Here is a 115,343-nt window from a genome sequence, read left to right as displayed (position 1 = left end):
GCAGGATCTGCGGGGCGATCCAGCCGCGCTCGCAACCGATGCTCCACAGCGCGAACAACGCGACCGGCAGAAGCCACGGCGCGAGATGCCATGCCAGTGCGCGCAGCACGTGGCGCGCACGGCGACCCGACGAAGCGGCGCTGACAGTCGTATCGCCAGGGGCTGCGTGCAGCGGAATTGCGGTATCGCTCATCGTCGCGCTCCGTCGGATGGGGCGAGTGTGGTCGCTCAGGCGAGCGGTTTGCCCGCTGCGTCATAGGGCGTCCAGTAATGCTCGAGTTTCAGCGTGCGCAGCGCGTTATCGAGGTAACGCGGCTCGAACCAGCTGTCGACTTCGACCGGCTGGCGAATCAGCTTGAGCTGCAACGCCGCTTGCGCGACGGCCTTGTAGCGCCCGACGATAAACGGATCGATCAACGGCGAGTTGCGTTCTTTCAAGGTCCGGTTCGCGAACTCCGCTTTCCACGACGCAACGCCTACACCGCTCTTCGCCCACTGCTGGAATAGCGCATCGCGATTCGCCTCGTCCGACGACCATTGCGCGCCTTTGACAAACGCGTTCACCACGCGCTGGACGATCTCCGGATGTGCATGCTCGAAGTCTTCGGTGACGAGCAGATGCGATTGCCGCGTGAACTGCGGGCCATCGGTCTGCGATTCGTAGATGATCTTCGCGAGCCCCTGGTCGCGCAGCTTGTACAGGTGATAATCGTTGACCGACGCATCGATACCCTTCGAAGCCAGCGCCGCGAGCGAGCTGGCCGTGTCGAGATTGAGCACGCGCAGATCGCGTTCGTCGAGATGGTTCGCGGCCAGTACGTTGTCGGCGACGAGCTGCAGGTTGGTGCCGCGAAAGATCGATACGCGGCGGCCTTTGAGGTCCTTGATCGAATGGATGTCGGAGTCGGGCGGCACGGCGATCTTGATGCCGACGCGCACGCCCGATTCGAGCAGGATGCGCGTCTTCAAACCGTTGGCACGCGCGAGTACCGCGGGCAGATCGCCTTGAAAGGCGAAGTCGAGTGATTTATTGGCGATCGCTTCGTTGACTGCGGGACCGGCGCCCTTGAAGAACAGCCATTCGACCTTGATGCCGTCGGCGGCGAATTCCTTTTCCAGTAGTTGCTGCTGTTGTACGGTCGCCGCGGGCGAACCGCCGAAGGTCGGTGGATCGCCGGTGCCTTGATCGGCGACGCCGATGCGGATCGTCGCCGGCTTGTCGGCGTGGGCGTTGACCGCGGCGATGGACAGCGTCGACAGCACGAGCAGCAGTTTCAGGAAGCGGGGATAGCGCATGAGGTTCGAGTGAAAGTGCAGGGCAAGAGATAGGGGCACGCGCAGCCCCGCATAACCCGAGGTAGCGTGAGGCTTGCTGCGCGAATGACTTGCGTCGAACGGGAACAAACATTCTTGTCGACGGTACGGGGCAGGACAAGAAAGTATTTGAGCTATGCATATCGCCGGTGGCGTATTCGCTTGTCGTCGTGGCGAAGAGGGGAGTTGCGTTCCGTTGTAGTGACGGAATCGATGTGCGGACAGCAGCGTGCCCCTCATCGGTCAGGTACAGAAGTACCAGGCGATCTAGTCCTGGGCGATCTGGCTGGGGTTGTCGCGCGGCGCTACATTGCACCCACTCCAGTTGCCCCGACACTGCCATGAAACAAAGTCCATCCACAGACGAAAACATCCCGGCTCACGCGGGCGTCGAATCCACTGCGCCGAACGACGACGCCACACTGCACGTGCTGCAGATGCGCGAAGTGCATCATCGGGTGCGCAACAGCCTGAACCTGATCTCGTGCACGTTGCAATTGCAGGCACGGCAATCGGACAGCGAGGAAGTGCGCCGCGCACTGTCGATCGCGGTCGAGCGGATCGACAGCCTTGCGCGTATTCACGGGCATCTATATGGGCACGACCAGCAACGTACCCGCGATGCGCTCCCATACCTGGAAAATCTCGTGCGCGATCTGCACGACGCATTGCTGTCGCCACTCGACGCCCGCCGTATCGAACTGCTACCGAGCGAGCGTTTCACGGTAAGCGACGACGAGATGATGTCGCTGGGATCGATCGTCACCGAGCTCGTGACGAACGCGATCAAGTACGGCACCGGCGATATTGCGGTTGGCGTGCAGCGTACGCCGGCATACGTGAGCATCGTCGTGGAGAACGAAGGCCGCGGTTTTCCATCCACCTTCAATCGCGCGACCGATGCCGGCTTCGGGCTACGGCTCGTGAACCATTTGTGTACGCGTTCGGGCGGCGAGATGGCGATCGAGCCGTCGCCGACGTCGGGCCGGGTCGTGGCGCGGATTGGGGTGCGTTAAACAGTGCTTTGAGCATGGTTCTCACGCTCCGCGTCGAGATACCGTTCGACGATGCGGCGAAACTGCACGAGTGCCGAGTCCATGGCGAAGGCCATCATCGTGAACGAGGGATCGCGTGCGAGATTGCGCTGCTGCGCGGTGATGATCGCGCGGTCCTCATCGAATGCCTCGACGATCGACTCGTGAATCGCGCGTGTCACTTCGGGTCGATCGATCGCGAAGTTGTGCGGATGCCCGAAGAAGTAGTGCGTCGACGTAGCAGTTTCCGGTGTCAGCGCCTGGCAGCCGCGAAACTCGGCGGCGTCGATCCGCCGGCCTTCGAATGCGCCTGTGCCGACCGGGGCCATGCCCGAGTCCATCCGCAGGATGCCCGGAATGGTGAAATCGTAGATATTCCAGCGGTCGACCTTGCCCGGCCATGCCTTCACCGCAGCGGCGAATGGCGGCACATCGGTGTCCATGGTCCAGCGCGTCACGCGTACGCCGTTGTCGAGCCGCTCGACCAACGGCCGGATCTTCGCGTAGCTTTCCGGACCGCCGAGCGTGGTCGGATGCACGAACGGCAGATGCGAGAAATCGAGCAGGTTGTCGCAGATCAGCAGGTAATTCACGTCGTAGTGAATGTAGCCGGGCAGGCTGCGCCAGTCGGGGTCGTCGAGCCAGTGCGTGTCGGGAATCGCGTCTGGGTCGGCGAGCGCCGCGTCGCCCATCCAGATCCATATCCATCGATGCCGCTCGACCACCGCGAAGCTGCGCACCCGCGCTTGAGCCGGCACGCGGTCCTGGGCCGGCGCCTCGATGCAGGCACCGCTGCAGTCGAATTTCAGGCCGTGGTACAGGCAGCGCACGTCGTCGCCTTCGCGCCGGCCGAGCGACAGCGGGGCGCCGCGGTGACAGCAGCGGTCCTCAAGCGCGACCACCGTGCTGTCGGCGCTGCGATACATCAGGACCGGAATGCCGGTAATCGTGCGCGCGAAGAAACCGTCCGCGTCGATCTCGTGTGACCACGCGGCCACGTACCACGTGTTTTGAATAAACATCGTGCTGTCTCCAGTCATGTTGTCGATTGCATTGCCACATTGCCGCCGCGCCCGACTGCGGGGGCGCTTGACCGCACGATAGGTTCGCCACCATCATGCGTCAACACAATGGCCGTAATGACTGGAATGCACGCCATGCATATTCGTGATCTCGATCTGAACCTGCTGCTGGTGTTCGATGCGCTGCTGCGAGAGCGCAGCGTGACGCGGGCGGCGGTGGAGGTCGGTTTGTCGCAGGGAGCGATGAGCCACGCGCTGAACCGGCTGCGCGCGTTCTTCGAAGACCCGTTGTTCGTCAAGACGCCCACGGGCATGACGCCGACACCGAAGGCGGCGCTGCTCGGTCCGTCGATAGTCGGCATGATGACGACGCTGCGCGAGGATGTCGTGTCGCAGGCGCAGTTTCATCCGGCCACCGCGCGGTGCAGTTTCACGTTATGCATGACGGACATGGGTGAACTGGTGTTCCTGCCGCCGCTGATCCGTCAGTTGCGCCGGGAGGCGCCTGACTGCACGCTGCGCAGCCTCCAGGTCCCGTTTGGACAGATCGCCGGTACGCTCGCAACCGGCGAGGCCGATCTCGCGCTCGGGTCGTTCCGCGCGGCGCCCGACGAACTGTTCCAGCAGCAACTCTTCATGCATTCGTTCGTGACGATGGTGAGCGTGCGCAACACGGCGGTCGGCAAAACGATCACGCGCGAGCAGTTCGAAACGATGCGCCATATCGTCGTGATGCTCGAAGGTCCGGCCGGCGCGGCCTACGATAACGCCTTCGACGAATACGGCATTCGCCGCAACGTCTACCTGTCGACGCCACACTTTCTCGTCGTCCCGCTCCTGATCGACCAGCATCCCGATCTGATCGCCACGGTGCCGCTCGAACTCGGCAATGTGTTCGCGAAGCTCGGCACGGTGCGCATTCTGCCGCCGCCGGTTGCGTTGCCGCCGTTCGGCTTGCGGCAGCACTGGCATCCGCGGTTTCATGATGACGGGGCGAACATCTGGTTGCGGCAGCTGATCAAGCGGACCTTCGAGCATTACCCGGATTTGCCGGACGAGAATCCGCCCGAATCGCCCCCACGCCGGCGAACGCGGCTTACCAGTGTGAAATGAACAGCACAAGCGGCATGGTGATTGCCGCCAGCGCGGTCTGGACAGTAATGATCCCGGCAGACAAACGATGATCGCCGCCCAACAGCTTCGCCATGATGTAGGCCGACGGAGTGCATGGCAGCGAGTTGAACAAGACGATTGTCGTCAACGCCGGACCTTGAATTCCGAGCGCCAGACCGATCCAGAGCGTGAGCAGCGGGACGAGCAATAGCTTGATGAACGACGACTGCAAAACGGGGCCTCGTGCCTCCTTTGCCGCTTTCATATCGAGCCCCGCACCTACGGCAAGGAGCCCCAGCGGCAATGACGCTGCTCCGAGAATCGCAAGCAGGTTCGACAGCGTACCCGGCAGTGAAAGACCGCTCACATTGAAAAGTGCGCCGAGCAGCACGGCCATGATGACGGGGTTCTTCAGCAGGGCGCTAACGATTTGCCGACTGGTTGGGGTACCGCCACTCCCGTAATGCATCAGGATGATGATCGATGCCACGTTAAGCAAAGGGATGGCGACTGCGATGCTGATCGACGTCAACGTTAGACCGACACTGCCATACATCGCCGCGGCCGCGGCGACGCCGACGTAAGTGTTCGGCCGCAGGGCACCTTGAATGACCGACGAAAAAACCGCGCCCGATTGCCTGCTCCAGATACGCCATGCGTACAGCACCAGCGCACCGGTTCCGACTGCGCCAAGAATCGCGATGGCAATCGGACGAACGGGAAACTGGGCCAGGTTTGCTTTCGCCACCTGACTGAACATCAACGCCGGGAACATGTAGTAGTAGTTCAGCGTTTCGCATGGCAGCCAGAACTCGTCGGCTAGCATCTTGCGCTGGCGAAGCACGAAGCCCATCAATATCAGGGCGAATATCGGAACGAGCGCTGTAAAGACACTTTGCATGGGCGCTCCGTTAGATGAATGTCCTGGCCAGCACCACCGCGCCGTAGACGCCGATAAACGCGTTCATGGCACGTTCAAACAACGATGTGCGTGTGCACTTGAATAGCGGATGCTTTAGCCATTTTTCTTCTGTCGATAGTTGGTCTCCCTGAAATGTGGCAGAGATGTGTCATTACTTAAAATAATAAAAATTTTGTCGTTAAGACGATAAATGAATAAAGCGCAGATAAGAGGCGCGATCTGCAGCAATGTCAGATCGCCCCTGAGCGCGTGTCGGCGTAACGCGAGCCGCCCCGAATCGCCCCCATCCTCCCGACGAAAGGCTTAACATCTGCGGTTTGGCCGCGCCGCGCTCCGTTGCGCGGCGTGCGCACGGTTCCCACATCCGCCCCCGATGAACTCCCGATTCGCCGATCTCACGCGCATCCCGTCCTTTGTGCCGCTCGCGGGCGCCACCCTGATGCTCGGGGTCGCGATGTCCTTCACCGCACCGTACCTGTCGCTGTTCAGCGTCGAGCACGCCGGCATGACGCCGCTGCGGCTCGGCCTCTTCATGACGCTGATTGCGGCGAGCGGCGTGGCGGCAAGCGCGTGGGCGGGCAAATGGTCGGACCGCCACGGGCACCACCGCGCGTTGCTGCTCGCCGCACTGATTGCGGCGGCGCTCGGTTTCCTCTCGCTGTGCTTCGTGCGCGACTACCGCGCGCTGCTCGTAATCGGTGTGGCGTTTCTCGGCGCGGGCGGCTCGGCGATGTCGATGGTGTTTTCGTTTGGTCGGGCGGCGCTGCAGGTCCGCGACGAGGCCGAGCGCACGTTCGCGACGGCGACGCTGCGCACTGTGCTGTCGGTGGCGTGGGTGTTCGGGCCGTCGGTGGGCGCACTGGTGCTGGCCGCCGCGGATTTTTACGGACTCTTTCTATTCGCGGCAGCGTGCTTTGCCGGCTGCGCGGTAATCGTCTGGCGCATGCCGGAGGCGTCCGGCGGCGCGTTGCACAGCACGCCGGCACACGTAGCCGGCGATCCGGCGACGTTGCTCGAAGTGACCACCGTCACCGAGCCGGAGCCGCCGGTCAAACCCGACTTCGTGCATCCAGTCGCATCGTCGCGGGTGATCTGGCGCACGGTGATCGCGCTGACGCTGATCGGGCTTGCAGCCAACGCGACGATGATCGTGTTGCCGCTGTATGTCGTCCACGGCCTCGCCGGCGCGCGCATCGACGTGTCGATCATGCTCGGTCTCGGTGCATTCCTCGAAATCCCAATGATGCTCGCGCTCGGCGCACGCGGCGCCACGCTGAACAAGCTGCGCTGGCTCGCCGCCTGCGCGGCAGTGCATGTCGTCTACTTCATCGCGCTGGCAGCGGCGGGCTCGATTCCGATCCTGATCCCGATGCAGGCGTTGAACGCGTTTGTCGTCGCGGTTACCTCGTGCCTCGGGATGACCTACGTGCAGGACCTGATGCCGCGCTCGCCAGGCCAGGCGACCGCGCTTTTCTTCAACTCGTCGCGGGTCGGTTCGATCTTGTCAGGGGTGCTGTCGGGATTGCTGGTGGCCGGGCTCGGCTATCGCGGGACGTTCCTCGTCTGCGGTTTGCTGGCCGCGGGAGCATTCATCCTGTTCGCCGATCCGCCGTGGCGGCGCATGTGGCAGGCCGTGCAGGACTGGCGGCGTTCCCGCGAGCTTTATTGACTCGACCGACCGGCCCGCGTCACTCGTGCGTCTGCGCCTGCAGCCACACCAAAAGCGGCTTGAGCTTCTCGCGATACTCGTTGCGCGGCGGATGCACGAGGTAATAGCCGGCGCCCGTTTCCAGCACGCGCTGGAACGGCCTGACGAGCGCACCGCTCGCAAGACTCTCCTGCAGCAGATTCAGGTCGCCGAGCGCGACACCTAACCCACGCACCGCGGCGTTGAACGCGAGGTCGAGTGTGTCGAACACCTGCTCGCGGTAAGTGTGCGCGGCCAGTTCGCCGCTTTCCTTTTGCAGCCATAACATCCAGCCACGCCGGCCGAAGCTCGAATGAAGCAGTGTGTGCTGCTTCAGATCCGCCGGCTCGGCGAGCGGCGGCATACCTGACATACCCTCAGCCATCTGCGGCGAGCACACGGGCGTAAGACGCTCGCGCATCAGCGGCGTGGCTTCGAGCCCATCCCAACGGCCGGTGCCGAACAGGATCGCGGCGTCGAGCGTGCCTTCGCCGAAGTTGGTCGGCAGGAACCACGCGGTGTCGATATTGAGCTGGGTGCCCGGCGCTTCTGCATAGAAGTCGGGCAGGCGCGGCAGCAGCCAGCGTGCGGCCAGCGTCGGCGTAACGCGCAGCGTCACGGTCTGGCCGCCCATGCTCGGAATGTGCATCGAGCGGCGCGCGGTAGCGAGCAGTTCTTCGACGATCGGCACGAGCCGCTGGCATTCGACGGTCGGCACCACCATCCGCGTATGGCGCACGAACAGCGCGCAGCCGAAATACTCCTCGATCTGCTGGATATGCCGGCTCACGGCGCTCTGGCTCAGAAACAGTTGCTGCGCGGCAGCCGTGAAGTTGCCGCAGCGCGCGACGACCAGCAGCGTCTGCAGCACATTGAACGGCGGGTAGCGTTCGATCTTCATTTATGCAAGTTGTGCATGGGAACCATGAGATTTTACCGTTTGTCCCGTAAAAATTGGCGTTCATAAAATCGCCTCAACCTTGCCCGGCGGCGCTTCAAGTCTGCTCAGGTACCCGCTCAGGCATCCGCTCAATCCATCCACGGAGTTTTCGCATGACCCAGCACACCGACCGGCTATGGGGCGGACGTTTCAAGACCGGCCCGGCGCCTGCGCTGACCGCGCTGTCGCGCTCGGACCCGAGCTTCTTCCGTCTCGCGCCATACGATCTCGCCGGTTCGCGCGCGCATGCGCAGGAGCTGCGGCGGGCGGAAATCCTGAGCGCCGCCGAGTTGCAGCAGCTACTCGACGAAATGGACCGGCTCGACGCGCAGTTTCGCGCCGGAGAAGTCGGCCCGTTGCTGCAGGACGAGGATGTGCATACGTTTCTGGAGCGCGAGCTGACGCAGCGGCTCGGCGCAACCGGCGGCAAACTGCGCGCCGGGCGCTCGCGCAACGACCAGGCGGCGAACGACTTAAGGCTCTTTCTGCGGGACAAGGCGCGTACGCTAACCCAGGCAGTCATCGATCTGCAGAATGCATTAATCGAACAGGCAAACGCGCACATCGGCAGCGTGTCCGCGGGCTTTACGCACTTGCAACCGGCGCAGCCGGTGGTGTTTGCGCACCATCTGCTGGCGCATGCGCAGTCGATCTACCGCGACATCGATCGTCTGCTCGACTGGGATCGCCGCAGCGCGCGTTCGCCGCTCGGCGCGGCTGCGCTGGCGGGATCGGCGATTTGCCGGCGGCCGGAGTTGTCGGCGGTGGAACTCGGTTACGACGGCCCGTGCGAGAACTCGATCGATGCCGTGGCGTCGCGTGATCACGTCGCCGAATTCGTGTTCGTGACGAGCATGCTGGCGGTGAACCTGTCGCGGCTGTCGGAAGAAGTGATTCTGTGGACCTCGCGGCAGTTCGGCTGGGTCGTGCTCGACGACGGCTATGCGACTGGCAGCTCGATCATGCCGCAGAAGAAAAACTCCGACATCGCGGAGTTGACGCGCGGCAAGGCCGGCCGGCTGATCGGCAACCTGAGCGGCCTGCTGGCGACGCTGAAGTCGCTGCCGCTCGCGTACAACCGCGATCTCGCCGAAGACAAGATCGCCGCGTTCGATTGCATCGACACACTCGAACTCGTGCTGCCCGCGATGGCCGGCATGATCCGCACGATGCGCGTGAATGTCGACGAAATGCGTCGTCAGGCGCCGCTCGGCTTCACGCTCGCCACCGAAGTCGCGGACTGGCTCGCGCTGCGCGGTGTGCCGTTTAGCGAAGCGCACGAGATCACCGGTGCGCTGGTGCGCGTGTGCGAAGAGCAGGGGATCGAGTTGTCGGAGGTGTCGGTGGCGACGCTTGCGCAGGTCGATGCGCGGCTCGAACCGGCCGTGCTTGCGCATGTCACGCTCGATGCCGCGGTGGCGGCGCGCAGCGGTTACGGCGGTACTGCGCCCGCGCGCGTTCGCGAACAGATCGAGCGTTTGCAAGGCGCGCTGGCCGCGCAGCTTGCGTGGGCCACTTCGTATGGGGGACCGACATGTTGAGTGCATCGAGAGACGGGCAACCGGGTCTGCTCGCCACCGGCGGTGCCTCAGATGAAACGAACGCCGCGCACGAGTTCACCGACATCTCGCAACTGGTCCACGTGCGTCGGCGGCACTGGGGGCGTTATCTGTCGTCGGCGATCATCGTCGCGATCATCGGCTACGTGGTCGTTGCATTTGCGCACGGACAGATCGAATGGAGCTATGTCGCGCGCTTTCTGACTGCGCGTTCGATCCTGACCGGCCTCGCGAACACCGTCGTGATGACGATCCTCGCGATGGCGCTCGGCATCGTGCTCGGTGTGATTACCGCGGTCATGCGGCTGTCCGCCAATCCGGTCGTGCAAACGGTCGCGCGCGGTTATGTGTGGCTGTTTCGCGGCACACCGGTAATCCTGCAACTGCTGCTGTGGTTCAACCTCGCGCTGGTGTTTCCGACGCTCGGCATTCCAGGGCTGTTCGAGTTTCGCACCGTCGATGTGATGACGCCGTTTCTCGCCGCGTTGCTCGGCCTCGGTATCAATCAGGGTGCGTATACGTCGGAGGTGGTACGCGCGGGCATGCTGTCCGTCGACACCGGCCAGTACGAGGCCGCGAAGTCGATCGGTATGCCGCGGCTGCAGGCATTGCGCCGCGTGATCCTGCCGCAGGCGATGCGCGTGATCGTACCGCCGATCGGCAACGAACTGGTCGGCATGGTCAAGCTGACATCGCTCGCGAGCGTGATCCAGTACGCGGAAATGCTGCACAACGCGCAGAACATCTACTACGCGAATGCGCGCGTGATGGAACTGCTGATCGTTGCGGCCATCTGGTATCTGGCTGTCGTGACGGTGCTGTCGTTGCTACAGACGCAGGTGGAGCGGCGTTATGCGCGCGGCGCAGGCCGCAAGTCGGGGCGCCAGTGAATCGCTCAATCATGCCGGCGAAATACGCGGACCCCGCGGGGAGCAAGGCAACATGAATCCAATCGTTCGCGCTGTCGACGTACGCAAGTCCTATGGCGACTTCAAGGCGCTGCAAGGCATCACACTCGACGTAACGAAAGGCGAAGTGCTGTGCGTGATCGGACCGTCAGGCTCGGGCAAAAGCACGTTCCTGCGCTGTATCAACCAGCTCGAAGCGATCAACGACGGTGCGCTGTGGGTCAACGGCGAACTGGTCGGCTACCGGCGCGTCGGCGACCGGCTTTATCCATTGTCGGAAAAGCAGATGGCGCGGCAACGGCTCGCGACCGGCATGGTGTTTCAGCGCTTCAATCTGTTTCCGCACAAGACGGCGCTGGAAAACGTGATCGAAGGGCCGGTGCAGGTGCTCAAGCGGCGTCGCGTGGAAGCTGTCGAAGAAGCGCGGGCGCTACTCGAGCGCGTGGGACTCGGCCACAAATGCGATGCGTTTCCGGTCGAACTGTCGGGCGGCCAGCAGCAGCGCGTGGCGATTGCGCGTGCGCTGGCGATGCATCCGCAGTTGATGCTGTTCGACGAACCGACGTCCGCGCTCGATCCGGAACTGGTCGGCGAAGTGCTCGCCGTGATGCGCGATCTCGCGCAAAGCGGCATGACGATGATCGTCGTCACGCACGAACTCGGCTTTGCACGCGAAGTGGCGAGCCGCGTGGCGTTTATGGATCAGGGGCAGGTGGTCGAAAGCGGTCCACCGGACCAGGTGCTGTCGCATCCGCAACACCGCCGTACGCAGGACTTCGTGTCGGCCGTGCTGTCCTGAGTACTGACTGTCGAACCACATAACCAATCTCACGCCGTGCCGCGCACGGCCAACCTTTACTTCAAGCGAGTGTTCATGAACGCATTCTTTCGTTTGCGCGGGCGGGTCACGCTCGCTGTTGCGCTCGTAGCCGCGGCAACGACGTTGTGCGCGCTGCCGGCAGCGCAGGCCGGAACCGTACCGTCGATCGGCAAGAGCACGCTGATCGCGGCCATCGTGCCCAACTATCCGCCGTTCGAATACAAGGACCCGGCCACCGACAAACTGATGGGCTTCGACGTCGATCTCGGCGAAGCGCTTGCGGCGAAGCTCGGTGTGACGTTGCAATGGCAGGAGACCGGTTTCGAACAGATGATGAGCGCGCTCACGACGCATCGCGTCGACATCATCCTGTCGGGCATGACCGATCTGCCGGCGCGCCGTAGCGCTGTCGATTTCCTCGACTACATCACAACGGGCCCGCAGTTTTATACGCTCAAGACACGCGCCGGAGAGTTTCCCGATATGGCCGCGCTGTGCGGCAAGACCGTGGGTTCGAGCCGTCGCACGTCGTTCCCCAGCGACACGGCGAACTGGAGCAACGCGAACTGCGTGAAGGCCGGTAAAAAGCCGATCAATGTGGTCGGCACGGATGGTTCGTCCGATGCGCGCATGCAGTTGCGCCAGGCGCGACTCGACGCGGCAGTGCAGGGCGGCGAAACGCTGCCGTACCAGAACTCGGTCGAACAGAACGCGTATGCGCCGATCGGCAAACCGTTCCTGTCGCAGTACACGGGCATCGGCATTGCGAAGAGCAACGCGGCGATTACCGCGGGCCTGACGGCGGCTCTGAACCAGTTGATCGCGGACGGCACCTATCAGAAGCTGCTCGCGAAGTGGAGTCTGCAGGATCATGCGGTGCAGAAGGCGGTGCTCAATGCCGATAACTGACCGGCCGCTGCGCGCACGCACCGGCGCGCGCACGGAAACCGCTAACGACACACGTACTGCGCCGCGCTGGCCGCACGGGCACCGCTCGTGTGTCGCGCTTGCCTTCGATCTCGACGGTCCGACCGGCGATGCGATGCTCGACGGTTCGATCTGGCGTAATCCGGCTTACTTCACGCTCGGCAGTTATGGGCCGTGGCGCGCGTTGCGACGCCTGCTCGATATGCTGCGCGAGCGGGCTGTGCCTGCGACCTTCTTCGTCCCCGCCTGGGTTGTCGAGAACTGGCCGCAGCAATGTGCGGCGATCGTCGAAGGCGGTCACGAGATCGCGTATCACGGCTATCGGCACGAAGCGTTCTGGACGCTCGATAGCGACGGCCAGCGCGCGGTGATGCAGCGTTCGGCAGAGGTGTTCGAACGGTATCTGGGCATTCGCCCGGTGGGTTTTCGCACGCCTTCCGGCGACTGGGGACCGGACACGATCCGCGTGCTCGCCGAAGCCGGCGTGCGCTATTCGAGTTCGATGCGTGGCGACGACCGGCCATACCTGATGCACGCGGAAGGTATCGCCGAGCCGATGGTCGAGATTCCGGGCCGCTGGGAACTGGACGATTACGCGTCGCTCGCGTATCACCGCAACCCGGACTTCCCCGCGAGCCTCGACCGCATCGCGAGTTACGACACGACGTTCGATAACTGGCGGCGCGAGTTCGACGGTTCGCATCGCGACGGGCTGTGTCTGACGACGCTGTTTCATCCGAAGGTATCGGGCAAGCCTGGGCGCATCCCGTTGCTCGAACGGTTGATCGATCATATGCGCGAGCAGGACGGGGTGTGGTTCGCCGCGTGTCGGGATGTCGCGCAATGGTGGCGCGATACGTATGTGGCCAACTCAACGACTACCGCGGTGCAGGAATTTCGTAGATGAACAACGCGAATGGAAGCAAAACGATCTGGCCGCAGCGCGCACGCTGCGCGGTCGTCGTCACGGTCGACTTCAACGACGATCTCGGCATCCTGACGCAGGAGCCGCGCATCGCGGGTCGCGAGAAATCGTTGTCGGTGTGGCGCTACGGCGCGAAGCGCGGTGTGGATCGCGTACTAGACGCACTCGACGAAGCCGGCGTGCGTTCGAGCTGGTTCGTGCCCGGGCAAGTCGTGAAGACGCATGCCGGGCTCGTCAGCGAGATCGCTGCATGCGGTCACGAACTGGGTACCTCCGGCGATCGTTGCGAAAACTTCGATACGCTGACGCTCAACGAGCAGCGGCGCGCTTTTTTCGCGGGACAGGATGCGCTTGCGGCGCTAACCGGCCGGCGCGCGCAAGGGTTCCGCTCGTTCTACGGCAACTGGGCGCCCGGTTTCGCGGATTTCATCCGCGACGAGGGTGTGACGTGGTCGTCGTCGTGGCGCGGCGACGATCTGCCGTATTTCCATCCGACAGAACTCCCCGCACAGACTGACACACCGCGTACCGCAGCGCCGCTCGTCGAACTGCCGTTGCACTATGAACTCGAAGACGAGCCGTACTTCGCGTACAACCTGTCGCCGGCGGTGCCGGTCGGACAGCCGCGCATCCCGTCGTATCGCGAGGTGCTGTCCAACCTGAAGCAGGACTTCGCTGCATTCCATCGCTTTGGCTTGTGCTTCGTGTTGCGCTTGCATCCGGAGATCATCGGTACCGCGGGGCGCATCGACGTGTTACGCGAACTGCTCGCCGAGATGCGCACGCACCACGACGTGTGGTTTGCCACCGGCGCCGAAGTCGCGGAGTGGTGGCGGGCGACGATCGCACGCAACGAACCCGGTCATCCGGTCGACGTGTTCGAGCAATACCGGCAGGCGGTCGCATGAGCGCGCGCGACCGGTCCTTGTCGGAACAACTGGCGGGCTTCGTCGCTGGCTTGCCCGATGATGCGATTCCCGAACCCGTCGTTGGGCGTGCGAAGCGGCATATTCTCGATACGCTCGGCGCGGCGCTGGCGGGTTCGGCCGCGCTCGAAGCACGCAGCGCCCGTGCGATCATGCAACCGATGCAAGCGGCTGGTTCCGGTGCTACGGGTGCATGGGGCACCAGACTCGCGTTCGGTCCTCGCGATGCGGCGTTCGTCAACGGCGTCGCGGCGCATGCGCTCGAACTCGACGATTCGGGCGGCTGCGATCACTCGGGTGCGGTGGTGCTGCCCGCCGCGTTTGCGGCGCTCGCGTGTAGCGAGCGGCCCGTGTCGGGACGTGCGTTTATCGCCGCGGTCGTGCTCGGCTACGACGTCGGGCGCCGCGTGCTCGAAGCGTGCGGCGGCTACTCGCCGCACAACGGCCGCGGCTGGCATTCGACGATGACCTGCGGCGTGTTCGGTGCGGCGGCCGCGGCCGCACGTCTGCTGGGACTCGACGCCGCGCAGACAGCCGCGGCGCTCGGTCACGCGGGCAGTTTCGCAGGCGGCCTGTGGGGCTTCATTCACGACGCGTCGCAGACCAAGCGGATGCATACGGGGCGCGCAGCCGAGGGCGGTCTGCTGGCCGCACTGCTGGCACGCGAGGGCGTGAGTGGACCTAGCCAGGTCTTCGCGGACGTCTGGGGCGGCTTCTTCAACGCATTCGCAGCCGAAACGCAAGAGCCGGCTGCGCTGCTCGCCGATCTCGGTACGCAGTGGAAGCTGATGCGCTGCTCGGTCAAGCCGCATGCGTCGTGCCGCAGCGCGCACGCAGCCGTCGATGCAACGCTCGAACTACTAGGCCACCGCGCGTGCGATCTCGACCGGCTGGAAGACGTACATGTGCGGCTCAGCGCGTTCGTCGAGCGGATGTGCGGCGGCCGCGATCTGCATCCGCTTGCGTCCGCGCAGATGAGCCTGCCGTATGCGCTTGCCGCCGCGCTGGTGTACGGTCACGCGGGGCTCGATGCGTATGCCGACGCGCAGCGTCGCGACCCGCGCATTGGCGTTGCGATGTCGCGCATCGTGCTCGAAGTCGATCCAGCGATGTCCGATCTCGACGAACCGTTCGTCACACTGTCGATGCGCGATGCCGAGCCGCGCTCACTGCAAGTACCGGTGCCGCTCGGCGATCCACGCAATCCGCTAGCGGATGACGCGTTGCTCGCAAAGTACCGCTCGCTTGCCGGTGTCGTGCTCGACGAAGCACCGCTTGCCGCACTGGCCGATGCGGTGCTCGGTCTTGAGCGTATCGCCGATGTACGTAGGTTGTTGCGCTCGCTTGTGGGTCACGCCGACACGCGCGCAGCGTTGCAGTGAAATGCGCAAACACGCCTCACAGACTCTTCAAAACAAAAGGACGTCATCGATGAATCTCACTCCGCTACGCGCTGCCTCCGGCTTGCTGGTGTTCTTGCTGTCGACGCTGTGCAGCGTCAGTGTCTTGCACGCGCAGACCTTGCCCGATGTGATCGCGAAATCGAAAACGATCAAGGTCGCGGTCAATTCGATTTATCCGCCGATGGAATACAAGGACCCGGACAGCGGCGAGCTGACCGGTTTCGACATCGATCTCGGCAACGCGATCGCGAAGGAACTCGGCGTGAAGCTCGAATGGCAGGAATCGGCATTCGAGCAGTTGCTGCCGTCGCTGACGACCGGGCGCGTCGACATGATTCTGAGCGGCATGAGCGATCTGCCGAAGCGCCGTGACAGCGTCGATTTTCTCGACTACGTGAATTCGGGCGCGCAGTTCTACATCCTGGCATCGCGCGCGGGCGAGATCCGCAGCGCCACCGATCTATGCGGCAAGTCGGTCGGTACGAGCCGCAGCACATCGTTCCCCGCCGATACCGCCGACTGGAGCGCGCAACACTGCGTCGCAGCCGGCAAACCGGCGATCACCGTGGTCGGCACCGAAGACACATCGTCGGCGCGCATGCAGCTCAAGCAGACACGGATCGCGGCGGGTGTGCAGGGCAGCGAAACGTTGCCGTACGCGATGAAACTCGAACCGAACACCTACAAGCCAATCGGCGAGCCGTTCGCGACGTCGCCCGAAGGCATTGCGTTTGCGAAGTCGAATCCGAAGCTGCGTGACGCGGTGCTTGCCGCGTTGAACAGGCTGGTCGCGAACGGCACGTATCGCACGATCGTCGCGAAGTGGGGGCTGCAGTCGAGCGCCGTGGCGAAGATCGGCGTGAATGGGGTAACGCCGCAGTAGGTACGCGCGCAGCGTCGTGAGTTAAATCGTCGCGTGTTCAAGTGCCCGCACGCGTGGGATCACTTCTTCGGCAAAGCGCTGCATGTCGGCTTCGAACGGCTGGAACTGCAGCATGAAGAGTTCGATGCCCGCGCGACGAAACGCTACGATCCGTTCGGCGACCGTATCGTAGCTACCGACCAACCCCGCCGCGGTGCCGCCGTTCGAACCGACTCGCGGCGTTTGCGCGAAGGTCTGGAACATCACGGCCTTCGGGTCGATGTTCTGCTTTTGCTGCGCGCGCAGTGGAGCATCTTTTGCCGCGAGGGCGAACAGATGCGCGAGATGATCGGCAGCAAGCGCGTCCGATTCGCGCGCGATCGCGAATGCCGACAGCCCGAAGCGTAGCGGTGGTGCACCGTTGGGACGCGGCCGTTGCGACACGTCGGCAATCAGCGCAGTGACGTCGTCGAGCGGCTGACCGTTGATAAACCACACGTCGCCGGCATCGGCGACGAGCGCGCGCGCCGGCTCCGATTCGCCGCCTACATAGATGCGTGGCCGGGCGCGAAATGGATCGGCGGGGCGTAGCTGGTAATCGTCGATATGAAAGTGTTCGGCGGCAAACGACGTACGTTCGCCGCGCAGCAACTTATCGACCACCGTGATCCATTCGCGTCCATACGCATAGCGCGCATCGTGCTCGGCGAAACCGATGCCCGCGCGCTCCAGTTCCGGGCGATTCCATGCATTGACGAGATTCAGCGCAAAGCGCCCGCCGCTGATGTGCTCGATCTGCTGCGCCATCTTCGCGAGCACGACCGGGTGGTACAGGTACGGCTTGATCGCCGCGATGATCTCGATGCGCGACGTCAGCGCGGCGAGTGCCGCCGATGTGGTCCACGCTTCGAGCTGATCGAGATTCGGGTCGTGCGGATTGATCGTGTGCTGCGCGACGAGCACCGAGTCGTAACCGAGGCGTTCCGCATCGAGTACCAGCGCACGATTGCGCGCCCACGATGCGTCATACGGTTCGTCGGGATCTTGCAGCGCCGCGCGGCTGCCGTGTACGAGCGCCCAGATGCCGAAGCGGGCGGGGAAGGTCGACATGAAAGAAAGCGCTCCACATAAAGCCGGCAAACATGATGCCTGTCCTGGCGTGCGAACGTTCCAATTTCTGCCGCTATCGATCGATTAAATCGGCATTTGATGCATCGGACGTTCTTTATATAGTGGTCGGTTCCTTCGTCAACCGGAACTCGACCAATGCACGCTTTTTTCACCCGACTTCCTCGCTTGCGAACTGCCACTGCGACGCTGTTTGTCACCGGCGTACTGGCGAGCGCGCTATGCCTACCCAGCGCAGCGAGTGCGCGCGAAACCGTGTCGATCAGCTACCAGCGTTCGTCGACGCTGTTCATTCTGCTCAAGCGCACCGGCGAACTCGAGAAGAAACTCGGCGCGCTGGGCTACGACGTGAGTTGGCACGAGTTTTCGACGGGGCTGCTGCAATCGCTGAATGCGGGCAGCGTCGATCTGCATGCGGACGTCGCCGATGCATTTGCGTTGTTCACGCAGGCGGCGAATGCGCCGCTCACGTATTACGCCGAGGAAACGTCGGCACCATCCGCGCAGGCGATTATCGTGCCGCCCGATTCGGCAATCCGTACGGTTTCCGATCTGAAAGGAAAACGCGTCGCGGTATCGAAGGGTTCGGGCTGTAATTTCCTGCTGCTGGTTGCGCTCGCGAAAGCGGGCCTGACGATCAATGACATTCAGGTCCGGTACCTCGAAGCGCCCGATGCGCTCGCAGCGTTTCGCGGCGGCAATGTCGATGCGTGGGTGATCTGGGACCCGTTCCTGGCCGCCCAGCAGCGTGAAGCGCATGTGCGTGTGGTCGCGGACGGTTCCGATGGGCTCGCGCAATACAACCGCTTCTACACGGCGACGACTTCGTTTGCGGAACGACATCCTGATGTGCTGCGTGCGGTGTTCGATGAACTGAAGGAGAAGGGGCAGTGGGTCAAGGCGCATCCACAGGAAGCGGCGCAGATTCTCGCGCCGCTGTGGGGCAATCTGCCCGCGCCGACCGTCGAGCTGGCGAACAGCCGGCGCAGCTATGCAATCGTGCCGGTGCAGCGTGATCAGCTTGGAGAACAGCAGCGAATCGCGGATACGTATCGTGCAGCGGGGTTGATTCCGGCGACGTTGAAGGCGACTGACATTCGAATCTGGACGCCGCCGGGACGGTGATGGTTATCGTGACATTCCGGGCGGTCAGGATTCGCGTTCAACTCACCATTCCGATTTATGCGGCACGCCGATCCGGCGGCGTGTCGGCGGTCACGGTTTGCCGACTGTGCTGCCTCGGTGAACAGCCTATGACGCGTTTGAAAGCCTTGCCGAACGCGCTTTCGGACTCGTAGCCCAGCGATGTGGCAATACGGGGAATCGAGTCGCCTGAATTTTTCAGCCGATCGCATGCCAACAGCATTCGCCAACGTGTCAGATACTCCATCGGGGATGATCCAACCGTCTCCTTGAAGCGCATTGCAAAGGTCGAGCGTGACATGCCTATGCGCACGGCCAGCGCCTGTAACGTCCACGGATGCCCTGGGTCATCGTGCATGCAGGCGAGGGCTGCGCCCAGATGTTTATCCGCCAATGCGAAGAGCCAACCGACGCCGGCGCTGGCCCTGTCGTTCAGGTGCAGGCGCAATGCTTGAACGAGCATCATGAAGGCGAGTTGCTGTGCGATCAAAGATCCGCCCGGCTGCGGATCGCGTATCTCCTGGGCCATGCGCTCCAGCGACCAACGCATCGCCGCTTTGTCTGAGTCCTTGCGGATATGCACGATGGGCGGCAGTGAGCCCAACAGCATGTTGGCGTGGTCACCGCTGAGCAGAAAGTAGCCGCCGACAAGATAACAACCTTCTTCTTCGCTGCTGGAGACGCTGGTACCCGATCCCTCTGCTACCAGTGGCAGACTGAAGTCGACAGGTTTTATCGACAGGTCGGTGGCAAGACAGAAAGGCGGCCCAGGTGGCAACAAGTAGCAGTCGCCCGCGGTGAGAAGCACCGGATCGCTAACGCCATTCACTGATAACCAGCACTGACCGGAGACCACGGCATAGCATTTGATGCCGTCATGTTGCTGCCACTGAATCGCCGAGTTGCGGTTGATCCCAAGGCCGCCCGATACAACGCTCCTGGGTTTCAGCAAAGACAACAAGTCTGAGAGTGGATCCATACAGTTCCTGGACGATTGATCCAAAAATACGGACTATACGACATTGTTCGTATCGCGAGCACCGCCTAAATTAGGTATCGCTGGACTGCGACTGCAGCCCTGAATCTACTTAAAGGCGAATTCATCATGCGTATTTTTGTAACGGGCGCCACGGGTTTTATTGGCGCAACCATTGTTCACGAGCTTATCAACGCAGGCCATCAGGTGCTTGGACTGACGCGGTCGGAGGCGGGTGTCCAGTCACTTACCTCCGTTGGAGCGGAAGTGCACCGCGGCGATATTGTCGACCTCGACAGTCTGCGCCGCGGGGCAAGCTCGGCTGACGGTGTCATCCACACGGCCTTCAATCACGACTTTTCGAAGATGTTGGCGAACTGTGAAGCAGACCGGCAGGCCGTCGAGGCAATGGGGTCCGCGCTGCACGGATCGGACCGCCCGTTGATCATTACCTCTGTTGCCGCACTGGGCACGTCCGCGTACGGCAAGCCCGCGACTGAAGACAACTTCAATCCCGATCAACCGAACCCCCGCAAGGTGTCGGAATCGACCGCTGACGCGCTAGCACAGCGTGGCGTCAGGGTATCGGTCGTGCGCCTTCCGCAAGTCCACAATCCCGTCAAGCTGGGGCTCATCAGCTACCTGATTAAACTGGCGCGAGAAAAAGGCGTGTCCGCCTATATCGACGACGGGCTTAACCGCTGGGCTGCTGTGCATCTCTCGGACGCGGCGCGTCTATACCTTCTGGCGTTAGAGAAACGTGCGACGGGCATCCGATACCATGCCGTTGCCGAAGAAGGCGTACCACTGCGGACGATTGCCGAAGTCATCGGTCGCAATCTGAATGTTCCGGTAACGAGCATTGCCGCCCCGGATGCACCCGCACACTTCGGCTGGCTCAGTGCATTCGTCGGCGCCGACATGTCCGCTTCCAGCGCGCTTACGCAGGAACGACTGGCATGGCAACCAACAGGGCCAGGACTGATCGCCGATCTTGAACAGGTGCGCTAGGCAATAGATGCCTGGGACCGTGTCCGCTTACGCTGCCGGTGAGTAGGTTCGCAATTCCGTGGCCAGCGCCGTGAGCTCGGTTCTTTGATTCTCTATCTGAGCCGCTTGCGCTTCCAGGGCACGAAGCTTCGATTCGACGATCGCCAACAGTCTGGTCTTTCGACCTTCGTCGTGCGGGGACGAGAGATGCGACTCCACCTCGGCTAGCGAAAAACCAAGACGGCGGGCCCGGTCGATGAACAGCAAAATCTCCATCGCCCGCGCGTCATATTCTCGATATCCGTTCAACGACCGCCCGGGCGGTGGAAGCAGTCCGCGAGCCTCGTAAAAGCGAATTCGAGTCGCGCTGATCCTGGTTTGCGATGCAAGTAGCCCGATGCGCATGAGCTTGACCTTCAAGTAGGTGGAAGGTGCAGCATCCTTATTCTTCGACTCAGGATGCACCGATCCAATGGAAACACTTTTGATGATACCGGGCCTCTGCAGCGATGCCGCCGTCTGGCGTCGAACAATTGCTGCGCTGGACGGGAAGATCGACTGTCTCGTTGGCGATACGCTCAGCGACGTAACGCTTGAGGGCATGGCGCGTCGCGTTCTAGCCCAGGCTCCGGATCGCTTTGCTCTGGCGGGTTTGTCGATGGGGGGGATGGTGGCGCTGGAGATCATGAGAATCGCCGCCCGACGCGTTACACACCTGGCGTTGATCGACACCAGCGCACGGCCCGACAGTTTTGGGCGAGGGGTCTATCGTCGTCTCGCCAACCTGTACGTCGGTATGAGCAACGACTTTCAGCGTACGGCTGAGCGTAGCCTCAGATCGCTTGTGCATCCGTCAACCCCCGAAGACGTGCGCGACGAACTGGTTGGAATGAGTGTCCGGGTTGGTCCGCAAGCTTACGTACGGCAAAATCTGGCCGTTATTGCCCGCTCCGATTTGCGGCCGGTCCTGTCAACGATCGACATTCCGACCATCGTGGTGGTTGGCCAGGAAGACCGGGTCACGCCGGTCCATCTGTCCCATGAGATTCAGAACCTCGTCACAGAATCGAAACTCCATGTCATTGCTGATTGCGGACATCTGCCGCCAATCGAGAAACCTCACGAAGTGGCTGCCTTGCTATCGGCGTTCATTGCGCCAGGACACTAGGAACCCGCTTCAGAAAACGGATTGAGTACGTTGCAAGTTGCGCCAGCACGTTCCCGCGACATCTGCTACGCCAGGGCCGCCTGTAAATCGGCGATGTCGCGTTTTGGCGGAGTTCCGAACATCCGCGCGTACTCGCGACTGAACTGCGAAACGCTCTCATACCCCACTCGATAAGCGGAGCCCGTTACGCTGGCTCCGTCCTCCACCATCAGGCGACGTGCCTCGAGCAGACGCAACTGCTTTTGATACTGGATTGGAGTCAAGGACGTGAGTAGCTTGAAGTGTTGGTAAAAAGACGAGGGACTCATCCGAACCGTACTGGCAAGTTGCTCGATGCGGACAGGACGGGCGATGTCGCTGCGCAGAAGCCCGATCGCTTCGGCAATGCGTTGCATGCGGCCGTTAGGGGAGACGAGCTTGCGTATTTCATCGGCACTGTCGCCGGTCAGCAGCCAATAGGAGACTTCCCGCATGATCGCAGGGAACAGGATCGGTGCAGCCTGGGGTCTCCCAAGCATCTGGATCATCCGGCCAATGCAGTCGGCCAGTGGTCCGTCGACATTCATCGAGAAGACGCCCATGCGGGCATTTTCATTCGGTTTGGGAGGCGGGGAGAGTTGTGCGATTACCTCCCGCAATATGCCGAGATCAAGCTGCAGGACGATGCCCAGATAGGGCTCGCGCACGCTCGCGCGCGTCACTCTACCGACGCCAGGTAGTTCCATGCTGACTACGAGCGCTTGCATCTCGCCGTAGTCGAACAGTTTGTCGCCGAACAATACCTGTTTCGCTCCCTGCACAGTGATGCAGAGCGCGGGCTTGTACATCACATGGTATGGCAGCCTCTCGCACGTCGACCGCATCAGAAACAATCCTTCGATCGGAGTGACGAGGACGCCGTCGTCCCCGCCGTTGCCGTCCATGTATTGATTCAGAGCAGCTATCAGGGTCGGTGACATGCGAGGCCTCCAGGGCGGAGTTCATGGTGGTCTGTAGCGCGAGGGCAATCTTAGCGCTAAATCTCAAAGCAGAAATTGAGTTTGGAGGATTGGGCAAAATATTTGCGGATTCCGGCATGCGAGCCTCAGTCACTTCAGCCCATACTTTCTGGCATGGACAACGCACTTACGAGGCAACCATTGAAGACCATCGTGATGACCGGCGGTACGTCGGGTCTGGGCGAAGTGGCCGCGCGACAGATCGCCGGGACCCCGAGCACGCATCTTGTGCTTGGAGCCCGTCGTGGGAGTCAATCGACAATCGAGACACTACCGCTAGACCTCACCCGCCTTGCCAGTGTCCGCGAGTTTGCTCAGAGCGTCATTCAGGCACTTGGGGATAGATCGATCAACGGGCTGGTGCTGAATGCAGGGACTCAGTTTCCGAATATCGACCAGCGGACGGAGGATGGTTTTGAGACCACGTTCGCCGTCAACCATCTGGCGCATTACCTGTTACTCCAGTTGCTCGTGCCCAGGCTCGCTCAAGGTGCCATAGTCGTTATTACCACCAGCGATACACACGACCCGAAGATGAATCCAATGGCACCGAAGGAACTCGATCCGGAGTTGCTGGCTTATCCTCAAGCTCAGCGCCGTTCGACGGGATTCTCTGCGGGATTTCGCGCCTACGCGGCATCGAAGCTCTGCGATCTGCTCATGGCCCGCGGGTTAGCTATATCCGACGAGGCGCAGGCGAAGCGCTTCACTGTTGTTGCCTATAACCCAGGTCTTACCGTCGGGACATCGCTATTTCGGGCGTGGCCTCTCTGGGCCCGAGTGGCAATGGGTACCGTTGGTCTGATCCGGCCGATGGCGCGTCTTGCAACCGTGGACCAGGCCGGTCAAAACCTTGCAGACCTGGCACTCGGGCGGATAACGCCGCCCGCTGGACGCCTGTATGCCTCGCTTGTCAAACGCCAGCTCACGTGGCCTGATCCATCGGAGCTTGCGCGCCAGGATGACGTGATGAACGGCCTTTGGCACGACAGCGCACGCATGGTCGGTCTATCAAGTGCGGCCAGACCGGCCTTCAAATGAGTGGCAACCTGGCAGGATATTTCTCGATCGCAGCGCTGACCGGTCTCGTCATCGCACTGGCGGGCTGCAGTTCAGCCGCAGTTGGCAGCAATCCTTCGCTTACGACAGCACAACGTGATCAGGCACAGCGGGAAGCTTCGCGCCCACTTGTTGGGTCAGGCAAGTCTTACGAGACCGTGATCGTCGACTTCGATCTTCCCGTCCCGTTTGACCAATTCTCCAGATGGTTTGCGGAGAACGGTGCCTCGAGAATATCCGTGTTCATGACGGGTACTTCGTCTCTTTTTCCCCTTCCTTCTCTTCGTTCTTCATCCTCGCCGGAGCCTGGAGCGGTGTACAGCGATGCGCTGATCGGCACGTGGAAAAGCGTTGGCGACCGTCGACGGGTCGTTTTCGCTGACGGTAGTAGCGCCCTCGAGGAAATTACAGTCGATCAGTTGCCACAGCGTTTCCAGTTTGAGGTGTGGAATATCACGAACGACACCGGTCGATACATCACATACGCGCTTTCGGAGTTTCGTTTCTCAGGAAGCGACCGCGGCACGCACATTCGTTGGGAATATTCGTTCAGTCCGAAGGGGTTGCCCGACGGCTGGTTCATTTCACGATTCGTTCACGAGGACTTTCGGCAGTTCATGGAAGCGACGTTGACCGGGCTAGCACCAGAGCGACGGCACTAGCCCGGTTCTTTGCTTCAGTCTAGTAGTCGAAGCCTGGACCACCCGCACCAGGACCACCAGACGCCGCCGCAGGGGCAGCATCTTTCGGCGCCTCATACACAGTGGCGTCGGTCGTCAGCAGCAAACTCGCAATTGATGCCGCGTTTTGCAACGCCGTGCGCGTGACCTTGGTCGGATCGAGCACACCCGATTCCACCAGATCGCCGTACTCACCCGTTGCCGCGTTGTAGCCGAAATTACCGCTGCCTTCCGCGACCTTCGCGACGACGACGCTCGCTTCCTCGCCCGCATTCGTGACGATCTGCCGCAGCGGTTCTTCGAGCGCGCGACGCACGATGTTGATACCCGCATCCTGATCCCGGTTCGCTCCGGTCAACCCCGCGATTGCCTGCTTGACGCGGATCAATGCGACACCGCCGCCCGCCACGATGCCTTCCTCGACAGCCGCACGCGTCGCATGCAGCGCATCGTCGACGCGATCCTTCTTTTCTTTCACTTCGATTTCGGTGGCACCGCCCACCTTGATCACGGCGACACCGCCGGCCAGTTTCGCGACACGTTCCTGCAGTTTCTCGCGGTCGTAGTCGGAGGTCGCTTCGTTGATCTGCACGCGGATCTGCTTCACGCGCGCTTCGATGCTCGCTTTGTCGCCGGCGCCGTCGATCACGATCGTATTTTCCTTGGCGACTTCGATGCGCTTCGCCTGACCCAGTTCGGCCAGCGTCGCCTTTTCGAGCGTGAGGCCGGTTTCTTCGGCGATCACCTGGCCGCCGGTCAGGATCGCAATGTCTTCGAGCAACGCCTTGCGACGGTCGCCGAAACCCGGTGCTTTCACAGCGACCGTCTTCAGGATGCCGCGAATATTGTTCACGACGAGCGTTGCAAGCGCTTCGCCTTCGACGTCTTCCGCGATGATCAGGAGCGGCCGTCCCGCTTTCGCGACCTGTTCGAGCACCGGCAGCAGGTCGCGGATGTTCGAAATCTTCTTGTCGTGCAGCAGGATGTACGGTGTGTCGAGCACCGCGACCTGGCGGTCCTGGTTATTGATGAAATACGGCGACAGGTAGCCGCGATCGAACTGCAACCCTTCGACCACATCGAGCTCGTCGGCGAGCGTCTTGCCGTCTTCGACGGTGATCACGCCTTCCTTGCCGACGCGGTCGATCGCTTCGGCGATGCGCTGGCCGATCGATTCCTCGCCGTTCGCCGAGATCGTCGCGACCTGGGCGATTTCCTTGCTGGTGGTGGTCGGCTTGCTGATCTTCTTCAGCTCTTCGATGCCCGCGGCGACAGCCTTGTCGATACCGCGTTTCAGGTCGAGCGGATTCAGCCCGGCTGCAACGTACTTCTGGCCTTCACGGACGATCGCCTGCGCGAGCACCGTTGCCGTCGTCGTGCCGTCGCCGGCGGTGTCGCTGGTCTTCGACGCGACTTCCTTCACGAGCTGCGCGCCGATGTTCTGCAGGCGGTCGGCAAGCTCGATCTCCTTCGCCACCGATACACCGTCCTTCGTCACGACCGGCGCACCGAAGCTGCGTTCGATCACGACGTTGCGACCTTTCGGCCCGAGCGTCACTTTCACTGCATTCGCGAGCAGATTCACACCTTCGACGAGTTTGGTGCGCGCGTTGTCGCTGAAAACGATTTCCTTGGCTGCCATGTTCCGATTCCTTTGTGTATGAGGCGAAGCGATCAGCGCGCGTTCACGACAGCGACGATGTCGTCTTCGCGCAGCACCAGCAGTTCGTTGCCGTCGACCTTGACAGCCTGACCCGCGTACTTGCCGAACAGCACGCGCTCGCCGACTTTCAGATCGGGCTCGATGCGTTTGCCGTCGTTGTCGCGCTTGCCCGGGCCGACTGCGAGGACTTCGCCCTGGTCGGGTTTTTCTGCGGCGCTGTCGGGAATCACGATGCCCGACGCGGTTTTGGTTTCCTGATCGAGGCGCTTGACGATCACGCGATCGTGTAACGGACGTAGGCTCATCTGCTTTCCTGTATCGATGAATTGGCACTCTTCGCTGGCGAGTGCTGACCGAAGCCCGAGTATAGAAACGTGCCGTCGTGTACTCCAATAACGGATTCGCACAACCTTATCGGTGTATGGCATTTGCACGCGGTTCTGTCATGGCGGACGGCGGCATGCCTTGGCTGCGTCGTGTAAAAACCCTTCTGCCATGCGGGTCCTGCCAGTTTTTTGCGTCTGGCGTATGGTGAGCGTTCCGTTTGATCGCCGAATCGAACTTGTCCAACATCGTGACCCCACATCATGACCCGCTCCCGTCAATTGCATCTCGGCGCGTTCATGCGCCCCGTCAGTCTTCATACCGGCGCATGGCGCTTTCCGGGCGCCGCGCCCGATGCGAACTTCAACTTCGCGCTGATCAAACGTTTCGCGCAGCGGCTCGAAGCCGCGCGCTTCGACGCGTTCTTCATGGCCGATCACCTCGCGGTGCTCAACATGCCGATCGATACGTTAAAGCGCAGTCATACGGTTACGTCGTTCGAGCCGATGACGCTGCTGTCCGCGCTCGCCGCAGTCACCGAGCGCCTCGGCCTGATCGCGACGTCGTCGACGACCTTCGACGAGCCGTATCACGTCGCGCGGCGTTTCGCGTCGCTCGATCATCTGAGCGGTGGCCGCGCCGGCTGGAATCTCGTGACCACATCGAACCCGGAGGCCGCGCGCAACTTCGGTCTCGACGAGCACGTCGAGCACGGTGAGCGCTACCACCGGGCGCGCGAGTTCTATGATGTCGTGACCGGCCTGTGGGACAGCTGGGCCGACGATGCTTTTGTGCGCGACGTCGAGCGCGGCGTGTATTTCGAGCCGGAGAAACTGCACGTGCTCGATCACAAGGGCGAGCATCTGTCGGTGCGCGGCCCGCTGAATATCGCGCGGCCGGTGCAGGGTTGGCCGGTGGTCGTGCAGGCGGGGTCGTCGGAGGCGGGGAGGCAACTGGCCGCCGAAACCGCCGACGCAGTTTTCACCGCGCAACCGAATCTCGCCGAGGGCAAGCGCTTCTATGCCGATGTGAAGGCGCGCCTCGAACCGCTTGGCCGCGCGCGCGATCATCTGAAGATCCTGCCGGGCGCGTTCGTGGTGGTCGGTTCGTCGCTCGACGAAGCGCAGCACAAGCGCGCCGAGCTCGACCGCTATGTGCACTACGACAGCGGCATCGCGTCGCTGTCGATCGCGCTCGGTCACGACGTATCGCATCTCGATCCGGACGGCCCGCTGCCCGAGATTCCAGAGAGCAACGCGAGCCGCAGTGCGCGCCAGCGCGTGGTCGACTGGGCACGCGAAGAAGGACTGACCGTGCGCCAGCTCGCGCAACGGATCGGTGGCTATTCGGGGCTGGAGATGGTCGGTACGCCGGTATCGATTGCGGATCAGATGGAGCAGTGGCTGGTGGAAGAGGGCTCGGATGGCTTCAATGTGATGTTTCCGTTTCTGCCTGGCGGTCTCGACGATTTCGTCGATCAGGTGGTGCCGGAACTACAGCGGCGCGGCATTTTCCGTCGCGAGTATGAAGGCTCGACGTTGCGCGAACATCTCGGGCTGCCGCGACCGGCGAACCGCTTTTTCGCGGCGTAACGTCATGCGTCGGAGCGGAATCGATAGCAGAAAAAACTCGAAGCCGGACGTTGACCGCTGCGTTCGGCGCCACGCATGATGCAACACCCGCTGTACGCGTGAAACACCCCATTCTTCAGGAGCATCCGATGAACGCCGTGGTCTCTCCGCCGTTTTCCGCATCTGAATCTACCTTGCAAGCGCAGTCGATCGAGGTCTCGCCGCTGTCCGCGCATATTGGCGCGGAAATTCACGGTGTCGATCTGACGAAGCCGCTATCCCTGCAGCAGATCGCGGAGATCCGCGCTGCGCTGCTCGCGTGGCGCGTGGTGTTCTTTCGCGAGCAGTTTCTGACCCACGAGCAGCACGTTGCGTTCTCCGCGCAGTTCGGCGAGCTGACAGTGGGTCACCCGGTGTTCGGGCACGTCGAAGGACATCCGGCCATTTACTCGATCTCGAAGTTCCGCAAGGCGACGCGCTTCGAAGGGCCGGCGTTGCAGCGTCCGTGGACAGGCTGGCATACCGACGTCACCGCCGCGATAAACCCGCCGTACGCGTCGATCCTGCGCGGCGTGACGATTCCGCCGTATGGCGGCGATACGCAATGGACCAACCTCGTCGCTGCTTACAGCAAGCTGTCGGCGCCGTTGCGCGCGTTTGTGGACGGGTTGCGCGGCGTGCATCGCTTCGCGCCGCCGAGCGGTGCGCAAGGCACGGATGCGTTCAATGCCGCGGTCGAACAGAACACACTCGTCACCGAGCATCCGCTCGTGCGCGTGCACCCCGAAACCGGCGAGCGTGCGCTATACGTGAGCCCGGGTTTTCTCAAGCAGATCGTCGGCCTTACGCCGCGCGAAAACCAGGCGTTGCTCGAACTGCTGTGGGAACACGTCACGCGCCCCGAATTTACGGTGCGCTTCAAATGGGAAGCGGGTAGCGTCGCGTTCTGGGACAACCGCACCACAGCGCATCTGGCGCCGACCGATATCTTCGACCTCGAGTTCGATCGTCAGCTGTACCGCACGACGCTGGTCGGCGACGTGCCGGTCGGTCCGGACGGTGTGCGTTCGGTCGCATTGCAGGGCACGCCGGTCGGCGCGGCCGCTGCTGTCGCATTGAATTAAACGGAGCCCGCAGGATGACGCAATCTGCATTAACGGTGGACCATCTGGTGATTCGCGTTCACGATCTCGACGCCACCGTCGACGATCTGGGCGCACTCGGCTTCACCGTACAGCGCGGGGGTACGCACGCCGACGGCGTCACGCACAACGCGCTGATCGGTTTCGCGGACGGCAGCTATATCGAACTGATCGCGTTCCTGCGGCCCGCGCCGCAACGGCGCTGGTGGACGATCGGCGAACAGCACGGCGACGGCTTCGTCGATTTCGCGCTCTTGCCTGGGCCTGGCAGCGTCGCCGCGGCAATCGAAGGGGCGCGCGTGCGCGGACTGTCCTACGACGGTCCGCAGGACGGCGGCCGCATGCGGCCCGATGGCGAGCGGCTTGCATGGCAGACCGGCCGGCCCTCTACCGCCGATCTGCCGTTTCTGTGCGGCGATATCACGCCGCGCCGGTTGCGCGTGCCGGAAGGCGAGGTACGGCATCACGCGAATGGCGTACGCGGTATCGCGAGTCTCGCGGTCGCGGTGCGCGATCTTGACGTGAGCACGCGGCGCTACGCCGCGCTGCTTGGTATCGACACCCCCGTGTTATCCGCCCCACTGGCGGGCTTTGGCGCACGGGCCACGACGTTCCGTGTCGGTGCGACTGCGCTCGTGCTGTTCGAGGCGGCCGCGAGCGCGTCGTCGGACAGCGCGCTGCGGCGCCAGCTCGATACGCGCGGCGAAGGGCTCTTCGGTATTGCACTCGATGTCGGCCATGACGGCGACGCACGCGTGCTCGATGCGAACCGTACCCACGGTGCGCATATCGAAACCATCCGCACGTTCAAGGCGGGTGGAGGTCGCGCCTAGAAGGGCGTTATCGCGCGACGCGCTTGACTCGGCACGCCGGCATGCCGGCCGTCGCGCACATTCACACATATCGTTATCGGCTTTTCTTGGTTGCGTGCGACGGTAGGCGAAATCTATTCTGGCTCGTTGCAGACCTACCGGAGCACATGATGACGACGATCCCCGCCCCGTTTCCGGGCACAGAAAGGGACCCGCAAGCCGCACCCAACGACGCAGAACTCGACGCCCGCTTTGCACCGGTCTTCGCGCGTATCGCCGAAGGCAACATCGAACGCGAACAGCGCCGCGAACTGGCCTACGAGCCTGTGCGCTGGCTCAAGGAAGCGGGCTTCACCGCGCTGCGCGTGCCGCACCGCTACGGCGGTTTCGGTGCGACGCTGCCGCAGTTTTTCCGCTTGCTGACCCGGCTCGGCGAAGCGGATTCGAACCTGCCGCAAATCCTGCGCGTGCATTTCGGCTTTATCGAAGGCCGCCTTGAAAGCGAGGATGAAACGCTGCGCGAGCGCTGGTTCAAGCCGATCGTTGCGGGCGAAACGATCGGTGCGGCGATTTCCGAGCGCACCGGCGCGACGCACAACACGGTTACGCTCGCGCGCAACGCGAACGGCGACGGCTGGACGCTGAACGGCGAGAAGTACTACAGCACCGGTACTCTGTACGCGGACTGGATCGATGTGGCGTCGCACGATGGTGACGACGATGTGCGCGTGCTGGTGCGCGGCGATGCGCCGGGCGTGACGCGCATCGACGATTGGGATGGTTTCGGCCAGCGGCTGACGGCCAGCGGCACGACGCGCTTCGAGAACGTTCATGTGAGCAACGAGCAGATTCTCGTGCGCTACCGTGGCTCGGAGCCGCGCCGCAATACGTCGCTCACTGCGTTCTATCAGACCGTGCATCTCGCGACGCTCGCGGGTATCGCGCGCGCGGTACTGCGCGACGGCGTCGAATTCGTGCGCGGCCGCACGCGGACCTTTGGCGTGCCGGGCCGTTCCAGCCCGCGCGACAACCCGCTCGTGCATCGCGTGGTAGGTCGGCTGGCGAGCCTCGTGTATTCCGCGGAAAGTCTGGTCGGCTCGGTGTCGGGCGCGCTCGAAAAAGCGTGGCAGGAACGACTGGCCGGCCGCGCGACTACCGACACCTACATCGCACTCGATATCGAAGCGTACCAGGCGCAGCAGATCGTGATCGAGCAGGTGCTCGAAGCGGCGACGCTGGTGTTCGAAGTGGGCGGCGCGTCGGCGACGAGCGAGGCACGGCGGCTCGATCGTCACTGGCGCAATGCGCGCGTGATCGCGTCGCACAATCCGGCGATCCAGCGCGAAAGCGCAGTGGGCAATTTCCATCTGAACGGCACGCCACCGGGCGAGCGTTTCAGTCTGGCGCATACGCCTGCGGAGCTCACCGGTACGCCGGAGCCTGTTGCAGCGGCACTCGATTGATCGACGGTGTAGCACGCGACCAACCCTTCACTTCGCACCCGGACAGGAGCGCCGCATGAGCGGACAGACAGCGTACGCAAATACCGCCAGGAACGTCACGTCGACGACGCACGATGTCGATGTGCTGGTGCTCGGTGGCGGCCCAGCCGGCACGTGGGCGGCGGTCGGTGCGGCGGCGCGCGGCGCGACCGTGCTGCTGGCGGACAAGGGGTTTTGCGGTACCTCGGGTGCGACGGCACCTGCCGGTACCGCGGTCTGGTACGTGCCGCCGGACGGCGAGGCACGCGAGCGCGCGAAGGCGAGTCGTTTCGCACTCGGTGGCGAGCTGGCGGATCAGACCTGGATGGATCGCGTGCTCGAGCAGACGTGGCGCAATTCGCAGCAGCTTGCCGAGTGGGGCTACCCGTTTCCCGCCGATGCCGATGGCGAACCGCGTCTCACATCGCTACAAGGCCCGGAATACATGCGCCTGATGCGGCGTCGTGTGAAAGAGGCGGGCGCTCGCATAATCGATCACAGTCCCGCGCTCGAACTGCTCGTCGACGAACGCGGCGTGGTGTCGGGCGCCGCGGGCGTGAACCGCCAGACTGGCGACGCATGGATTGCGCGTGCGCAGGCGGTGGTCATCGCAACCGGCGGCTGCGCGTTTCTCAGCAAGGCGCTCGGCTGCAACGTGCTGACCGGTGATGGTCAACTGATGGCCGCCGAAGCCGGCGCGCAACTCTCGGGCATGGAGTTTTCGAATGCGTATGGGCTTGGCCCGGCGTTTTCGTCGGTGACGAAGTCGTTGTTCTATACGTGGGCGACGTTCTACTACGAGGACGGCACGCCGATCGAAGGCGCGGGCTCGGCACGCGGTCGCGGAGTGATCGCGAAGACGCTGCAGACCCAGCCGGTGTACGCATGTCTCGATCGTGCCGATGCGCAGATTCGCGCATGGATGCGCACCGCGCAGCCGAATTTCTTCGTGCCGTTCGACCGGCTCGGTATCGACCCGTTCACGCAGCGCTTTCCGGTGACGCTGCGGCTCGAAGGGACGGTGCGCGGCACCGGCGGGTTGCATCTGGTCGACGAGACGTGTGCGACTTCGGTGGAAGGACTGTATGCGGCCGGCGATGCGGCGACGCGCGAGCTGATCTGCGGTGGTTTCACGGGCGGGGGTAGTCACAACGCCGCGTGGGCGATGTCGTCGGGACTTTGGGCAGGTGCGGGTGCTGCCGGTTACGCGCGCGATGCGGGCCCCGCGGCGCGACATCGTACGCTGCGGCATGCAGGCGGCGTAGGGCTGCACGATGGCGGTGACGTCACACCGGTGGATAGCGCGGATCTGATCCAGGCCGTGCAGGCCGAGGTGTTTCCCTACGAGCGCAACTGGGCGCGGCGCGGCGATCTGCTCGACGATTCGCTGGGGCGGCTCGATGCGTTGTGGCAGCGCGTGCGTCGCGCGGCCCCGGCAAGGAGCGCAAGCGCTGCGGTCCGCACACGCGAGGCTACAGCGATGCTCGCGACCGCGCGCTGGATGTATCGCAGCGCGCAACGGCGTACCGAAACGCGCGGCATGCATCGACGCCAGGAACATGCGGCGCTCGATCCACAACAGCATCACCGGTTGCTGAGCGGCGGGCTCGACGAAGTGTGGGTCGAACGGCTTGCGTTGACTTCGTCTGCCACACACGCAGGAGTTGCCGCATGATCGAGATCGTCGACGAAGCACGCTGCACGGGCTGCAATATCTGCGTGCGCGCGTGTCCGACCAATGTGTTCGAAGCGGTGGCGGGTGGCGTGCCGCGCATTGCGCGACAGGACGACTGCCAGACCTGCTTCATGTGCGAGCTGTATTGCCCCGAAGACGCGTTGTTCGTCGCGCCGCAGGCCGAAGGACTTGCGGCATCCGATGTGCTCGATGCACAAGCCACCCGTGCGCTGATGGGCGGCTATCGTCGCTCGATCGGTTGGGGGCGTGGTCGCGAATCGACCGCGGCACTCGACGCCACGTTCGAGCTGCTCGTGCGGGCGCATTGAGTGCGGCGTTTTCTGTAAAACCCAACGCGCCCGATATCATCCTGTCCGCTCAAGTCTCCAGCGGAAACACCGGCTCGCCAAGCGTCAGCATCAACCGGTTCGCCCACGCGAAGATCGCGATCGAATGCGTGAGGTCGAGCACTTCCTCGTGTGTGAGCCCGACCGCTTCGAGTGCCGCGATCGAAGCGGCATCGATCGATTCGGGGCGCTCGGTGAGCTCGATTGCATAACGCACGATGGCTTGTTCGCGTGGCGACGTGCCTGCGGTGGCGGGATCGTCGAATACCTGCTCGATTGCATCGGTACGCTTCGCGAGCTGGCTAAAGCGCTGTGCGTGCACCGACGCGCAATACACGCAACCGTTGACGCGCGACACGACCGTGCTCGCCAGTTCGCGCTCGGCGCGCGGCAGGCCACCGGGGCCATACATGATCGCGTTGAACACGCCGGAGCGCTGACGCAGGATCTCCGGTTGCTGGACGAGCAGCAGGTAGTAGTCGGAGGTCTTCGCCTGCGGGTGGCTTTCTTCGAGTACGGCGAGCTGTTCCGGTGTCGCACTATCTAGCTTCACCGTGTCGAGCCATGCACGCCAGCCGAGCGTCGCGAACGTGAACGATGGTTGCGTGCTCATGCGACCTCCCGGTCGGCGCGAGCCTGCAACGCACGGGTTGCTGCGACGACGCGCAATTGATACGAAACGAAGGCGATCAGTTGCGACAGCGCGACGATGGCAGGTGTCGTCAGACCGGCTTCCTGAAGCGTGCGCAAACCGGTCGCGTGTGCTGTGGCGGGAGCGAGCGTTAACAACCGCGCGTGATCGAGAATCGCGGCGAGGCGGCGCGACAGTATGCCGTGCGTGCCGGTTGTGACGGCAGCAAGTTCGTTCGACGGTGCGTCGGTTTCGACGAGACGCTGCCGGTAAGTTTCCGCAACCGTGTGTGCGTTCGCGAGATGCGCCGAGTACCACGCGGCGTATAGCCGTTCGCGCAGCGTTAGCGCGGTCAACGACGGATCGAACAGCGCAGCTTCGCTCAACTGCGTGTGCAGTGCGACCTTGGCGCGTGCACCGCGCAGCGCGGCGACCGTGCTGCCGGTGGCGAGACCGGCTATGCGGTCGACGGTGTCTTGCGGCGATGAAGGTGAAGCGGTATCGATGGGGGCGCTCATGCGGGCTCCGGGAAATGACGGTGTGCGGATCAGACTGCACCAGCGGATTCGTTGCGCGGCGCGGCGGCATCGTGCCACTCGTCGCCCTGCAGTTCCGCGGTGGAGAAGGCGAGCATCGCGTCGTAGTGGCGGTCGCGGTCATTGTCGAACAACCGGCTCGCGATTCCGCGTGCGAGACGCTGCGCACCGTCGCTGATTGCGGGGATGTCGCCGGACAGCTTGCCGTGACTGAGGCTCGCCGCGTGGTTGAAGCAGTGAATGCGCGCGAGCGCGGGGCACGCGCCCGGTTCGCGCTCCTGGAACACGAATGCGGGGCCGAGGTCGGGCGACTCGGCTAACTCTGCGATATAGGCGTCCGGTGGCACGTCAAAACGGTCCTTCCAGCGCCGCACGTGTTTTGCAAACGACGCGAATTCGGGCCGCGCGGACAGGTCCGAATGAAAGCCCGTCGCGAAGATCAGGAAGTCGATCGTATGACTGCCGCGCGGCGTGACCGCGTGTACGCCGTCCGCGTGTTCGGCAAGCGAGACGATCGGGCTGCCCGAGTGAAAGCGCGCGGTGTCGTGGCGCGATACGCGCAACACGCTATCGCGCGGCGGCGGTGTTTGCGACGTGAGCGCGTAGTGCATGAAGCGCCACTTCGTCGCGTCGTCGAGATCGGCGAATCCGTGCACGAGCCCCGGACTACCGATGCCGGTCAGCTTGTTGATGCGCGGAATGTCCGCGCGGCGAATAAACATGTCGACGCTCGCGGCACCTGCTTCGAGCGCGGTGCCCGCATTGTCGAATGCCGACGCGCCCGCGCCGACTACGCCGACGCGCAAGCCGCGCAGCGCCGCGAAATCGATAGCTGCGGACGAATGCGCCCAGCGGTGCTGCGGAATCTGCTGGGCAATCTCCGGCACGAACGGGCCACCGAGTCCGTCGCGACCGGTGGCGAGCACCACGTGTCGCGCGACGAGCGTTTCATAGGTCGCGTGTGGGTCGGCTGCATCGCCACTGCGCAACTCCAGCGCAAGCAAACCGTCGTCGCGCGGACGCAGCGCGACCACCGCGGTCTCGTTGCGCACCGGCAGATCGAGCACCTGCCGGTACCAGCGCAGATACTCCATCCATTGCGGGCGCGGAATCTTGTACAACGCATCCCATGCAGCGCGACCGAACTGCGCTTCGTACCATGCGCGAAACGTCAACGCGGGCAGACGCAACGCCGGCCCGGTGAGCTGCTTCGGCGAACGCAGCGTTTCCATCCGCGCATACGTGATCCACGGCCCTTCCTGGCCGGCCGGCGCGCGGTCGATCACGAGATGGTTGTGCATGCCGAGCCAGCGCAGTTCCGCCGAGGCCGCGAGCCCGGCCATACCACCGCCGATAATCGCGACGTCGAGCACGCGTGTGCCGTCCGCGAACCGCGGCGGCACCCAGGCGGGCGGCGGCAGTTCGAGCCAGGCGAGGTCTTCGCGTAGACGCGCTTCGAGTGCGGCAAGCGGTGTGGCAAGCGCGCTCATGTGGCGGCCCCGCGGGACGCGGGATGTTTGCGACGGTCGCGGCTGCGAGGGTTGTCATGCGTGCTACGCGCACCAGAGGCCATGTGCCGCTCCGGCTGCAGCAGCGCGTCGTGCGCGGATGCATCGTGCAGCACCACGCCATCGAGCAGTTCGCGAGTGCTTGTCGCGAGCGCGGCGAGCAACGCATCGACGGGCGGCCGGCGCAGTTTGCCGGCCGGTGTCACGACACCGAAGCAGAACGGAATCGTCGCATCGAGCGGCCGTGCGACCACCCCGTCGAGCGCGAGCGCAAGGCCGCTCGCCGGATCGACGATCGCGACGCCCACACCCGCACGAGCCGCTGCCACTGCGTTCAGCGATGCGTTGGTTTCGAGGAATATGTTGGCGGTGATCTTCTCGGCGGCGAAAGCGGCATCGATCCGGTGACGCAACCGGTGCCGGTTCGCGACCGTGACGATGCGCCGGTCCGCGAGATCGCGCAACGCGACAGACGGCTGCGCGGCGAGCGGATCGCCATTGCGCAATACCACGACGCACGGCGCCTCGGCGATCCAGTGGACGTCGAGGCCCGCATGCGCCATCGGCAGTGTGACGAGGCCGATGTCGGCGGTACGCATCAGCACTTCGCTGACGACATGCTCGGCAGACTGGCTGCGCAACTGGAACTGCGGCGCCTGCGCGAGCGGCGGCACGGCGGCAATCGCGTGCGGCACGATGGCCGCGGCGAGCGACGGCGTGGCCGCGATGCGCACCGGGTCCGCGGCATCCGCGCCGATTGCGCGGGCCCGCTCTTCGATCGCCTTCAATCCGACCAGCGAACGCTCGACCTCGTCATACAGCAGAAACGCACGATGCGTCGGCGTGACACGCGGCCCGTTGCGGTCGAACAGCGCATAGCCGAGATCGGCCTCCAGTTCCTGGATCTGCCGCGTGACCGCCGGTTGCGAACGCGCGAGCAGACGGCCGGCGCCGGTGATGCTGCCGGCGGACATGACGGCCGAAAACGCCTCGAGGTGATGCAGCTCCATAACCCGTCCTGGTTATTCGATTTTCGAATTGTAGGTTGCCATGAATAGCAGATTCATATAATGATTTTCGATATCGACAGCGGAAATCATGCAAAGCGGATGGAATGGGAAGCGGTTTGGAGCACATCGGCAAGCCGCAGGATGCTCCACCCGGAAGTAGGGATTGCATGTAAATCAACAGGTTAGGGTGACTTCGCGCGGAGATGGAGACGGATCGGGCGGTACCAGGCCAGCACGGCGTCAGGCGACTGCGGCAGCGAGCTATATGGATATATGCAAATGTTCGTTGGCCGGTCTGTTTTCACCGTGATTTGATGGCCTCACTTTTTTGAGCATGGGCGAGGACAGCATGAACAGACGGACAAGCGAACCTACATCCACGCTGCGCGGCGCATGGCGGCGACTAGTGCGTGCGGCACCTGTCGCGCTCACCGCATGGAGTCTCGCGATCGCTGCGACACCGGCGCCGGCAGCCACGGCAGGCGTTTCCGGCGATCCTTATCTGGTCGGCGTGAGTGGCCCGCTGACCGGCCAGGACGCGCAATACGGCGAGCAATGGAAGCGCGGCTTCGACCTCGCGCTCGAACAGATCAACGGTAGCGGCGGCATCAAGGGCCGGCCGCTCGCCTACGACTTCGAAGACTCTCGCAGCGACCCGCGCCAGGCCGTGGCGATCGCGCAGAAGTTCGTCGGCGATCCGCGCATCCTTCTGGAACTCGGCGACTTTTCGAGCGCGACATCGATGGCCGCTTCGCCGATCTATCAGCGCGGTCAGCTCGTCCAGTTCGGTTTCACGAACTCGCATCCCGACTTCACGAAGGGCGGCGACTATATGTGGAGCACGGCATTGAGCCAGGCGGAAGAGCAACCGATCCTTGCTCGCTACGCAGCAAAGGAACTCGGCTTCAAGCGCATTGCGGTGCTGTACCTGAACACCGACTGGGGCCGCACGAGCAAGGACATCTTCGCGAAAGCCGCGACCGCGGACGGCGCGCAGGTCGTCGCCGCCGAAGGCTATCAGCCGACCGACAAGGACTTCCGCGCAACGCTCGTGCGCATCGGCGCGTCGAAGCCGGATTCGCTGGTGCTGATCTCGTACTACGCGGACGGCGCGCAGATCGTGCGTCAGGCGCGCGCTTCGGGACTCACGCAACCCATCGCCGCGGTGGGCTCGGTGTATTCGCCGAAGTTCATCGAACTCGGCGGTCAGGCAGTGGACGGCGTCTTCACGGAATCGAACTTCTTCCCCGGCGACACGCACCCGGAGGTGCAAGCCTTCGTGCAGCACTATCGCGCGAAGTATCACGCCGAGCCCGACACGTTTGCCGCGCGCTCTTACGACGCGATGATTCTCGCCGCCGAAACGCTGCGCCGCTATGGCACGACGCGCGACGCGGTGCACGGCGGCTTCGCGCAGATCCACGACGTGCCAAGCGTGATTTTCGGCACCATGCGCTTCGATCCGCAAACGCGTCGTGTGGCCGGTGCACGCTCGGTTTACCTGGTTGTGAAGAACGGTCAGTTCGCGCTGTGGGACGGTGCGAGGCCCCAGCTCGCCGCGCGCTGAACGCGGTCCCGACACAACGGATGAATGGCGATGGCAGCATGGCTTGAATACACGATCAACGGGCTGATTGTCGGCAACATCTATGCGTTGCTCGCGGTCGGACTCGCGCTGATTTTCGGCGTCTCGCATCTGATCAATTTCGCGCATGGCTCGGTGTATATGGTCGGCGGTTTTATCGGCTGGCTGTGTCTCACGCGGTTTGGACTGCCGTTGCCGCTCGCGCTTGCCGCGGTGATCGCGGGTTGCGGGCTGCTCGGCATCGCTATCGAGCGCATTGGTCTGCGGCCGCTGCAAGGCGCTGCGCGCATTGCACCGCTGCTGGCGACGATCGGTATCAGCTTCGTGCTCGACCAGTGTGCGCAACTGATCTTCGGCGCCGACCCGCGGCCCGTGCCGGCGCCGCTGCCGGACTGGCATCTGCATGTGGGCGGTGCGACGCTCGGTGCGCTTGATCTGTTGATCGCCGGCATCGGTCTCGCCGCGGCTGCCGTGCTGTACGTGTTCCTGCGCTTCACGCGGCTTGGTTGGGCCGTACGCGCAACCGCTCAGGACCGCGATGCCGCACAGCAGATGGGCGTGAACGTGAACGGCGTGAACCAGGCGGTGTTCGCGATTGCGTGTGCGCTGGGTGGCGTGAGCGGCTTGCTCGTCGGCATGTACTACAACAGCATTGATCCGTCGATGGGTTTTCAGGCGACGCTGAAGGGCGTCGTCGCGCTGCTGATCGGCGGCCTTGGGAACGTGCCTGGCGCGATTGCGGGCAGCCTGCTGCTGGGGCTCGTCGAGAGTTATGGCGTGGCAATCTTCGGCACCAGTTATCGCGATCTGTTTGCGTTCGTGCTGCTGCTCGTGTTTCTTGCATGGCGACCGAACGGACTTTTCAGCAACAGCCGTCGCATGCCGTCGGAACCGATGACCGGTACGTTTCTCGCGGCGGCACGCGCGGTGCGTGTGCCGCCGCTGGCGGTCGTGGCGCTCGTTGCCGTTGCGGCCGTGTTGCCGTTCGTCGCGGCGTCGTCCTATCTGTTGCAGACGCTGACCAATGCGTGGCTCTACGCGATGCTTGCGCTGAGTCTCACGCTGGTGGCGGGTACCGTCGGGCAGATTTCGCTGGGACATGCTGCGCTGCTCGTGATCGGCGCGTATGCGTCGGCGTTGCTCTCGACGGACTTCGGCTGGTCGCCGGCCGTGACGATTCCATGCGCGGGGTTGATCACGGCCGCGCTCGGCACGTTGCTCGTCTTTCCGGCGTTCCGGCTTCGCGGACACTACGTATCGATCGCGACGCTCGGCATCGGCGAAGTGGTGAGCCTCGTGATCCTGAACTGGGAGAGCCTGACGCGCGGGCCACTTGGCATCACCGGTATCGCGCCGCTGCCGTTCGTGACGAGCGCGCGGGCCATCTACTGGTTCACACTTGCGGTGCTGGTCGCCCTCGGCCTGCTACAGGTGCGGCTGTTGCGCTCGCACCTGGGCCGCACGTTGCGCGCGATCCGCGAGGACGAAGTGGCGGCGCGGGCGCACGGCATCCGGCCGAACCGCTATAAGGCGATGGCGTTTGCGTTCGGCGGTGTTGCGGCGGGGATCAGCGGTGGTATCTCGGCGCATTTGTACAGCTATATCAACCATCAGACGTTCGATTCGCAGGTGTCGATCCTCGCCCTGACGATGGTGATACTCGGTGGCCTTGGCAACGTGCTTGGTGGCGTGGTCGGTGCGCTCGCGCTGATTGGCTTGCCCGAGCTGTTCCGCTGGGCGGCCGATTACCGGATGTTGATCTACGGGCTCGTGCTGTTGCTGCTGGTGCGTTTCAGGCCGCAGGGCCTGCTTGGAACCGTATGACGACGACTGCGATGACCTCGATGCTTCTCGAAGTGCGTGACATCACGCGTCGTTTTGGCGGGCTCACTGCGGTCGACGCCGTGAGTCTCGCGATCGCACCCGGCGAACTGGTTAGCGTGATTGGACCGAACGGCGCAGGCAAGTCGACGCTGTTCAATCTGATCACCGGCCTCGATACGCCGGATGCAGGGCGCGTGACGTTCGACGGACGCGACATTACCGGCACGCGTCCCGAGCGGCTTGCCGCGCTCGGTGTCGCACGAACGTTTCAGCACGGGCGCGTATTCGGCAACCTGAGCGTGCTCGATAACGTGCTGGTCGGCGCGCATGCGCGACTGCGCGCGACGCGGCCCGGCTGGCCCGTGTTCGGCGCAGTGCGCGAAGTGCTGTCCGCGCTCGTGGGGTCTCCTGCGTTGCGTCGTGAGGACACAGCGCTGCGGGCCGAGGCGCGCGAAATCATCGCCGGTTTCGGCGAGCGGTTGTTGCCGCGCATCGATCATCCGACGCACAGCCTGTCGTATGCGAACCGCCGGCGTGTCGAGATTGCTCGCGCACTAGCATTGCATCCGCGCATCCTGTTGCTCGACGAACCGACCGCCGGCATGAACGAAACCGAAACCGCCGAAATGCTGGTACTGATCCAGCAATTGAAAGCGCGCGGACTGACGATCCTGCTGATCGAACACAAGCTCGACCTCGTGATGCGCCTGTCGGATCGCGTGATCGTGCTCGACAACGGCACGAAGATCGCCGAGGGATTGCCGCGCGACGTGCGCAATCATCCGCGCGTGATTGAAGCCTACCTGGGTCATCGTAACGTTGGCGGGGCGCAGGCCGTTGCCGCGACGGCGGCGTGAGTGCCGTCGTTTTGTCTCTGGTCACTCCCCGTATATTTGTACGCACATCATGAGCGATCCGCTGCTGAAACTGGAACACATCGAGACGTTCTACGGCCCGGTCCAGGTCCATTTCGACGTGAATGTCGAGGTCGGTCGCGGGCAGATTGTTAGCTTGCTCGGCGGCAATGCGAGCGGCAAATCGACGACGATGAAGATCATCCTTGGGCTGCACCGTCCGCGTAAGGGCGACGTGTGGTTCGAAGGGGAACGTGTGACCGCGCTGCCGACGCCGCAGCTCGTGCGTCGCGGCATCGGCTCGGTGCCCGAGGCGCGGCGGCTGTTCGGCGACATGACGGTGCGTGAGAACGTGCTGATGGGTGCGTACACGCGGCGCGACCGTGCGGCTATCGCGGACGACTACGAACGCGTGCTCGATCTGTTTCCGCGTGTGCGAGAGCGGCTTGCGCAGCAGGCCGGCACGTTATCGGGTGGGGAGCAGCAGATGCTCGCCATGGCGCGCGCGCTGATGGGGCGCCCGAAGCTGATCTGCATGGATGAGCCGACCATGGGCCTGTCGCCGCTCTATGTCGAGAAGGTGCTTGAGCTGATTCAGACGATCAACCGCGATGGGGTGACGTTTTTTATGGTCGAGCAGAACGCTAGTCTTGCGCTTGAGATCGCGCATTACGGCTATGTGTTGCAGACCGGACGTGTGGTACTCGAAGGAGCCGCCGACGTGCTGCTCGGCGACGAGCGGATTCGCGATGCGTATCTGGGTGGTGAGCCGGCGGCGTTGTCTTGAATGACACGTAAGGTGCAACGCGCCTTGCTCTTACACAACGAACCGCCGCTCCAGCCACCGCGTCGCCCGCGAAACCGGATAACACCACGCAAAAAATATCGCGAGCGTTGCGACATAAGTGAGCACTGTGAAGCTCGACCGCGCAACGGTACTGCTCGCAATCTGCGCCGTATCGAGCAGATCATGAATACCGACCAGCGATGAAAGCGCCGTACCCATCGTGATGATCGCGTAGACGTTCATCCACGGTGGCAGCATGCGTCGCACGCATTGCGGCACGACGACGAGCCGCAAAATCTGCGCACGCGACAGCGCGAGCGATTCCGCCGCATCCCATTGCGTAGTCGGAATCGACGCAACCGCGCCGCGGAAAACCTCGGCGACGTTCGCGCTTGCCGGCAATGCGAGCGCCAGCGTCACCTTGAGCCAGTCGGGAAACGGCACCGTATGGCCGAACAATGAGAATTCGAACGGAAACACATAGGTCGTGAAGTAGATCAGCACGAGCCACGGTGCATTGCGAAACGCCTGCACCAATAAGCGCGCAAGCCGGCCCGCCAAACCTTGCGTCAGCGCGAGCGCGCCGACTGCAAAGCCGACCGCTGAACCGATCGCGATCGCCCCAAGACTGATCGCGACGTTCATCGCAAAGCCGCGCGCGAGCGCGGGCGCCCATTCGACCAGATGCACCAGCGTCTCATTGCGCCAGCCACCGTGTGCCAGTTCGATTTCCAGCGCGATGCCAAGTGCCGCGAGCACGGCGAACACGATGGGGGCTGCCCCATAGCGCCCCGGCGCACCGATGAGAGGCGTTCTAGTGGCCATAGCCAGGCACCCACAAGCGGCGTTCGAGCCAGCGTCCCGCGCGGCTCACGAGCCACGTCAGTGCGCCGAAGAACAACAGGATCACGATCATCAACGCGAGCACGTTGTCGCGCTGCGTCCAGATCATGATCGATTGATACGTGATGTCACCGACCGCAATGGCGGAAGCGAGCGACGATGCCTTGACGAGTTCGACCATGTTGTTGACGAGCGCGGGCAACGCGGTGCGGATGGCGAGCGGGAGCTCGACGCGCCGCAGTCTCACCCAGCGGCTCAATCCCAACGATTCGGCGCCTTCTAGCGTCTGCGCAGGTACCGCATCGAAACCGGCGCGCAGCGCTTCCGCATGAAACGCGCCCTTGTGCAGCGACAGTACGAAAACGACCCAGAAAAACGGCTTGAAAGGATTGTCGAGATTCTGTTGATGCAGCCATTGCGACAGCAACATGTTCAGCACGAGGAACGCGCAGTAAAGCTGCACGATGGTCGGCGTATTGCGCGCGAGTTCGACGAATGCGCGTGTCGTGCCGGCTACCGCGCGATTGCGCGACCGCAACAGGAGCAGCAACACGAACCCGGCAACGACGCTGCCCGCGAGTGTCGACACGACGATCTCAAGGCTCGTCAGCATGCCGGTCAGGAACGGCGTGCGATCGTAGGCGTCGAGCAGGAAGCGATAGTCGAGACCGACTCGTGCGAGTGCATCGAGCGCGGTGCTGATCGCGTTCGTCGAGCTCATTGGACAGTCGGTAACTGCCGGTGCCATTCGGCAAGCGCAGGCGAGGGCGGAGTCAGGCCGTTCTTCGCCTCGTCCTCGATCAGCCAGCCGCTGCGATGCCAGTCCTTCACGATCGCATCGAGCTTCGCGACCGTGTCCTTTTCACCCTTGCGTACCCAGATCACCGAAGGCGCGGGTTCGAGTTCGGGTTGTAGCGTCCGGTAATCGCGCCATTCGGGATCGCGTTGTTGCAACGGATAAAGCAGCGGTGCGGCGTCGTGCACGGCAGCGACGCAACTACCGCCGCGCAGTGCGAGCAGCGATTGCGATGAGCCCTGGAACGCGCGCGGGACGGCACCGTAGCGCTCGACGAGCGGCCGGATATAGCTGCTGCCCTGCGAGATGCAAACGGGCTTACCGCGCAGATCTTCCCAACGTTCGATGCCGCTCGTTTTCAAGGTAATCGCAGTGCCGCCGACGCGGTAGTAGGGCGTCGGCACGTAGTCGAGCAGTTCGCCGCGCTGCGCGTTGTATTCCATGTTCGCGATCAGGATGTCGACCTTGCCTTGCTGCAGGAACTGCACTCGGGTGGATGGCTGCACGGAAACCAGTGTGACCTTCACGCCGAGCCGGCGACCGATATCGTTGGCTAGATCGACGTTGACACCACGCGGCTGCTGCGTCTGCGGATCGAGCGAACCGAACGGGCTACCGCCGATCAGTACGCCGACCGCAATCTCGTGGCGCGACGCGATCCGGTCGAGCGTCGCATCGGCGTGTGCGACGCCGGACATAAAGAGCGCGGCCGACGCGAGTATTGCAGCGCGGTACAAAGGACGAAAGATGTGGGTGCAACGCGAGAGCGGATGAGTCATGGCAAATGTCGTATCGATTGATGCGCAGTCTCGCACTTTAGGCAAAGCGCGCAGCACCGCAAACCAAGCGAATCTGCTAAGCAAAGCAGCGTGACGAAGGAGCGTCGCGATCCGCTGCTGCAATGCACGGTCCGACGCGCGGATAGCAGATCGCTGCATAACGTTCCGACGATTCGTTGGTTACGTTGCGACGTGTGGGTTTCTAGAATGGGCTGTTCGCTTGACTCGTCGCGGCTCACGTTCAAGCGGTACTCATTCACGCAGTCAGCCATTCTGGAGCACACGTCTGATGAAACTGCTTTTTTCCCCGCGCGACACACGGTCGTTTCGCTTGCTGTGCTTCCTGTCGCGGGTGAACGCATGAGTCGCGCGGCGCTCGATGTATCGAACGTGCTGGGTGTAGATGGGCTCATTGCGCGCGAAGCGCTGGGTACTGCGCGTCATAACGTGCATGAGTTTCAGGCTGCAACCGCGCCCATTCTGGACGTAGCACCTTCGAACGCGCTCCTCTCGCTGCGCAATGTGCATCTCTCGTACGGCGCAACGCCCGTGCTGAACGGTATCGATCTGTCGGTGCGGCGCGGTCACGCGGTGTCGATCATCGGGCCGTCGGGATCGGGTAAATCGACGATCCTGCGTTGTATCAATGGGCTGTTGACGCCACAGTACGGTGACATCTACGTCGACGGTATCGACGTTCGCGTGCAAACCACCGACGCGCAGAAGATCGCGCTACGCAAGCGGATCGGTTTCGTGTTCCAGCAATACAACCTGTTTCCACACCTGAACGTACTCGACAACCTGACGCTGGCACCGACCAGTGTGCTCGGTCGTAGTCGCGCCGAAGCCGAACACGATGCCCACGCGCTGCTCGCAAAAGTGCGGCTCGCCGACAAGGCGCGTGCCTATCCCGGCGCGCTGTCCGGCGGCCAGCAGCAGCGTGTCGCGATCGCGCGTGCGCTGGCCATGCGGCCCGACCTGATCCTGTTCGACGAAGTGACCTCGGCGCTCGATCCGGAGACTGTCGGCGAAGTGCTCAATGTGATCGGCGAACTGGCGGACGAAGGGCAGACCTGCGTACTCGTCACGCACGAAATGCGCTTTGCCGAAGACGTCAGCGACGAAGTGTTTTTCACGGAAGGCGGTGTGATCCTCGAACACGGGCCCGCACGCGAGGTGTTCAGCGATCCCGCTAACGAACGCACGCGGCTCTTCCTGCAACGCGCGCGCGGCGAAGACCGGCACAGCGTGCGGCGTCGCGCGGCAGGTTGAAGTTCCGGCCGCTATTCGACTACTCACTCATTTGAATTCCCATGTCCACCACCGATACCTCCACCTCTACCGATATCGCCGAAGCCCGCCGTGACGCAGTGACCGAACTGCTCGCGCAAGCGCGCCGCATTGTCGACGGACTCGGCGTGACCCGCGCCGCGCTCGATGCGATCAGCGACCGTCTGCTCGAACTCGCGATGCACGCCGATCTGTTTCCCGCCGCCGATTTTCCGCCTCCCGCCGGCGACAGTGGCAATACCTCGACGCGCTATCGTCTGAATCCCGGCAAGGACGGTTTTGCGCTGTATGTGAACTCGCTGCTGCCAGGCAAAACGACGATTCCGCACAACCACGATACGTGGGCCGTGATCGCGGCAATCGACGGCGCCGAGCTGAATCGTCTCTATCGTCGCACCGACGACCGCACCGACCCCGAACGCGCGACGCTCGAACTCGACCGCGAACTGGTCGTACGTCCCGGTGTACCGGTGGCATTCCTGCCCGACGACATTCACAGCATCCACGTCGAAGGTACGACACCGACGCTGCATTTGCACCTGTACGGCCGGCCGCTCGAAACATTGACGGGGCGTCTCGGATTCGAACCGGACACGGGCCGTGTGGTGCGTTACAACGCGACGCATATGCAGCGTTCGACGCAGGCGGTCGGCTGATGACAGCACAACCGGACCGCATCGAAACACGGTTGTTACATGCGGGTTCACCGCCGTTCGAAGCCGGTCTCGCACCAGTGAACGTGCCGGTGGTTAGAACCAGTACGGTACGTTTCGAGCGTCACGCAGATCGCGAAGGCGCTGCGCAGCGTCGCCGCGATGGCGAGCCCGTTGCCACGTACGGTCGTCACGGCATGTCGACGCATCGCGCGCTCGAGGCGGCGCTCGCGGAACTGGAACAGGCAAACGAAGTGCTGCTCGCACCGTCTGGCCTCGCAGCGATCTCGCTCGTGTTTCTTGCGCTGCTGTCGCCCGGTGACCACGTGCTGGTGCAGGACAGCGTGTACGGCCCGGTACGCGAGAAGATCGAACCGCTGCTGTCGCGTCTGCAGGTGTCGTTCGATTACTTCGATGCATCGCAGGGTCCGCTGCCCGCGCAACTGCGTGACAACACGCGGCTCATCTACGTGGAGTCGCCGGGATCGTATCTCTACCAGGTCGTCGATCTGCCGGCGCTCGCGCGTTTCGCGCAAGAACGCGGCGTGCTGCTCGCAGCCGACAACACCTGGAGCGCGGGACTGCTGCATCGACCTCTGACGCTCGGTGCCGATGTGTCGATCCAGGCGACGACGAAATACGCGGGCGGTCACTCCGATCTGATGCAGGGCGCCGTGGCGATACGCGACGCTGCGCTTGCGCGGCGACTGCGCGATACGCACGATGCCCTTGGTTTAAGCGTCAGCGCCGACGATGCGTACCTCGCGCTGCGCGGCATCCGCACGCTGCCGGTGCGTCTTGCGCAGCATGCGCACAATGCGCTTGCGGTGGCCGGCTATCTGGCCGCAGAGCCGGCCGTCGCGCGCGTCTTTCATCCAGCATGGTCCGGCGACCCCGGGCATGCGTTATGGCAGCGCGATTTCAGTGGCTCGAACGGGCTCGTGTCGTTTGCGCTGCGCGGCGACCGGGCGCAGGCGGTTGCTTTTGTCGACGCGCTGCGACTGTTCTCGATCGGCGCATCGTGGGGCGGCTACGAAAGCCTCGCGCTGATCGCCCAGGTGTCGCGTTTGCGCGAACAGCACTACTGGCGCGGTGCGGAACCGGTTGTTCGACTGCACATCGGCCTCGAATCGTCTGACGATCTGATCGCCGACCTCGCTCAGGCGTTCCGTCGCGTGCTGCGCTAACGCGGTACGACGTCTCTTCTTTCGATCCTGTTTGATCCTCCCTTTCAGCGCACGACATGACGACCGAATTCTCTACCGCAGCGACTAGCGTTGACTTCAGAACCATTTCCGCGGGGACGGCGCGCGCGTGGTTGAACGACGCGGCCGAAGTTGCGTTCTTCGATGTGCGCGAAGCCGGGCAGTTCGGCGAAGCGCATCCATTCTTCGCGGTGCCGCTGCCGTATAGCCGGCTCGAGCTCGATGCGCCGCGTCTTGCGCCGCGGCGCACGGTGCGCGTGGTGCTGATCGACGGTGGTGAGCCTGACGCGCTCGCTGAGCGCGCCGCGCGACGACTCGTGGCGCTGGGCTATACGAATGTGTCGGTGGTCGAGGGCGGTACCGCCGGTTGGCAAGCTGCGGGCTATACGCTGTTCAAAGGCATCAACGTACCTTCGAAAACCTTCGGCGAACTGGTCGAGCATGCGTATGCGACGCCGCATCTGTCGGCGGATGAGCTCGCGCGCTGGCAGCGCGAAGGGCGCGCGTTCGCGTTGCTCGACGGCCGCACGCTCGAAGAACATACGAAGATGACGATTCCAGGTGCACTCAGTTGCCCGAACGGCGAATTGCCGCTGCGCATCGATGCCTTCGTGAACGATGCGACAACGCCGATCGTGATTCATTGCGCGGGGCGCACACGCAGCATCATCGGTGCAGAGGTACTGCGCAGTTTCGGCGTGACGAATCCGGTCATTGCACTCGAAAACGGTACCCAGGGCTGGGCGCTGGCAGGCCATGCGCTGGAGCACGGCAGCGTGCGGCACGAGGTCGTGACGAACCCGGTGCACGCATCGGCGGTTGGGCGCGAGCGTGCAGCCGCGCTGGCGCGGCGCTTTGCGATTCCCGCGCTCGACGTGCGCACGGCGCAGGCATGGCTCGACGATCCGACGCGCACGACCTACGCAATCGATGTACGTACCGCGAAGGAGTTCGCGCATGACGGTCTACGCGGTACGGTCCATGCACCAGGTGGTCAGCTCCTGCAAGCTACCGATCAGACCATCGGCGTACGCGGCGCACGCGTGCTGCTGATCGACCACGACGGCGTACGCGCGCAGGTGATCGCGACATGGTTGTGGCAACTCGGTATCGATGCCGCGTTGATCGATTCGCGCGATGCCGCCGTGCTGAACTTCGGCGCTGAGGACGGCGCGCACGTTGCGGCGGTGCCGAAACTCGAATCGCTGGACGGTGACGCTTTGCGCCGCCTCGTTGCAGACGATGGAAAACCGCCGCTCTATCTGCTCGATTTACGCAGCAGCGCTGCGTATCGTCGCGAGCACGCAAGGGGCGCGCACTGGACCATTCGGCCGCAACTGCCGCAAGCGCTCGCCTCGATCGGTGCGAATGCACGCGATACGTTCCTGTTGTTCGCCGACACACCCGCAGTGGCGGAACTCGCCGCGCTAGACCTGAGAGAAGCGGGGTACACGGTGCTTGCCGTGGCGGCGGATGGCATCGATGCGTGGCGCGATGCGGGGCTGCCGCTCGAAGCGTCGCCGGATCGTCCGGCCGACGACGCGCGGATCGACTATCTGTTCTTCGTGCACGATCGGCACGAGGGCAATCTCGATGCGGCGCGTGCGTATCTCGCGTGGGAAACCGGCCTGATTGCGCAGTGTGCGCCGGATGAACTCGCGGCGTTCCGGATCGACCCGCGCGCGGGCGAGAAGACAAGTGCACCGGACCCATCGAACGTGGCGCGCCCGTCGTGGCCGGGCGGTGGAGCGGGGACACGCGATTCGCGCGTCCGCGATTCTGCTACGCGGCCGGTACTGCGCGAGCGTCTGCGGATTCCGTGATTCGCGTCGCGGTATACGACACGACCCCACCGTTTCCCTGCGGCCAATCTCGATGCGTCGTTGTATGAGCACCGGGTGTGGCGCGGGGGGCGGGTGGGCGTAGCTTGAGCGGGTCGCCCCTTGCATTTTCCAAAAAATTACCTATAAACTAAAGATTATTGATCTTTATTTTGAGTTTATAGTGAAAATTGCCCAACGTCTGGACCTGCTGCCTTTCGAGGTCGAGGAAGCCGTAGTTGCGATCGGCAGGAAAATCCAGCTCGCGCGCCGTGCTCGCGGCTGGACGCAGAGTGATCTTGCCGCAAAGATGGGCGTGGGCATCAATATGGTCGTCAACCTCGAAAAGGGATCGCCATCTGTGGCCTTTGGCCAGGTCGCGACGGCGTTGTGGACGCTCGATAGTCTCGACCCGCTCCGGGAGGCCGCCCGCACCGATCAGGACCCGGTAATCCAGCAGGAAGCACTGAGTCGATTGACACGATCGAAGCGAGGTTCCCGTGGCTGATCAAGTGCGACCGGTGTGGGTCTGGCTGCCGGGGCACGTCGCGCCTGTGCGATGCGGCACATTCGAATGGTCACCGGGCCTCGGTCGTTTCTCGTACAGCGAGGACTACAGGAAGCATGACGGCGCGCTTCCGCTCGACCCGATCAATCTCCCGTTTACGCGCTCACAGAAGCCGGACACGACGACCAGTATGAACGGCGTCTTCGGCGTGCTGCGCGACGCAGCCCCTGAAGGCTTCGGCCTGGACATGTTGCTCGCCAGACACGCAAAGGAAACGCTCGACGAGGTCGAGCGGATGGATCTCGCGCCCGGTGATGGCGTTGGCGCGATCGAGGTTTGTGAGGATGGGCAGATCGAGCGAAAGGTGGCCTTCGTGCCGCCGACCGAAGATGACCTGAAAATCATTCTTGCCGAGACCGAAGAGGGCTATTCGCCGCGGCGTGTGGTGCGGCGGCTGTCGGGTGTGGACGGCAGCACGAGTCTTGGCGGAGAGAAGCCCAAACTAACGGTCTCCCGCGAGGTCGACGGCGCCACGGAGTGGTGGATCGCCAAACTTCAGGAGCGCGAAGGGGCGCCACATCTTCCGGCGCGCGAGTACGTCGCGATGACGCTGGCCGCTCGATGCGGCATTGACGTAGCCGCAGTCCGTTACGAGCGCGTTGGTCCGCATGAAGTTGTCCTCGTAAGACGCTTTGATCGCAAGGTTACGGACGCTGGGGTGGAAAGGACTCTGTTCGCGAGCGCTGCGACCGTGCTTCGGCTGCGAGGTGATTCAACGCCTGAAGATCCGGACCGCTCTTACGTCAAGCTGGCTTACGAGCTGCGGCGCTGGTGCGGCGATCGCACTCAGGGATACGTCGAGCAGCAGCGCGAACTCTGGCGCCGGATGACCTTCAATGCGCTCGTCGGCAACTACGACGATCATCCGCGTAACCACGGGCTGCTCTGCCGGGCCGGTACGTGGACGCTTTCACCGGCCTACGATGTTGTTGCGATTCCCCGCCGTCGGGAGGTGCAGGCAATGGCTGTGAATCGTGCGGGCACACGCCTCGCGACGCCCGAGTCGCTTGTGAAGGATGCTGCGTCGTTTTCCTACGGGGTCGTCGAAGCGTGGGACGTCCTGCGTGGGATGGCTGCGACCGTGCACACCTCGTGGCAGCAGCTCTTTCTTGACGTGGGAATGGATGAAGCCACTCTCGAATCACAGCGGCCGGCATTCCAGCTTGCCGAACAGATCGTTACTGGAGAGTTGTCGTTGGACCCGTCTCAGTTCGAGCGTCCGCGTCGCGCGCGTGCAGCACGCTCTGTTGCAGCGCGCTCCACGGACAAGGCATAAGAACGCCACGAGATCACTGTTAGAGGCTCCAGGCGGGGCGAGCCCTGACGCAGTAACAGCAGCGCATCGCAGCCCGGGACGATACATAACCCGCTACTAAAGATCCGGATTCTGCTGCGTCGCACACGCCCGCAACGACGCCGCAATAGCAGGCTGTTTGATCTTGTCGAAGGTATCCGCCATCTGTGCCTGCGCAACCGGATCGCCTTCGCGAGCAGCGCGCCAGCGCAACGATTCGATCATATTGAGCGTGCCGTCGCTGGGTGTTTCACCATCGTAGCCCGACGTGGCCTGCAGTATGTCGGCGAGTTTGTTGTATCCAGCCGGCACATGATGCACGAGCAGCCACGCGACAATCGGTGCCGCGCCCTCCCAGTTTTCATCCTCGAGCGAGTTGTTCACGAGTCGCGCCGCCGCCCGCCAGTAACCGAGCGAGGCTGCTTTCGCGTAGGCCTTATCCGCATCGGGGCCGTGAGTCCCGGGCGCGGCGTTAAACGCGGCAACCGCGGCTGGGGAAGGTGGAGGAATTTGCAGCCTGGTGCAGCTAAATGCCTTGGGCGCATTTTCCGGCAGGTTGGCCCAGTGTTCCTGGTCCTTTAACGCACGATCGAGCGTTGGTTTGACGTCGCTCTCTTTCAACGTCGCAAATACCCAGTCGGTGCGGATGTGCTGGTTCTTCTGCCAGTCGCTTTCGTCGGCACGGGCGTTCTGCGTAACGACAAACATCGGTATCACAACGAGGCAGCAGATCAGGCGACTAATCCATGATCTGGTCACGGGTGTTTTCGTGGACATTTTTCGATCACCGATGTGGGTGGTTAGAGATATGGAAGGACTAAAGACATGGTTCTCCCTCAAACCGCGGAAAAACCTGCCCCTCTTCGTTGTGCGTGGCCACCGCGTATGCGGTGAAACGTTCCTTGCTGTCGAGCATCATCGCAAGAATGGTTTTTTGCTTTGTCACGTTGGAATCGCCGAAAACTTCGATGCCACACTGAATGGCGCGAACGACCTCCGAAGTGGCTTTTCGGGCACCGTCTACCGTGCCGCCGTTTACTAATAGTGCCCCGTACGCGGTGGCGAATTGAATCATCGCGGCATGCTGTCGAGGCTCTGGATACGTCTTGTCGATATATTCGTCGATGTCGTCGCGAACAGAATTTTTGTTTGAATCCAACCCGATCAACTGAGTCGAATTGCTGTCGGGAGAGGTACTTACTCTGAGATATCCGGACTTGTTCGATTTATGCGCAGGCTGAAAATTGTTGGCGATCTGTGTTGCCAACTGGTTTTCGTTTTTCTTAGACCAGTGTGAATCATGGCTAGCCGAAACCACGCCGGTAAGGTAAATGGCAACTCCGATTGATACGATCCCGATGCTGCCCGCAACCCGAATGGTCTTTATCTGCATTTCGCACCCCGGTGATTTTTAATTTTGTCTATTTATCGGCGCAATTCTTCCGAGGAAATGTAGTCCACTGGAAAGTAGAGTGTCAAGTCTGCTTTGGAAGGGTGATTGCGGATAATCGATCTGGCTGAAACGCCAGAAAAGCGACTGTCGGAGCCATTCTTGCAAGCCGGTTGAACTGGCGTTTTGTCGATATGGACCCGTGCTTTTTATCATCGCTGGGAAACATCGCCGATCTCATCGAGCGCAGTTCCAGCTTCACCCAAACGCGACATACCCCGCCACCAGAATCATGGAAACACCAAACACCCACCCTTGAACCCGCAGCGCACGCGCCGATCTGAACCGGCGAAGAATCAGCTGACCGCCGTATATCCACGGAAAGTGGCACACAACACACACCAAAAGAAACGCCACTGTAAATTGACCGACCTGCGTCAGAAGCGATTTCGCGGGATCCAGAAACTGCGAAAACATGACAAGAATCATCGAATGAATCTTGGGATTGAGCATGACGGATAGAAAGCCGTCCTTGGTGTGCAAGCGCGAACTGTCCGTATCGTCACGATCGTCAGATTTAACGGTAGAGCGAAAAAATCCCCACGCGAGATACAGCAGATAAGCGGTGCCAGCCCACTTTAGCGCTACCTGTATCTCCGGGTGACCATGCAACGCATTACCCAGCCCCATTCCATAAACCACACACAGCACGACATTTGCGATCTCGAAGCCAACCCAGAACGGCAACGAGCCGGCCACACCGTAGCGGCCACCGGTAGTCGCAAGAACGGTGTTACCAGGGCCCGGACTCACGACCATCGGCACGGTATAGCCAAGAAACAGAACCCAGATGCTCCATGCAATCATCGATCGGCCTCGTATCAGTCAGCACCCGGAAAATGCAGCTCCGCCCGGTGAATGCACGATTAGAGGCGCCTTCCGCGTTGATCACAAACGGGTTATCTTCATGCTCTCGATAAGCCAAAGTAATCGACCGATCCATGCGACGCCTGCCGCCACTCGGTGCGCTGCGCGCCTTCGAGGCCGCGGCCAAGCACCTGAGCTTCACCCGTGCCGCTGCCGAACTGTGCGTGACGCAGGCGGCTATCAGTCATCAAATCCGTCAACTGGAGGACTGGTTGGGCGTCCCTCTGTTCGAGCGTCGAGGGCATGCGTTGAAGCTCACGACAAAGGGCGAGGCCTATCTTCCGGAACTGGCCGGCGCGCTCGATCGCATCGCGGCGGCCACGCTGCGTGTCATGGAGCCGGACAGGCGACCGTTACACATCACGGTGCTGCCGTCGTTTGCTTCGCGATGGCTGGTTCCGCGTCTCGAAGGATTTCGCGCGTTACATCCGGATATCGACGTGCGCGTCGATAGCTCGGCGGATGTCTGGGCGTTTGCCAGCGAGCGCTTCGATCTCGGCATTCGTTCGGGACTCGGGAAATGGACGGGCCTGAAGGCCGACCTGATCGCTCACGAAACACTGAGCCCGGTTTGCTCGCCAACGCTTGCCGATGGGCCGCCACCCATTCGCGTTCCCGCCGATTTGCGCCACGCGCGTTTGCTGCACGACACACCACGACAAGGATGGCGACGCTGGTGTGAAGCAGCAGCGATAGAGGGACTGGATGTGAGTACCGGCGCGTCGTTCAACGATGCGAGTCTCTCGTTGCAAGCGGCAGCGGACGGCCAGGGCGTCGCGCTGGGCCGCCTCGTGCTGGCGGCCGACGATCTGCGCAAAGGCCGGCTCGTACAGCCATTCGACATCGCGATCCCCAACGACTATAGCTACTGGCTCGTCTATCCGGCCGCGGCGCTAGATCGCCCTGGCGTCGCGGCTTTCCGGACCTGGTTGCTGTCGGAGGCAAAGCGGCTCAACAAGCCGGCATCGATCGGCTAGGTCATCGCCCAACCGGCTCAACCACCGCGTGATTCAAGGCCGCGTTGATATCGTGTTCCCATTCGGAACGCGGATGCTCGTAGACCAGTTCAATCTCGTTGCCGTCCCAATCGTGCAAATGCGCGCTATGCGTCGCGCCGCGCACCACCTGGCGAAACGGAACAACGCCGCGGCTCACGAGGAATTCAATCTGCCGCTTCCACGACTCGCGCGAGGGGTACGTGATCGCGAAGTGATGCAGAACCTGCGGGCGAAGCGGAACGTCGGGCAGTGAGGGCGCCTCGATCAAACCGACGTCGTGATGGCGTAGCTTGCCTTCCGACACACCGCTGTAAAACCGCATGCGACCAGAAGGCTTGCCGTCAGGTGCGGTTTTTTGCCACGAGCCGGTGCAGCAAAAGCCGAGGTAGTTGGTCCAGAAGTCGTGAGCACGATCGAGATCGCGAACGTTCAGGACGAGGTGATTGAGGCCACTGGGGGTTTCAGGCCGAAGCGTCATAAACATCTCCACGTAGGGAGCGCTTTGGCTGCGGCATGGATGCCATCCAACGTCGAGCCAAAGCGCAAGGCGCGAAGGCCGGGACACGATGACCGGGCATTCGCTGTTGCGCGTTGATTGACGTTGAACGCTTACGGTTACCGTCGAACGGTAACAGCTTCGTTTATATCACGGCTGTTCGATTTTCGCCAGGTTCGGCTTTTTGCCGTGCCGCGTGAAAATAACCGGCGTTAATCCGGTTAATCGACCTGGCGACGATTAATTGCTGTGGCAAGACATGTCAAGCTACTAATTCTCAACAATTCTTTTAAATTTCCTTCCGCAGTGGAAATTTCTTGAAAGCAAGTTGACAACGGATCGTTTGCCAAATTAATCTTGCTCCCATCGCCGACCGTTCAACCTTTCTGAATTCCGCTCCTGGAGCGGGCTCCGACCGTTCGAACCGGCCGCGATCGTCACGAAGGCCAGGCCACGATAAAACGGCTCCCTTCAATATGAATTTCTAACCAGGAAATGCACATGCGAGAAATCAGCTAATTGCGCTGAGGGTAACGCACGTCTGTTTGTCGAGAACTACAGGTTACTCGCGTGGGAGACCATTTGCTGTGCCAAAAGTGAATAAATAAATACCAGTTAATAACCGCACATTTTCCAGTCATTTGTCGGTCGAGGATCAAGATGCGTATAAATTTCCGATTGCAGATACAGTGCCTGGCGGTAGCCGGGATACTGGCGTTGAACGGCTGCGGTGGTTCAGACACCTCTCCGTCGCTTTCGAACAAGGCGCAAGCCGGTGTGCCCGGACCCGCGTCCGGCGCCGCGGTCGTGCCGCCGGCCGCACCGGCCGTGGCCAATCCGTCCATCAGCAAGACCGTATCGCCGGTCGAGTTACCGGACACGGTCACGCCGCTCAACTACAAGCTGTGGTTCCGCCCGAACCCGGCGCTGTCTTCGTTCGACGGTCGAGCGGATGTCGAGATCAAGGTGCTCAAGCCGGTCAATGCGATCGTGATCGCGGGGCACCGCATCAAGTTCGTCAACGGCAAGATCACGCTGCAACCGGGCAACGTGGATCTGATCGCGACACCGCAGGACGATGGCGACCACTATCAGTTGCGCCCTGTCAGTGGACAGATCGCGGCCGGTACGTACTCGCTGCATATGGAGTGGTCCGGGATCATCAACTTCAAAACCTACGACGACCCGGTGAAGAAGACCGGCGGTAGTTGCGGCGACGATCACTATCCGGGTTGCTCGGCGGCAGAAGGCGTGTTCCGCGTCGATCTGAAATCGACCGACGGCACCACGAGCGGCGCGATCCTCACGCAAGGCGAAACCGACCTCGCGCGGCAATGGTTCCCCGGCTGGGACGAACCCGCGTTCCGTCCGACCTACGAGGTCAGCGCGGAAGTGCCGCAGAACTGGCGCGTGGTATCGAACGCGGCGGAGCTGCCGGCGGTGAACGTCGACAGCGGCTACAAGCTCGTGTCGTTCGAGAAGACCCCGCCGATGCCGTCGTACCTGCTGTTCTTCGGCGGCGGCCAGTTCGACGTGCTCGAGGACGACTTTACGAGCCCGTTGCCCGACGGCAAGGGTCTGCATCTGCGCTTCTTCACGCCGCCCGGCATGAAGGACTGGGCGAAACCCGCGATGACAGAAACCAAGCAGGCGCTCGACTACTACTATCGCTACACGGGCATCCCGCTGCCGCTCAAGAAGTTCGACACGATCGCTGCGAACGATGCGTTCAAGGCGCAGAAGGATCTGAACTTCGGCGGTATGGAGAACTGGGGGGCGATTCTCGAGTTCGCCGATGACATCCTGCCGCCGCCGGGCACGCCGATGTCCGGCTACGGCCTGGTTGTGTTGACGCATGAAGCATCGCATCAGTGGTTCGGCGATCTCGTCACGCTCGACTGGTGGGATGACGTGTGGCTCAACGAGTCGTTTGCGACGTTCTTCGAAACCAAGACGAAGATCCGCTTCTTCCCGGACCGCTTCAACTGGGTCAGCGAAGTGCAGGACAAGTACGACGTGATCTCCGCGGATCTGAGTTCGTCGGCGTTCCCGGTGCAACCGAACTTCAATGCGTGGGCCTCGAACGACTTCGTGTTGAATGCGAGTACGTTCACGTATAGCAAGGGCGGTCATGTACTGAAGATGCTCGAGAACTACCTCGGCGAAGACGTACTCCGTAAGGGCCTGCAACAGTACCTGGCGGATTATCAACTGGGTAATGGCACGCCGAAGCGTCTGTGGGATGAGCTGTCGGGCGCAAGCGGTCAGCAGATGGGTCCGATCGGCGACAGCTTCGTGCGGCAAACCGGTGTCCCGCTGGTGTCGCTCGACACGCAATGCGATCTGACGAAAAACCAGACCGTCGTGACGTTGAAGCAGTCGCCGTATCCGAACCAGAACCAGTACCCGGGTACGCAGTGGACCGTTCCGCTGACGCTCGCTTACGGCAACGGCCTCACGAACCGCAAGACGATCGCGCTGAAGGACACGCAGATGCAGGTGCGGCTCGACGGTTGTTCCGCGGTGCTGGCCGATCCGAGCGGGCTCGACTACTACGTGACGAATTACGGCGACAATGCGTGGAGCCAGTTGATGACCCAGGGCAGCGCATTGCAGGACCCGGTGTTGTTGACCAACCTGCAGATGGAAGCGGCGCTGCTCGTGAAGTCGGGTCTTGCCGCACCGTCGCGGGCGACGAGTATCGGCTCGATCAATCCGGCGGCGCTTGCTGTGATGCGTCAGCAGTTCAAGCCGGTGCAGCACGTAGAAGTACCGTCGCAACAACGTCCGATGATCCGCTTCCAGGGGCAGTTCAAGCTGCGTCAGAAGACGGAGTAAACGCTACGCCCGCATGACGTGATGCGGGCCGCGAGTTGAACGCGGGGCCGGGACCGGTGCGATGCACTGGCCTCGGCCCCGCTTCGTTTTGTGCCGGTTTACAGCGGAATTTCCGTCGTCGACAGAATTTCCTTCAACACCATGAAGCTGCGGATCTGCCGCACGCCGGGCAGATACAGCAGTTGTTCCGCGTGCAGCCGGTTGAAGCTGTCGCTGTCGCGGGTGCGCACCAGCATGAAGTAATCGAATTCGCCGGTTACGACGTGGCACTCCATACAACCCACCACCTTGCGCGCCGCTTTCTCGAACGCGGCAAACGACTCCGGCGTCGAGCGGTCGAGCACGAAGCCGATCACGACGAGCATTCCCGCACCGAGTCCCTCCGGATCGAGCAGCGCGACGACCCGGCGTATCAATCCTGCTTCCTTCAGCCGTTCGACGCGCCGCAGGCATGCGGGCGCGCTCAGCTTGACGCGCGCGGCGAGGTTCACGTTCGAGATCGATGCGTCCTGCTGCAACTGCTTGAGAATCGCACGGTCGATCCGGTCGAGCGCCGGCTGGGCCTGAGCGGTGCGTTCGGGAAGGCGGCGAAATTTTGTTGCGCACATGGTGGCCTTTGAAAAATTTTAGAAACTATCCCGACTGATGAGTACCGAAAAAATCGGTATGGCACATTAAATTCGCAAGCTCATTTTGCCAGCAATTTCCTACCATGTATCGATCGCGGCGACACCTGCACCACACGCGTGCGCTTGATCATCCCGTCCCGCGCCCATCGACGAACCCGAGGCTTCCCATGAACCTGAAACGCTTCTCCCGCTATCCGCTGACTTTCGGTCCGACGCCGATCCAGCCGCTGCCCCGGCTATCCGAACATCTGGGCGGCAAAGTACAGCTCTATGCGAAGCGCGAGGATTGCAACAGCGGCCTCGCGTTCGGCGGCAACAAGACGCGCAAGCTCGAATACCTGATTCCTGAAGCACTCGCGCAGGGATGCGACACGCTGGTGTCGATAGGCGGCATCCAGTCGAACCAGACCCGCCAGGTCGCGGCAGTCGCCGCGCATCTCGGCATGAAATGCGTGCTCGTGCAGGAGAACTGGGTCAACTATTCGGACGCGGTGTACGACCGGGTCGGCAATATCCAGATGTCGCGCATCATGGGTGCCGACGTGCGGCTCGTGCCGGACGGCTTCGACATCGGGTTTCGCAAGAGCTGGGAAGAGGCGCTGCAGAGTGTGCGCGATGCGGGCGGCAAGCCGTATGCGATTCCGGCCGGTTGCTCGGATCATCCGCTGGGCGGTCTCGGCTTCGTCGGTTTTGCCGAAGAAGTGCGGCAGCAGGAGGCGGAACTGGGGTTCCGTTTCGACTATATCGTCGTGTGCTCGGTGACGGGCAGCACGCAGGCCGGCATGGTGGTCGGCTTTGCCGCGGATGGACGCGCGGACCGCGTGATCGGTATCGACGCCTCCGCGAAACCCGAGCAGACGCGCGAACAGATTCTGCGTATCGCGCGCAACACCGCGGAACAGGTCGATCTGGGTCGCGACATCGTGGCGCAGGATGTGGTGCTCGACGTTCGTTACGGCGGCCCCGAGTACGGTTTGCCGAGTGAAGGGACGCTCGAGGCGATCCGGCTTTGCGCACGCTTCGAAGGCGTATTGACCGATCCCGTCTACGAAGGAAAGTCGATGCACGGAATGATCGACAAGGTGCGCCGCGGTGAATTTCCGGAGGGATCGAAGGTGCTGTATGCGCATCTTGGCGGTGTGCCGGCATTGAGCGCGTATAGCTTCATTTTCCGCGACGGTTAAGGTTAAGTAGCGCTAGTCGGTTGCGGATTGAACGCTTCGGTTCATCACACGATGGCCGAAGCGCAGCGGCTTCGGCCGCCAGTATCACGTTGTGACTGGTTGTGCGTTCGTCCACGTGTCGCGATGCTTCAGCGCGAACAGCGTCATCGCCCAGAATGGAACCCACCACGCGAGGTCGCTGAATGCCACGAACCAGCCGCTTCTCCATTCGAACACGCCCGTCAGCGCGCCATAGAAGAACCCCGCGGGGCCCAGCGTCTTGCCGACGAGGCCCACGACGACCAGCGGCCAGTAACGCAACAGATCCTGCGCGGCGATCCAGTAAGCGAGCGCATAGACGCCGACCATCATGCCGATGCAGCGGACGATTGCGTCCGGAGTGGCCGGCATCGCGAGCCAGTTGAAGATCTGTGCGGGCCATAGGCTGAGCGCGACTGCATAGGCGAGGTTGTAGAGCGCGGCGAGCCGCAGCGCTAGGGTCATCCATGCTGGAGCCGTGTAACGGCGTAGCAGATCGTTCACGATGAATACTCCGGAGAAAGATCGCGTTCGTCGATCGCGAGTATGCCGTCGTAACGCAGCAGATAACCGAGGCGGGCAACCCGGATGCGGACATCGCAGCGAAAGCGTTCACTGTCGATGGCGCGTTCGATGGCGAAAACACGCAAGCCCGGCAACGGCATGCCGGCCAGCGTAACGCGACGACTGACCTGACGTATCCGCCCAGACGCATCGAGCGAGGTTTCCAGATGCAGCACCAGCAGTCCCATGCGCTCTATCACGAGCGAACTGCGAGCGTTGCCCAGCCGGCTGACAAGCCGCTTGCCACCGATGTTGCGCTGCCAGCGCTCGCTGCCGGCTTGCGGCGTAATCGCGACTTCGCAGGGCGCTGCATCCGAACGACGTGGCAGCGCCGAAAAGCGCAACAACGTACGCAGCCAGGGCGACGCACTCCAGCGAACCCGCAGCGTTCCCTTCAGACGAACACCGGACGCACAATGCACGCGTTGCAAAACCGGCGGCATGCGGGCGAAGGTGGGCCCCAGGATCGTTTCGTACAGGCCGGACGAATCGTGGGTTTGTTGGGCGAGCGTGAGGCTAGTGGCGTTCATGATGTCCCTTCGGTTGACCAAGCAGATCTTCGAGTGCGAGTTGCAGCGTCGGAAAACGGAAGACGTAGCCTTCCTTCTGCAAGCGGGCCGGCACCGCGCGCAGGCCATCGAGCAGCAGCGTCGCCTGTTCGCCGAGCATGACGCGCAACGGCCAGGCGGGTGTCGGCAGCCACGTGGGGCGGCGCAGGAGGCGTGCGGCGGCGCGCACCAGGCTGACCTGAGTCGGTGTTTCGGGCGCCACCAGGTTGTAGATTGCAACCGGCTCGGCAGTTTCCGCTTCGGCGTTCCTGCACAGCCACGCGATAACACCGAGAACATCGTCGAGATGAATCCAGCTTTGTGCCTGGCGGCCGCTGCCCATCGGACCGCCGATGCCGAGCCGCACCGGAATCAGCAGCGAAGGCAGGGCGCCGCGATAGCCGTACACCACGCCGAGGCGCAGGATCGCGAGCGGAATGCCGAGTGCCTTGACCGCTTGCGCTTCGCGTTCCCATTCGTAGCACAGTTGCGAGGTGAACACTGCTTGCGGAAGGCTCGTTTCGGTGCGCGCACTCAGGTCGTCGTCGGGCTGCGTGCCGTAGTAGCCGACGGCAGAACCGTTGATCAGCAAGCGCGGCCGATGCGTAGCCAGCGCGAGCCATGCCGTCAGCGCGCGGGTGGTACCGGTGCGGCTCTCCATCAGGCCGCGCTTGCGTGCCGCGCTCCAGCGCGGCCCGAGGATGGGAGCGCCTGCCAGGTTGATCACGACGTCGAAGCGGGTGGCCGCGTCGAGTTCGGCGAGCGAGCCGACGCAGGCCACCCGGCCGTCGAATTGCAGCGCTGCGTGACGCGGTTTGCGCGCCCAGATCGTGACGCGATGTCCATCTGCGAGTAGTGCGCGGACCAGCGCCTCGCCGATGAAGCCGGTTGCGCCGGTCAGCAGGAACGATTGAGCGCGGCGGTCCGCCGGCGGGCCGGCGAAATCGAAGTGCGGCGTGGCGTCGGCTCGCGCATGACGAGCCGCAAGCGCACGGCTTGCCAGCGCATCGCGAAGCGCGGAGATCCACACGCCGACAGCGAGCACGCTGAGCGCCCAGCTGCGCCATCCGTGCACGTCGGGGTGCAAGCCCGAAGGTAGATGCCACCAGATCTGCGAGTGCCAGGCCAGCAGACCGAAGATCACCCCGCCGTTAATGGCGAGCAGCGTGTGTGTGACGCGCTCGCTGGCGGGCAGGCTGCGGGTTTCGTCTTCGACGACAAAGTCGCGCAGCGTCAGCAGTATTTCGATCGCGACGAGGCTCCAGAGCGGAATCAGCCACAGGCCACCCCAGACAAACCAGGCAAGGCCGATGAACAGCACACCGTAGAGGGCGGCGCGAATTGCATGCAGGCGCAATTCCGGCGCCGCACCGCGCTGCTGCGGCAATGCGCAGCGCAATTCGTGGTGCCAGACGGTGTCGAATGCGCCCATCAAACCCTGCACGACGAGCAGGGTGAGCACGAGGCTATGGAGGGGGCTGCCGGTTGGACTCATCGCGCGCATCCTTGTTGTTTGTTCACAATTGGTATTTTATGTATTCAGATATTTCTGTCAAGACAGAAATATCTGAATACAACTATGTCAGTTGCAAACCGTGTTGCATACTGAACCCGGGCAAAATATTCCTCAAACGAATATTTGCAAATTATTCTCCAAATGAATATTTGTATTTTATTCCTGTTAAGAATATAGTGCGAATATTCGTTAGCGGAATATCGACCATGAAACTCATTGTCAGCACGCCGGCGCAACTGGGCGAAATTCTTTCGTCGGCAAGAAAGGCGCTAGGGCTTACCCAGGCCGAAGCGGCGTCGCGGGTCGGCATCGGGCAACCGCGGCTCTCGCTGCTCGAAACGACCAGTACGGCCACGATTACGCTGAACCAGATGCTCGCGTTGACGGCACTCTACGACCTCGAGCTGTGCGTGCAATCGAAAGACGAGGGCAGCGTTGGTAGCGCCCAGGCGCAGTGGTGATCATGGGTCGCAAATCCCGCTCACGAGCACTATCGATCTGGGCCAATGGCCAGCATGTCGGCACATGGCGTATTCCGACGCGCGGCGACATGGAACTGCACTACGAAGCCGCGTGGAAGGTTTCCGCCGAGGGGCGGCCGCTTTCGCTGTCGTTGCCGTTCGGTCTCGGCGACACGCTGCTCAAGGGCGACCGCGTGCGCAACTACTTCGACAATCTGTTGCCCGACAGCCAGGCGATCCGCCGCCGGCTCGCCGCACGTTTCAAAACCGAAACCGTCGAGGCCTTCGACCTGTTGCAGGCAATCGGTCGCGATTGCGTCGGGGCGGTGCAATTGCTGGACGAGGACCAGGCACCGGAGAATGTCGAGCGCATCGAAGGCACACCGCTGTCGGACGCGGACATTGCTCGCCTGCTCGATGAAACGACCGGCCCGGCCATCGGTGCGGGGGACGACGACGATTTTCGCATCTCGATCGCCGGCGCCCAGGAAAAGACCGCGCTCCTGTTTCACAAGGGGCGGTGGATGCGCCCGCATGGCGCGACACCCACGACGCATATCCTCAAGCTGCCACTCGGTCTGGTTGGCAACAAGCGGGCCGATCTGAGTACGTCGGTTGAAAACGAGTGGTTGTGTCTGGCAATTTTGCGCGCTTACGGACTGCCTGTGCCGGACAGCGAGATTCTGCGGTTCGGTGCGCACAAGGTGCTGTCGGTGACGCGCTTCGACCGCATCCTGCATCCACGCAGGCAGCGTCTGCTGCGGTTGCCGCAGGAGGATTTCTGTCAGGTGCTCGGTATCGCGCCGCACCTGAAGTACGAAGCGGACGGCGGCCCCGGCATGCGTGATATCGCCGCGATCTTGCGCCAGTCGACTGAGGCACGCACCGACATCGAGACCTTGCTCGCCGCGCAGATTCTGTTCTGGATGCTCGCGGCGCCGGACGGTCACGCGAAGAATTTCAGCCTGCATCTGCTGCCCGGCGGCCGCTTCCGGATGACGCCGCTCTACGATGTGATGTCGATCTGGCCCGTGGAAGGCAGCGGCGCGAACCAGTGGTCCTGGCATAAGGCGAAGCTCGCGATGGCCGTCGCGGGCAAGAACCGGCATTACCTGATGCGCAACGTGATGCGCCGCCATTTCAACGCGATGGCGCCGCTTTGCTACTACGGTCCGAACGCGGAGCCGATCATCGAGCGCTTGCTCGAAGCGACGCCGACGGTGATTGAAAGCGTCTCGTCAGCGCTGCCTGAAAGCTTTCCGCGGAGAGTGGCGGACCGTATTCTCGGCGGCCTGCAGGAGTCGGCTAAACGGCTCGCCGGGATGCCCGAAGTTTGAGCGGATCATGCGTGTCGGCGGGTGGCGTGCCGATGCCGGCGCGTACCGGTTCCCACCGCCTATTGCGTATCGCACGGAGTAGCCGGCGTCGCGAGTACAATTGAGGCTTTTATAGATTGGCAGGGCGTTATGGGCTTTGAACAACTGGCCGCGCTGAAGGCGCAACTGACGAAGCAGGCGGCACAAAAGTCGGCAGAAAAGTCAGCGCAGAAGGCGGCACAACGGTCGGCGAAGCCGTCGTCCAAGCCGTCCGACAAACGGGCAACTGATCGAACAGCCGAGCGAACAACTGAGCAGTCAACCGGGCAGTCAGCCCGGCCGTCGGCTAAACCGTCTTCCGAACCGTCAACCCGGCCGTCGGCTAAACCGCCGCGCGCACCGCGCCCGGCGCCGGCTGCGAAGTCCAAACCGGTCGATCCGGTGGTACTGACGTTCGCCCGCTTGCAGAAGCGTTTCCCGCTCGCGTTCCCGAAGAACCCCGCGCCGAAGGTGCCGCTGAAGGTCGGTATTTTCGAGGATCTGCTGGCGCACGCGCAGGAGTTGTCGGTCGACGAAACAGGCTTGCGCGACGCACTCCGGACGTGGTGCCGCGGCAGCCGCTACTGGGCATGCATGGTCGAAGGCACGATGCGGGTGGATCTCGAAGGCAAGGAAGCGGGGCAGGTCACGCGCTCCGATGCAGTGCGTGCGCTGGCCCTGAAGAACGGGCGCGCCGCGAGACCGGCGCGCAAGGATCCTAAAGACGCAGCCGATAGTAAAGAAGCCGCTCAAGACGTCAATCAAGAGGCCGCTAAAGAAACTGAAGCGGTCAGCGGCAAGTCCGAAACTGCTGAAACCAGCGAATCGCAAACGGGCACCTGACCACGCCTGCTGGACCACGAAGGTGCATATTCTTTTTGCATCGGCCGGTAACCATCATTCCCGTTTTGTCGAGAACGGATGTTGGGCCGGCCGCTTCGTGCAATACCCGCTCATCGCAGCCGGCCTTCGCATCTAGTTGCGCCCGCCATTCGCCTTCACGACCTGCCCATTGACCCAACCGCTCCCTGCGCTCGCCAGGAACGAGACGATCTGGGCGATATCGTCGGGCTGGCCCAGACGGCCGAGCGGAATATCCGCAATCGCGCGCCGGATCACTTCTTCGGATCGACCGGTTAGAAACAGCTCTGTCGCGACCGGCCCCGGTGCGACCGCATTCACGGTGACGCCGCGGGCGCCGAGTTCTTTGGCGAGCACGTGGGTCAGCGCTTCCACAGCGGCCTTGGTGGCCGCATAAACGGCCACATTGGGCAGATACGCACCGATGATGCTCGTCGACATATTGACGATGCGGCCACCGTTGCGCACACGTTTTGCGCCTTCGCGCATGCCGTTGAAACTCCCCGTGAGATTGACCGCAATCTGATGCTGGAAGTCTTCGTCGCTGACTTCGGCTAGCGGCGAGACCTTGCTGATGCCGGCGTTGTTGACGAGCACGTCCACGGGCCCAAACTCGTTTTCTGCCACGTCGAAGAGGGCGCGCATCGCCGCGGCATCGGATACGTCGGCGTGGACTGCGATCGCTGCTCCGCCGGCCGACCGGATCGACGCGACGACTTCGTCAGCCTCCGCCGAACTCGTTGCGTAGTTGACGATGGTCGCAAAGCCATCCGCAGCGAGCCGCCTCGCGATCGCGGCACCGATGCCTTTGGATGCACCCGTCACGATAGCGGTGCGAATAGCCTGATTCATTGCGTTTCTTCCTGAAAGAGCTTCTGCCACTTGTCCTGCTGCATGTCTTCACGCGTGTTGATCTCGATCAGCACGCCACCCGGTGCGCGACAGAAAAATCGCGAGCCGCGCGTGTTGTTGAAGACAGCTGTTTCCATCTGCACCCCACTTTCGAGGAATTCCTGATAGAGCGTCTGGACGTTTTCCAGTGTGTCGACTTCGAGGCCGAAGTGGAAGTTGTGCGGCCAGACCGGCGCTTCCTTGTCTTCGACCTGTTCGAGCACGATGTCGAAGCCGTTACGCTTGAGCAGGCAGTGCTGACCGGCCGCGACGATCTCGCAGCCGAGGTATTGTTCGAAGAACGCAGCGGTCTCGGCTGCATTTGCGGTGGGAAAACTCAGGTGGTTGAGTCTCGCCTGTTGACGAAGATTCATGGTGGACCTCACAAGATGTCGGTTACTGTGCAGGCGCGCTCGCCGGTTCTGTTCTATCCGGCGATGCTTTCCGGACGCTGCACCATGACGTGAATTTTGCGAGTAATTGCTCGATTTTTAAACTCGCTTTAGGCGTGTCGATTCGATCGGCGCGAGAGCCAATGCCGGCGCGGGTTTGCGGGAAGCGTTCGGCGCGAAAACGAATACTTACTCGCTTTTTCAGATCGCGAGAAGGTGGTGCGGCATTGAGGTTCCGTACCGCGCGAGTTGAAATCGAACGATGTGAGACCAAACGGCTAGGGGGATCGCTTGGGCCGCGCCCGCGAGGATTCAACCGGCGGCGCATCGACGATACCGAGGTAGCCAGACAGAGCGCGGCTCACACGATGTTCCAGCGGGCCACGACGCACCTCGCCGCGCTCTCCCGCCGCATCGGTGAGGGCGCGCAGTATGGCGAGCACATCGTCCGTTGCGATCTCAAGGTTGTCTTGCGGCGGCATATCGCTACGGGACAGAATCTCCCGCATCAACTCATGAAAAGCCGCCTGGGAAGCCGCCAGTTCTTTCGCAATGGCAGGACGACCTTCCTCGAAATCGAGCGCGCGGGCAAGTGCCGGGCGGCGTAGTTGCTGGCGCACGGATACGGATATCAGGTATTCCAGCGCCGTTTGTCCCGTCGGTTGATCGAGCGCATCTTCGGCCTCGGCGAAGAACGCTGTTTGCGCCTGCTGACTGAGCGCGACGATCAGCGCATCCTTGTTTGGGAAGTATTGATAAAGCGTGCCGACGCTCACGCCCGCGCGCTGCGCGACCAGATTGGTATTGAGCCCCTCCATGCCGCGAATTTCCAGAATACTGGCCGCGGCCTCCAGAATCGCGTTGACGGTGTTTTCCGCACGCGACTGCTGCGGTACCTTGCGCGGTTTCAGCGAGGGGCGTCTCTTCGTCGTCAAGGCTTCGTCCGTTTAAAAGCGAGCAATAGCTCTGATTCTACAAGCTTTGGGACGATGGAATTGACCGGCCGACAATAACCGGGATGACGGCGCAATGCAGTGAGACGAGTTCGTCTGCCACGCGCGAACCGCCGTTAGCTGCTTAACGCGATTCCCGCGGACCGTGACCGGTCCATCGCTTGAACGCACGCCGGAAGTTGTGCGAATCGCTAAAGCCGACCTCGTAGGCGATTTCCTCGATCGACAGCCGCGGCGTACTCAACAACGCCAGCGCCCGCGCATGACGAATGTTGTCCAGCACGGCCTGATACGAGACGCCGCTCTCGGCGAGCCGGCGCCGCAACGTGCGATCGCTCATGCACAGTTGCGCCGCGACCTGGCCGAGCGTTGGCGGATTGCGCAGATCGCGTCGCACGATCCGTTCGATCGATTCGATAAATTCAGCGCCGGTGTCTTCCTGCGATACCGTCATCTGCAGCACTTCGAGTGCCTGGCGGTTGCTGAGCGGATCGTAAGTTGCAAGCGGCCGTGCGAGCCACGATGCATCGCAGACCACGGCGTTACGCTTTTGCCCGAACAGTACCGGGCATTTGAAAAACTGCTCGTACTTCTCCGCATAAGCGGGCCGTGGATAGCTCAACTCGACCGAGTTGAACCGGAAGTCTTCTCCGACCAGCGCTTGAGCAACCTTGGGGAAACTACCGAACGCCTCTTCCACGAGAAACATTTCGATGTCGGGTTCGTGGAAGCGGCTGATGGCGTAGAGCGTGAGGCTGTTTTCATTCTGTTCGACATCGAAATCGAGCAGTGCCCCCGTGTAGTTCTGCATCTTCATGCCGAGCATGATGGCATCGCCGAACGTCGGGGAGGTGAGCATCGCATAGCCGACCAGCCCGATCGATGCGATGGTTTCAGCGGTGCCGATGCGCAGCCCGAGGCCCTGTTCTGGAGACAGCTCGATTGCGCGGCGGATCATTGCGCTCGCCTGCCGGAACGACAGGCGACAGTCCGGGTTCGAGAGGTCCGCGACTTCGAACCCGAGCCCCATGCACAGGCGCGTCGGGTCGATGCCGAGATCCTCGCTCATACCGGCGATGAACCGCAACATGTAGACCTGCAGGTTGGCAATCGTATATTGGCCGGTCGCGTCCATCGTCGCTTTATACCTTCTTTTTTCCCGCTGCGCGACACCTGCGGTCTTGTGCGTCCGGCGGCACTGCCGTTCCTGCGGTGAGCCAGAATTCATGTTGCGGCGCCCGCAGGCCGGATCAGAAGTAATGACGCAAGCCAGCCATCACACCGAGCTGCGTGCTACTGACTGTCGGCGACTGGCCATTCACACCAACGAACTGCGCACCGATCATGCCGCCGCGATACATCGAGTAATCGGCTTCCGCGTACAGCATGGTGCGCTTGGACAGCGTGTAGCCCCCCACGACCTGGTACTGATGCGCCCAACCGTTGTAGTCGGAGGTGTAGCCGGTCTGCTTGGTCCACCAGCCGTTCACCGCGACGGTCACCGCCGGCGTGAAGCGGTAGGTGAGGCCCGCAAGAATCATCTTGCGCTTGTCGAAGCCGCCCGGGATGTTGGGGTCGACGACCTGCGCCGGCGAAATGATCCCGAGGGCGGCCAGGTCGATCGAGTTGAACGGGCCATTGCCGAAGTTCGTGAAGGCGTTGTCGCGCGCGTTCTCGATGTAGCCCGCGTTGACGGTGAAATTGCCGAGGCTGTACGAGCCGCCGCCGGTATAGATATCGAACTTCGCATTCGTGATGTCGTCGCGGCTACGCAGGAAAGAGGCGGAGGCCTTGAACGGACCTTTTTCCGGTGCGTACGCGATCGAGGCGCCGAGCTGACTGCCCTGGCCGCCGCCGCCCGCCTGGCCACCGGGCGCGTATTGCGCGAGGAAGATCACGCTGCCGAGCTGCGCGCCGTACTGGATCATGTTGCTCGTGCGGCCGGCGGCGAGCATCGTCTGCTCAGGTTTGAACAGATTGGAGTAGGGATCCTGAGGGCCTAACCACAGGTTCGAACCGTACGCGATCGTCGTGCCTTCAAACGCCACGTTGTATTGCCGACCGAGCGAAAGCTGACCGAGCGTGGGCGACAGCAGCGCCACATACGAAATCTGGAAGAAGTTCACCGAACCTGCCGGCGTGATGCCACCGCTGCTCGGATCGAAATGGCTTTCCAGATCGAATGACGCCTGCATGCCGCCGCCGAGATCTTCCTGGCCTTTCAATCCCCAGTAGCTTTCCGTGAGGCCGCCGCCGGTGGTCGTCGAAAACTGCTTGCCGGTCGAAACGGGTGCGCCGTCCGGGCCGTAAGTGACACCGTGGGTCTGGTAGCGCAACCCGGCGTCGACGACGCCATAGAGCGTGATACTGCTTTGCGCCCAGGCTGCACTGCAGCACAGCGGAAGAGCCATACACAACAAGGTCTGCTTTTTCATTTGGCGATCGTCTCCCTGGTTATTGACTACATGGCGGACCGACTGGTCGTGCCACCTGCAAGGGCACGTCGACGCGACCAGGGCACTGCGTTTTCCGCGTATTTCGTGGAGCTTCTTTTCTAGCGATTGCTTCTGCGACCTGCTGCGCGCGATCGTTATGCGCAGCGCATCAATCACGGCAACGCGCAGTGTCGAATCAGGCCACTTCGTTCTTGTTCGTGTGGCCACACACTCGACCGCGCCATTCTCCTCAGCCAGAATTTAAGGAGTCAAATTTCAATGCGCCGGGGCTAAAGCGGCCATTCGCATGGTTCATTCCGGCCATCGTGTGTCCGCGAACCCAAAACCGTCATACATCGTGCAGCGTCAATGTGTTGCATTAGATTGCACCACGGCCGCGAGCGGTGTGAGTGTGGTTTTCACGCACATCGCTTGCATTTAAGCGCCTTCGATGATTAGCGAAGGCGCACCGTGCCGTAGATCGCGCAAAGCGAACTGCCAGTTGCGCGATCAGGAGAGCTGATGTCCGCCGGTTTGCAGGTTGTGCGCAGTTGCACCACGCAACGCAAGCCAGACGAACGGCACCGCGGCCGCCACGCCGATGCACAACACATACGCGAAGTGCATGCCGCCGTACTGCGTGAACAGATCGCCCGCTACCGCGGTGCCGACGCCGCCGCCGATAAACGTGACCACGACGGTCCGCGCAACCAGCGAACCATCCGGGTCGACTTCGGAGAGCAGCCCGGTCAGGAACGGAATGATCGCGAAGAACGCGCAGTTCAATGCCAACTGGCTCAGGAAGTAGGACTTGTTGCCGGTCGAACCGAAGAACCAGATCAGCGAGCCGATCATCACCATTTGCGCCACGAAGATGATCGCGAGCCGATGTTTGCGGCTTGATCGTTGCGACGGGATCACCGCACCGGCGAAACCGAGCAGCGACGACAGCGAGAGCAGGATGCCGACAGTCCATGTCGACAGACCCGCATGCGAACCGACGATTCCGGCAACCGCCCATTGCGACGCCTGCACGCCATAGATCAGCACCGTGACGGCCCAGATGGTCAGCACGAGTTTGAGCGGCAACTTGTTGCGCGAACGCGCTTGCGTCACATGCCGCGCAAATTCACCGATACCGTGAATGGCGGGCGCCATCACGATGCACACGCCGACCAGCAGCATGAACACGCCTTGCCCGAGCCACTCGGAAGGCAGGTACGAAATCACAACGAGAATGCCGCCGTTGATGATCCCCGCGATGACGTTTATCTGCCCCCACAGCCGGTCCGCCGAGGCGCGCTGCGAGATGCCCGACGCGACGACGACGAACAGCACGCCCTCGAAGATGCCGGTCACACCGCGCACGATACCGATCAGCAGCACGGTCGGTGCGACGATGCTGAGCGCCTGTCCCACGATCGTGCCGAGCACGCCCGCGATCGTGAAGAACCCCGCGGCACGCGAAATCCAGCGCGGCAGCAAGGCGCAACTCAGTGCTACACCGAGAATCTCGACGCCCGCTACCTGGGTTGCAATGCCTTCCGAGAGATGAAACCGCAGCATGACCGCTGCCACGAGAAACGGCGTGAGGATCATCCCGTTCGTGGCGATCGCGTAGGCGAGCGACAGGCGGGCCACCGAGCTTTTTGGCAACTCGGCACGGAGTGCCGCGGGAGCAATGGAGACTGTCGAGTTCATCGAGTCATCCTTGTTGTCGAAGTCAAAGGGTCGCGTGGGCGACGACAGGTTTTATTTCAAGGCATCAATTCCGATAGCTTTCCGCAAGCTGCTGCGGCGCGCTCACGCGTGACAGACCGAACAGGTCGCGCAAATATGGCGTGAGAAACCGTCCCTGCGGATCCATGCGTTCACGCAACGCGAGAAAGTCATCCCAGCGCGGATAAAGCTTCGAAAAATCCTGTGCGGTCAGCGCGTGCACCTTGCCCCAATGCGGCCGTCCGCCATGATTCATGCAGATCGCCTGTACACCCGCAAAATACGCTTCATAGGGCATGCCGACATACTGGTGTACGGAGATGCGCACGCTGTCGCGACCGTAGTCGGGGCTTAGCCAGATATCGTCGCCGCGCACCCAGCGGTACTCGAGCGGAAACATCAACGGGAACGATTTGCGCGCGATGAACGCCTGGATCTCGCGCAGCGCATCGGCACCGCGATGCGCCGGCACCGACCATTCCATTTCGTTAAAGCGTATGCGCCGCACGGTGGACAAAGACGAATGACTTGGATCGACCTGCTGCCCCGGTGAGATCAGCGACGCGCACAAGCGGCTGATCGACGGGCACAGCGAGGGCATCGTCTTGCCCAACCCGCACAGCAGACCGAACGCAGTGTTCTCGAGCAGTTCCTCGTTGATGTAGCGCTTCCAGTGCATCTGATCGACGGGTTCGTCTGTCACGTTCCATGCTTTCGTCATCACCGTGTCGGTATGCGGCAACCAGTAGAGTTCGAACGAACGGTTATTCGCGATCAGCGAGTCGGTTTGCGCGAGACATTCCTCGAGGTCCATCTTCGCGCGCTGCAACTTGAGTTTGAACGACGGCACCAGATTCAGATCGATCTCGGTGAGCACACCGAGCACACCGAGTCCGATCCGGCCACCTTCGAACAGGTCCGCGTTTTCCTCGGGTGAGGCGACGACTTCGTTGCCGTCAGGCGTCGTGAAGCGAAGCGCTGCGATCTGCGTCGAGAGATTGCCGAGCGTAATGCCGGTGCCATGGGTTCCGGTACTCGTTGCTCCGGCGATCGACTGCACATTGATGTCGCCGAGATTCTCCATCGCGAAGCCATGCTCCGCGAGCGCCGCGCCGAGCGTGTAGAGCCGCGTGCCGGCATGCACACGCGCGACGCGGCGCGTTGCGTCGACGTGAATCAGACCCTGCAGATTGTCGAGCGACAGGATCACACCGTCGGTCTGCGCCAGCGGCGAAAACGAATGTCCGGCTCCGACCACGCGTACCGGTGCCTGTGAACCGGCCGCACCGCGCAGCACATCGACCAGTTCGTCCCGCGATCCAGGTGTCTTGACCGTTGCCTTCGGGCTGCTTACGTACCCCGACCAGTTACGCCACATAATCCCCCGCCTCCTTTTATTGCGTCCGGAATTCCGCTCAGAAAAAACACTTGCCGTCGCCGCGATACGTCGTGACCTGGTCGACGACGCGCCCGCCGGTTATCAGCAGAAGCTCGTTAAAGCGTTCGCATAGTTCACCGGCTTTGGCGTGACGAAACAGCATCGGCTCGCCGATCTTCAGCGCAACCGAAGCGGGATGCCGCAACGGTGTCTGGACTTCACCGGCGCCTTCGTTGTCGATCAACGTGCAACCGGCGGGCAGCCATGGTTGCGGCAGACGGTTCTTGCCGATCGGACCGGACGCGATATAGCCACCGCCGGAGCAGGTGAAGATGCCGTCTTTGGGCAGGCGCGTGACGGGCAGCGCGAAACCTGCCGACGGCAACGCCTGGAATGACGCGTAGTGATCGAACAACGCGGGGGTGTAGAGTCCCGAACCGGCGGCGACCTCGGTGACCGACGGATCGCTTTTGGTGCTTTCGACGCTGCCGGTGCCACCGCCGTTGACGAAGCGCAGCGGATGCCCCGCGGCTGTGAGCGCCTGCACGACGTTGCGGCGTCGCGTATTGGTTTCGTCGATCGAGCGCCGCTTGAGCGAGCGCACGATCGCGTTCTTCAGTCCCTGTCCCGGCACCACGTCCATCAGCCCGGCGATCTGCCCTTCGTAGCCCATCAGCCCTTCGAGCCGCACGCCGGGACAGGCCGCGATGCCGTTTGCGAGAGCGACCGCGGTGGCGACGTCGTGGACCGGCGATCGATAGACGCCGAAGTAGATGCCAGGAAACGTGGACGACATGTCGAGATCGATCGATAGCGGAATGACGACGCCTTCGGCGCGCGCCAGCGCATCGATCTGCTCGACCTGCGCCATGCTGTCGACCATCAATGTGATCGAGCGCCCGTTGCGCAACTGCGCGGCGACGGCGCGCAGATCCTCGCGCTCCACCGACGGGTACGCCACAACGAGATCGTCGAGCCCCTGGCTCGCGAGCCAGGCCGCTTCCGCCGGCGAGTAGCACAGCAGACCGCGGATGAAATTGCCGGTAGCGAGCGCCAGGCGAATCATCGCTACTGAACGAACGGACTTGGTGACGAGACGGATCGGCATGCCGGCCGCGCGCACGCGCAGCCGTTCGAGGTTGATCCGGAAGTGATCGAGATCGATGAATGCGGCCGGCAACCGCTGTCCCGCGAGCGCGTCGCGGTAGTACGGGTAGTCGTGCTCCGGAAGTTCGGCAGGGCGGGAAACGGCGGCGCCGGTCATGAAAGGTCTCGGTAGTTTCAGGTTGCGTCGGTTGTGCAGGGAGACCGGTCGTGTGCGCATGGCAGTCGCGAATACGGTCTGCTACTGGGAGACGAGAATAGCGGCGGGCCTGTGCGCGACCAAGGGTGAACGCGGCCGTTAGATGGGTCTGATCCGGCCATGAAACGGCAGGGTTGACCCTAGGTAGCACCGCCCACGTGGCCGCAAATGCCGCCCGGAAATCGCCCGTAACCGACGTGTCGGGGCGTGCGCGGCCAATATATTATTGGCGGGTTTTCAGGTCGGAGAAGATGTCGGTGGCGCTGTCGTTCACGCGATAAACCGGGCGAACGGCTGGCCATATCAGCACGTTCCGACATGCAGACGAAATGCACCGTCCATACAATCTGCGCGCACGGCTGCAGACAATACATCTAGAAACGGGGTACCCGATGAGCAGTATTCAAACCTGGGCGGAGCATGCGACCGAGTCGCCGCGCCGCGATCTGTCGCATCCGTCTTCCGCCGCCGGCCAGCGTGCGGATAGACCCGCCGCGGGGGCGGTAACCACCATGCTGGGCGTGCTGATCGACGATCGCGAACTCGAGGCGCGCTTCGATGCATGCGCATGGGAATTCGATGCGTTGTCGCAACAACTCGACGAAGCACTCGATGCCGCGTTCACGCGAGGCGAACACGCGGCACGCGCCGATGTGCACGCGGTGCTCTTCGCCTTGTATGAACTGCACGTTGCGCCCGCGGCGAGCGAGCGCTGCGCGAATCAGTTCAACCCGTATCTGATCCGGCTGCGCAACGCGATCGAGCGACGCTGGTTCGCGAGCGAACTGCAACGCACGGCGCCGCTCGATGCGGCCGCGCGTTCGCCGGAAGGGCTCGTCGAGGCGATTCGCGCGGTGTCGGCGGGGCATCGCGCGTCGCATCATCCGTTGTTCGATTTTCTCGAGCGCGATGCGACGCGTGCGCAACTCGCGGCATTTTTCCGCAGCGACAGCGCGCTCAATGTCCGCTTCTTCGATCTGATCGTGCTGGCGCTGCTCGGTTCGGACCCATCGGTGCGCGGCGAACTGGCGCAGAACTTCTGGGACGAAGCGGGCAAAGGCGACACGCGACGCAGCCACGTCACGCTGTTTCGCAACCTGCTGCTCACAGCGGGCATCGAGCATGCCGCCGACGATCACGCGTCGTCGCTCGAATGGCAGGGGCTGGCCGGCTACAACGTGTTCATGATGACGGGCCTGAACCGCAGCCACGGTTTCCGTTCGCTTGGCGTGATGGCCGTTACGGAACTGCTCGACCCGCCGCAGTATGAAAAGCTCACGCGCGGTTGCCGGCGCATCGGTCTCGGCGCCGATGGCGAACTAGACTACTACGACGAACACGTAAGCATCGATGTGGTGCATGCGGAGGGTTGGCTCGCAAATGTGATCGTGCCGCTCGCGCGCAGCTTTCCCGCGAAGATGGACGATATCTTTATGGGCGCGCAGTGGCGGCTGAACACGTGTGCCGACTACTACGACCGGCTACACGCGAAGCTTTTGAAAATGGTTTGAAAGCTTTCTTTGGCTGCAGTGAAAAGGCCGCCCGAACCATGCGTCGCGCGCTATTTCGGGCAGTTTTTCCGACTCCAGCAGAGGTTGATTGCGGCCGTAAGCGTTCCGTAAATAATTGTCAAAAATAATTCAATGAAATACTGTGTGGACCCCATCGCGTACGTAAATCCTTCTGTATAGAATGCGCCGACACTTAGGGTTCGGGTCGTGCAAACGGCCAGTGCGCTTGTGTGGCGACCGTTGCGGGGTCAACGGTGAGTAAGATGTTGAATCAGGCACCCCGCGTGCCGGATATCGTTCAGGTGGCGGTGCGAGCATGGGGTGAGAGGTGCGTTCGCCGCGCGATGAAATCGATACCAGTCCGCGGGCTTGCAATATTGCGTCTTCCTAGTCTCGAATCACAATGCCAATTACGCAGAAAACCGAAGCCGATAAACGGCACAAGCGGCACAAACGGCAAGTACTCATCGATACAGCCACATCGCTGTTTTCGCAGAACGGCTATCGCGCGGTTGGTATCGACCGGATCATCGCGGAGTCGGGCGTCGCGAAGATGACGCTCTATAACCACTTCCCGTCGAAATCCGAACTTGTACTCGAAGTGCTGCGGCAGCGCGAGGAAAGCGCAGCCGTATCGCTGCGCGAATTCGTCGATCGCTATGTCGTGCCGCTCGAACGTCTGAAGGCGATTTTTCTGTGGCATGAGGCGTGGTTCAGCGAGCAGACCTTCTGCGGCTGCATGTTCATCAACGCTGCATCCGAGTTTCCCGATCGGACCGATGCTATCCACTGCGCGTCCGCCTCGCAGAAGCGGCAGGTTACGGCGCTGCTCGGCACACTGCTCGGCGAGATGTTTGCCCACGACGTGGCGGCCCGGCTTGCCGAGCAGTTTCTGATCTTGATCGACGGCGCGACTGTGACGGCGCAGATTTCGGGGCGGCCGGACTCGGCGATGCTGGCTTGGGATATTGCGCGGCAACTGATTGCAGGCGCGACAGCACAGGCACCGGTGGGCACACCGACGGGCGATGCCACCGCGTAAGCGCGAGCGCGGATTACCGGTGGCGATACGTATGGCTTCCTGAACGATTGCCGCAGCCGGGCGATGCCACGACTCGCCGGCGCTGCCACCGGACAAATGTTCCGTACCATCCGACATGTGGCTGCAACAGGCGCCGGGTAGTCTCGCCCGACATCCACCGGTTTCTGTGCGGAAGACCAGATGAACATTCAGTCAACTGAGCCGACCGTGACGGTAACGGTCGAAGAACTGGAGCGCGATCCAGAAGGCGTTCTGGGGCAGGCTGCACAGACCGTGGTAGCCATTTGCACGCAGGGCGAACCGGTTGCCGTGCTCGTGTCGTTCGACGTATGGAACATGTATGTCCGGCAACTGGAGATGCATGGCATCGATCTGCAGGATGGCCGACGGGTCGTGAAACGCGCGCTGCCCCATTGAGCGGTGCGCACAATGCACGTTCAACAGCGGGGTGCCCCGACCCTGCAGACCGGTTTCGGACGGCGGCTTACACGTCGTGCGTCACGCGGTTTCACCCTGATCGAAGTCCTGATCGCGCTCGCGATCGTTGCCATTGCGCTGGGCGCGGTGCTGCGCGCGATCGGCTCACTCGCCTCGGATACCGAAAGTGCGCGTGCGCGGTTACTCGCGCTCTGGAGCGCCGACAATGCGCTCAGCGATGTGCGCATTTCTTCCGGCTGGCCGCCGGTCGGGCGCAGCATGTTTGCTTGCCCACAGGGGCAATACCGTTTTGTTTGCCGGCAGATCGTCACGGCGCTTGGCAGTCCGCTCGTGCGTCAGGTGGCGGTGAGTGTTTATCCGTCGGCGTCGAGCAGCATAGTGCTCGCCGAAGTTGTCACGGTGGTGCAGGATGAAACACGGCACTGAACCGCGCCGGCCGGAGCGCACGCGCGGCTTTACGCTGATCGAGATGCTGGTCGCGATCGCGCTGCTTGCCGTGATCGCGTTGCTGTCCTGGCGTGGGCTCGATGCGACCATTCGCGGTCGTGACGACATCGTGACAGCGCTCGGTCAGACGCGGTTGATCGGTCGGTGTTTCTCGCAACTGCAGTACGACCTGCTGAATCTGGTGACAGCCGACGAGGTTTTCGGGCCGCCGCTGCGTATGCGGCCCAACGAACTGGTGCTGGTCAGGCACCTGGGCGTGGGCGGCGGGCCGACGGAGGTGCAGGTCGTGCGCTATCAGCTCAAAGGGCGCCAGCTTGTGCGCAGCGCTTCGCAGCCGCTCGGCTCGCTTGCCGAACTTGAGGATGCTTTGCATCACATGGACAAGTTCGCGAGCGTGGTGGTGAGCAATAGCGCGCGCTCGATGCAACTGGCAGTGTGGATTTCGCCCGGTGGCTGGACATCCAACCAGTCCGAAGTCGAAGCCACTTATGCCGGTTTTCTCGCACAGCACGGGGTAAGCAGTATCACTTCGCTCGGGATGCCGCTGCCGCGCGGCGTCCGCTTTGCCGTCACGATGGGCACCCCACCCGCCGAATTCGTCCGCACGATTCCGATCGGGCAGTAAGCGCCGGTGCGTCTGTTTGGCACACGCCGCGGCGCGCGAATCGACGCAATCGCGACGTAGGCACAGCGCAATCTCCATGCGGACTGCATATTCAAAATAAATGGTCCGTAACTTCCGTCACACGCCTGTTATCGCTCGTTCGCTACTCTGACCCCGGGAGCAGACCGTTGCACGACATCGGTTCAGGCGATCCGATGGTGCCCGGTGCCGCAATACGACGAGGGAGCGAACATGGAGGTCGAGTACCCGCAGGACGCCAGCGCAGGCGCAACCGTTACCGCTGCGGCGGTCAGGCAGCGGTCGGCGGCGAAGCTCTCGCGTGCAAGGGACTGGCATGGAGCAGGGCGTTTCGACGATGCCGCGCGCGAATACGAGGCGGTGCTGGCCGATGAGCCGGAGCACGCGCAGGCCTTGCATCTTTACGGTGTGCTGCAGTATCAGCGCGGCGCGGCGACTGAAGCGGAATCGTTTCTGCGCAGGTCGATTTCAGTCGAACCCCATCCGCGCGCGCATTCGGATCTCGGCGCGATACTTGCCGACAGCGGCCGCACCGATGAGGCGCTGATGCAGTTCAACGCCGCGTTGCGCATCGATTCGCGCGACGTGCAGACGCTGGTTCGGCAGGGCAATGCGTTGCTGGGTCTGCGTCGCTATGGGCCGGCGCTTGAAGTGTTCGACCGGGCACTCGCCGTGTCGCCGCTGGTTCTCGATGCGCTCTGCAATCGCGGTAGCGCGTTACGTGCGCTCGGCCGGCTTCAGGACGCGGTCGATACCTACGAGCGCGCACTGATGGTCGATCCGCGCTCGTTCGAATCGTGGTTCAACCGTGGGCTGGTTCTGCGCGATCTGCAGCGGCCGCTCGAAGCGCTGCAATGTTTCGAACGGGCCATCGAGATCAAACCCGGCATCGCAGCGATGCTGTCGGCGCGCGGTCAAACACTGGTCGATCTTGGGCGACTTGGCGAAGCGCTCACTGCATTCAACGAGACGATCGCGATTCAGCCCGACATGGTTGAAGCGATCTATAACAGCGCGGTCGCGCTTGAGCGGCTGGGTCGCGTGGAAGAAGCGATTGGGCGCTGCGAGCGGGTGCTTGCGCTGGAACCGCAGCATGCGCCGGCGCTTGCTTGCCGGGGTAACGCGTTGCTGCAGTTGAAGCGTTATGAAGCGGCGTTGGCGAGCTATGAGCTTGCGCTTGCAATCAAACCCGATGCATCCGAATTCCTCTGCAATCAAGGCACCGCACTGCGCTATCTGAGACGCTATGAAGAAGCGCTCGCCAGCTACGACGCAGCGCTTGCGCACAATCCCCGCTTTGCGGAAGCGTGGACCAACCGCAGCAGCGTATTGCAGGACCTGCATCGCTACGACGAAGCGATGACGTCACTGGACCGCGCGATGGAAATCAGACCCGAACATGCGACGAACTGGTTCAACCGCGGCAACGTGTACTACGAACTGGGTCGCACGGACGCGGCGCTTGCCGCCTACGATCGCGCGACCGAACTCGATGCCGATTACGCGGATGTTCATTTCGCACGCGGGTCCCTGTACCTGCTGCAGGGCGATTTCGCGAAGGGATGGGCGGAATACGAATGGCGTTTGCGCGACCCATCGCTGGCACGGTACTACCGCCCGTTTGTGCAACCGTTGTGGCGCGGTAGCGAGTCGCTCGATGGCAAAACGATCCTGATTCATGCGGAGCAGGGCTTCGGCGACACGTTGCAGTTCTGTCGCTACGCGCCGCAGCTTGCCGCGCTGGGCGCACAGGTGGTGCTCGAAGTGCCGCCGTCGCTGCGTACGTTGATGGCGTCGCTGCAGGGGCCGACGCAGGTACTCGCGAGAGGCGAACCGTTACCTGCGTTCGACTATCAATGCCCGCTGCTCAGCCTGCCGTTTGCGTTGCATACGGACATGGCAAGCATTCCGCAGCAGACCCCCTATCTCCACGCAGATCCGCAGCGTGTCCGGGAATGGGCCGAGCGGCTCGGCGACAAACGGCGCCCACGTGTCGGGATTGCGTGGTCCGGCAATCCCGAACATCGCAACGATCACAACCGGTCGATCGATCCCACATTGCTCGCACCGCTGCTTGAACTCGGTATCGAGTGGATCAGTTTGCAGAAGGTGGTGCGGGAGCAGGACGAAGCGTTCCTTGGCGATGCGCGCATCCAGCGTTTCGACGATGAACTCGGTGACTTCGCGGACACCGCCGCGCTGATGCAGTCGCTCGATCTGGTGATTGCAGTCGATACCGCGGTCGCGCATCTGGCCGGTGCCCTGGGCCGCCCCGTGTGGGTCCTGCTGCCGAATCCGCCCGAATGGCGCTGGCTGCTCGAACGTGACGACAGCCCGTGGTATCCCGGCGCGCGGCTGTTCCGCCAGTCTGTGCAGGGAGATTGGACTAGCGTCGTCGAAGCGGTACGGGCGGATCTTGGCCTGCTCGGCCGTTAGGTCTTTAGAGGCCGCCAGACTGGATATCGTCGTCGAACAACAGAGGGCTACAGAATGACTTTTAACGGGGAAGAGGCGACGCTCGCGAAACAGCCGGTTGCAACGCGGCCGCCTGGTGTCCCGAAGCCCGATCCCGCGCAGCTCGATCGGTTGTTGTTGAGGGCGCGCAATGCGCATCAGGAAGGTGCGCTTGGGAAAGCGGAACAGGCGTATGGCGAACTGCTGGCGCTAGATCCGGAGCATGCCGACGCGTTGCATCTGCTCGGGGCGATACGTTTTCAGCAGGGGCGGTTTGAGGACGCGGAAGCGTTGATGCGTCGCTCGATCGAGCGTCATCCTGCTGCGCTTCCGCTTGCGAATCATGCGGCGGTACTCGCAAGTCTTGGGCGTCTCGATGAAGCGCTCGGGCGCCTTGATGAAGCGCTCGCGATTAATCCGACGCATCTACGTGCGCTTTTTCAGCGTGGCGGTTTGCTCGGGCAATTCGGCCGTCACGATGATGCGCTGGCTTCGTATGACCGGGTGCTTGAGATCAATCCGGGTGCCGTCGAGGCGCTTCTGAAACGCAGTGAGACCTTGCGTGTACTTTCACGCTTCGATGAAGCGCTGGCTTGTTGCAACCGCTTGCTTGCACTGACTGGGCGTACGTTCGAAGGCTCCAGGGAGCGTGGGTTGGTATTGCGCGCACTCGAACGCTATCGCGAAGCCGCGGACAGCTACAGCCATGCGCTGACCGCTGTGCCCGGCAGCGTCGAAGTGATGTTTCTGCGTGGTGTGACGTTTCTCGATCTTGGCGAGCCGGAACCTGCGCTTGCCGATTTCAACATGGCGATTGCTGCGAGTCCTGGATTCATCGATGCGATCTATAACAGTTCGATCGCGCTTGAACAGCTTGAGCGGCACGAGGAAGCGATTGGGCGTTGCGATCGGGTGCTTGCGATTGAGCCGCAGCATGCGAAGGCGTTGGCGAACCGCGGGAACGCGTTGCGCAATCTCGGCCGCAACGGCGATGCTGCGGCGAACTACGCAAGCTCGATCGAGGTGGAGCCGGACAGCACGGGCGTGTTGTGCAATTACGCCAACGCGTTGATGCACATCGCCCGCTACAACGATTCGCAGCAGGCCTGCGAGCGTGCCATCGCGCTCGATCCTGACTTTCTTCCCGCATGGTTCACGCGCGGCCGGCTGTTTCTGGAAATACATCGCTACGACGAATCGCTTGAGGATTTCGCGAAGGTGATCGCCACCACACCCCGCGACAAGCTTGCGCATTTTCATCGCGGCAACTCGCTGCGCGCGCTGCGACGTCACGAGGAAGCGAACGACGCGTATGCGCAGGCCATCGAGATCGATCCCGATTACGCAGAAGCGCACTGCATGCGTTCATTCCTGTGCCTGTCGCTCGGTGACTTCGAGTCGGGCTGGAGCGAGTACGAATGGCGCTGGCGCGACAAGCAACTGGACCCGAGTCGTCGCGAGTTCGCACAGCCGCGATGGACGCACGGCATGTCGCTGGAAGGCAAGACGCTTCTCTTGTATGCGGAGCAGGGGCTTGGCGACACGCTGCAGTTTTGTCGCTATGCGCCGCTTGCGAAGGCACTCGGTGCGAAAGTGATACTCGAAGTGCCGATCGAGCTGATGGGGTTGCTTGCGACGCTCGACGGCGTCGACGCGCTCGTCGTGCGTGGCGGTCCGCTGCCACCGTTCGATCTGCATTGCCCGCTGCTGAGTCTCCCGCTTGAGTTCCGCACCGGCTTCGCGACGATTCCCTCGAATGTGCCCTATGTGCGGGCAAACGCTGCGACTGTCGAACATTGGCGTGAACGGCTCGGAGCTTCGCAACGGCCGCGTATCGGGCTCGTGTGGTCGGGCAACGCGCTGCATCTGAACGACCGCAACCGGTCGATGGCGTTGACCGAACTGTTGCCGCTGCTCGACGACGCGTTCGAATGGGTGAGTCTGCAGAAAGTGGTGCGCGACGAGGATCAGTCTGCGCTTGCGGCAAGTTCGATTCGCGACATCAGCGCACAGATTGGCGACTTCGCCGACACAGCCGCGCTTATCGAACTGATGGATTACGTGGTGAGCGTCGATACGTCGGTTGCCCACTTGGCCGGCGCGTTGGGTCGGCCGCTTGCTGTGTTGTTGCCGCATACACCCGATTTTCGCTGGTTGCTCGAGCGTGACGATAGCCCGTGGTATCCGAACGCTCGGCTGTTTCGGCAGAACGAGGCTGGCAAGTGGGCGCCGGTCATCGAGCTGCTGAAGGCGGAGATGCCGGTGCTCGTAAACGGAGAAGCGCAATGAGCGATCCGCTGGTACGCACCCAGGCCAACGCGCAATCCCAATCGCAACCGACCGCGTTCCCCTTCGCACCTGGCCCGAGCGGCGGCGCGATGCGAGCGGCCGTCGACGATGCGCTGCGCAATGCCCGCACACGGCTCGAACAGAACGACCTCGTGAGCGCACGGCGTCTCTACGAAGGCGTGCTCACGATGGCGCCTGACAACATTGAAGCGCTGCACCTGTGTGGGCTCGTTTGCCTGCGCCAGGGCGATGCAGTGCGCGCGGAACCGCTGATCGCGCGCTCGATGCATCTCGGGCTACGTCAGCCGTGGAATTTCGCGAACCACGCGGCGGCACTCGTTGGCGTGGGCCGGCATCATGACGCGCTTGCAGTGACCGACGCAGCGCTAAAGCTCGACGCCGTGCATCCCGCGGTCAACGCCGCGCGCGGCGACGCGCTGCTTGGGCTTGAACGGTTCGACGAGGCAATCGCCGCATACGACGCCGCGTTACAACGTGCGCCTGGTCAACCGACGGCGTGGAGCCGCCGCGGCGCTGCACTGCGCTCGCTGGGCCGTCCCGCCGATGCATTGATCAGCCTCGATCGCGCACTGAAGATCGACTCCGGCGATCCGGCTACCCACATCGAGCGCGGTCATACGCTGCGCGCGCTGGAGCGGCGTGACGAGGCGCTGCATCACTATCAGCTGGCTACGGTCGTATGCGGAAAGACGCCGGCGTTGCTGCACGATTCAGGCGTCGTTTTGACTGAAATGGGCCGCGCCACCGAAGCGCTCGCCGTGCTCGACGAAGGTCTCAAACTCGCGCCTCACGACAAAAAACTGCTCTACGCAAGCTGCGTAGCACTCGATCAACTTCATCTGCGCGAAGAACTGCTGCAACGCGCCGACCGGTTGCTCGCACTCGATCGCAATAGCACAGCCGCGTGGGTCGCGCGAGGCAATGCATTGCTCGGACTGGATCGCCACGCGGAAGCGGCGCAAGCCTACAGTGAAGCGCTCGCGCACACCCCCGAGCACGTCGATGCGTCGCGTAACTGCGCGGCCGCATTGCGTTCGCTCGGCCGCTTCGAAGATGCGCTCGAACACTACGAGCGAGCGCTTTCAGTTGCGAGTGTGAATCCGGAGTTGCTGTACAACCGCGCGGTTACGCTCCAGCAACTCGGACGTTACGACGAGGCGCTAACGAGCCACGCCGAAGCTGCACGCGCTCCGGCAGAAACCGCGCAGGGCCTCTACACGCGCGCGGTGGCGTTGCAGCAACTGGGCGAGCATGAGACTGCGTTGCGTGACTACGAGCGTGCTTGCGAGCGCGATCCACATCATGGCGCGGCACGTCGCTCGGAAGCGTACTGCCGGCTGTTGATGGGCGACTTCGAAAAGGGCTGGAAGCAGCACGAAGCGCGCTGGAACGCCACCGATGTACTGCTGAATCGCCGTCACGCCGATCGCCCGTTGTGGCTCGGCGCAGAGCCCGTAGCCGGCAAGACCGTGCTGCTCCACGCAGAGCAGGGTTACGGCGACACGCTGCAGTTTTGCCGCTACGCGAGCCTGGTGCAAGCGCAAGGTGCGACAGTGATTCTCGAAGTACCCGCGGGGCTTGCGCCACTGCTCGGTTCGTTGCATGGCGTGAGCCGGATCGTCAGCGAAGCGGATTCGACGCCAGCTTTCGATCTGCAATGTCCGTTGATGAGCCTGCCGCTTGCCTTTCGTACGACGCTCGACACGGTGCCGGCGGAAACGCCGTATCTACTTGCGGATGCAGAGCGGCGCGAAATATGGGTGCAGCGTGTAGAAGCTATTGCAAAGCCGCGACGGCTGAAAGTCGGGCTCGCATGGTCGGGCAATCCGCGGCACAACAACGACGAGAACCGCTCGCTGCCGTTTGCCGCGCTGGCGCCGTTGCTCGCGCTTGATGCGACGTTTGTGTGTCTGCAGCCGCAGGTGCGGGAGCGCGATCGGGAGGCGCTAGCTGCGAGCGGGGTGGTGAGCTTCGGCGATGTGCTCGCCGATTTCGCGGACACCGCCGCGCTCGTCGAGACGCTCGATCTGGTGATTTCGGTGGACACGTCAGTGGTGCATCTAGCCGGCGCGACCGGCCGGCCAGTGTGGGTGCTGCTGCCGCGTGCGCCGGACTGGCGCTGGTTGCTCGAACGTGAAGACAGCCCGTGGTATCCCACCGCGCGATTGTTCCGGCAGACGCGACCGGGCGACTGGCCGGACGTGATCGGGCGAGTGCGAGACGCGTTGATCGACACGGCGCAGACGCACGGGTATCCCGTGTGAACCCGTGGATTCTGTCAAAAAAGATACGGACCTTTTCGGGCGGTTGGAATGGTCCGTAGCACCCGCCATCGCACTGCCATCGGCGGTGCGTATTTTCTTCTGATTCAGATAGGCCGTCACAGATCGCACCGGCGGCCGGTAATCGGGAATCAGGGAAATCGCGGGTAAGCAGTATTCGCGGCTCCGCGTGAGCGCCATGTCAGGCGCGAACGGCGGGGCCGCCAACTTCTAAGGCTTCGGGGTGGAGAATGGCAGCACGCGCGCGCGCAGTACGACAACAAGATCCCCATGGTTCGCAGTCTGTCCTGAGATCGGACCTGCGGCCGTTGTGCCGCGCGGTTGCCTGGATACTCGCGGTGGGGTTTACGGCACAGGCGCACGCGGCCGGGATCGTGAATCTTGGACAGGCTACGGCGCGTAGCATTTCGGGCGGCGCAGGTGGTGCCGGCGTTGGTGTGCCGAACCTGGGTGTTTCGCCGCAGCAGGCGCTGCAGGCTAGTCAGCCGTCGATTCGTAATCTGGGTACGGCAGCGCAGGCGATTGCCTCGCAGATTGCCGCGCAACAGAGTGCTGCGGCCGCAGCTGCGGCAACGGCGTCGAATGTGCCGAATGGGTTGACGCCGGGTGGGTTGCAGGTGGCGCCGGGGATTACGTTTGAGAATCAGGGCGGTAACCTGGTGAGTCAGAACACAGACCCTACCAAGCCGCTGCTGTGGATCAACGCGTATGGGCCTACGCAGACCGTCTCGAGCAACGGCCATGTCAATGTGAACGTTCAACAGACCGCCCAGAACGCGGTGCTGACATGGCAGACGATGAACGTCGGCCGGCAGACGACGCTCAACTTCGACCAGTCGGCCGGTACGCAAACCAACGGTGCGAATAACTGGGCCGTGCTCAACCGCATCAACGATCCGAGCGGCAGGCCCAGCCAGATTCTCGGCAACATGACGGCGCAAGGCGCAGTCTATGTGATCAACCGCAACGGGATTCTGTTCGGCGCGGGCTCGCAGATCAACGTGCATTCGCTGGTGGCGTCGTCGCTCAGTCTGCTGGATATGAATAACGAGCCGGGACCGCAGAGCGCAGCCGGTATTGCTACCAGCAACCAGTTGTTTTTGAATGTGCTGCCAGGGGCGTCGGGGGGCTCGCTAATCCAGAGGCGGGGAGTTCGAACAACATACCGTCGGCGCCTAATGTGCCGAATGAGATCCTGGGTCTCGGTGCCCAAGCCAAACCACTAGGTCCGTATCAGGCACCCGGCGATATCACGATCCAACCGGGCGCGTCGATTACCACTCACACGAACGGTAACGCCAGCGACGGCGGCTTTGTGATGGTCGCGGCACCCAACGTGACCAACGGCGGCAGCATTACTGCCACGGCCGGTCAGGTTGTGCTGGCTGCGGGTGTCGGTGTGAGTGTCACACCGAATAAAGGTGCGACGAACAATCCGCAGGTGCTGTTGCCCGAACTGAGCGGACAGGTTATCAGCGTACAGAATGGTTCGAACGTCGACATTACCCCTGCGGGTACGCTGACCAATACCGGTATTGTCGAGGCCGCACGCGGCACGGTGAACCTGTTGGGCAGTCGCGTGGGGCAGAACGGCGTGGTGGGCGTGACGACGAGCGTCAATGCGCCGGGCACCATCAATATCTCGACTGTCGACGAGTACGACTCGAATAATCCGCTGCAGCAGACCTACCCAGGTTTCACGACCGTGGTAGGGAACGGACCGGGTGTTGCGATCAATGCGCACCGTGCCGGTCTCCTGACCTTCGGACCCGGCTCGGTGACCGCCGTGATGCCTGACGATGACGGCCAGACGGCGACTTCAACACCCGGCACGGTTTTCACACCCGGTGGCATCACGATGACGGCGGCCTCGGTCTGGTTCCAAGGCGGGTCGCTTGTCGAGGCTCCGGGCTCGAATGTGTCCGTTAACGCGCTGACACAGTCGTTGGCCGGCTATACGACCCCTGTGGGACAAACTGCGGTGCCCGGGCGCATCTACGTGGACGATGGGGCGATCATCGATGTGTCCGGCATCGCGAACACCGAACTGCCTATCGCGCAAACGCTGGTTACGATTCCGCTCATCGGTCAGAACGAGCTTGCCGATTCGCCGCTGCTGCGCAGCGGCTTTTTATTCGGCCTGAAGAACGTCGTGGTCGACAGTACGCTCACCGGTACGAACAGCAACGGTTTGCAGTGGGTTGGCAGCCCGATCCTGAACCTGTCGGGATACGTGAGCCTGATTCCGCGCACGGTCGACCAGCTACTGGTCAATGGCGGCACGATCATACTGTCTGGCAACGAGGTGATGACCGCTAGCGGTTCGACGATGAACCTCAATGGCGGATACGTCCATTACGACGGCGGGATGGTCAACACGACGCGTCTCGTCGATGCGAATGGCGCGATCGTGCCGATCGGTCAGGCGAGCCCATACGACACGTATGTCGGGGTTGCGGGCGAGTTCGTAGAGAACCATCCGCGCTGGCAAGTCACGAAGACCTGGTACAACCCGCTCACGACAGGCGGTGTCTACGAACCGGATTACATCGTTGGCGGCAACGCGGGGACGCTGGATCTGTACGCGACGCAGTCGCTGGTACTCGACGGCACTATTACGGCCGAGGCGTTTGGCGGTTCGAAACAGACGCAGGGCAATAGTCTGCCGACGGGCGGGACCTTCAACCTGGGTTCCGATCCGAAGCTGGCAGCAGGGACTCTGATTAACCTGACGCAAAATAGCCCTGCCGGTGCGCCATCGGGTGAATTCAATCTGGTGGTCCTGCAGGACACCGCGCCGCAACTAGACGATCTGGCGCCGGGCTTTTCGATCGACACCTCACTCAATACGACCGCGCTGAATGCGCTACCGGCGACCGATCCGGACAACATACTGGCCACGATGGTGGTGCCGGTCGATACGCTTAACTCGGGTGGCTTCGCGACGCTCAACGTCACCGGCGACAAATCGCTCAGCAAGGGTTTCGTCGTCGCGGAGGGCACGAAGCTGAACTTGCAACCTGGCGGCTCCGTGACGCTTTCTGCTGCCTTTGGCAGTAGTAGCACGACGATTGCCGGCGAACTGGCGATTCCGTCGGGCAAGGTGGCGATTTCGAGCGGTAGCAACATCACTGTCACGCCGACCGGGCAGATCAATGTTGCCGGCCAGTGGGTGAATAACGACGTGGACGCCGCACCGGGCACGACACCGGGCAACAGCCAGTACGTCAACGGCGGCAGTATTAGCCTGGCCGCTGGCGGGCACCTGGATCTGCAGACAGGTAGCGTGCTCGACGTGTCGAGCGGCGGCGAAATGCAGGCGAACGGTCAGTTGCTGATGAGTAACGGCATCCCCGTCGGCAAGGGCGGTAGCGTGTCGCTCCTGACGTCCGACAACTACCTTCGCCAACTGCCATCCGATCCGTTTCTGTCGATGAATGGCACGATCAGGAGTTTCGGCTTCTCGGGAGGTGGCACGCTGACGCTGGGTGCGGCGGGGTTCCAGATCGGTGGGGACGCGGTTTCGGCGCCTGTGTGGGACGTGGTGCTACCGGCTGATTTTTTTGCGCAGCAGGGCTTCGGCAACTATGTGCTCAACGCACTATATGACTCCACTGTCGCGCCCGGTACAACCGTCTCGCTCACGCAGCAGAACCTGATCCCGAATGCAGTTTCGTTGCAACAGGCGGCGAGCGGTGCAGACTTGACAACAGCCGGCCTGACTAGCGTCGGCACGTTAGACGCATATCACCGGCAACCCACCGGACTGGCGATGACGGGGGGCGCGTACCTTAACGTTATTAACACCTTCAATAACGCGGGCGTATCACCACCGACGAGCATTGCGATACCGCCGAACGACGGCGCCGTCGGAACAGTCAGCGTGGGGCAAGGAGCATCGATCGTGGCAGACGCGGGCGCGAGCATCGGCCTCGGGTCGCCAGTACAGGTGACGGTACTAGGCTCGCTCATTGCGCCGGGCGGCTCGATCGTGCTGAGCGCGGAGGGGGCAACCGGTGCGCGCTACACCGTCCCAGGCCAGGTCACAATTAACGGCGGCTATACCAGTTCGAGCAAGTCCGTATGGCTCGGTTCGAATGCAGTGCTCGATGTTTCCGGTATCGCACTGACCAATCCGCTCGCCGCACCGGTCAAGAGCGGATCGACAACCTTTATACCCGATACCGGTAAGGTGCTGCCGGGCGGATCGGTGACAATCGCCGACGACGCCGGGTATATCGTTGCCCAGGCGGGTTCGAAGATCAACGTGTCCGGTGCGTCGACAAGCTTCGATCAGCTACAGGCCAACGGTACGTATGCGTCGCAGCCCGTATGGAGCGACTCGGGCTCCATTACGCTGGCTGCCTCTAGTGGATTGTTCTTCGACGGCGCCCTGAGCGCCCAGCCCGGGGCAAGTGGTGCGCAAGGAGGCACGCTGACCCTGCTTCCGGTGAGCGGCGCGACGTCGCCATTCCTGCCTGATGGAACGCAGCTTCCTTATTCTTTACCGGGCGCAACGTCGATCGTACTGCAGCAGAGTGGAAACTTCGTGCCGGCGGGACTTGCTCCTGGGCAGAGCATTCTGGCGGCGGCTGGGGTATATAACACCGTTCCCAAGATATCCCAAGACGTCCTCCAACCGACCGGCGTGCTCCAGTTTGCGGCGGACCGCCTGACCGGTTCCGGTATCGGAACGCTGGTGCTGGGCGACAGTACATCGCTTACGCCTGTGCCGGTCGCCTTTGCGGGCGACGTCAACGTCGTGGTGTCGAAGACAGTGCAGATCTACGCAAACCAGATCGTCGCACTCAGCAGCGGTGAGCTTCAGTCGTTGACGAAAGGCGAAGGCAGCAAGGGCAATTACTCGATTCCGACAATCAGCACACTGATGAGCCGTGAAGCGCCGTCGCAGACTAGCGGGCAGTCTGCTCCGCCGCCCATTACGATCGGCTCGACGGTAACCATCGATGCACCGTATGTGGCAGTCGTCGCACCCACGCAGACCGATGTGGCAAAGCTTGGCACCGTTGCCGCGGCGTCGGACGCGACACTGAACGTGAACGCATCGTTCATCGACCTCGAGAACCAGATCCAGATAAACAACTTCGAGCAAACGAATTTCACGAGTAGCGGCGATATCCGCCTGAGTTCAACCAGTCCCGGCAGCAGCGCCATCGCGCTGCAGTCCGGCGAGCTTTACACGCCAGGCAACCTGACGTTCCGGGCCGCGGACCTGTATCCGTCGACTGGCAGCACGTTCATCCTCTCCGCAGTTGGTCCGACAGACCCGACCACGGGAAATCCGACGCCGACCACGATCACGTTCGCTTCGAACGGGACATCCGGCGTGCCGCTGTCGGCGGGCGGGACGCTGCTCGTCGATGCATCGACTATCACGCAAGGCGGTACGGTGCGTGCACCGTCGGGCACACTGGTGTTCGGTGTCGGTGATCCAGGCAATGCCGCTACGCAGACACAGTTCAATGGGCTACCGCTCGTCGCGACCAGTTCGGTAACGTTCGCTGACGGCAGCGTCACGTCGGTATCGAACGGCAATACCATCATTCCCTATGGCACGACGGTCGACGGTGTCGAGTGGCAGTTCAACCCGGTGGCGGGTACTACGCTTCCCGACGTAACCGCGCCGCCGTCGAAGTACATCGGCGTGAACGGCAGCATCGTTGCACTCAACAAGGGCGCGACGATCGACCTGTCCGGAGGCGGCGATCTGCAGGCGGCCGAGTGGGTACCGGGCACCGGGGGCACGCGCGATGTGCTGTCGCAGTACAACGTGAGCTACGCAAGCAATGCGGCAGGTGTGGCGGTACCGGTGAACGTGGGTGCGACGAACGTCTATGCGATCCTGCCGGGCGCGCAGTCGCCGGTCGCGGCGTACGACCCGATGTTTGCGCAGACGCTGCAACCGTCGAACAGCGCGAACGCCACGGTCGGTACGCAGACCACGAGTCTCGGCATCGGCCAGGCTGGCACCGGCGGTGCGATTGGGCAGTCGGTGTATCTGTCGGGCGTGCCGGGGCTGGCTGCAGGCTACTACACGCTGCTGCCTGGGAAGTACGCAACATTGCCCGACGCATATCGCGTGACGGTATCGGGCACGACGGGCACCACGGCTCCGGGCGCGACTCAGGTGCTAGCCGACGGTACGGTAGTGACTTCGGGCTACTTTGCGAATGCGCTCACGGGTAGCCGCAGTGCGACACCAACACTGTTCAACGTGCAGTCGTCGAAAGTCTGGCAACAGTATTCGACCTACACGCTGACCAGTGCCAACAGCTTCTTCCCGGCACTCGCAGCGACTAGCGGCAACGTGGCGCCACCATTACCGGTAGACGGCGGGCAACTCGTGCTCGCGGCGACGAAGGCACTGACGCTCGGCGCAACGCTGAACACGACGGCAGGCGCAGGCGGCGCACCGGCCGAGGTCGATATCGCGTCGCAGGACATCCAGATTACCGGTAACGGCAGCGCGGCGCTGCCTGGTTATCTGCAGATTGGTGCGAGCGATCTCGATTCGCTGAACGCAGGCAGCTTGTTGATCGGTGGCACACGCACGGCAACGACTAGCGGCATCACGATTGCCCCGATTGCCGACAGCGTGGTGGTATCCAACAACGCGAGCAGCGCACTGACCGGACCTGAAATCCTGCTGGTGACGAAAACGGTTCAGGGCAGCACAGACCCGAACGCGACCAACGGCCTGCAAGTCGATTCTGGCGCAACGATCACGGCAAGCGGCAGCTACCCGGCGGCAAAGGACGAGCCTATCGCGATAGCGGGAGACGGCGCACTATTGCGCGTATCGAACGGCGCGATGACGACAGTGACTCGTACCGGCACAAGCGGTACCGGGTTGCTTACTGTGGGTGCCGGCGCAACGCTGACAGGCGGCCAGGCGTTGACGCTCGATTCGTCGGGCAACCTGACGGTGGACCCGACGGCGGTGCTATCTGCGAAGGCCATTACGGTGGATGGCTCAGCGATCACCTTCACTGGCGACACGGGCGCGGCGGCAGTGAATCTGCCGGGCTTCGTGCTCGATGCTGCGGGGGTTGCGCAACTGGCGAGCGCGCAACAGGTCATCCTGCGCAGCGCGGGCGCGATCAACTTTATCGGCAATGTGAATGCGACGTTCGGTAACAGCGTCGATCTGAGCGCGGGCACATTTGCAAGTAGCGGCGGCACTGCGGTGCTCAACGCGCAACAGATCGCGTTCACGAACGAGACCGGTGCGACGTCAGCAACCACAACGCCTGGCGCAGGCACGTTGACGGTCAATGGGAAGGAAATCGACTTCGGCACAGGCAACAAGAATCTGAGCGGGTTCGGCTCGGTGACGATGAATGCGACGGGTGGCATCGTCGGGCAGAACACCGGCACGTTTGACTTCGGCGCGCTGCCGGTCACGCTCAACGCACCGCTGTATCTCGCCGATACGAGTTCGGCATCAACGGTGAAGACAACGGGTCTGCTGAACTTGAACAACGCAGCAGGCACGGCGTTCGCCCGCTCGCCGGTGGGCGGGGCGTGGAGCTTTATCGGCGGCACGATTGCCGATAACGGTGCGACGATTGACGCGCCGGCCGGCAACGTGAGCATGGAAGCGACGACCGGGAATCTGACGATCGGCAGTGGGGCGACGGTGAGTTCGGTGGGTGTTTCGAAGCAGTTCTTCGACACGACGCAGTACGCACCGGCTGGTGCGATCACGTTGACTGCGGATGCAGGTTCGGTCGACGTGCAGGTGGGCTCGACACTGAATTTTTCGGGCGCATCCGGTGGCGGAGCAGCGGGCAGCCTGACGCTGTCAGCGCCGCAACAAGTGGTGAACCTGAACGGCGCACTCAAGGGCGGAGCGGCGAGCGGCAATGCGGGTGGCTCGTTCTCGCTCAATACCGGCGGCGCGGCGAATCTGGATAGCCTCGCGCAGACGCTTGCGTCGAGTGGCGTGAATCAGTCGGTCACCGTGCATACGAAGTCGGGCAATCTGACGCTGTCGCCGGGTAATACGTTGACGGCACAGACAGTGTCGCTGACAGCCGATGGCGGTGCGGGCAACGCATCGGACACGGCCAACGGCAACGTCAACATTCTGGGCATCGTCGACGCGTCGGGCGCAGCAGGCGGCGAGATCGATCTGTATGGTCGCAGCGGCGTGGACGTAGAAGGCAAACTACTCGCAAGAGCGACGAATACGAGCCAACGGGGCGGCAAGGTCGACATCGGGACAAGCGCGGTTTTCGACCCGAGCGCGCCCGGTAGTTCGTATAACGCCACGTATGGTTACGAAAATGTCGGCATAGAGAACTCAGGCAAGATTCTGTTGGGGGGGAGTGCGACGATCGACGTGTCGGGCGGTACAACGGGCGGACCGCTGGACGGTACTGTAAATTTCCGGGCGCCACTGCTGAAGGACGGAACCGTCAACGTGATGTTGACTCCTCCGACGAAGACGGAGGACGGCATAAAAGGTTCACGTGCGACCACGGTCGAAGCGTATGCAGTCTGGAGCACGACCGACGCGACGAGCGGTGCACAGCACTTCGACGCGTCTATCGATCCGGCGGGCTGGTATGACGACAGCGGCCATCTGCTTGCTGGGACCTTTACGGTTCCTGGTACCACATCGACGAAATTTACCTACACGCCAAATGGGGCTGCTGACGGTGGCGGGACATTGACGAACACCACCACCGGTGTTTCCGCAGCAGTGACGGAGAGCCAGCTCAAGAACGGGATCTCCGCCGATGGTTTCGCGGGGCTGACCGGCGACTATTTCGCCGCGACTACGCCCAATGCAGACCACACTGCGTTCTACGGATACCTCGCGCCGGTGACCACGACAGACAGCAACGGAAACACCACGACGGTTACACCACCCGGAACCCTGATGGGATTCGTGCAAAAAGGCGTGAGCAGCGTTGCAAATCAGTTCGTCGGCGCACAGGTAGCGAACTTCAATGTCGTACCGGGGATCGAGCTCGACAATCCGTCCATGTCGATCAACAGCGGCAATATCTCCGTGCTGTCGAACTGGAATCTCGGTGCTGGATCGGCGAACAATAGTGGAACGATCACGCCAGATTTTCGCTATCAGAACACGATAGCTCCCACACTGACGTTCCGTGCGGCGAACAACTTCGTCGCGTACGCGAGCATTACAGACGGGTTTTTCCAGAATCAGGTTGCGACGATTCTGGGGGCGACGGGCACCGGCGCGGCCACGGGGACGTATGCAGCGGCCGAGCAGCAGTTCGAACAACTCGTTGCGCTCGACGATCCCACGCAGATTACCCTGATTCTTACCAACAACAACACGACTACACTAGCGTCGCTCGATCCGGACTCGGTGTTGAGTGCCCCACTGAAAGGCCAGGTTGCAGGCTACTACACGGCGTATGCTTCTTATGCTGGCGCGTGGCAACAGGATGTAGAGAGCTGGAAATCTCCGTCCAGACTCGGGCTCCTTCTGCCTGCAACGCCGTCGGTCAAACCTGCGCCCGATGCGTCGGACGTTGCGTCGTACCCCACGTACTCCGCTTATCTCAGCGGCTATTCGACCTACATTTTCGGCTATAACCTGGCAACCGTGACGCTATTCGGCACACCGACGCCAATAACGCCTCCTGCGGCTCCGCTACCCACCAATGACGCTGAAAAAGCCGCCAAAGAGGCGGCCGCCTACTTGTCCGAGTACGCCAGCTACATCTCCGCGTACCAGCAGACGTATCTGGGAAAGCTTGGCGTGAAAAGTGCGCGTGCACCGAGAAACTCAGTCAACCTCTCCTACGCACCGATCGTGCCTGTTTCGATACCGGACACAGGCGCGGTCAACATCGGCACACTACCGGGTAATGCCGCAGCCAATGTCGCGACTGCGAACAACCCCTTACCCATCGCTTATGCGGCACTACTGGGGGGGCAGAGTTCGTCATACCGTATCGTGTCCGGCGCGGACCTCGACAGTGCCAATCCGTTGGCACTCGAACCGGTTGCGGCTTTCAGCAATATCGATGTGGCTTCGGGCCCCGCGGGCAGCGTTACGCTCAGCGGTCACACCTCGTATATCGACTCCAACGGACAGACCCTCGTTCAGCCTGTGACGATTCGTACCGGCACAGGGTCCATTGACGTCGCTGCGGCTGTTGACATTTCGTTGTACGACAAAAGCATCGACAGCAGTGCGACTGACGCAATCGTGCCAGGCGTTATCTATGCCGGTGGTGCACCGACGCAAGGTCTGGGACTGGCTACCGCGATTGTGAGCGGCGGATCGGGGCACACCGATATACTTGTTACGCCGAGCGTCAATCCGGATTCGGCGGGTGACGTGACAGTGCAGGCACAGAGAGACATCACAGGTCTCGAATACACGACGGACACCACTGGGGCTCAGACCGGTCAGGTGGGAGCCAATACAAGCCAGTTCTGGTGGCAGTGGATGGAGGTTACGGCGAACCCGACGAGCAATGCAGGCACTTTTGTGCCGTTGACCCGTTCGTCGATCGATTTCGGCGCATTCGACCAAGGCATCATGAGCGTTGGCGGCAATGTGTCGATCAGTGCGGGCGGCAACATTTCCGATCTGGCGGCCTCATCTCCAACGACATGGTACCTGGACAGTAACAACAACCCGGTGACCGTCGGCGGCGGCAATCTGAGCGTGCGGGCAGGCGGCGATATCCTGAGCGGCGACTACTTCGTTGCGAGGGGAACTGGAACGATTACGGCAGGTGGCCAGATCGGCTCGGACTTCAGTGTGCCATCGCCGCAGGTGGGACCACCGGTCGTGGTCGCTACGTTGCTGGCGACGCAGGACGGCGTGCTGAATGTCAATGCGCGTCAGGGTGCAAACATTGGTGGCGTGTTCGATCCGTCGTATGTGCAAAGTAACCCGCTGTTACTTGTCTACCGCCAGTATGCTGATGGGCAAGGGTATTCGCAGACATCCGCAGTGAACGTTTCATCGACGACCGGCGAAGTGGTGCTCGGGTCGCTAGGCGCGATCAGCCTGATCGGTGGGGGCGCTACCGGCACAACGCCGGGGACCGGCGATCTTTCGTTTATCTTGCCCGCAACGGTCAATGTGACGGCGTTCACGGGCGGGATCAGCATAGACGCCAGTGGCGAACTCTATCCTTCGGCATCCGGTAACCTGAACCTGATCGCGGGTCAATCGATCGATTTCTCGAGTCTCAACGGACTCGCCAACAGCACGGGGTCAGGCAGCGGCGCACTGCCGGTATTCGGAATGCTCGATGAGGATCCTTCGGCGATGCCGTCGCCGACCAGTCCCCAAGCCAGTGTTCCCCTTGCAACTGAGAAAACTTTGGCCGCCCATGACGCGAGCGCGCTACATGCCGACGACACGACGCCAGTACGCATTTACAGCCTGAACGGCAGCATCACTAACGGGATCCTGGAGGCGGGTGGTGGTCGTGCAGGTCTCTACAAAGATTATGTAACCCTTGCCATCGACAAGCCGGCGTTGATTCAAGCAGGACAGGACATCGTCAATCTGGCATTCCAGGGACAGAATCTACGCCAGTCGGACATTACGCGTATCGTGGCGGGGCGCGATATCTACGACGCCACGTTTGATACCGCTACCGGCACCGAAGTCGTCACGCCCGCACTGATCCTTGGCGGTCCCGGTACCTTCGATATCGAGGCTGGCAGGAACATCGGTCCGCTGACAACCGCTGCTCAGGCCAGCGGTGCTCCATCGGGTATAGACGCAGTCGGTAACGCGAATAATCCCAACCTCCCGCACGAGAGTGCGGACATCAATGTGCTGTTCGGCGTGGGGCCCGGTGTCGACGTCGCGGCGTTTGTCTCGACGTACGTCGATCCCGCTAGTTCGGTTACCGGTGTGCCGAGTGCGACGAACGCACTGATCACATTCATGCAGCAGTACGCGGCCGGCCAGACGGTCGACACGGGCCTTACCAACAGTCAGCCGGCCGTCCAGCCGCTCACAGCGGCCGACGCATGGTCGAAGTTCAAGGCGTTGCCACAATATGTGCAGCAGCTCTTTGCGGAACAGGTGTTGTTCAGCGTATTGACGCAGGTCGGCCAGGACTACAACAACCAGGCCAGCAAGTACTACCAGCAATATGCTCGCGGGTACGACGCAATCAACACACTGTTCCCTGCTTCGCTCGGCTACACGGCGAACAACCTGAGCGGGGGTAGCAATGGCGCGAACAAACCGGTCAGCACCGGCAACCTCGACATGCGCAGCACGACGATTCAGACGCAGCAGGGCGGCAACATTTCGATTCTCGGGCCAGGTGGCGAAGCACTCGTGGGTAGCACCACAGCGCCGCCGCAGGTTGTCGACAACACCGGCAAGGTTATAGCCGGCCCCAGTTCGATGGGTATCCTGACGCTCGAGCAGGGCAACATCAACATCTTTACCGACCAGAGCGTGCAGCTCGCACAGAGCCGGATCTTTACCGAACAGGGCGGCAACCTGACGATCTGGAGTTCAAACGGTGACATCAACGCAGGGAAGGGTGCCAAGACGTCCGCCGATACGCCGGCACCGCAGTACGTGTGCGATGCAAACCACTACTGCACAGTGGATGCGCGAGGGGAAGTGACAGGTGCTGGCATCGCGACACTGCAGTCGGTGCCGGGTACACCGCCGGGTAACGCGAATCTGATAGCACCGCGCGGCACCGTGGATGCAGGCGACGCCGGCATTCGCGTATCGGGCAACCTCAATGTGGCCGCGTTGCATGTGGCGAACGTCGACAACATTCAGGTCCAGGGCGCGTCGACAGGCATACCAGTGGTGCAGGCAGTGAACACCGGCGCGTTGACAGCGGCGAGTTCGGCGGCGTCGGCAGCGAGCCAGATGGCACAGGACATCGTGAAGAACAGCGCATCGGGCGTCGGACAGCGGCGGTGGACAATCTCCGTGCAGGTAGAGGGTTTTGGTGACTCGAACGACGACAACGCAAAGAAACGCAAGCGTGAGCAGGTTGGCTACGATTCGTCCAGTGCGGTGTCCATCCTGGGTTTCGGTCAGGTTGCGCCGAACCGGCAAGCCGTTTTGAGCAGCAGCGAGCGTGAGCGGCTGGGTAAGATCTGATCAAAAAACCGCGACCTGATCCTGCGGGTCGCGGCGATATAGATGTGCGTCGCCAATGATCGAGGGAGATCAGCGGCCAGCGAAGCCACCCGCAACACCACAGAGTTGCGAATCATCGATGTCGAGGGCGTCATTGCTCGTGTTGCTCAGGAAGTTCTCGACGATCGCCGTCTGGAAGCTCGATGAAACGGCGTTGAAGCCGTTGCCCCGTACGATTGATGCGAAGCTGGCGTTTGTATAGTGGTCGGTCAGGAAATCCAAAACGGCCTTTGAAACATCCGGGTTGGCATAGCATTGGCTGAGGATGATCTGACTCGTCCCCGAAACAGGGTAACCGGACGCAGGATTGGCGAGGCTCGTATAAGCAGCGCCAGAGACCGGCACCCACTGGGTCGGATCGGCAACGGCAGTCGCGGTGGACGGCGGAGCGATCGAGCCCAGCGCGGTCGTCGCGTTCCCTGCCGTCGGCGCGTAGTACGTGCTGTTCTTCGAGTTACACGGATGGAAGAACGACGGCGTGTTGCTCAGGAACGCGTTCTGGCCAGCGCCGGAGTCAACCGATTAATAGTGAACGTTGCTTCGCTGGTGCCGAACAGACCGATTTCGGTGGTCGTGCTGCTGATGTTGCCGAGCATCGGTGCAACGATCGACGAACCGCCGCCTTGCACGAGAGGCCCTGCGGCCGTCGCAGCCGATGCGCCGATAGTCGAGATGGTGAGAGCCAGGACCTGACAGATTTAGCGCTTGCTGGATTTCATTAGAATTTCCTTGAATGAAAACAGTCGCTCAAAAAAACCGCGCCCCGATCTTCCGGGGCGCGGCGATACAGATTTGTGCTGTCTGCGGTTGAGGCAGATTAACGGCCGGGGTAGAGGTTCGCAGTACCGCAGAGTTGCGAGTCGCCGATATCGAGCGAGTTGCCGCTCGTGTTGCTCAGGAAGTTCGCGACGATTGCCGTCTGGAAGTTCGACGGGACGGTGTTGAAGCCGTTGCCCTGCACGATCGATGCAAAGCTGGCGCTCGTGTAGTGGTCGGTCAGGAAGTCGACCACGGCCTTCGAAACAGCTGAGCTGGCGTAGCACTGGCTGACGATGATCTGGCTCGTACCCGAAACCGGGTAGCCGGATGCCGGGTTGGCGAGGCTCGCGTAAGCCGTGCCGGAGACTGGTACCCACTGGGTCGGATCGGCAGCAGCAGCAGCGGTCGACGGCGGAGCGATCGAGCCAAGCGCAGTCGTCGCGTTTGCCGCCGTCGGCGCGTAGTACGTGCTGTTCTTCGAGTTAAACAGGCTGGCTACAGCAAGCGCCGGCGATGCAGTCGAGCTCGACGGTGCGAGGAACGTGTTCGCATAGTCCGGGCTCAGGTAGGCAGCAGCGGCCGGGGCACCTGACGAGCTTTGCAGCGCGAGCAGAGCCGTGCGGACACCACCACTACCCGTTGCGCCCACGAAGTTTGACGGCACGCCCGACGGGAATGCGGTCGTGTTGGCGAACGTCAGTGAATCGACGAACGTGACACCGGTGGCTGTGTTCGTCGAGTTGCAGACGTTTGTATTTGCCAGATGGCGCGTCAGGAGTTCGCTCGTGCCGCTGCTGTCAGCGCGGTAGACCACCGTAATCGGCTTGCTAGTCGTGCTGTAGGCAGAGCCGGTTTCGGGATTGATGACGGCATTCCAATCCTTGATCTTGCCCGAGAAGATACCGCACAGATCATTGTCATTCAGCGAGATGCTGTGTGCCTGGCCCGGGGTCGTTTGCGGCGTGGCCGTGCTGGTGACAGCCGGCGCATTGATCACCGGAATCGTGATCGCCGTGACGATGTACGGAATCTCGATCACCGGACCATCGGTGGTGCCGAGAGTGCTGTTGTTATAGTTCGTGACCTGTGCCGTCGTAAGCGCAGCATCGCTGTTCGCGAAGTCGACCGTGCCTGTGACACCCGTACCGAAGAACGACGGTGCGTTGCTCAGGAATGCATTCTGACCGGCGCCGGAGCCGACCGAGTAGTACGTGAACGTTGCTTCGCTGGTGCCGAACAGGCCGATTTCAGTTGCCGTGTTGCTGATGTTGCCGAGAGTCGGTGCGACGAGCGACGAACCGCCGCCTTGCACGAGCGGGCCGGCAGCCATTGCGGCCGATGCGCTGATACTCGAGATGGCGAGAGCCAGAACCTGGCAGATCTTGCGCTTGCTGGATTTCATTAGAATGTCCTTAAACGAAGATAAAGGGAAAATCTGTTACCTGTAGCTGCGACCGGATGCTGGTTTGGCCGCCGGATTACTTTAGGTGAGAATTGGAAAGAAATTATGAAGTTTTCGTATCGAATGCTACGGAACATTTTTGTGATTTTATTTAAGTTCGTATGCTGAAACGATGATCGATGTATGAAAACGATATCGGTGTGAATTGATGGGAGCGCATCAACCTGCGCTGGAGCGCCGCGCCAGTAAGGACGGTGGAAAGGCCGCCATCGGGAAGCGTCGCACCTGGTGCGACCCGGACTGCATTTGTGCGGCAATTTGATGGCAAATGCTACGAACCATTCCTGTCATATGCCAAAGACGTTACCGTCCCGCAGCCGGCTTGCTTACTCCCAATAGCCAGGATTGAATGAATAACGCCAGGTGAATACCATCGGCGAAGATGTTTATATCTGAATATTCATGTGGTTGAATAAAGAATGCACGAATTGAATTCGCAGGCCGCCTGAAGAAATATCGCAGAACTTCTGATATGCAATGGATGCTGAAGCCTTGGGGGAGACGGCTCGAAGCCGCGACCCGAACTTCCGGGCCGCAGCGATACCTACGTGCGTTGTTTACGATCGCGACAAATTAACGGCCGCTGTACACAGGACCACAGAGTTGCGAATCACCGATATCGAGCGAGTTACCGCTCGTGTTGCTCAGGAAGTTCGCGACGATTGCCGACTGGAAGTTCGACGGAACGGTGTTGAAGCCATTGCCATGCACGATCGACGCGAAGCTGGCGCTCGTGTAGTGGTCAGTGAGGAAGTCGACAATAGGCTTCGAAACGGTCGAACTCTTGTAGCACTGGCTGAGGATGATCTGGCTCGTACCCGACACCGGGTAGCCAGATGCCGGGTTGGCGAGGCTCGTGTAAGTCGTGCCAGAGACCGGTACCCACTGGGTCGGATCAGCGGCGGCAGTCGCGGTGGACGGCGGAGCGATCGAGCCCAGCGCGGTCGTCGCGTTGGCCGCCGTCGGCGCGTAGTACGTGCTGTTCTTCGAGTTAAACAGGCTGGCCACAGCAAGCGCTGGCGATGCAGTCGAGCTTGACGGTGCGAGGAACGTGTTCGCATAGTCCGGGCTCAGGTAGGCAGCAGCGGCTGGGGCGCCTGACGAGCTTTGCAGCGTGAGCAGAGCCGTGCGGACCCCGCTGCTACCCGTTGCACCGACGAAGTTTGACGGCACGCCCGACGGGAACGCGGTCGTGTTGGCGAACGTCAGTGAATCGACGAACGTGACGCCAGTGGCCGTGTTCGCCGTCGTGCAGACCGCGTGCAGATGGCGCGTCAGGAGTTCGCTCGTGCCACTGCTGTCAGCCCGATAGACGACGGTAATCGATTTGGGCGTCGTGGTGTACACAGAGCCGGTTTGGGGGTTGATGACAGCGTCCCAGTTCGTGATCTTGCCTGAGAAGATCCCGCACAGGTCATTGTCATTCAGCGAAATGCTGTGCGTCTGGCCCGGCGTCGTTTGCGGCGTGGTCGTACTCGTGACAGCCGGCGCGTTGATTACCGGAATCGTGATCGCCGTGACGATGTACGGAATCTCGATCACCGGACCGTCGGCGGCGCCGAGAGCGCTGTTGTTATAGTTCGTGACTTGTGCCGTCGTAAGTGCGGCATCGCTGTTCGCGAAGTCGACCGTACCCGTGACGGTTGTACCGAAGAACGACGGCGCATTGCTGAGGAACGCGTTCTGGCCGGCGCCGGAGCCGACCGAGAAGTACGTGAATGACGCTTCGCTGGTGCCGAACAGGCCGATTTCGGTGCCTGTCTTGCCGATGGCGCCAATCGTCGGTGCAACGAGCGACGAACCGCCACCTTGCACGTTTGGACCTGCAGCCATCGCCGCCGACGCCCCAATACTCGAGATAGTAAGAGCCAGAACCTGACAGATCTTGCGCTTGCTGGATTTCATGAGAATGTCCTTAAACGAAGATAAATGGGAATTCTGTTGCCTGTAGCGCGGCGACCGGATACCTGGCCAACCGCTGAATTACTCTAGGTGAGATTTGGAAAGGGATTATGAATTTTTAATAGCAATGAATCGGAACATTTTGGCACTTCGATTTTAATCAGTGTTCAGTGGCGGTAATCGTTGCGGGTTGATAAATTTCAAAATGAAAGAAAGGCAAACCCTGTATGGACAAGCGCCGCCACCAGCAAGGAAAGTAGCTGGAATTCGACGTGTGCGTAATTTTCAGAATTTCACTCCAGAGTCAATTTGATGGCAAATGTTACGGACCATTTCTATCGAGCTGTGATAATCGCAATCATTCTTGAATTAACCAGCCCATTCTCAAGAGGTGGATCGATCGATTAGAAAATCGCGAATATAGATATGTAGATGTTTAAACATGCAACCGTTGCATCTGATTGAATAAAACAACCGCAATTTTCAATTTACTGAACACCCGCAAAAAATGTTACTCAACATCCGTCACAATTCTGATCCACTTCGCTGCTTAGTCTTGCCCCACCGCTAGAACGCTAAAACCCAAGTGACCCACGTGACGGGAGGCTAAAGATGTCGGCGTTTCGCTACGAAGCAGTCAACCCCACGGGCAAGATGCTAAGAGGCGTGCTCGAGGCCGACAGCGCGCGCGCTGGTCGCGGCCAGTTGCGCGCGCAAGGATTGACACCGATCGTCGTCGAGCTAGCTGCATCGCGCCTGCACGGCGAGCGCAGCCAGCGTCTGGCGCTCGGCAAGAAACTCTCGCAGCGTGAACAGGCCATCGTCACGCGACAACTGGCAAGCCTGCTAATCGCAGGTCTACCGCTAGACGAAGCGCTTTCAGTGCTGAGCGACCAGGCGGAACGCGACTATATCCGCGAGCTGATGGCCTCGATTCGAGCGGAAGTAGTAGGCGGCCATTCGTTCGCGAACGCACTGGCGCAACATCCACGCGATTTCCCCGACATCTACCGTGCGCTCGTCGCAGCGGGCGAGCACACCGGCAAGCTCGGTCTCGTGCTGTCGCGACTCGCAGACTACATCGAACAGAGCAACGCACTGAGGCAGAAGATCCTGCTCGCGTTCACCTATCCCGCGGTCGTCACGATGATCGCGTTCGGCATTGTCACGTTCCTGCTCAGCTACGTGGTGCCGCAAGTCGCGAACGTGTTCACGAGCACGAAGCAGCAGTTACCGCTCCTCACAGTGATGATGCTTGCGCTGTCGGGTTTCGTGCGGCACTGGTGGTGGGCGGCGCTCGCAGGTGCCGCGATGACAGCATGGATGGTGCGCAAGATACTGTCACAACCACGCCCGCGGCTAGTATTCGACCAGTGGCTGCTCACCGCACCACTCGCGGGCAAAATCGTCCGCGGCTACAACACGGTGCGCTTCGCAAGCACACTCGGCATCCTGACCGCAGCCGGCGTACCGATCCTGCGCGCGTTGCAAGCCGCAGGCGAAACGCTAAGCAACCGCGCAATGAGCGGCAACATCGACGATGCAATCGTGCGAGTTCGCGAAGGCACGTCGCTCTCTCGCGCACTCGGCCATACGAAAACGTTTCCGCCAGTACTCGTACACCTGATCCGCTCAGGCGAAGCAACCGGCGACGTAACAACGATGCTCGACCGCGCCTCCGACGGCGAATCACGCGAACTCGAACGCCGCACGATGTTCCTCACGAGCCTGCTAGAGCCGCTACTCATCCTCGCAATGGGCGGCGTAGTTCTCGTGATCGTGCTCGCAGTGATGATGCCGATCATCGAACTCAACAGCATGGTCCAGTGATGCAAAACCCAACGCCCAAAAGCGCGAGGACCCGGCGCAACCAGCAATCCGGCTTCACGCTACTGGAAATGATGGTGGTGCTCCTGATCGTGGGCATGCTCATCGCCGTCGTCACGCTGATGCCGTCGAGAAACCGCCGCACCGATCTCACCGAAGAAGCGCAGCGCCTCGCCAGCCTGCTCGAGTCGGCCGGCGACGAAGCCCAGGTCCGCTCGGCGCCGGTCTCCTGGCAACCGATGGGCGGCGGTTACCGTTTCGCCCAGCGCGCCGAAGACGGCAAATGGCAACCGATGACCGACGACCTTTTCAAACCGCATCGCTGGGGCGCCGAAGTAACGGCCGTATCGATCCGCTACACGGACGGCGCGGCAGTCTCACGCGTAGTACTCGGCACGGAGAGCATGGAAGTGCCGGTCACGATCGCATTGTCGTCGGGCACAACGCGGGTGCTTGTAGTCGGCACAGGCATCGGTAATTTCATCGTACGAACGCCATAACACAGCGCAAGCACCAGCAGCATCTACCGTTTTTTAAAGCACCTCCTCGCCTCTACGTCACTAGGCTGTCACAGTCTTTTCCTATTGTTGGACGTTCGCTTCTGACTGGCGCCATTTCACCGGGGCGGTGCCATCCGGCAGGGCGTGGCCTCGCAGCCTCACTATCCGACGATTGACTCATGAGACGTTCATGGACGCCGAACGGCGTCCTGGCGCTAATCGCATGCCTGTTGTTTACCGTCTTGACCACACGCTGCGCCGAAGCACAGGAAGGGGAGCGGGACAGTCATCCGTCCGCGGTGCATTTCGATCTGCCCGCCCAACCTCTGGCTCAGGCATTGCAGGCTTTCGCGCACCTGACGGAACTGGTTGTGCTCGCACCTACTCCGTTGCTGGAAGGGCGCACGAGTGCCGCGGTGAGCGGCGACTTCACGCCGCGCGATGCACTGGAGCAGATGCTGGTGAGTACGGGACTGCACGCGGAATTCATGGGTCCGGACGAGGCGATCATCGCGATGCAGCCGGCCGAACCGGCAGCACCAGTAGCCGACAGCGCGGCGGCGAGCGCCGTGCAACCGGACGACGGGATCGGCGCGAACGAGGAACAAAGGAATTACGCGGGACTGCTGCAGGCGCGTCTAACCGATGCGTTGTGCGCGCAGCCAGCGGCTGTGCCGGGCAACTATCGGCTCATTGCACAGCTACGTATTGACAACAGGGGGGCGGTGGTGGCGGTCAATATGGTGGCATCGAGTGGCCTTGCGTCTCGCGACGCTGTAATCGTGCGTGCCATGCGCGCGCTGAAACTCGATTCGGCGCCGCCGCGCGATTTGCCGCAGCCCGTCACGATCTGGCTGCGTCCGGTGGATGGCCGCGTGCATATCCGTTGTCCACAAACCGGCGCGGGGAACTAGCCGGTCATGTCCGATACCAGTCGTTCCCAGCTCAGGCATATCCTGGCGTCGCGCTACACGTACCTGGTCCGGCGGCTCGAACGCGTGACCGGGTCGAAGGACGGTGCCGCCGACGCGCTGCACGAAACATGGCTGCGTCTGGAAAGCGCGAACGTTTCCACGCAGGTGGCGAACGCCGACGCGTATATTCTCGGCATGGCGAACAACGTCGCCATCGATCAGCATCGCCGCGAGCGACGTCATACGCACGAAGACGATGCCGACCCGCAGTTCGAACAGCACGACGAACTGGCCGATCCCGAGCGCATCGTGGCCGCGCGACGCAAGGTGGACGATCTGAAGGAAGTGCTGCGTGGCCTGACGCCGCGCCGTCGGGCGATTCTGCTTGCCGCGCGCGTGGACGGGCAGTTGAATCGCGAGATTGCCGAGCGTTTCGGCATTTCGCTGCGTCTCGTGGAAAGCGAGCTCAGTGCTGCGATGAAGTATTGTCTGCAGCGTATGCAGGACCCGGGCGAGTCGTTCCCGGATTCGAGAAGCGGACCACGCAAATTTTGAGCATCTGATGATGAGGAAAGCCGAGGTCGATTCTGCAGCCAGCCACGCGCTCGATGAAGGGAGCGCGTGGCTGTTGCGCTTGCGCTCGGAAAAGAATGTGAGCCCTGCGGATGCCGCGGCCTTCCAGCAATGGTGTGTCGAGCATCCGCAGGCAGCAGGTTTGCTGCGCGATACATGGGGTGCGTTGGGCACCGCCGCGGCGGAAGTGGCGCGCGAGGAGCGCGCTGCGGGCACCGCATGGACGGGCGAGCCGAGCCGCACCGTCGCGATCCGTACCGGCCGGCGCGCATTCGTCGGCTTCGCCGTTGCAGCCGGCGCATCGTGGCTCGCGCTTCGTCCGCCGATGAACCTGTGGCCAGCGGTGACCGATCTCTCGTCGGACTACCGGACGGGCACCGGCGAGCAGCGTCGTGTGACATTGTCTGAGCGCGTGACGGTCGAGATGAACACGCAGACGCGACTGGACGTTCTGCCCGTGAGCACCGCCACACGCGGCGTAGAACTGCTGGCCGGCGAAGCGGAAATCAATGCGGTCGCTGCGTCGCCGACGCGGGCCGAACCCGCGCGGCTCGTCACCGTCGTCGCGGGACCGGGCCGGATGCAGGCGCAGGTCGCACGCTTTAACGTACGGCGCACAGGCGATGAGGTTTGCGTCACCTGCATTTCGGGTTCGGTTGCGCTCGATCATCCGCGCGGACGTGTGATGCTCGCCGCCGACGAGCAGGTGGTCTACGACGATCGCGCGGTACGGCCCGTGTCGCGCGTCGATCCCGGCGCCGTGATTGCGTGGCGTCGCGGTGTGCTCGTGTTCAACGGCGTGCCGGTTTCCGAGGTCGTCGACGAGATCAATCGCTACCGGTCGGGGAAGGTCATCCTTCGAAACGCCGCGCTTGGCGAGAATCGTCTGCAGGCGCAGTTCCCGATCACGCGGCTCGACGATGTGATCGACATGCTCGGCCGGCTCTACGGTGCGCATGTGACGAAGTTGCCCGGAAAGATTGTCTTGCTGAGCTAACTCGCTTTCAATGGCGGTGACGCTGGCGTTATACCAGCCGCATACTCATCGCCTTACCCATCGGCGATTTCAGCCGATCCGGGCTACGGCAAAGATTTCATCGATCACAGCACTTGCCGCTGCTGCGTCGTTATATCTGCGGGTTACGCCCGTTCCATACGACTTGTATACGAGAGCCGACGATGTTGTCGCTACGATATGCGGCCGGCATAAGCCACGTTCGCAGATGTGCACGGCAATGCACAGCATGGCGACGTCGTGGATTCGCTACGGGATGCGAGGGCGTCCGTTGCTCCAGACGGAGGCGTAATGACGACGAAAGCTTCACGGCCTGGGCCGGCCTGCTTCGACGCGCAGTCGACCGTCGAGGACATCCGCGCGGAAACACGCGAGGAGATTCGCGAGAGCGCCATCCGCTGGCTGCTCTGGTTGCGTTCAGGTAACGCAGGCGAAGCCGACTTCAAGGCGTTTCGGAAATGGCGAACACAAAACGCGGAGCACGCGCGGGCGGCACACGAAGTTGCGTGGGTCTGGCGCATGCTCGGGTTGCTCGCCCGCAAGGAGCGCAGCGCGCGTGACGAAAGATCCTCCCGCACGTATTCACATCCACCCGCCGACGAAAAACCACGTGTATGTTCGCGCTCGCCACGCGAGGGCCGGGTGCGCTCGTATTGAACGGTCGGTGGGCGACCCGCGACCCGCACCGCCTTGGCACGCGCCGCACCAACTCGTCAAAACAAACATCGAAACAAACGTCGAAAGAAAATATGCGGGTTAAGCGTGGTCGCTACGACCTAGTTTATGTGAGACGAATTTGTGTGGCGTCGCTTGCGGGCCGGATCGTACGCGGTGTCCGGCACTTTTAAGCTGGCGTTATCAGGAGCGGGATTCCGTCCGGGCACTCGCGCGGGCAGCGTTCCAGGTCGCGTCAAGCGGATCGTCGGTACTGTGGTAGGGCTCGAGCAGAAACGGAAAACGCTCGACGAACGATGCGGTTTTTCGCAAGGCAACGATATGGTTGACCGTCCATTGCAGCAAATCGCTTCCTTGCCGGATCTGCTCCGCGCTCCAGTTGGGCATCGTGGCAAACAGTTCGGCAAAGCTGCTCCAGCGCGACGCACGGTCATTGCTAGCCGGCTTGAGATAGGTATTCATGCAGATGTCGTCGCTATCGGTCATGACGCCGACGAACAATCCATTCAGGCCCGGCACACCAACCTGTTGCCATTTCTCGGCAAGCGCGAGCGGGCGCATCACGCGGGCCAGCACGAATGCCACGCTGGTTTCGTGTCCGATCTCATCAACCGACATCACGCCATTGCGTTGCATGCATCGCGCGACGGCATGCGGTTTGATCACGCTGCACGCGAAGCTGCGCAATACGAGTTCCGGCACGGTGACCTGCAACTGGAATTCGCGCAGTCCGTGTTCGGCGCTCATCGTCGAAAAGTTCACGAACAAACCTTCAATCTGGCCGAGCACGCCGACATAGGGATCGATGCCGAGCCGCGCGAGCTTCGGCGCGACCTGCCGCTCGAGCAGCCGCAGCAGGTTGCGCCGGTTGCGCGTGCCGGTGAAGTTGTCGAGACACGTCGTGATGATCGCGCTGACTTCTCCGCGACGCTCTTCAGAAAACATCCGGGGAGACCGGTTCAGGTCGAACCTGGCGCGGCCGCGGGCCACGCGTGCATCTACGAACATGCAGGGTCCTTAGTGGGCTCGAACTGGCTGGGGCGAGGATAGCACGCAGCAAAACGAACAGCGTGACGACATAAAGCGAGGACGGGTGACGTACAGGCAAAACACAGGCGGGGCAGGGATAGTCGCGGCGATTCTGCCGCAAAGCGGCGTAACCTGGGGGATCCGTGGAAACGCTTTGCCAAACAGCGACGAGGCAATCACGTGATACGCACAATTATGGAACGATTTGTCGAGCATAGCCCGATGGCAGTCATGGCCAGGCTCGTCATGCAATGCGGGCTGCACGCGGAGTGGCTGGACGATTCGTTTGAAAGAGGCGAGGAACAGGACTGCGAGGCGACGCGCGAGCAGCTTTTCTCGATGACGGCGAAGGCGATGGTTGCGATCGCAACGCCTGCGCAGCGCACGCATCATTTGCCCGCGGGCACATCCACCGAGTTCGGCGCGCTCGTCACGTCGCTGCACGACAGGATGAGCCGTCTTCAGAGCGGATGGAGCAGGGGGCTCGTTAAGGAGAGCGCCGCTTTGCTGGTGCCTGCCGCCTTGCCGCGCGCGGACCAGTCGCCGTCGACGGTTACCGGTTACCGGCTCAGGGTGCTGGATGGCCGCCGGATGCCATTGGGCATGCAATGCACGCCCGGGCCTGAAGGCTGCACGCATGTCGTCGCGGGTAATGATGCCGGACGCGATGTAACGCCGCAGCCGCGCATGCTGCCCGTCTACGATCCGGATCTCGGCATGATCGTCGATCTCGTGCCTTGTGAGCGCGGCCATATTCATGAGCGTGCGTTCCTCGGGGCGTATCTGGAGTCGCTGCAACCGGGCGATTTGTGGATCGTCGACGGCCGTTTCAATACCAACGCGATACTTTCGGGCTGGCCGCGTCGCGGTAGCGCGTTCATCGTGCAGGAACATGGCTGCGCTGCTGCGTACCGCGAACTCGATGCACCGCGCGAAACGGGGCAGCTCGACGATGCTCCGGTGTTCGAGCAGACCGTTGGCATTGACGATGGGTGCGGTGCGTCGCTGGTTTTCCGGCGGATCGAATGGCGTCGTAGCGGCGTCAATTCCGCTAACGATGCGGACGCAACCATCCGCATTCTGACGAACGTGCCGGCTTCGCATCTCGACGCGCTGCAGATTGTCCGTCTGTCCTGCCGGCGCTGGAGCGACTCATTGCCGCTACCGATGGATGCGCTGTTCGACTGCGCGATGGCTGCCGCCGTACCGTCGCGTGCAATGCCGCTAGCCAGCAGCATCGTCGCTGTGGCCTACAACGTGCTCAGCGTGATGCTAGGTGCGGTGCGAAGCACGCTCGCGCTGGATGCCCACGATCTCGAAGGGCTGCCGTTACATATCTCCACCGGCATCGAAGCGGCCTACGGCGGCATGATGATCGCGCTGCCGCCCGAGAACTGGCGGCGCTACGATCAGCTGCCCGCAGCGGAACTGGGTCAGATCGTGCGGCGTCTCGCCGTGCACATCGACCCGCGCAGCGAGCGCAGAAGACGACAGGAAAACAAGCTGTCGGCGAAATCGCAGGCACGACTGCGCGCGGGCACGGTAGAACGCCTTCTTCATGGCGACATGGAGCTCGATGCGCTGGGTCCGTTCCGGCTACCCACCATCGCGATGGCAACACGCGACTTCAGCAGCAATCCATCCAAGGCATTGCGGCATGCCGGCGAAGCGCTGGTGATGGTCACGAAATACAACCGGCCAATCGGGCTGCTCGTCTCGATCGACAACTGGAACCGTCTGCTCGGTGAAGTGCGTGAATCGAGTCTCGACCGACTGTCGCTCGACTATGCGGCGTTTGCGCAGATGACGGGGCCTGCCGCGTTCAGCGAGCCTTCGCTGAACTAAACGGGTCTAGTCGACGAGCCGGTGGGCCCAGATAACGGCTGTCCAGCTATAGTTGCCGATGCCGTAACGCGCGATCAGCGTGTCGATCCGAACGTTGATCCGCGCAGAGTGGATGCGGCAGTGAACGATGAAGTATCCGCTGTTCACACCGACTATCGATCCATCGGGGAGCGCGGCGCTGCCCTGGCTTGGCACAAGCGCTTCGGCAATATCGCCGGTGCTGACGAAGTAGGCCGTGTTGCGGCGCTCGACGAGTCTGCGTGCCTGGCTGTCCGATAGCGTTGGAATTGCGGCCATCAGAACCGGTGCTGCTGCGGTATTCGCGTTGACCGTGGTGAAGTCGGGCAGGATCGTGACGAACGGCGTGAGCGTTTCTATCGTATGTGCGTCGTAGCCCGGCACGCGGGCGAGATCGACCGTTGAAACGAGTTGCAGCGGCCAGTCGCCCGCGCTATTCGACTCGCGCAGGGAGCTCAGGATGTAATCGGCGGTTTGCTTCGCGAGCGCCGGGTCGATCGACAGCACCCCAAGCAACCTGCGATAGGCAAGCAGGCCGTCGCTATTGACCTGCCAGGGCTTGCCAGGCGCAATGCGCGACACGAGGTTCATCAGATTGAACTTCATCTGCGCGTCTTCTACCTCGCCGGAGATCTTCGCGCGCGACAGTTCCGCATTGACCGCGGTCGCGGCGGGAGGCATGAAGTCGGCCAGTTGTACCTCGGTTGCCGGGGCCGACCACGGTTGTCCGTTGTACGTCACGTTCGACGTAATCGTTTGCGCCCGCAATACCGCGCGCGCCCATTCCACAGCTGCGCGCTCGGCCCACATCGTTTCGACGGCGAGGCGCTGATTTTCCACGTCGCGCGTGGCGACCTGCTGACGCCACATCACGCTCGCGGCAAGCACGGCGGCGAGCGCAACGATCAGGAGAACGGCCACGATGGCGATACCGCGTTCGCGCCGCGCCGCTACCGTCCTTGTCGTCGTCCTTCTTGCCGTGCGGCGGGATGTGCCCTCGTGCATTTAACGGATCCCGCGGGTATGGAGTGATTGATCTCAGGCTTCGAAGGCGAGCCATGCGTGCAGGATGCTGGCATGCGCAGATGACGATATGCCGACACCCGCAATGAGACCGGCCGCCCACAATGCAATGACTGTCGATGGCGTGCCGTGCGTCCCGACCGCCAGCGGACCGACCAGGCCGGTGATCGCGTTGGTCGCCCAGAGCACGAGCGTGAACAGCGCGCAGCACATCGGCATGCTGACGGCAAAGTAATAGAGCGTGACGTCGCGTCGGCTGGTGAAGCGCGCGCGGTGATGGCGCTGATTCGTGAGCAGGATCGCCAGCCCGTTGGCGAGCGGCACGATCGCCATGGTGGCGGGCCAGAACCACGGTTGATCGCTGTGCGGGTTGATTGTCAGCAGGATGCCGATTGCCCAGAACGGTGGCGCGAGCAGCGTCAGCGTGATCCAGGACAGCAGGTGCCAGCGCAGCCATGGCGTGCGCCAGTACAGCGGTGCCGGCACATGATTGCTGGCGGAACTGTCGCGCGGCAAGCGGCCTGACGTCGTGGGTACGGCGCTCAATCTTCCCGCAATTCGTCGCAACAGCATCGTAATGATCAACATGGGCCTGCTCTCCGTCTGCTTTGTCCGTGTACTTACTATTAAGACGTTTAGACGACGCGTATGCCGCACGATCGAATTTGAGTATTGGCGCGGCAGTTGGCCGTACGCATAGCGGGCACCGTTTTTCCCGAGGTATGCCTCGCGACGGAGTCATGCAAGCGTCACATTTCATTTCTACGATACGTCGTCAGGTTTTGTAATGGGTGCCATCGCGTGTCATCAGGCGCCGTCGAGGCCTGCCGCAGTCGCACATCGTTTTTCCCCATCTATCTTCCCGCCCAGAGTTGCCTGCTTCCCGGAGGTCGGCACGGAATCATTCTCGCTTTGCGCTTTCGCGGTAGCCGATCGACTCGTGCGATGCCCGGCATTTCGCGGAATCGTTCTGTCAGAAAAACCAGGTATCGAACGCGTTTAAAAATATGCGGGTTATGCGGATTCGATTCGTCCTTAACGATGAGAGCCTTGATAGCGGATTTGACGAGCCGCGAAAACAAGATGTGGGACGCTGACCGATTCAGTTTTTGACGTGTGGGTGTTGTGTCATCGACTGACTGCAGCGAATAGCGGCGCTAGTGATCTTGATGAACCTCATCGTCATCTTCTTGTTGAGGATGGCGAATTATATGTCACTGGTCTGTAACGAAATTGTGTTAACGGGGCGACGTTGTTGAGTGTACCCGTGGCAGCAATGATCTGGATCAGAAAAGGGGAGTGGCGCATGCCGCCAAGAGCAGACGGGGAACCACACGAACACAGGCGCCCGACGAGGCACCAGTGTTTTGCCGGTGTGGTGCTGATTAGCGGGTTGAGTCTTACGGTTGGCGTTCGTGCGCAGCAGGCCGCCGACGCGGCACCGGTTGCGCCGCCGACATCGAATGCGCCGCGGACGTTCGATCTGAATGAATTCATAGTGCGCGGCAACACGAAGCTGCAAGGCATCGATATCGAAAAGGCCGTGTATCCGTTTGAAGGACCGGGCAAGACGATCGACGACGTGAACGCGGCACGCGATGCACTGCAGAAGACGTATCAGGACAAAGGCTATCAGTCGGTTGTAGTGGAGCTTCCTCAGCAACAGGTCAAGGATGGAGTGATCGTGCTACAGGTCGTCGAGGCGAAGGTGGGGCGGCTGCGCGTGGAAGGCGCGAAGTACAACTCGCCGCAAAACATCCGCGACGCGGTGCCGGCGCTCGCCGAAGGCAATGTGCCCGACTTTACCCAGGCGCAGCAGCAGCTCACAGACCTGAACCGTTCAGCCGATCGCCAGGTGATCCCCGTGCTCAAGCCCGGCGCGTTGCCGCAGACCGTCGACGTCGACCTGAAGGTCGACGATCACAGCCCGTTGCACGGCACGCTCGACATGAACAACGACAACAGTCCGGGCACCTCATCGCTACGGACTAGTGCAACGCTCAGCTACTCGAATCTCTGGCAACTGGGGCATGTTCTTTCGGGAACCTATCTGATTGCGCCTCAGCATCCCAACGATGCGCGCGTGTACTCGTTCTCATATCTGGCGCCGCTGAAAGACTCGCACTGGAGCTTTCTCGCTACCGTCATTCACTCGGACAGTAATGTCGCGTCGCTCGGTAACGTGAGTGTGCTCGGTAAGGGTACGACCTACGGGTTCACGGCAATCTACACGCTGCCGGGCTCCGATACCTATGCGCAGTCGGTCAGCGTCGAGATCGACCGCAAGCATTACGACGAAGTCGACTCGTTGCCAGGGTCGACCTCGAGCGCACCGCTGACTTACGTGCCGGTGACGATTTCGTACAACTCGCAGCTAAGCCTGAAAAACTCGCAGACCGCATTCTCGGCGTCGCTCACGACGACGATTCGCGGTATCGGCAGCGACGGTGCTGCGTGGGACAACAAGCGCTATAACGCGACGCCGGACTTCGTGTACGGCAAGTTCGACATCAATCACACGCAGCTCTTCAACCACGACATCCAGGCCAACGCGCATGTGAGCGCGCAGCTCGCGAGTGCGCCGCTGGTGTCGAGCGAACAGTTCGCTGCGGGCGGCATGAACAGCGTACGCGGTTACATGCAGGCCGAGGACACGGCAGACAGCGGCGTGATCGGTTCGCTCGAACTGCGCAGCCCGTCGCTGACGAAGTACCTCGGCGGCGCGGTGGGAAGCCAGATCAACGAGTGGCGCTTCCACGCCTTTATCGATGCGGCGCATCTGTGGCTGCTGAGCCCGCTGCCTGAACAGACCTCGAGCTTCAACCTGTTGAGCGTCGGCGTGGGTACGCGCTTGCAGCTACTCAAATACGCGAGCGCGGATTTCGAAGCGGGCTGGCCGCTGAAAGCGGGTGTTTACACGAAGCAATACAGCCCGCGTTTCGATTTCTATGTCCGGCTGGGCTTCTGATACGCGATGGCGCCGATGACCTTGAACGATTTTCAAATCTGTTGTGCCGGCGCCCGGAGCACGGGCCGGCTTATTCCGGGGAGTGGATTGTGAAGCGAGCGCTATTTCTCTTTCTGTCGGTCGTGACGGTGCTGCTGGGTTGCGTACCGGGTGTGGCCAATGCGTGGTGGCAAAACGACTGGTCGTACCGCA

Annotated in this window: 97 protein-coding genes (2 of these 97 running past the window's edge); 57 read left to right on the top strand and 40 right to left on the bottom strand. The window is 62.2% G+C overall.

The annotated features are described in order from the left end of the window. Positions 1-193 carry the start of an ABC transporter permease gene (locus FNZ07_RS12465; protein ID WP_091006720.1) on the bottom strand. The gene continues 662 nt to the left of window position 1, outside the view, so only the first 193 of its 855 coding nucleotides appear in the window; the start codon lies at positions 191-193; the stop codon falls past the left edge of the window. A 35-nt stretch (positions 194-228) separates the two neighbouring features. Next, positions 229-1,296 (bottom strand): ABC transporter substrate-binding protein, encoded by a 1,068-nt coding sequence (locus tag FNZ07_RS12460; protein WP_091006718.1) that lies wholly within the window; start codon positions 1,294-1,296, stop codon positions 229-231. Positions 1,297-1,655: 359 nt separating this feature from the next. On the opposite strand from FNZ07_RS12460, the gene FNZ07_RS12455 reads away from it, so the two are divergent. Then, positions 1,656-2,330 carry a sensor histidine kinase gene (locus FNZ07_RS12455; protein WP_091006716.1) on the top strand — a complete coding sequence of 225 codons (675 nt, stop codon included), beginning with the start codon at positions 1,656-1,658 and terminating at the stop codon, positions 2,328-2,330. On the opposite strand, the gene FNZ07_RS12450 is transcribed toward FNZ07_RS12455, so the two are convergent. Next, entirely contained in the window at positions 2,327-3,370 is a 1,044-nt protein-coding gene (locus tag FNZ07_RS12450) for an aromatic ring-hydroxylating dioxygenase subunit alpha (RefSeq protein ID WP_091006714.1), read from the bottom strand. The two genes, FNZ07_RS12455 and FNZ07_RS12450, sit on opposite strands and share 4 nt — an antisense overlap. 135 nt (positions 3,371-3,505) lie before the next feature. On the opposite strand from FNZ07_RS12450, the gene FNZ07_RS12445 reads away from it, so the two are divergent. Next, positions 3,506-4,483 carry a LysR family transcriptional regulator gene (locus tag FNZ07_RS12445; protein ID WP_170275730.1) on the top strand — a complete coding sequence of 326 codons (978 nt, stop codon included), beginning with the start codon at positions 3,506-3,508 and terminating at the stop codon, positions 4,481-4,483. On the opposite strand, the gene FNZ07_RS12440 is transcribed toward FNZ07_RS12445, so the two are convergent. Beyond that, a complete protein-coding gene (locus tag FNZ07_RS12440; protein ID WP_091006710.1) occupies positions 4,467-5,384 on the bottom strand; it encodes an AEC family transporter in 918 nt (305 codons plus the stop codon). The two genes, FNZ07_RS12445 and FNZ07_RS12440, sit on opposite strands and share 17 nt — an antisense overlap. A 394-nt stretch (positions 5,385-5,778) precedes the next feature. Between FNZ07_RS12440 and FNZ07_RS12435 the strand changes: the two genes are divergently transcribed. Then, on the top strand, positions 5,779-7,074 hold the full coding sequence (locus tag FNZ07_RS12435; RefSeq protein ID WP_091006708.1) for a sugar efflux transporter: 1,296 nt from the start codon (positions 5,779-5,781) through the stop codon (positions 7,072-7,074). A gap of 19 nt (positions 7,075-7,093) precedes the next feature. Here the strand turns inward: FNZ07_RS12435 and FNZ07_RS12430 are convergent, their stop codons facing one another. After that, positions 7,094-7,993 carry a LysR substrate-binding domain-containing protein gene (locus FNZ07_RS12430; RefSeq protein ID WP_091006707.1) on the bottom strand — a complete coding sequence of 300 codons (900 nt, stop codon included), beginning with the start codon at positions 7,991-7,993 and terminating at the stop codon, positions 7,094-7,096. Between the two features lie 152 nt (positions 7,994-8,145). Between FNZ07_RS12430 and argH the strand changes: the two genes are divergently transcribed. The 8 genes from argH (at position 8,146) to FNZ07_RS12390 (ending at position 16,383) form a co-directional block, all read left to right on the top strand. Then, the gene (gene argH, locus FNZ07_RS12425; RefSeq protein ID WP_091006706.1) at positions 8,146-9,573 is read left to right on the top strand and encodes an argininosuccinate lyase; all 1,428 of its coding nucleotides are present in this window, start codon (positions 8,146-8,148) and stop codon (positions 9,571-9,573) included. Continuing rightward, entirely contained in the window at positions 9,567-10,481 is a 915-nt protein-coding gene (locus FNZ07_RS12420) for an amino acid ABC transporter permease (RefSeq protein ID WP_091006704.1), read from the top strand. The genes argH and FNZ07_RS12420 overlap by 7 nt, the downstream gene beginning before the upstream one ends. Positions 10,482-10,533: 52 nt before the next feature. Then, positions 10,534-11,298: an amino acid ABC transporter ATP-binding protein gene (locus FNZ07_RS12415; protein WP_091008737.1), complete on the top strand. Its 765-nt coding sequence runs from the start codon at positions 10,534-10,536 to the stop codon at positions 11,296-11,298. A gap of 75 nt (positions 11,299-11,373) precedes the next feature. After that, on the top strand, positions 11,374-12,228 hold the full coding sequence (locus tag FNZ07_RS12410) for an ABC transporter substrate-binding protein (RefSeq protein WP_091006702.1): 855 nt from the start codon (positions 11,374-11,376) through the stop codon (positions 12,226-12,228). Next, positions 12,215-13,153: a polysaccharide deacetylase family protein gene (locus tag FNZ07_RS12405; protein ID WP_091006701.1), complete on the top strand. Its 939-nt coding sequence runs from the start codon at positions 12,215-12,217 to the stop codon at positions 13,151-13,153. The genes FNZ07_RS12410 and FNZ07_RS12405 overlap by 14 nt, the downstream gene beginning before the upstream one ends. After that, a complete protein-coding gene (locus FNZ07_RS12400; protein ID WP_091006698.1) occupies positions 13,150-14,079 on the top strand; it encodes a polysaccharide deacetylase family protein in 930 nt (309 codons plus the stop codon). The genes FNZ07_RS12405 and FNZ07_RS12400 overlap by 4 nt, the downstream gene beginning before the upstream one ends. Then, complete coding sequence (locus tag FNZ07_RS12395; RefSeq protein ID WP_091006696.1) at positions 14,076-15,479, top strand: MmgE/PrpD family protein; 1,404 nt, start codon at positions 14,076-14,078, stop codon at positions 15,477-15,479. The genes FNZ07_RS12400 and FNZ07_RS12395 overlap by 4 nt, the downstream gene beginning before the upstream one ends. Positions 15,480-15,528: 49 nt before the next feature. Further along, complete coding sequence (locus FNZ07_RS12390; protein ID WP_091006694.1) at positions 15,529-16,383, top strand: ABC transporter substrate-binding protein; 855 nt, start codon at positions 15,529-15,531, stop codon at positions 16,381-16,383. A 21-nt stretch (positions 16,384-16,404) separates the two neighbouring features. Here the strand turns inward: FNZ07_RS12390 and FNZ07_RS12385 are convergent, their stop codons facing one another. Further along, on the bottom strand, positions 16,405-17,472 hold the full coding sequence (locus FNZ07_RS12385) for an LLM class flavin-dependent oxidoreductase (protein ID WP_091006692.1): 1,068 nt from the start codon (positions 17,470-17,472) through the stop codon (positions 16,405-16,407). A gap of 186 nt (positions 17,473-17,658) precedes the next feature. Between FNZ07_RS12385 and FNZ07_RS12380 the strand changes: the two genes are divergently transcribed. Further along, positions 17,659-18,615: an aliphatic sulfonate ABC transporter substrate-binding protein gene (locus FNZ07_RS12380; protein WP_245811302.1), complete on the top strand. Its 957-nt coding sequence runs from the start codon at positions 17,659-17,661 to the stop codon at positions 18,613-18,615. Between the two features lie 55 nt (positions 18,616-18,670). Here the strand turns inward: FNZ07_RS12380 and FNZ07_RS12375 are convergent, their stop codons facing one another. Further along, on the bottom strand, positions 18,671-19,612 hold the full coding sequence (locus tag FNZ07_RS12375) for an AraC family transcriptional regulator (RefSeq protein ID WP_091006688.1): 942 nt from the start codon (positions 19,610-19,612) through the stop codon (positions 18,671-18,673). A gap of 126 nt (positions 19,613-19,738) precedes the next feature. Between FNZ07_RS12375 and FNZ07_RS12370 the strand changes: the two genes are divergently transcribed. Next, entirely contained in the window at positions 19,739-20,620 is an 882-nt protein-coding gene (locus FNZ07_RS12370; RefSeq protein ID WP_091006686.1) for an SDR family oxidoreductase, read from the top strand. Positions 20,621-20,647: 27 nt separating this feature from the next. Here the strand turns inward: FNZ07_RS12370 and FNZ07_RS33600 are convergent, their stop codons facing one another. After that, entirely contained in the window at positions 20,648-21,019 is a 372-nt protein-coding gene (locus tag FNZ07_RS33600; protein ID WP_170275729.1) for a MerR family transcriptional regulator, read from the bottom strand. A gap of 52 nt (positions 21,020-21,071) precedes the next feature. Here FNZ07_RS33600 and FNZ07_RS12360 point away from each other — a divergent pair, with 52 nt between their 5' ends. Next, complete coding sequence (locus FNZ07_RS12360; protein ID WP_091006684.1) at positions 21,072-21,767, top strand: alpha/beta fold hydrolase; 696 nt, start codon at positions 21,072-21,074, stop codon at positions 21,765-21,767. A 65-nt stretch (positions 21,768-21,832) separates the two neighbouring features. Here FNZ07_RS12360 and FNZ07_RS12355 read toward each other — a convergent pair whose 3' ends face one another. Further along, positions 21,833-22,726 carry an AraC family transcriptional regulator gene (locus tag FNZ07_RS12355; RefSeq protein ID WP_091006682.1) on the bottom strand — a complete coding sequence of 298 codons (894 nt, stop codon included), beginning with the start codon at positions 22,724-22,726 and terminating at the stop codon, positions 21,833-21,835. A gap of 180 nt (positions 22,727-22,906) precedes the next feature. Here FNZ07_RS12355 and FNZ07_RS12350 point away from each other — a divergent pair, with 180 nt between their 5' ends. Together FNZ07_RS12350 and FNZ07_RS12345 are read left to right on the top strand one after the other, a co-directional pair. Beyond that, a complete protein-coding gene (locus FNZ07_RS12350) occupies positions 22,907-23,806 on the top strand; it encodes an SDR family NAD(P)-dependent oxidoreductase (protein ID WP_211367839.1) in 900 nt (299 codons plus the stop codon). Beyond that, on the top strand, positions 23,803-24,486 hold the full coding sequence (locus tag FNZ07_RS12345) for an SRPBCC family protein (RefSeq protein WP_143098001.1): 684 nt from the start codon (positions 23,803-23,805) through the stop codon (positions 24,484-24,486). Before FNZ07_RS12350 ends, FNZ07_RS12345 begins: the two co-directional genes overlap by 4 nt. 19 nt (positions 24,487-24,505) lie before the next feature. Here the strand turns inward: FNZ07_RS12345 and groL are convergent, their stop codons facing one another. Continuing rightward, complete coding sequence (gene groL / locus FNZ07_RS12340; RefSeq protein ID WP_091006678.1) at positions 24,506-26,146, bottom strand: chaperonin GroEL; 1,641 nt, start codon at positions 26,144-26,146, stop codon at positions 24,506-24,508. 32 nt (positions 26,147-26,178) lie between these two features. Continuing rightward, positions 26,179-26,472, bottom strand: coding sequence for a co-chaperone GroES (locus tag FNZ07_RS12335; RefSeq protein WP_091006676.1), 294 nt, complete (start codon positions 26,470-26,472; stop codon positions 26,179-26,181). A 282-nt stretch (positions 26,473-26,754) separates the two neighbouring features. On the opposite strand from FNZ07_RS12335, the gene FNZ07_RS12330 reads away from it, so the two are divergent. From FNZ07_RS12330 to FNZ07_RS12305, 6 genes are all read left to right on the top strand, one after another. Next, positions 26,755-28,083: an LLM class flavin-dependent oxidoreductase gene (locus FNZ07_RS12330; RefSeq protein WP_091006675.1), complete on the top strand. Its 1,329-nt coding sequence runs from the start codon at positions 26,755-26,757 to the stop codon at positions 28,081-28,083. A gap of 128 nt (positions 28,084-28,211) precedes the next feature. Then, entirely contained in the window at positions 28,212-29,186 is a 975-nt protein-coding gene (locus FNZ07_RS12325; RefSeq protein WP_091006673.1) for a TauD/TfdA dioxygenase family protein, read from the top strand. A gap of 14 nt (positions 29,187-29,200) precedes the next feature. After that, positions 29,201-30,037: a VOC family protein gene (locus FNZ07_RS12320; RefSeq protein WP_091006671.1), complete on the top strand. Its 837-nt coding sequence runs from the start codon at positions 29,201-29,203 to the stop codon at positions 30,035-30,037. 149 nt (positions 30,038-30,186) lie between these two features. Then, a complete protein-coding gene (locus FNZ07_RS12315) occupies positions 30,187-31,479 on the top strand; it encodes an acyl-CoA dehydrogenase family protein (protein WP_091006669.1) in 1,293 nt (430 codons plus the stop codon). A 55-nt stretch (positions 31,480-31,534) separates the two neighbouring features. Further along, positions 31,535-33,172, top strand: a complete 1,638-nt coding sequence (locus FNZ07_RS12310) for an FAD-dependent oxidoreductase (protein ID WP_091006667.1) — start codon at positions 31,535-31,537, stop codon at positions 33,170-33,172. Next, positions 33,169-33,501, top strand: coding sequence for a 4Fe-4S binding protein (locus tag FNZ07_RS12305; protein ID WP_091006665.1), 333 nt, complete (start codon positions 33,169-33,171; stop codon positions 33,499-33,501). Before FNZ07_RS12310 ends, FNZ07_RS12305 begins: the two co-directional genes overlap by 4 nt. 49 nt (positions 33,502-33,550) lie before the next feature. Here the strand turns inward: FNZ07_RS12305 and FNZ07_RS12300 are convergent, their stop codons facing one another. From FNZ07_RS12300 to FNZ07_RS12285, 4 genes are read right to left on the bottom strand one after another with little or no spacing between them, the layout of a single operon-like run. Beyond that, the gene (locus FNZ07_RS12300; protein ID WP_091006663.1) at positions 33,551-34,132 is read right to left on the bottom strand and encodes a peroxidase-related enzyme; all 582 of its coding nucleotides are present in this window, start codon (positions 34,130-34,132) and stop codon (positions 33,551-33,553) included. Further along, positions 34,129-34,668 (bottom strand): CMD domain-containing protein, encoded by a 540-nt coding sequence (locus tag FNZ07_RS12295; protein WP_091006662.1) that lies wholly within the window; start codon positions 34,666-34,668, stop codon positions 34,129-34,131. The genes FNZ07_RS12300 and FNZ07_RS12295 overlap by 4 nt, the downstream gene beginning before the upstream one ends. Positions 34,669-34,697: 29 nt before the next feature. Next, positions 34,698-36,176, bottom strand: coding sequence for an NAD(P)-binding domain-containing protein (locus FNZ07_RS12290; protein ID WP_091006660.1), 1,479 nt, complete (start codon positions 36,174-36,176; stop codon positions 34,698-34,700). After that, the gene (locus tag FNZ07_RS12285) at positions 36,173-37,204 is read right to left on the bottom strand and encodes a LysR family transcriptional regulator (RefSeq protein ID WP_091006658.1); all 1,032 of its coding nucleotides are present in this window, start codon (positions 37,202-37,204) and stop codon (positions 36,173-36,175) included. Before FNZ07_RS12285 ends, FNZ07_RS12290 begins: the two co-directional genes overlap by 4 nt. A 349-nt stretch (positions 37,205-37,553) precedes the next feature. Here FNZ07_RS12285 and FNZ07_RS12280 point away from each other — a divergent pair, with 349 nt between their 5' ends. The 4 genes from FNZ07_RS12280 to FNZ07_RS12265 are packed head-to-tail and all read left to right on the top strand — an operon-like array spanning position 37,554 to position 42,254. Continuing rightward, positions 37,554-38,771: an ABC transporter substrate-binding protein gene (locus tag FNZ07_RS12280; protein WP_091008727.1), complete on the top strand. Its 1,218-nt coding sequence runs from the start codon at positions 37,554-37,556 to the stop codon at positions 38,769-38,771. 30 nt (positions 38,772-38,801) lie between these two features. After that, positions 38,802-40,613 carry an ABC transporter permease gene (locus FNZ07_RS12275; RefSeq protein ID WP_091006656.1) on the top strand — a complete coding sequence of 604 codons (1,812 nt, stop codon included), beginning with the start codon at positions 38,802-38,804 and terminating at the stop codon, positions 40,611-40,613. Continuing rightward, positions 40,610-41,470 carry an ABC transporter ATP-binding protein gene (locus FNZ07_RS12270; protein WP_091006655.1) on the top strand — a complete coding sequence of 287 codons (861 nt, stop codon included), beginning with the start codon at positions 40,610-40,612 and terminating at the stop codon, positions 41,468-41,470. Before FNZ07_RS12275 ends, FNZ07_RS12270 begins: the two co-directional genes overlap by 4 nt. A 49-nt stretch (positions 41,471-41,519) precedes the next feature. Continuing rightward, positions 41,520-42,254: an ABC transporter ATP-binding protein gene (locus tag FNZ07_RS12265; RefSeq protein ID WP_091006653.1), complete on the top strand. Its 735-nt coding sequence runs from the start codon at positions 41,520-41,522 to the stop codon at positions 42,252-42,254. 30 nt (positions 42,255-42,284) lie between these two features. On the opposite strand, the gene FNZ07_RS12260 is transcribed toward FNZ07_RS12265, so the two are convergent. The 3 genes from FNZ07_RS12260 to FNZ07_RS12250 are packed head-to-tail and all read right to left on the bottom strand — an operon-like array spanning position 42,285 to position 44,672. Continuing rightward, positions 42,285-43,079 (bottom strand): amino acid ABC transporter permease, encoded by a 795-nt coding sequence (locus tag FNZ07_RS12260; RefSeq protein ID WP_091006651.1) that lies wholly within the window; start codon positions 43,077-43,079, stop codon positions 42,285-42,287. Further along, positions 43,069-43,818, bottom strand: a complete 750-nt coding sequence (locus FNZ07_RS12255; protein WP_091006649.1) for an amino acid ABC transporter permease — start codon at positions 43,816-43,818, stop codon at positions 43,069-43,071. Before FNZ07_RS12255 ends, FNZ07_RS12260 begins: the two co-directional genes overlap by 11 nt. Continuing rightward, complete coding sequence (locus FNZ07_RS12250) at positions 43,815-44,672, bottom strand: transporter substrate-binding domain-containing protein (RefSeq protein WP_091008724.1); 858 nt, start codon at positions 44,670-44,672, stop codon at positions 43,815-43,817. Before FNZ07_RS12250 ends, FNZ07_RS12255 begins: the two co-directional genes overlap by 4 nt. A 360-nt stretch (positions 44,673-45,032) precedes the next feature. Between FNZ07_RS12250 and FNZ07_RS12245 the strand changes: the two genes are divergently transcribed. From FNZ07_RS12245 to FNZ07_RS12220, 6 genes are all read left to right on the top strand, one after another. Beyond that, entirely contained in the window at positions 45,033-45,944 is a 912-nt protein-coding gene (locus FNZ07_RS12245; RefSeq protein ID WP_091008721.1) for an amino acid ABC transporter ATP-binding protein, read from the top strand. A gap of 41 nt (positions 45,945-45,985) precedes the next feature. After that, complete coding sequence (locus tag FNZ07_RS12240; protein WP_091006648.1) at positions 45,986-46,618, top strand: cysteine dioxygenase family protein; 633 nt, start codon at positions 45,986-45,988, stop codon at positions 46,616-46,618. After that, positions 46,618-47,802 (top strand): cystathionine beta-lyase, encoded by a 1,185-nt coding sequence (metC, locus tag FNZ07_RS12235; RefSeq protein ID WP_091006647.1) that lies wholly within the window; start codon positions 46,618-46,620, stop codon positions 47,800-47,802. Before FNZ07_RS12240 ends, metC begins: the two co-directional genes overlap by 1 nt. Positions 47,803-47,858: 56 nt before the next feature. Beyond that, positions 47,859-49,643 carry a rhodanese-like domain-containing protein gene (locus tag FNZ07_RS12230; RefSeq protein WP_091006645.1) on the top strand — a complete coding sequence of 595 codons (1,785 nt, stop codon included), beginning with the start codon at positions 47,859-47,861 and terminating at the stop codon, positions 49,641-49,643. Positions 49,644-49,824: 181 nt separating this feature from the next. After that, positions 49,825-50,148, top strand: coding sequence for a helix-turn-helix domain-containing protein (locus tag FNZ07_RS12225; RefSeq protein WP_245811301.1), 324 nt, complete (start codon positions 49,825-49,827; stop codon positions 50,146-50,148). After that, a complete protein-coding gene (locus FNZ07_RS12220; RefSeq protein WP_091006642.1) occupies positions 50,141-51,484 on the top strand; it encodes a type II toxin-antitoxin system HipA family toxin in 1,344 nt (447 codons plus the stop codon). The genes FNZ07_RS12225 and FNZ07_RS12220 overlap by 8 nt, the downstream gene beginning before the upstream one ends. Positions 51,485-51,580: 96 nt before the next feature. Here the strand turns inward: FNZ07_RS12220 and FNZ07_RS12215 are convergent, their stop codons facing one another. The 3 genes from FNZ07_RS12215 to FNZ07_RS12205 form a co-directional block, all read right to left on the bottom strand. Then, on the bottom strand, positions 51,581-52,261 hold the full coding sequence (locus FNZ07_RS12215; protein ID WP_245811300.1) for a hypothetical protein: 681 nt from the start codon (positions 52,259-52,261) through the stop codon (positions 51,581-51,583). Between the two features lie 58 nt (positions 52,262-52,319). Beyond that, complete coding sequence (locus tag FNZ07_RS12210) at positions 52,320-52,895, bottom strand: hypothetical protein (RefSeq protein ID WP_091006641.1); 576 nt, start codon at positions 52,893-52,895, stop codon at positions 52,320-52,322. A 255-nt stretch (positions 52,896-53,150) separates the two neighbouring features. Further along, complete coding sequence (locus FNZ07_RS12205; RefSeq protein WP_091006639.1) at positions 53,151-53,759, bottom strand: LysE family translocator; 609 nt, start codon at positions 53,757-53,759, stop codon at positions 53,151-53,153. A 134-nt stretch (positions 53,760-53,893) separates the two neighbouring features. Here FNZ07_RS12205 and FNZ07_RS12200 point away from each other — a divergent pair, with 134 nt between their 5' ends. After that, the gene (locus FNZ07_RS12200; RefSeq protein WP_091006637.1) at positions 53,894-54,796 is read left to right on the top strand and encodes a transcriptional regulator GcvA; all 903 of its coding nucleotides are present in this window, start codon (positions 53,894-53,896) and stop codon (positions 54,794-54,796) included. Between the two features lies 1 nt (position 54,797). Here the strand turns inward: FNZ07_RS12200 and FNZ07_RS12195 are convergent, their stop codons facing one another. Further along, complete coding sequence (locus tag FNZ07_RS12195; protein ID WP_170275728.1) at positions 54,798-55,295, bottom strand: VOC family protein; 498 nt, start codon at positions 55,293-55,295, stop codon at positions 54,798-54,800. A 678-nt stretch (positions 55,296-55,973) separates the two neighbouring features. Between FNZ07_RS12195 and FNZ07_RS12190 the strand changes: the two genes are divergently transcribed. Next, the gene (locus tag FNZ07_RS12190; RefSeq protein WP_091006635.1) at positions 55,974-58,151 is read left to right on the top strand and encodes a M1 family metallopeptidase; all 2,178 of its coding nucleotides are present in this window, start codon (positions 55,974-55,976) and stop codon (positions 58,149-58,151) included. 98 nt (positions 58,152-58,249) lie between these two features. Here FNZ07_RS12190 and FNZ07_RS12185 read toward each other — a convergent pair whose 3' ends face one another. After that, entirely contained in the window at positions 58,250-58,759 is a 510-nt protein-coding gene (locus tag FNZ07_RS12185) for an Lrp/AsnC family transcriptional regulator (RefSeq protein WP_091006633.1), read from the bottom strand. A 188-nt stretch (positions 58,760-58,947) separates the two neighbouring features. Between FNZ07_RS12185 and FNZ07_RS12180 the strand changes: the two genes are divergently transcribed. Further along, entirely contained in the window at positions 58,948-59,964 is a 1,017-nt protein-coding gene (locus tag FNZ07_RS12180) for a 1-aminocyclopropane-1-carboxylate deaminase (protein ID WP_091006630.1), read from the top strand. Between the two features lie 84 nt (positions 59,965-60,048). Here the strand turns inward: FNZ07_RS12180 and FNZ07_RS12175 are convergent, their stop codons facing one another. Genes FNZ07_RS12175 through FNZ07_RS12165 form a run of 3 tightly spaced genes read right to left on the bottom strand, consistent with a single transcriptional unit; the run spans position 60,049 to position 62,589 of the window. Then, positions 60,049-60,486, bottom strand: coding sequence for an alkyl hydroperoxide reductase (locus tag FNZ07_RS12175; RefSeq protein ID WP_143098000.1), 438 nt, complete (start codon positions 60,484-60,486; stop codon positions 60,049-60,051). Next, positions 60,483-61,076 (bottom strand): DUF4166 domain-containing protein, encoded by a 594-nt coding sequence (locus tag FNZ07_RS12170; protein ID WP_170275727.1) that lies wholly within the window; start codon positions 61,074-61,076, stop codon positions 60,483-60,485. Before FNZ07_RS12170 ends, FNZ07_RS12175 begins: the two co-directional genes overlap by 4 nt. Continuing rightward, positions 61,063-62,589, bottom strand: a complete 1,527-nt coding sequence (locus tag FNZ07_RS12165; RefSeq protein WP_091006624.1) for a TIGR01777 family oxidoreductase — start codon at positions 62,587-62,589, stop codon at positions 61,063-61,065. The genes FNZ07_RS12170 and FNZ07_RS12165 overlap by 14 nt, the downstream gene beginning before the upstream one ends. Positions 62,590-62,816: 227 nt before the next feature. On the opposite strand from FNZ07_RS12165, the gene FNZ07_RS12160 reads away from it, so the two are divergent. From FNZ07_RS12160 to FNZ07_RS12150, 3 genes are all read left to right on the top strand, one after another. Next, entirely contained in the window at positions 62,817-63,071 is a 255-nt protein-coding gene (locus tag FNZ07_RS12160) for a helix-turn-helix domain-containing protein (protein WP_091006622.1), read from the top strand. Positions 63,072-63,073: 2 nt separating this feature from the next. After that, the gene (locus tag FNZ07_RS12155) at positions 63,074-64,408 is read left to right on the top strand and encodes a type II toxin-antitoxin system HipA family toxin (protein ID WP_091006621.1); all 1,335 of its coding nucleotides are present in this window, start codon (positions 63,074-63,076) and stop codon (positions 64,406-64,408) included. A gap of 129 nt (positions 64,409-64,537) precedes the next feature. Beyond that, positions 64,538-65,269, top strand: a complete 732-nt coding sequence (locus tag FNZ07_RS12150) for a ProQ/FinO family protein (protein WP_091006619.1) — start codon at positions 64,538-64,540, stop codon at positions 65,267-65,269. A 132-nt stretch (positions 65,270-65,401) separates the two neighbouring features. Here the strand turns inward: FNZ07_RS12150 and FNZ07_RS12145 are convergent, their stop codons facing one another. The 8 genes from FNZ07_RS12145 to FNZ07_RS12110 form a co-directional block, all read right to left on the bottom strand. After that, positions 65,402-66,139 (bottom strand): SDR family oxidoreductase, encoded by a 738-nt coding sequence (locus FNZ07_RS12145; RefSeq protein ID WP_091006617.1) that lies wholly within the window; start codon positions 66,137-66,139, stop codon positions 65,402-65,404. Beyond that, positions 66,136-66,552 carry a VOC family protein gene (locus FNZ07_RS12140; RefSeq protein WP_091006615.1) on the bottom strand — a complete coding sequence of 139 codons (417 nt, stop codon included), beginning with the start codon at positions 66,550-66,552 and terminating at the stop codon, positions 66,136-66,138. The genes FNZ07_RS12145 and FNZ07_RS12140 overlap by 4 nt, the downstream gene beginning before the upstream one ends. A gap of 296 nt (positions 66,553-66,848) precedes the next feature. Further along, entirely contained in the window at positions 66,849-67,505 is a 657-nt protein-coding gene (locus FNZ07_RS12135; protein ID WP_091006614.1) for a TetR/AcrR family transcriptional regulator, read from the bottom strand. Positions 67,506-67,647: 142 nt separating this feature from the next. Further along, on the bottom strand, positions 67,648-68,658 hold the full coding sequence (locus FNZ07_RS12130) for an AraC family transcriptional regulator (RefSeq protein ID WP_091006611.1): 1,011 nt from the start codon (positions 68,656-68,658) through the stop codon (positions 67,648-67,650). Between the two features lie 115 nt (positions 68,659-68,773). Beyond that, on the bottom strand, positions 68,774-69,958 hold the full coding sequence (locus tag FNZ07_RS12125) for a porin (RefSeq protein WP_091006609.1): 1,185 nt from the start codon (positions 69,956-69,958) through the stop codon (positions 68,774-68,776). Between the two features lie 510 nt (positions 69,959-70,468). Then, the gene (locus tag FNZ07_RS12120) at positions 70,469-71,659 is read right to left on the bottom strand and encodes an MFS transporter (RefSeq protein ID WP_170275726.1); all 1,191 of its coding nucleotides are present in this window, start codon (positions 71,657-71,659) and stop codon (positions 70,469-70,471) included. 64 nt (positions 71,660-71,723) lie between these two features. Continuing rightward, positions 71,724-73,055, bottom strand: a complete 1,332-nt coding sequence (locus FNZ07_RS12115) for a D-arabinono-1,4-lactone oxidase (protein ID WP_091006608.1) — start codon at positions 73,053-73,055, stop codon at positions 71,724-71,726. A gap of 37 nt (positions 73,056-73,092) precedes the next feature. After that, a complete protein-coding gene (locus FNZ07_RS12110) occupies positions 73,093-74,319 on the bottom strand; it encodes an amino acid deaminase/aldolase (RefSeq protein WP_091006606.1) in 1,227 nt (408 codons plus the stop codon). A gap of 431 nt (positions 74,320-74,750) precedes the next feature. Between FNZ07_RS12110 and FNZ07_RS12105 the strand changes: the two genes are divergently transcribed. The 10 genes from FNZ07_RS12105 to FNZ07_RS12065 all read left to right on the top strand — a co-directional run bounded on the left by FNZ07_RS12105 (position 74,751) and on the right by FNZ07_RS12065 (position 98,602). Beyond that, the gene (locus tag FNZ07_RS12105; RefSeq protein WP_170275725.1) at positions 74,751-75,869 is read left to right on the top strand and encodes an iron-containing redox enzyme family protein; all 1,119 of its coding nucleotides are present in this window, start codon (positions 74,751-74,753) and stop codon (positions 75,867-75,869) included. Between the two features lie 403 nt (positions 75,870-76,272). Then, positions 76,273-76,911 (top strand): TetR/AcrR family transcriptional regulator, encoded by a 639-nt coding sequence (locus FNZ07_RS12100; RefSeq protein ID WP_091006603.1) that lies wholly within the window; start codon positions 76,273-76,275, stop codon positions 76,909-76,911. 180 nt (positions 76,912-77,091) lie between these two features. Further along, entirely contained in the window at positions 77,092-77,328 is a 237-nt protein-coding gene (locus FNZ07_RS12095) for a hypothetical protein (protein ID WP_091006601.1), read from the top strand. 12 nt (positions 77,329-77,340) lie between these two features. After that, the gene (gene gspI, locus FNZ07_RS12090) at positions 77,341-77,775 is read left to right on the top strand and encodes a type II secretion system minor pseudopilin GspI (RefSeq protein WP_091006599.1); all 435 of its coding nucleotides are present in this window, start codon (positions 77,341-77,343) and stop codon (positions 77,773-77,775) included. Continuing rightward, complete coding sequence (locus FNZ07_RS12085) at positions 77,759-78,421, top strand: PulJ/GspJ family protein (RefSeq protein ID WP_091006597.1); 663 nt, start codon at positions 77,759-77,761, stop codon at positions 78,419-78,421. Before gspI ends, FNZ07_RS12085 begins: the two co-directional genes overlap by 17 nt. 231 nt (positions 78,422-78,652) lie before the next feature. After that, positions 78,653-80,875, top strand: coding sequence for a tetratricopeptide repeat protein (locus FNZ07_RS12080; RefSeq protein WP_091006595.1), 2,223 nt, complete (start codon positions 78,653-78,655; stop codon positions 80,873-80,875). 54 nt (positions 80,876-80,929) lie between these two features. Beyond that, the gene (locus tag FNZ07_RS12075; protein WP_091006593.1) at positions 80,930-83,182 is read left to right on the top strand and encodes a tetratricopeptide repeat protein; all 2,253 of its coding nucleotides are present in this window, start codon (positions 80,930-80,932) and stop codon (positions 83,180-83,182) included. Beyond that, positions 83,179-85,467 carry a tetratricopeptide repeat protein gene (locus FNZ07_RS12070; RefSeq protein ID WP_091006591.1) on the top strand — a complete coding sequence of 763 codons (2,289 nt, stop codon included), beginning with the start codon at positions 83,179-83,181 and terminating at the stop codon, positions 85,465-85,467. The genes FNZ07_RS12075 and FNZ07_RS12070 overlap by 4 nt, the downstream gene beginning before the upstream one ends. Before the next feature lie 356 nt (positions 85,468-85,823). Beyond that, positions 85,824-86,711 (top strand): filamentous hemagglutinin N-terminal domain-containing protein, encoded by an 888-nt coding sequence (locus FNZ07_RS34055; protein WP_249040654.1) that lies wholly within the window; start codon positions 85,824-85,826, stop codon positions 86,709-86,711. Beyond that, on the top strand, positions 86,666-98,602 hold the full coding sequence (locus tag FNZ07_RS12065; protein ID WP_249040653.1) for a filamentous haemagglutinin family protein: 11,937 nt from the start codon (positions 86,666-86,668) through the stop codon (positions 98,600-98,602). The genes FNZ07_RS34055 and FNZ07_RS12065 overlap by 46 nt, the downstream gene beginning before the upstream one ends. Before the next feature lie 69 nt (positions 98,603-98,671). On the opposite strand, the gene FNZ07_RS34050 is transcribed toward FNZ07_RS12065, so the two are convergent. The 3 genes from FNZ07_RS34050 to FNZ07_RS12050 form a co-directional block, all read right to left on the bottom strand. Beyond that, positions 98,672-98,986: a hypothetical protein gene (locus FNZ07_RS34050; RefSeq protein ID WP_245811299.1), complete on the bottom strand. Its 315-nt coding sequence runs from the start codon at positions 98,984-98,986 to the stop codon at positions 98,672-98,674. A gap of 472 nt (positions 98,987-99,458) precedes the next feature. Then, entirely contained in the window at positions 99,459-100,802 is a 1,344-nt protein-coding gene (locus FNZ07_RS12055; RefSeq protein ID WP_091006587.1) for a substrate-binding domain-containing protein, read from the bottom strand. 633 nt (positions 100,803-101,435) lie between these two features. Continuing rightward, positions 101,436-102,767 (bottom strand): substrate-binding domain-containing protein, encoded by a 1,332-nt coding sequence (locus FNZ07_RS12050; protein WP_091006585.1) that lies wholly within the window; start codon positions 102,765-102,767, stop codon positions 101,436-101,438. A gap of 609 nt (positions 102,768-103,376) precedes the next feature. Here FNZ07_RS12050 and gspF point away from each other — a divergent pair. The 6 genes from gspF to FNZ07_RS12020 all read left to right on the top strand — a co-directional run bounded on the left by gspF (position 103,377) and on the right by FNZ07_RS12020 (position 108,250). Continuing rightward, on the top strand, positions 103,377-104,594 hold the full coding sequence (gspF, locus tag FNZ07_RS12045; protein WP_091006583.1) for a type II secretion system inner membrane protein GspF: 1,218 nt from the start codon (positions 103,377-103,379) through the stop codon (positions 104,592-104,594). After that, on the top strand, positions 104,594-105,091 hold the full coding sequence (gspH, locus tag FNZ07_RS12040; RefSeq protein WP_091006581.1) for a type II secretion system minor pseudopilin GspH: 498 nt from the start codon (positions 104,594-104,596) through the stop codon (positions 105,089-105,091). The genes gspF and gspH overlap by 1 nt, the downstream gene beginning before the upstream one ends. 179 nt (positions 105,092-105,270) lie before the next feature. Next, positions 105,271-106,005, top strand: coding sequence for a secretin and TonB N-terminal domain-containing protein (locus tag FNZ07_RS12035; protein ID WP_091006579.1), 735 nt, complete (start codon positions 105,271-105,273; stop codon positions 106,003-106,005). 6 nt (positions 106,006-106,011) lie between these two features. Next, positions 106,012-106,560, top strand: coding sequence for an RNA polymerase sigma factor (locus FNZ07_RS12030; protein ID WP_091006577.1), 549 nt, complete (start codon positions 106,012-106,014; stop codon positions 106,558-106,560). Positions 106,561-106,567: 7 nt separating this feature from the next. Then, on the top strand, positions 106,568-107,575 hold the full coding sequence (locus FNZ07_RS12025) for a FecR family protein (RefSeq protein ID WP_091006575.1): 1,008 nt from the start codon (positions 106,568-106,570) through the stop codon (positions 107,573-107,575). A gap of 309 nt (positions 107,576-107,884) precedes the next feature. After that, positions 107,885-108,250 (top strand): FecR/PupR family sigma factor regulator, encoded by a 366-nt coding sequence (locus FNZ07_RS12020; protein WP_091006573.1) that lies wholly within the window; start codon positions 107,885-107,887, stop codon positions 108,248-108,250. A gap of 201 nt (positions 108,251-108,451) precedes the next feature. On the opposite strand, the gene FNZ07_RS12015 is transcribed toward FNZ07_RS12020, so the two are convergent. Further along, a complete protein-coding gene (locus tag FNZ07_RS12015; RefSeq protein ID WP_091006571.1) occupies positions 108,452-109,276 on the bottom strand; it encodes a hypothetical protein in 825 nt (274 codons plus the stop codon). Positions 109,277-109,528: 252 nt separating this feature from the next. On the opposite strand from FNZ07_RS12015, the gene FNZ07_RS12010 reads away from it, so the two are divergent. After that, on the top strand, positions 109,529-111,142 hold the full coding sequence (locus FNZ07_RS12010) for a type II toxin-antitoxin system Phd/YefM family antitoxin (RefSeq protein ID WP_245811298.1): 1,614 nt from the start codon (positions 109,529-109,531) through the stop codon (positions 111,140-111,142). Between the two features lie 6 nt (positions 111,143-111,148). On the opposite strand, the gene gspK is transcribed toward FNZ07_RS12010, so the two are convergent. Both gspK and FNZ07_RS12000 read right to left on the bottom strand, forming a co-directional pair. Continuing rightward, the gene (gspK, locus tag FNZ07_RS12005; protein WP_091006568.1) at positions 111,149-112,165 is read right to left on the bottom strand and encodes a type II secretion system minor pseudopilin GspK; all 1,017 of its coding nucleotides are present in this window, start codon (positions 112,163-112,165) and stop codon (positions 111,149-111,151) included. Positions 112,166-112,198: 33 nt separating this feature from the next. Further along, the gene (locus FNZ07_RS12000) at positions 112,199-112,771 is read right to left on the bottom strand and encodes a hypothetical protein (protein WP_091006566.1); all 573 of its coding nucleotides are present in this window, start codon (positions 112,769-112,771) and stop codon (positions 112,199-112,201) included. 718 nt (positions 112,772-113,489) lie between these two features. Here FNZ07_RS12000 and FNZ07_RS11995 point away from each other — a divergent pair. Both FNZ07_RS11995 and FNZ07_RS11990 read left to right on the top strand, forming a co-directional pair. Continuing rightward, positions 113,490-115,151 (top strand): ShlB/FhaC/HecB family hemolysin secretion/activation protein, encoded by a 1,662-nt coding sequence (locus FNZ07_RS11995; protein ID WP_091006565.1) that lies wholly within the window; start codon positions 113,490-113,492, stop codon positions 115,149-115,151. A gap of 89 nt (positions 115,152-115,240) precedes the next feature. Next, positions 115,241-115,343, top strand: the start of a protein-coding gene (locus FNZ07_RS11990) for a DUF2341 domain-containing protein (protein ID WP_091006563.1). The gene runs 1,712 nt beyond the window's last position; 103 of the gene's 1,815 nt are visible here — the first part of the coding sequence; its start codon is at positions 115,241-115,243; its stop codon lies off the right edge, out of view.

The organism is Paraburkholderia megapolitana (genome assembly GCF_007556815.1).
GTDB classification, from domain to species: Bacteria; Pseudomonadota; Gammaproteobacteria; order Burkholderiales; family Burkholderiaceae; genus Paraburkholderia; species Paraburkholderia megapolitana.
Note: the sequence above shows the minus strand (reverse complement) of the source record. Positions and strands in the feature narration are given on the sequence as shown.

Bases quoted from the DNA above. Each gene is read 5' to 3' on its own strand.
- FNZ07_RS12460 (WP_091006718.1), bottom strand. From the start codon at position 1,296: ATGCGCTATCCCCGCTTCCTGAAACTGCTGCTCGTGCTGTCGACGCTG.
- FNZ07_RS12455 (WP_091006716.1), top strand. From the start codon at position 1,656: ATGAAACAAAGTCCATCCACAGACGAAAACATCCCGGCTCACGCGGGC.
- FNZ07_RS12450 (WP_091006714.1), bottom strand. From the start codon at position 3,370: ATGTTTATTCAAAACACGTGGTACGTGGCCGCGTGGTCACACGAGATC.
- FNZ07_RS12445 (WP_170275730.1), top strand. From the start codon at position 3,506: ATGCATATTCGTGATCTCGATCTGAACCTGCTGCTGGTGTTCGATGCG.
- FNZ07_RS12440 (WP_091006710.1), bottom strand. From the start codon at position 5,384: ATGCAAAGTGTCTTTACAGCGCTCGTTCCGATATTCGCCCTGATATTG.
- FNZ07_RS12435 (WP_091006708.1), top strand. From the start codon at position 5,779: ATGAACTCCCGATTCGCCGATCTCACGCGCATCCCGTCCTTTGTGCCG.
- FNZ07_RS12430 (WP_091006707.1), bottom strand. From the start codon at position 7,993: ATGAAGATCGAACGCTACCCGCCGTTCAATGTGCTGCAGACGCTGCTG.
- argH (WP_091006706.1), top strand. From the start codon at position 8,146: ATGACCCAGCACACCGACCGGCTATGGGGCGGACGTTTCAAGACCGGC.
- FNZ07_RS12420 (WP_091006704.1), top strand. From the start codon at position 9,567: ATGTTGAGTGCATCGAGAGACGGGCAACCGGGTCTGCTCGCCACCGGC.
- FNZ07_RS12415 (WP_091008737.1), top strand. From the start codon at position 10,534: ATGAATCCAATCGTTCGCGCTGTCGACGTACGCAAGTCCTATGGCGAC.
- FNZ07_RS12410 (WP_091006702.1), top strand. From the start codon at position 11,374: ATGAACGCATTCTTTCGTTTGCGCGGGCGGGTCACGCTCGCTGTTGCG.
- FNZ07_RS12405 (WP_091006701.1), top strand. From the start codon at position 12,215: ATGCCGATAACTGACCGGCCGCTGCGCGCACGCACCGGCGCGCGCACG.
- FNZ07_RS12400 (WP_091006698.1), top strand. From the start codon at position 13,150: ATGAACAACGCGAATGGAAGCAAAACGATCTGGCCGCAGCGCGCACGC.
- FNZ07_RS12395 (WP_091006696.1), top strand. From the start codon at position 14,076: ATGAGCGCGCGCGACCGGTCCTTGTCGGAACAACTGGCGGGCTTCGTC.
- FNZ07_RS12390 (WP_091006694.1), top strand. From the start codon at position 15,529: ATGAATCTCACTCCGCTACGCGCTGCCTCCGGCTTGCTGGTGTTCTTG.
- FNZ07_RS12385 (WP_091006692.1), bottom strand. From the start codon at position 17,472: ATGTCGACCTTCCCCGCCCGCTTCGGCATCTGGGCGCTCGTACACGGC.
- FNZ07_RS12375 (WP_091006688.1), bottom strand. From the start codon at position 19,612: ATGGATCCACTCTCAGACTTGTTGTCTTTGCTGAAACCCAGGAGCGTT.
- FNZ07_RS12370 (WP_091006686.1), top strand. From the start codon at position 19,739: ATGCGTATTTTTGTAACGGGCGCCACGGGTTTTATTGGCGCAACCATT.
- FNZ07_RS12360 (WP_091006684.1), top strand. From the start codon at position 21,072: ATGGAAACACTTTTGATGATACCGGGCCTCTGCAGCGATGCCGCCGTC.
- FNZ07_RS12355 (WP_091006682.1), bottom strand. From the start codon at position 22,726: ATGTCACCGACCCTGATAGCTGCTCTGAATCAATACATGGACGGCAAC.
- FNZ07_RS12345 (WP_143098001.1), top strand. From the start codon at position 23,803: ATGAGTGGCAACCTGGCAGGATATTTCTCGATCGCAGCGCTGACCGGT.
- groL (WP_091006678.1), bottom strand. From the start codon at position 26,146: ATGGCAGCCAAGGAAATCGTTTTCAGCGACAACGCGCGCACCAAACTC.
- FNZ07_RS12335 (WP_091006676.1), bottom strand. From the start codon at position 26,472: ATGAGCCTACGTCCGTTACACGATCGCGTGATCGTCAAGCGCCTCGAT.
- FNZ07_RS12330 (WP_091006675.1), top strand. From the start codon at position 26,755: ATGACCCGCTCCCGTCAATTGCATCTCGGCGCGTTCATGCGCCCCGTC.
- FNZ07_RS12325 (WP_091006673.1), top strand. From the start codon at position 28,212: ATGAACGCCGTGGTCTCTCCGCCGTTTTCCGCATCTGAATCTACCTTG.
- FNZ07_RS12320 (WP_091006671.1), top strand. From the start codon at position 29,201: ATGACGCAATCTGCATTAACGGTGGACCATCTGGTGATTCGCGTTCAC.
- FNZ07_RS12315 (WP_091006669.1), top strand. From the start codon at position 30,187: ATGACGACGATCCCCGCCCCGTTTCCGGGCACAGAAAGGGACCCGCAA.
- FNZ07_RS12310 (WP_091006667.1), top strand. From the start codon at position 31,535: ATGAGCGGACAGACAGCGTACGCAAATACCGCCAGGAACGTCACGTCG.
- FNZ07_RS12305 (WP_091006665.1), top strand. From the start codon at position 33,169: ATGATCGAGATCGTCGACGAAGCACGCTGCACGGGCTGCAATATCTGC.
- FNZ07_RS12300 (WP_091006663.1), bottom strand. From the start codon at position 34,132: ATGAGCACGCAACCATCGTTCACGTTCGCGACGCTCGGCTGGCGTGCA.
- FNZ07_RS12295 (WP_091006662.1), bottom strand. From the start codon at position 34,668: ATGAGCGCCCCCATCGATACCGCTTCACCTTCATCGCCGCAAGACACC.
- FNZ07_RS12290 (WP_091006660.1), bottom strand. From the start codon at position 36,176: ATGAGCGCGCTTGCCACACCGCTTGCCGCACTCGAAGCGCGTCTACGC.
- FNZ07_RS12285 (WP_091006658.1), bottom strand. From the start codon at position 37,204: ATGGAGCTGCATCACCTCGAGGCGTTTTCGGCCGTCATGTCCGCCGGC.
- FNZ07_RS12280 (WP_091008727.1), top strand. From the start codon at position 37,554: ATGAACAGACGGACAAGCGAACCTACATCCACGCTGCGCGGCGCATGG.
- FNZ07_RS12275 (WP_091006656.1), top strand. From the start codon at position 38,802: ATGGCAGCATGGCTTGAATACACGATCAACGGGCTGATTGTCGGCAAC.
- FNZ07_RS12270 (WP_091006655.1), top strand. From the start codon at position 40,610: ATGACGACGACTGCGATGACCTCGATGCTTCTCGAAGTGCGTGACATC.
- FNZ07_RS12265 (WP_091006653.1), top strand. From the start codon at position 41,520: ATGAGCGATCCGCTGCTGAAACTGGAACACATCGAGACGTTCTACGGC.
- FNZ07_RS12260 (WP_091006651.1), bottom strand. From the start codon at position 43,079: ATGGCCACTAGAACGCCTCTCATCGGTGCGCCGGGGCGCTATGGGGCA.
- FNZ07_RS12255 (WP_091006649.1), bottom strand. From the start codon at position 43,818: ATGAGCTCGACGAACGCGATCAGCACCGCGCTCGATGCACTCGCACGA.
- FNZ07_RS12250 (WP_091008724.1), bottom strand. From the start codon at position 44,672: ATGACTCATCCGCTCTCGCGTTGCACCCACATCTTTCGTCCTTTGTAC.
- FNZ07_RS12245 (WP_091008721.1), top strand. From the start codon at position 45,033: ATGAGTCGCGCGGCGCTCGATGTATCGAACGTGCTGGGTGTAGATGGG.
- FNZ07_RS12240 (WP_091006648.1), top strand. From the start codon at position 45,986: ATGTCCACCACCGATACCTCCACCTCTACCGATATCGCCGAAGCCCGC.
- metC (WP_091006647.1), top strand. From the start codon at position 46,618: ATGACAGCACAACCGGACCGCATCGAAACACGGTTGTTACATGCGGGT.
- FNZ07_RS12230 (WP_091006645.1), top strand. From the start codon at position 47,859: ATGACGACCGAATTCTCTACCGCAGCGACTAGCGTTGACTTCAGAACC.
- FNZ07_RS12210 (WP_091006641.1), bottom strand. From the start codon at position 52,895: ATGCAGATAAAGACCATTCGGGTTGCGGGCAGCATCGGGATCGTATCA.
- FNZ07_RS12205 (WP_091006639.1), bottom strand. From the start codon at position 53,759: ATGATTGCATGGAGCATCTGGGTTCTGTTTCTTGGCTATACCGTGCCG.
- FNZ07_RS12200 (WP_091006637.1), top strand. From the start codon at position 53,894: ATGCGACGCCTGCCGCCACTCGGTGCGCTGCGCGCCTTCGAGGCCGCG.
- FNZ07_RS12195 (WP_170275728.1), bottom strand. From the start codon at position 55,295: ATGACGCTTCGGCCTGAAACCCCCAGTGGCCTCAATCACCTCGTCCTG.
- FNZ07_RS12190 (WP_091006635.1), top strand. From the start codon at position 55,974: ATGCGTATAAATTTCCGATTGCAGATACAGTGCCTGGCGGTAGCCGGG.
- FNZ07_RS12185 (WP_091006633.1), bottom strand. From the start codon at position 58,759: ATGTGCGCAACAAAATTTCGCCGCCTTCCCGAACGCACCGCTCAGGCC.
- FNZ07_RS12180 (WP_091006630.1), top strand. From the start codon at position 58,948: ATGAACCTGAAACGCTTCTCCCGCTATCCGCTGACTTTCGGTCCGACG.
- FNZ07_RS12170 (WP_170275727.1), bottom strand. From the start codon at position 61,076: ATGAACGCCACTAGCCTCACGCTCGCCCAACAAACCCACGATTCGTCC.
- FNZ07_RS12165 (WP_091006624.1), bottom strand. From the start codon at position 62,589: ATGAGTCCAACCGGCAGCCCCCTCCATAGCCTCGTGCTCACCCTGCTC.
- FNZ07_RS12160 (WP_091006622.1), top strand. From the start codon at position 62,817: ATGAAACTCATTGTCAGCACGCCGGCGCAACTGGGCGAAATTCTTTCG.
- FNZ07_RS12155 (WP_091006621.1), top strand. From the start codon at position 63,074: ATGGGTCGCAAATCCCGCTCACGAGCACTATCGATCTGGGCCAATGGC.
- FNZ07_RS12150 (WP_091006619.1), top strand. From the start codon at position 64,538: ATGGGCTTTGAACAACTGGCCGCGCTGAAGGCGCAACTGACGAAGCAG.
- FNZ07_RS12145 (WP_091006617.1), bottom strand. From the start codon at position 66,139: ATGAATCAGGCTATTCGCACCGCTATCGTGACGGGTGCATCCAAAGGC.
- FNZ07_RS12140 (WP_091006615.1), bottom strand. From the start codon at position 66,552: ATGAATCTTCGTCAACAGGCGAGACTCAACCACCTGAGTTTTCCCACC.
- FNZ07_RS12130 (WP_091006611.1), bottom strand. From the start codon at position 68,658: ATGGACGCGACCGGCCAATATACGATTGCCAACCTGCAGGTCTACATG.
- FNZ07_RS12125 (WP_091006609.1), bottom strand. From the start codon at position 69,958: ATGAAAAAGCAGACCTTGTTGTGTATGGCTCTTCCGCTGTGCTGCAGT.
- FNZ07_RS12120 (WP_170275726.1), bottom strand. From the start codon at position 71,659: ATGAACTCGACAGTCTCCATTGCTCCCGCGGCACTCCGTGCCGAGTTG.
- FNZ07_RS12115 (WP_091006608.1), bottom strand. From the start codon at position 73,055: ATGTGGCGTAACTGGTCGGGGTACGTAAGCAGCCCGAAGGCAACGGTC.
- FNZ07_RS12110 (WP_091006606.1), bottom strand. From the start codon at position 74,319: ATGACCGGCGCCGCCGTTTCCCGCCCTGCCGAACTTCCGGAGCACGAC.
- FNZ07_RS12105 (WP_170275725.1), top strand. From the start codon at position 74,751: ATGAGCAGTATTCAAACCTGGGCGGAGCATGCGACCGAGTCGCCGCGC.
- FNZ07_RS12100 (WP_091006603.1), top strand. From the start codon at position 76,273: ATGCCAATTACGCAGAAAACCGAAGCCGATAAACGGCACAAGCGGCAC.
- FNZ07_RS12095 (WP_091006601.1), top strand. From the start codon at position 77,092: ATGAACATTCAGTCAACTGAGCCGACCGTGACGGTAACGGTCGAAGAA.
- gspI (WP_091006599.1), top strand. From the start codon at position 77,341: ATGCACGTTCAACAGCGGGGTGCCCCGACCCTGCAGACCGGTTTCGGA.
- FNZ07_RS12085 (WP_091006597.1), top strand. From the start codon at position 77,759: ATGAAACACGGCACTGAACCGCGCCGGCCGGAGCGCACGCGCGGCTTT.
- FNZ07_RS12080 (WP_091006595.1), top strand. From the start codon at position 78,653: ATGGAGGTCGAGTACCCGCAGGACGCCAGCGCAGGCGCAACCGTTACC.
- FNZ07_RS12075 (WP_091006593.1), top strand. From the start codon at position 80,930: ATGACTTTTAACGGGGAAGAGGCGACGCTCGCGAAACAGCCGGTTGCA.
- FNZ07_RS12070 (WP_091006591.1), top strand. From the start codon at position 83,179: ATGAGCGATCCGCTGGTACGCACCCAGGCCAACGCGCAATCCCAATCG.
- FNZ07_RS12055 (WP_091006587.1), bottom strand. From the start codon at position 100,802: ATGAAATCCAGCAAGCGCAAGATCTGCCAGGTTCTGGCTCTCGCCATC.
- FNZ07_RS12050 (WP_091006585.1), bottom strand. From the start codon at position 102,767: ATGAAATCCAGCAAGCGCAAGATCTGTCAGGTTCTGGCTCTTACTATC.
- gspF (WP_091006583.1), top strand. From the start codon at position 103,377: ATGTCGGCGTTTCGCTACGAAGCAGTCAACCCCACGGGCAAGATGCTA.
- gspH (WP_091006581.1), top strand. From the start codon at position 104,594: ATGCAAAACCCAACGCCCAAAAGCGCGAGGACCCGGCGCAACCAGCAA.
- FNZ07_RS12035 (WP_091006579.1), top strand. From the start codon at position 105,271: ATGAGACGTTCATGGACGCCGAACGGCGTCCTGGCGCTAATCGCATGC.
- FNZ07_RS12030 (WP_091006577.1), top strand. From the start codon at position 106,012: ATGTCCGATACCAGTCGTTCCCAGCTCAGGCATATCCTGGCGTCGCGC.
- FNZ07_RS12025 (WP_091006575.1), top strand. From the start codon at position 106,568: ATGATGAGGAAAGCCGAGGTCGATTCTGCAGCCAGCCACGCGCTCGAT.
- FNZ07_RS12020 (WP_091006573.1), top strand. From the start codon at position 107,885: ATGACGACGAAAGCTTCACGGCCTGGGCCGGCCTGCTTCGACGCGCAG.
- FNZ07_RS12015 (WP_091006571.1), bottom strand. From the start codon at position 109,276: ATGTTCGTAGATGCACGCGTGGCCCGCGGCCGCGCCAGGTTCGACCTG.
- FNZ07_RS12010 (WP_245811298.1), top strand. From the start codon at position 109,529: ATGGCCAGGCTCGTCATGCAATGCGGGCTGCACGCGGAGTGGCTGGAC.
- gspK (WP_091006568.1), bottom strand. From the start codon at position 112,165: ATGCACGAGGGCACATCCCGCCGCACGGCAAGAAGGACGACGACAAGG.
- FNZ07_RS12000 (WP_091006566.1), bottom strand. From the start codon at position 112,771: ATGTTGATCATTACGATGCTGTTGCGACGAATTGCGGGAAGATTGAGC.
- FNZ07_RS11995 (WP_091006565.1), top strand. From the start codon at position 113,490: ATGCCGCCAAGAGCAGACGGGGAACCACACGAACACAGGCGCCCGACG.